This is a genomic window from Paenibacillus sp. TC-CSREp1 (assembly GCF_050171015.1).
Taxonomy (GTDB): Bacteria; Bacillota; Bacilli; order Paenibacillales; family Paenibacillaceae; genus Paenibacillus; species Paenibacillus silvae.
On sequence record NZ_JBNOKM010000002.1, the window covers coordinates 346028 to 461370 of the forward strand.

The 115343-nt window shown below is 47.1% G+C and carries 84 protein-coding genes, 1 pseudogene and 1 other annotated feature (1 of these 86 cut by a window edge); of the genes and pseudogenes, 22 read left to right on the top strand and 63 right to left on the bottom strand.

All coding sequences use genetic code 11. From position 1 onward, the window contains the following. Positions 1-391: 391 nt before the first annotated feature. Entirely contained in the window at positions 392-5713 is a 5322-nt protein-coding gene (locus ACQSGY_RS04130) for a S8 family serine peptidase (RefSeq protein ID WP_427050778.1), read from the bottom strand. A 721-nt stretch (positions 5714-6434) separates the two neighbouring features. Continuing rightward, positions 6435-7892, bottom strand: coding sequence for an alpha-L-fucosidase (locus tag ACQSGY_RS04135; protein ID WP_427050779.1), 1458 nt, complete (start codon positions 7890-7892; stop codon positions 6435-6437). Positions 7893-7978: 86 nt separating this feature from the next. Between ACQSGY_RS04135 and ACQSGY_RS04140 the strand changes: the two genes are divergently transcribed. Both ACQSGY_RS04140 and ACQSGY_RS04145 read left to right on the top strand, forming a co-directional pair. Beyond that, on the top strand, positions 7979-8848 hold the full coding sequence (locus ACQSGY_RS04140) for a helix-turn-helix domain-containing protein (RefSeq protein WP_427050780.1): 870 nt from the start codon (positions 7979-7981) through the stop codon (positions 8846-8848). Positions 8849-8944: 96 nt separating this feature from the next. Continuing rightward, positions 8945-9085: a hypothetical protein gene (locus ACQSGY_RS04145; RefSeq protein ID WP_427050781.1), complete on the top strand. Its 141-nt coding sequence runs from the start codon at positions 8945-8947 to the stop codon at positions 9083-9085. Positions 9086-9214: 129 nt separating this feature from the next. Here the strand turns inward: ACQSGY_RS04145 and ACQSGY_RS04150 are convergent, their stop codons facing one another. Next, a complete protein-coding gene (locus ACQSGY_RS04150) occupies positions 9215-9508 on the bottom strand; it encodes a DUF3817 domain-containing protein (protein WP_427050782.1) in 294 nt (97 codons plus the stop codon). A gap of 220 nt (positions 9509-9728) precedes the next feature. Then, entirely contained in the window at positions 9729-10703 is a 975-nt protein-coding gene (locus ACQSGY_RS04155) for a LacI family DNA-binding transcriptional regulator (protein ID WP_427050783.1), read from the bottom strand. 354 nt (positions 10704-11057) lie between these two features. On the opposite strand from ACQSGY_RS04155, the gene ACQSGY_RS04160 reads away from it, so the two are divergent. Beyond that, entirely contained in the window at positions 11058-12491 is a 1434-nt protein-coding gene (locus ACQSGY_RS04160; protein ID WP_427050784.1) for a glycoside hydrolase family 1 protein, read from the top strand. Between the two features lie 118 nt (positions 12492-12609). Here the strand turns inward: ACQSGY_RS04160 and ACQSGY_RS04165 are convergent, their stop codons facing one another. The 3 genes from ACQSGY_RS04165 to ACQSGY_RS04175 all read right to left on the bottom strand — a co-directional run bounded on the left by ACQSGY_RS04165 (position 12610) and on the right by ACQSGY_RS04175 (position 15497). Next, positions 12610-13176 carry a sugar O-acetyltransferase gene (locus ACQSGY_RS04165; RefSeq protein WP_427050785.1) on the bottom strand — a complete coding sequence of 189 codons (567 nt, stop codon included), beginning with the start codon at positions 13174-13176 and terminating at the stop codon, positions 12610-12612. Positions 13177-13458: 282 nt separating this feature from the next. Beyond that, positions 13459-14622, bottom strand: a complete 1164-nt coding sequence (locus tag ACQSGY_RS04170; protein WP_427050786.1) for an MFS transporter — start codon at positions 14620-14622, stop codon at positions 13459-13461. 122 nt (positions 14623-14744) lie between these two features. Continuing rightward, positions 14745-15497 (bottom strand): TrmB family transcriptional regulator, encoded by a 753-nt coding sequence (locus ACQSGY_RS04175; protein WP_289373191.1) that lies wholly within the window; start codon positions 15495-15497, stop codon positions 14745-14747. A gap of 385 nt (positions 15498-15882) precedes the next feature. On the opposite strand from ACQSGY_RS04175, the gene ACQSGY_RS04180 reads away from it, so the two are divergent. Next, positions 15883-16011, top strand: coding sequence for a DUF4023 family protein (locus ACQSGY_RS04180; protein WP_090924048.1), 129 nt, complete (start codon positions 15883-15885; stop codon positions 16009-16011). A gap of 153 nt (positions 16012-16164) precedes the next feature. On the opposite strand, the gene ACQSGY_RS04185 is transcribed toward ACQSGY_RS04180, so the two are convergent. After that, a complete protein-coding gene (locus tag ACQSGY_RS04185; protein ID WP_427050787.1) occupies positions 16165-16728 on the bottom strand; it encodes a helix-turn-helix domain-containing protein in 564 nt (187 codons plus the stop codon). A 137-nt stretch (positions 16729-16865) separates the two neighbouring features. Here ACQSGY_RS04185 and ACQSGY_RS04190 point away from each other — a divergent pair, with 137 nt between their 5' ends. After that, positions 16866-17456 carry a LysE family transporter gene (locus ACQSGY_RS04190; RefSeq protein WP_427050788.1) on the top strand — a complete coding sequence of 197 codons (591 nt, stop codon included), beginning with the start codon at positions 16866-16868 and terminating at the stop codon, positions 17454-17456. Positions 17457-17502: 46 nt separating this feature from the next. Here the strand turns inward: ACQSGY_RS04190 and ACQSGY_RS04195 are convergent, their stop codons facing one another. Continuing rightward, a complete protein-coding gene (locus ACQSGY_RS04195; RefSeq protein ID WP_427050789.1) occupies positions 17503-18480 on the bottom strand; it encodes an MBL fold metallo-hydrolase in 978 nt (325 codons plus the stop codon). A 232-nt stretch (positions 18481-18712) separates the two neighbouring features. On the opposite strand from ACQSGY_RS04195, the gene ACQSGY_RS04200 reads away from it, so the two are divergent. After that, complete coding sequence (locus ACQSGY_RS04200; protein WP_427050790.1) at positions 18713-19693, top strand: alpha/beta fold hydrolase; 981 nt, start codon at positions 18713-18715, stop codon at positions 19691-19693. 116 nt (positions 19694-19809) lie between these two features. On the opposite strand, the gene ACQSGY_RS04205 is transcribed toward ACQSGY_RS04200, so the two are convergent. Both ACQSGY_RS04205 and ACQSGY_RS04210 read right to left on the bottom strand, forming a co-directional pair. Then, positions 19810-21291 (bottom strand): DHA2 family efflux MFS transporter permease subunit, encoded by a 1482-nt coding sequence (locus ACQSGY_RS04205; protein ID WP_427050860.1) that lies wholly within the window; start codon positions 21289-21291, stop codon positions 19810-19812. 70 nt (positions 21292-21361) lie between these two features. Next, positions 21362-21949, bottom strand: coding sequence for a TetR/AcrR family transcriptional regulator (locus ACQSGY_RS04210; protein ID WP_427050791.1), 588 nt, complete (start codon positions 21947-21949; stop codon positions 21362-21364). Positions 21950-22204: 255 nt separating this feature from the next. Between ACQSGY_RS04210 and ACQSGY_RS04215 the strand changes: the two genes are divergently transcribed. After that, entirely contained in the window at positions 22205-23818 is a 1614-nt protein-coding gene (locus tag ACQSGY_RS04215) for a collagen-like triple helix repeat-containing protein (protein WP_427050792.1), read from the top strand. A 148-nt stretch (positions 23819-23966) separates the two neighbouring features. On the opposite strand, the gene ACQSGY_RS04220 is transcribed toward ACQSGY_RS04215, so the two are convergent. Continuing rightward, entirely contained in the window at positions 23967-24908 is a 942-nt protein-coding gene (locus ACQSGY_RS04220) for an NAD(P)/FAD-dependent oxidoreductase (protein WP_427050793.1), read from the bottom strand. Positions 24909-25350: 442 nt separating this feature from the next. On the opposite strand from ACQSGY_RS04220, the gene cyoE reads away from it, so the two are divergent. Next, the gene (gene cyoE, locus ACQSGY_RS04225; RefSeq protein ID WP_260410914.1) at positions 25351-26280 is read left to right on the top strand and encodes a heme o synthase; all 930 of its coding nucleotides are present in this window, start codon (positions 25351-25353) and stop codon (positions 26278-26280) included. 91 nt (positions 26281-26371) lie between these two features. Here cyoE and ACQSGY_RS04230 read toward each other — a convergent pair whose 3' ends face one another. From ACQSGY_RS04230 to ACQSGY_RS04240, 3 genes are all read right to left on the bottom strand, one after another. After that, positions 26372-28141, bottom strand: coding sequence for an ABC transporter ATP-binding protein (locus ACQSGY_RS04230; protein WP_427050794.1), 1770 nt, complete (start codon positions 28139-28141; stop codon positions 26372-26374). Further along, positions 28138-29883 carry an ABC transporter ATP-binding protein gene (locus ACQSGY_RS04235; protein ID WP_145402485.1) on the bottom strand — a complete coding sequence of 582 codons (1746 nt, stop codon included), beginning with the start codon at positions 29881-29883 and terminating at the stop codon, positions 28138-28140. Before ACQSGY_RS04235 ends, ACQSGY_RS04230 begins: the two co-directional genes overlap by 4 nt. Before the next feature lie 578 nt (positions 29884-30461). Next, entirely contained in the window at positions 30462-31700 is a 1239-nt protein-coding gene (locus ACQSGY_RS04240; RefSeq protein WP_427050795.1) for an MDR family MFS transporter, read from the bottom strand. Between the two features lie 164 nt (positions 31701-31864). Here ACQSGY_RS04240 and ACQSGY_RS04245 point away from each other — a divergent pair, with 164 nt between their 5' ends. Further along, complete coding sequence (locus ACQSGY_RS04245) at positions 31865-33634, top strand: ABC transporter substrate-binding protein (protein WP_427050796.1); 1770 nt, start codon at positions 31865-31867, stop codon at positions 33632-33634. A gap of 135 nt (positions 33635-33769) precedes the next feature. Here ACQSGY_RS04245 and ACQSGY_RS04250 read toward each other — a convergent pair whose 3' ends face one another. The 4 genes from ACQSGY_RS04250 to ACQSGY_RS04265 all read right to left on the bottom strand — a co-directional run bounded on the left by ACQSGY_RS04250 (position 33770) and on the right by ACQSGY_RS04265 (position 38946). Next, positions 33770-36193, bottom strand: a complete 2424-nt coding sequence (locus ACQSGY_RS04250; protein WP_427050797.1) for a polyprenyl synthetase family protein — start codon at positions 36191-36193, stop codon at positions 33770-33772. Between the two features lie 87 nt (positions 36194-36280). Further along, complete coding sequence (locus ACQSGY_RS04255; protein WP_427050798.1) at positions 36281-37081, bottom strand: sulfite exporter TauE/SafE family protein; 801 nt, start codon at positions 37079-37081, stop codon at positions 36281-36283. A 487-nt stretch (positions 37082-37568) separates the two neighbouring features. Continuing rightward, a complete protein-coding gene (locus ACQSGY_RS04260) occupies positions 37569-38324 on the bottom strand; it encodes an SDR family NAD(P)-dependent oxidoreductase (protein ID WP_427050799.1) in 756 nt (251 codons plus the stop codon). A 151-nt stretch (positions 38325-38475) separates the two neighbouring features. Continuing rightward, positions 38476-38946 carry a DUF6376 family protein gene (locus ACQSGY_RS04265; protein ID WP_427050800.1) on the bottom strand — a complete coding sequence of 157 codons (471 nt, stop codon included), beginning with the start codon at positions 38944-38946 and terminating at the stop codon, positions 38476-38478. 139 nt (positions 38947-39085) lie between these two features. Between ACQSGY_RS04265 and ACQSGY_RS04270 the strand changes: the two genes are divergently transcribed. Then, positions 39086-40054 carry a bile acid:sodium symporter family protein gene (locus tag ACQSGY_RS04270; RefSeq protein ID WP_427050801.1) on the top strand — a complete coding sequence of 323 codons (969 nt, stop codon included), beginning with the start codon at positions 39086-39088 and terminating at the stop codon, positions 40052-40054. A 102-nt stretch (positions 40055-40156) separates the two neighbouring features. Here ACQSGY_RS04270 and ACQSGY_RS04275 read toward each other — a convergent pair whose 3' ends face one another. From ACQSGY_RS04275 to ACQSGY_RS04295, 5 genes are all read right to left on the bottom strand, one after another. Further along, positions 40157-40960 carry an SGNH/GDSL hydrolase family protein gene (locus ACQSGY_RS04275; protein ID WP_427050802.1) on the bottom strand — a complete coding sequence of 268 codons (804 nt, stop codon included), beginning with the start codon at positions 40958-40960 and terminating at the stop codon, positions 40157-40159. Between the two features lie 15 nt (positions 40961-40975). Further along, on the bottom strand, positions 40976-42061 hold the full coding sequence (asd, locus tag ACQSGY_RS04280; protein ID WP_216513768.1) for an aspartate-semialdehyde dehydrogenase: 1086 nt from the start codon (positions 42059-42061) through the stop codon (positions 40976-40978). 168 nt (positions 42062-42229) lie between these two features. Then, positions 42230-42501, bottom strand: a binding site (T-box leader). Between the two features lie 201 nt (positions 42502-42702). After that, a complete protein-coding gene (locus ACQSGY_RS04285; RefSeq protein ID WP_216513767.1) occupies positions 42703-43005 on the bottom strand; it encodes a hypothetical protein in 303 nt (100 codons plus the stop codon). Positions 43006-43145: 140 nt separating this feature from the next. Next, positions 43146-44864, bottom strand: a complete 1719-nt coding sequence (locus tag ACQSGY_RS04290) for an ATP-binding cassette domain-containing protein (protein ID WP_427050861.1) — start codon at positions 44862-44864, stop codon at positions 43146-43148. Continuing rightward, a complete protein-coding gene (locus ACQSGY_RS04295) occupies positions 44864-45745 on the bottom strand; it encodes an energy-coupling factor ABC transporter ATP-binding protein (protein ID WP_427050803.1) in 882 nt (293 codons plus the stop codon). Before ACQSGY_RS04295 ends, ACQSGY_RS04290 begins: the two co-directional genes overlap by 1 nt. 113 nt (positions 45746-45858) lie before the next feature. On the opposite strand from ACQSGY_RS04295, the gene ACQSGY_RS04300 reads away from it, so the two are divergent. Next, a complete protein-coding gene (locus ACQSGY_RS04300; protein ID WP_145402493.1) occupies positions 45859-46446 on the top strand; it encodes a biotin transporter BioY in 588 nt (195 codons plus the stop codon). A gap of 144 nt (positions 46447-46590) precedes the next feature. Here ACQSGY_RS04300 and ACQSGY_RS04305 read toward each other — a convergent pair whose 3' ends face one another. The 4 genes from ACQSGY_RS04305 to ACQSGY_RS04320 all read right to left on the bottom strand — a co-directional run bounded on the left by ACQSGY_RS04305 (position 46591) and on the right by ACQSGY_RS04320 (position 52352). Beyond that, on the bottom strand, positions 46591-48498 hold the full coding sequence (locus tag ACQSGY_RS04305; RefSeq protein WP_427050804.1) for a beta-glucoside-specific PTS transporter subunit IIABC: 1908 nt from the start codon (positions 48496-48498) through the stop codon (positions 46591-46593). 212 nt (positions 48499-48710) lie between these two features. After that, a complete protein-coding gene (gene licT / locus ACQSGY_RS04310) occupies positions 48711-49541 on the bottom strand; it encodes a BglG family transcription antiterminator LicT (RefSeq protein ID WP_427050805.1) in 831 nt (276 codons plus the stop codon). 293 nt (positions 49542-49834) lie between these two features. Next, a complete protein-coding gene (locus ACQSGY_RS04315) occupies positions 49835-51277 on the bottom strand; it encodes a 6-phospho-beta-glucosidase (RefSeq protein ID WP_427050806.1) in 1443 nt (480 codons plus the stop codon). A 247-nt stretch (positions 51278-51524) separates the two neighbouring features. After that, the gene (locus tag ACQSGY_RS04320; RefSeq protein ID WP_427050807.1) at positions 51525-52352 is read right to left on the bottom strand and encodes an amidohydrolase family protein; all 828 of its coding nucleotides are present in this window, start codon (positions 52350-52352) and stop codon (positions 51525-51527) included. A 174-nt stretch (positions 52353-52526) separates the two neighbouring features. Here ACQSGY_RS04320 and ACQSGY_RS04325 point away from each other — a divergent pair, with 174 nt between their 5' ends. Further along, positions 52527-53426 carry a manganese catalase family protein gene (locus tag ACQSGY_RS04325; RefSeq protein WP_427050808.1) on the top strand — a complete coding sequence of 300 codons (900 nt, stop codon included), beginning with the start codon at positions 52527-52529 and terminating at the stop codon, positions 53424-53426. A 91-nt stretch (positions 53427-53517) separates the two neighbouring features. On the opposite strand, the gene ACQSGY_RS04330 is transcribed toward ACQSGY_RS04325, so the two are convergent. From ACQSGY_RS04330 to ACQSGY_RS04395, 14 genes and pseudogenes are all read right to left on the bottom strand, one after another. Continuing rightward, a complete protein-coding gene (locus tag ACQSGY_RS04330; RefSeq protein ID WP_427050809.1) occupies positions 53518-55191 on the bottom strand; it encodes a ribonuclease J in 1674 nt (557 codons plus the stop codon). A gap of 181 nt (positions 55192-55372) precedes the next feature. Continuing rightward, complete coding sequence (gene rhaA / locus ACQSGY_RS04335; protein WP_427050810.1) at positions 55373-56632, bottom strand: L-rhamnose isomerase; 1260 nt, start codon at positions 56630-56632, stop codon at positions 55373-55375. A gap of 14 nt (positions 56633-56646) precedes the next feature. Then, on the bottom strand, positions 56647-58716 hold the full coding sequence (locus tag ACQSGY_RS04340; RefSeq protein ID WP_427050811.1) for a bifunctional aldolase/short-chain dehydrogenase: 2070 nt from the start codon (positions 58714-58716) through the stop codon (positions 56647-56649). A gap of 246 nt (positions 58717-58962) precedes the next feature. After that, positions 58963-59918 (bottom strand): annotated as a pseudogene (locus ACQSGY_RS04345) (glycoside hydrolase family 5 protein). Positions 59919-60318: 400 nt separating this feature from the next. Then, a complete protein-coding gene (locus ACQSGY_RS04350; protein ID WP_427050812.1) occupies positions 60319-62724 on the bottom strand; it encodes a beta-galactosidase in 2406 nt (801 codons plus the stop codon). Between the two features lie 57 nt (positions 62725-62781). After that, entirely contained in the window at positions 62782-66225 is a 3444-nt protein-coding gene (locus ACQSGY_RS04355; RefSeq protein ID WP_427050813.1) for a DUF5107 domain-containing protein, read from the bottom strand. A gap of 219 nt (positions 66226-66444) precedes the next feature. Then, complete coding sequence (gene treR / locus ACQSGY_RS04360; RefSeq protein ID WP_427050814.1) at positions 66445-67155, bottom strand: trehalose operon repressor; 711 nt, start codon at positions 67153-67155, stop codon at positions 66445-66447. A gap of 66 nt (positions 67156-67221) precedes the next feature. After that, entirely contained in the window at positions 67222-68244 is a 1023-nt protein-coding gene (locus ACQSGY_RS04365; RefSeq protein ID WP_427050815.1) for an SDR family oxidoreductase, read from the bottom strand. 99 nt (positions 68245-68343) lie between these two features. Beyond that, complete coding sequence (locus tag ACQSGY_RS04370) at positions 68344-68769, bottom strand: cupredoxin domain-containing protein (protein ID WP_111272825.1); 426 nt, start codon at positions 68767-68769, stop codon at positions 68344-68346. 199 nt (positions 68770-68968) lie between these two features. After that, positions 68969-69943, bottom strand: coding sequence for an EamA family transporter (locus ACQSGY_RS04375; RefSeq protein ID WP_427050816.1), 975 nt, complete (start codon positions 69941-69943; stop codon positions 68969-68971). A 296-nt stretch (positions 69944-70239) separates the two neighbouring features. Beyond that, positions 70240-72444: a DEAD/DEAH box helicase gene (locus ACQSGY_RS04380; RefSeq protein ID WP_427050817.1), complete on the bottom strand. Its 2205-nt coding sequence runs from the start codon at positions 72442-72444 to the stop codon at positions 70240-70242. Beyond that, positions 72441-73829 (bottom strand): ATP-binding protein, encoded by a 1389-nt coding sequence (locus tag ACQSGY_RS04385; protein WP_427050818.1) that lies wholly within the window; start codon positions 73827-73829, stop codon positions 72441-72443. The genes ACQSGY_RS04380 and ACQSGY_RS04385 overlap by 4 nt, the downstream gene beginning before the upstream one ends. A gap of 2 nt (positions 73830-73831) precedes the next feature. Further along, a complete protein-coding gene (locus ACQSGY_RS04390; protein ID WP_427050819.1) occupies positions 73832-75496 on the bottom strand; it encodes a TerB N-terminal domain-containing protein in 1665 nt (554 codons plus the stop codon). A gap of 212 nt (positions 75497-75708) precedes the next feature. Continuing rightward, a complete protein-coding gene (locus ACQSGY_RS04395) occupies positions 75709-76305 on the bottom strand; it encodes a biliverdin-producing heme oxygenase (protein WP_427050820.1) in 597 nt (198 codons plus the stop codon). Between the two features lie 318 nt (positions 76306-76623). On the opposite strand from ACQSGY_RS04395, the gene ACQSGY_RS04400 reads away from it, so the two are divergent. The 4 genes from ACQSGY_RS04400 (at position 76624) to ACQSGY_RS04415 (ending at position 80116) form a co-directional block, all read left to right on the top strand. After that, positions 76624-77451 carry a Nif3-like dinuclear metal center hexameric protein gene (locus ACQSGY_RS04400; protein WP_427050821.1) on the top strand — a complete coding sequence of 276 codons (828 nt, stop codon included), beginning with the start codon at positions 76624-76626 and terminating at the stop codon, positions 77449-77451. Positions 77452-78448: 997 nt separating this feature from the next. Continuing rightward, on the top strand, positions 78449-78874 hold the full coding sequence (locus tag ACQSGY_RS04405) for a DMT family transporter (protein ID WP_426334699.1): 426 nt from the start codon (positions 78449-78451) through the stop codon (positions 78872-78874). Between the two features lie 28 nt (positions 78875-78902). Then, positions 78903-79601 carry a Crp/Fnr family transcriptional regulator gene (locus ACQSGY_RS04410; RefSeq protein WP_427050822.1) on the top strand — a complete coding sequence of 233 codons (699 nt, stop codon included), beginning with the start codon at positions 78903-78905 and terminating at the stop codon, positions 79599-79601. A gap of 17 nt (positions 79602-79618) precedes the next feature. Then, a complete protein-coding gene (locus tag ACQSGY_RS04415; protein ID WP_253298888.1) occupies positions 79619-80116 on the top strand; it encodes a DMT family transporter in 498 nt (165 codons plus the stop codon). 101 nt (positions 80117-80217) lie between these two features. Here ACQSGY_RS04415 and ACQSGY_RS04420 read toward each other — a convergent pair whose 3' ends face one another. From ACQSGY_RS04420 to ACQSGY_RS04445, 6 genes are all read right to left on the bottom strand, one after another. After that, positions 80218-80934, bottom strand: a complete 717-nt coding sequence (locus ACQSGY_RS04420; protein ID WP_111272847.1) for a YebC/PmpR family DNA-binding transcriptional regulator — start codon at positions 80932-80934, stop codon at positions 80218-80220. A gap of 187 nt (positions 80935-81121) precedes the next feature. Next, a complete protein-coding gene (gene cysI, locus ACQSGY_RS04425) occupies positions 81122-82843 on the bottom strand; it encodes an assimilatory sulfite reductase (NADPH) hemoprotein subunit (protein ID WP_427050823.1) in 1722 nt (573 codons plus the stop codon). 53 nt (positions 82844-82896) lie between these two features. Beyond that, positions 82897-84741, bottom strand: coding sequence for an assimilatory sulfite reductase (NADPH) flavoprotein subunit (locus tag ACQSGY_RS04430; RefSeq protein WP_427050862.1), 1845 nt, complete (start codon positions 84739-84741; stop codon positions 82897-82899). Continuing rightward, positions 84719-84991, bottom strand: coding sequence for a hypothetical protein (locus tag ACQSGY_RS04435; protein ID WP_188592287.1), 273 nt, complete (start codon positions 84989-84991; stop codon positions 84719-84721). The genes ACQSGY_RS04430 and ACQSGY_RS04435 overlap by 23 nt, the downstream gene beginning before the upstream one ends. A gap of 90 nt (positions 84992-85081) precedes the next feature. Continuing rightward, the gene (locus tag ACQSGY_RS04440) at positions 85082-90358 is read right to left on the bottom strand and encodes a fibronectin type III domain-containing protein (protein WP_427050824.1); all 5277 of its coding nucleotides are present in this window, start codon (positions 90356-90358) and stop codon (positions 85082-85084) included. Positions 90359-90744: 386 nt separating this feature from the next. Beyond that, complete coding sequence (locus ACQSGY_RS04445) at positions 90745-92301, bottom strand: ABC-F family ATP-binding cassette domain-containing protein (RefSeq protein WP_145402518.1); 1557 nt, start codon at positions 92299-92301, stop codon at positions 90745-90747. A 190-nt stretch (positions 92302-92491) separates the two neighbouring features. Here ACQSGY_RS04445 and ACQSGY_RS04450 point away from each other — a divergent pair, with 190 nt between their 5' ends. Then, positions 92492-92962, top strand: coding sequence for an SET domain-containing protein (locus ACQSGY_RS04450; protein ID WP_427050825.1), 471 nt, complete (start codon positions 92492-92494; stop codon positions 92960-92962). Between the two features lie 489 nt (positions 92963-93451). Here the strand turns inward: ACQSGY_RS04450 and ACQSGY_RS04455 are convergent, their stop codons facing one another. Next, positions 93452-94060: a DUF1349 domain-containing protein gene (locus tag ACQSGY_RS04455; protein WP_145402520.1), complete on the bottom strand. Its 609-nt coding sequence runs from the start codon at positions 94058-94060 to the stop codon at positions 93452-93454. A 236-nt stretch (positions 94061-94296) separates the two neighbouring features. On the opposite strand from ACQSGY_RS04455, the gene ACQSGY_RS04460 reads away from it, so the two are divergent. Further along, on the top strand, positions 94297-94659 hold the full coding sequence (locus ACQSGY_RS04460; RefSeq protein WP_427050826.1) for an iron-sulfur cluster biosynthesis family protein: 363 nt from the start codon (positions 94297-94299) through the stop codon (positions 94657-94659). A gap of 659 nt (positions 94660-95318) precedes the next feature. After that, positions 95319-96095 carry a M15 family metallopeptidase gene (locus tag ACQSGY_RS04465; RefSeq protein WP_427050827.1) on the top strand — a complete coding sequence of 259 codons (777 nt, stop codon included), beginning with the start codon at positions 95319-95321 and terminating at the stop codon, positions 96093-96095. A 128-nt stretch (positions 96096-96223) separates the two neighbouring features. On the opposite strand, the gene ACQSGY_RS04470 is transcribed toward ACQSGY_RS04465, so the two are convergent. Continuing rightward, positions 96224-96463 (bottom strand): hypothetical protein, encoded by a 240-nt coding sequence (locus tag ACQSGY_RS04470; protein ID WP_216513731.1) that lies wholly within the window; start codon positions 96461-96463, stop codon positions 96224-96226. Positions 96464-96604: 141 nt separating this feature from the next. Here ACQSGY_RS04470 and ACQSGY_RS04475 point away from each other — a divergent pair, with 141 nt between their 5' ends. Then, entirely contained in the window at positions 96605-97237 is a 633-nt protein-coding gene (locus ACQSGY_RS04475) for a nitroreductase family protein (protein WP_188592293.1), read from the top strand. A gap of 236 nt (positions 97238-97473) precedes the next feature. On the opposite strand, the gene ACQSGY_RS04480 is transcribed toward ACQSGY_RS04475, so the two are convergent. Further along, complete coding sequence (locus tag ACQSGY_RS04480; protein WP_427050828.1) at positions 97474-98640, bottom strand: leucine-rich repeat domain-containing protein; 1167 nt, start codon at positions 98638-98640, stop codon at positions 97474-97476. A 232-nt stretch (positions 98641-98872) separates the two neighbouring features. On the opposite strand from ACQSGY_RS04480, the gene ACQSGY_RS04485 reads away from it, so the two are divergent. Further along, a complete protein-coding gene (locus ACQSGY_RS04485) occupies positions 98873-99349 on the top strand; it encodes an AraC family transcriptional regulator (protein ID WP_427050829.1) in 477 nt (158 codons plus the stop codon). 163 nt (positions 99350-99512) lie between these two features. Here ACQSGY_RS04485 and ACQSGY_RS04490 read toward each other — a convergent pair whose 3' ends face one another. The 4 genes from ACQSGY_RS04490 to ACQSGY_RS04505 form a co-directional block, all read right to left on the bottom strand. Continuing rightward, the gene (locus ACQSGY_RS04490) at positions 99513-100757 is read right to left on the bottom strand and encodes an aminopeptidase (protein WP_427050830.1); all 1245 of its coding nucleotides are present in this window, start codon (positions 100755-100757) and stop codon (positions 99513-99515) included. Positions 100758-100793: 36 nt separating this feature from the next. Beyond that, on the bottom strand, positions 100794-102407 hold the full coding sequence (locus ACQSGY_RS04495) for an acyl-CoA synthetase (RefSeq protein ID WP_427050831.1): 1614 nt from the start codon (positions 102405-102407) through the stop codon (positions 100794-100796). A gap of 103 nt (positions 102408-102510) precedes the next feature. Then, positions 102511-102879, bottom strand: a complete 369-nt coding sequence (locus tag ACQSGY_RS04500) for a cupin (protein WP_427050832.1) — start codon at positions 102877-102879, stop codon at positions 102511-102513. A 158-nt stretch (positions 102880-103037) separates the two neighbouring features. Continuing rightward, positions 103038-104042 carry an aldo/keto reductase gene (locus ACQSGY_RS04505; RefSeq protein ID WP_427050833.1) on the bottom strand — a complete coding sequence of 335 codons (1005 nt, stop codon included), beginning with the start codon at positions 104040-104042 and terminating at the stop codon, positions 103038-103040. Between the two features lie 212 nt (positions 104043-104254). Between ACQSGY_RS04505 and ACQSGY_RS04510 the strand changes: the two genes are divergently transcribed. Further along, entirely contained in the window at positions 104255-105091 is an 837-nt protein-coding gene (locus tag ACQSGY_RS04510) for an AraC family transcriptional regulator (RefSeq protein WP_427050834.1), read from the top strand. Between the two features lie 67 nt (positions 105092-105158). On the opposite strand, the gene ACQSGY_RS04515 is transcribed toward ACQSGY_RS04510, so the two are convergent. The 8 genes from ACQSGY_RS04515 to ACQSGY_RS04550 form a co-directional block, all read right to left on the bottom strand. After that, complete coding sequence (locus tag ACQSGY_RS04515; RefSeq protein WP_253298886.1) at positions 105159-105554, bottom strand: Asp23/Gls24 family envelope stress response protein; 396 nt, start codon at positions 105552-105554, stop codon at positions 105159-105161. Between the two features lie 117 nt (positions 105555-105671). Then, positions 105672-106754 carry an AI-2E family transporter gene (locus ACQSGY_RS04520; protein WP_427050835.1) on the bottom strand — a complete coding sequence of 361 codons (1083 nt, stop codon included), beginning with the start codon at positions 106752-106754 and terminating at the stop codon, positions 105672-105674. A 206-nt stretch (positions 106755-106960) separates the two neighbouring features. Further along, positions 106961-108922 (bottom strand): FtsX-like permease family protein, encoded by a 1962-nt coding sequence (locus ACQSGY_RS04525; RefSeq protein ID WP_427050836.1) that lies wholly within the window; start codon positions 108920-108922, stop codon positions 106961-106963. Then, positions 108897-109667 (bottom strand): ABC transporter ATP-binding protein, encoded by a 771-nt coding sequence (locus tag ACQSGY_RS04530; RefSeq protein WP_188592301.1) that lies wholly within the window; start codon positions 109665-109667, stop codon positions 108897-108899. The genes ACQSGY_RS04525 and ACQSGY_RS04530 overlap by 26 nt, the downstream gene beginning before the upstream one ends. Before the next feature lie 281 nt (positions 109668-109948). Then, the gene (locus ACQSGY_RS04535; RefSeq protein ID WP_427050837.1) at positions 109949-110941 is read right to left on the bottom strand and encodes a sensor histidine kinase; all 993 of its coding nucleotides are present in this window, start codon (positions 110939-110941) and stop codon (positions 109949-109951) included. Continuing rightward, the gene (locus tag ACQSGY_RS04540) at positions 110938-111642 is read right to left on the bottom strand and encodes a response regulator transcription factor (protein WP_188592303.1); all 705 of its coding nucleotides are present in this window, start codon (positions 111640-111642) and stop codon (positions 110938-110940) included. The genes ACQSGY_RS04535 and ACQSGY_RS04540 overlap by 4 nt, the downstream gene beginning before the upstream one ends. A 78-nt stretch (positions 111643-111720) precedes the next feature. Further along, positions 111721-113067, bottom strand: a complete 1347-nt coding sequence (gene nagZ / locus ACQSGY_RS04545) for a beta-N-acetylhexosaminidase (RefSeq protein ID WP_427050838.1) — start codon at positions 113065-113067, stop codon at positions 111721-111723. A gap of 1366 nt (positions 113068-114433) precedes the next feature. After that, positions 114434-115343: the 3' portion of an NADH:flavin oxidoreductase gene (locus tag ACQSGY_RS04550; protein WP_427050839.1), read on the bottom strand. 194 nt of this gene lie beyond the right edge of the window; 910 of the gene's 1104 nt are visible here — the last part of the coding sequence; its start codon lies off the right edge, out of view; it ends in the stop codon at positions 114434-114436.

Here is a 115343-nt window from a genome sequence, read left to right on the forward strand (position 1 = left end):
AGTCATAAATGGCTTGAGACAGCCTTTTGCTTTTGGGGCCAAACTAGCAGTGATATTTCGTTCAGAGTCAGCGCATGTAACTACGCGCCGTGTTTCAAAGCATGCCAAAATGGAGTATAAAGACACGTCAAAGGCTCTGTGAACCTGCATGCTAAATGCAATCCTCCTGTGAATGTGAAGCTTATTGTCGCAACCGAGATAGCTGACTATTTTAAGCATAGACGTCATAATGGTTTGTATTCGTAACACCTCATCGTTCCATTAAAAAACGGGCCCCCTATTTCCAGGGAGCCCGTTTAATGCTGCTGTAGCTATCCATCACCGATTCAATTTTTCAGCAGCGTGCTGCATATTCTTCTTGTTCCGAACGTTCACATGTACGCTGATTCGTTCAGGACTCCAAGCTGTCAGCAGGACGTGTATCTGAATTCGTATCCGCTGGCACTGTCCCAGTCTCGCTTCCCGTTTCTTCTTCTACAGCAGGCGTCCCTTGTCCCGGTTCTACTCCTTGCGGCGCACTAACGAACAAACGTCCCGCCGCTTGAGTCTCGACTTTGTTTCCAGCTTCATCCTGCGCACGAATCACAATGATTCCGCCTTCAAGCACAAGAGATGAAGGTGCTGTATATGTGCCTGAGTACAATCCTGGCTCCGTTTCCACGAGCGGGACTTCCCCCGCAGCTTCTGTGTTCAGATTCAGCGGCAGCTGAATTCGGAACGAAGCTTGCAGTCCAGGCTTACTTTTGAACGAAACGGTAACACTTTCTCCTGATGTAATATTTACGTCCTCCGCAGGTGTAATATCCCTCAATTCCGGCGCTTCCGTCTCAACGAATACGGTACGTGTTTCCGTCGTTTTATTTCCTGCAAGATCGGTTGCTGTAATTGTAATTACATTCTCACCCTCATTCACCAATACCCGATGACTGAACTTTTTGTCTCTGTCCACTTGTACGGTCTGGCCATTAACGGTGACCTTGTCAAGGAAGGTTTCGACAACACTGCCTGTCACATGAACCACTTCGGTATTGATCCGACTTCCTTCCGCGGGACTGACAATCGTCAGCTGCGGTTTGGTCTGATCGAGAATAAGGATTACCGGCAGCGACCGATCTGTTGCTTTGCCATCAATGATCGCTTCTGCTGTAATGACATTAACCCCTGCCTGCAGCTTCACTCCAGCTGAAAATTTGCCATTATTCACGGTTGTCGTTCCTGCGGCATTTTTGCCATTATAAAACTTGATCTGCGCCCCGGAAGCAGGAGATGTTCCCGAGATCGTATAAGTGGACTGATTCGTGTACGTATTCACTGGCTGCGTAAGCACCGGGGCATTGACCGGATATTTAACAACCGCACGAATCATGTAATTGCCCTCTTCAGCAGGCGATGCACTCCACGCACCACTTACACGCTGCCAGCTCCGAGCTGCATATTCACCATCTTCATCCGTAGCCAGACCAGGTGCGCTTGTACCCGCCAAGGTCTGGATATAGACAATGTAGAAGTCACCTGTCACAACAATCGGGTCAGGGAACTCCACCGTAGTCCATTGATCATTACGCAGCGCGGTACCATCAAACGGACCGGCCAGCAATTGGCCTGGTGCTCCAGCTGCTCCTGTTGCATCATACACAGCATATTTGAAAGCTGTACCACCAGGTACAGGCCATTCTGTATTCCAGAATCGGAACGAGGCTCCTGTAACTTGTGCTGTCTCCATCTCAGGAGTCATGCGAACAGCCCAGGCATTATTAGCAGCATTGAATGCTCTTGCATTCTCGGCTGATCCGTCATCATAAGCAATTTCACCCGGGAAACCGATGAACGGCTTCAAGGCGATTTCCTTCTCTGCTGTGCCGTTGCCAGGTACGGTTACAGTAACCTTTTGGCTGTAGTAATCTTTTGCGCGAACGGATAATGTATAATCTCCTTCCAGCAGCTGAATCGCAAACCGCCCATCTGCTCCAGTACGAACCTCTGCAACGTTGGCATCTTCAATCACAAGCACCGAAGCGTCAGCTACAGGCTGTCCTGTACGCTCATCCTTCACAATGCCTTTGACTTCCCCATAAGGGATTTCTTCCAGATTAAAGTTGGCCTTGGCCCCGCTGCCATCCGTGATCGTCACTGTTTTCGTTTGCGGATAGTACCCGTACGCTTCAGCCTTTAACGTATAATCTCCGGCAACATGTGTGAAGCTGTACTTGCCTGTGGACGAATCGGTTTTCACAGAACGCCCGGTTTCTAACACAGTAACGGTTGCGCTTGCCGGCAGACTCTGCGGCTGTACCGAGCCTGTTCCCGGTTTTTCAACCGCTGGCTCCTGAGCCTTGGTTTTGTTGAATTCCGCTTTATCTGTTCGTGTAATTTTGTACCACGGGTTCTCATAGGACGGTTTAGGCTTGTCGGTAGCGAGCACAACAGCATCATCCGCTGTCACAGCCTCCGTTGTTGCTCCCAGCACCCGGAAATCATCAATAAACCAGCCTGTTCTCACAACACTGTTATCCGAGGTCAAGCGGAAACGGAATTGAACTTCATGTCCAGTCAAAGCACCCAGCTCATAGAAAACAGGCGTCCATTGCTTTCCATTGGTGCTATGGGAGAACTTGCCGAGCTCCGTCCAGGTTGTACCTCCATCTTTCGTTGCTTCGACATAGCCGAAATCATACCCGCTTTCGATCTCGTACCAGTGATTAAACGTCAGCGTTGCGCTGGATACATCCGTCAGATCAATAATCGGGGATACAAGGGAGTAGTTGGAGCCATTCTCATAGGTGTTATCCAGATCGGTCGCCCAAACATTAGGCGGGGATACAGCACTCAGAGGGCCGGTTAACGGAACACCCCGCTCCCACTCATCCTTCGTTCCTGAATGTGTCCAGCCATTGTCATCGTTCCCGTCAAACGAGTCGATATAGATGTCCTCAGGAACTTCCACCTGGATGGATACTTCATTGGATTTTTCACTTTCATTGCCGCTATAATCAAGCGCTGCTACGGTGTAATAATACGTTTTGTCTGATGCTGTCGTCGTGTCAATATACGTTGTATTTCTCACGACACCTAGCGGCTCAGCATAAGAACCTGCCGTTTCAGAACGATAGATCACATAGGACTCCAGATCCTCATCTTGCGAACCTGTCCAGTTCAGCGTAACGTTGCCCAGAATATCCGACGTTGCAGTAAGTGCTGAAGGCGCTTCGGGAGCAATAGCGTCCAATTCCTGCACCTCAAAGTCATCAATATACCAGCCAGCCTTCTGTATAGAGCCATCGCTAGTCAGATTAAACTGGATAAACACCTGCTGACCGGCGTAAGGACGCAAATCGATATATTGTGTTTTCCACTCACCGCTTGCGCCTGTATAGCTAAGCAGCTCTTCAAAAACATAATCATTATCCTCGGAAGCAATATAGACCTTACCGAAGTCGAGATTGTTCTCCAGATCGTACCAATGCTTGAAGGTTAACAAAGCACCTTCAGGACTTTCGGTCAGGTCGATCGGCGGCGGAGTCAAGAAAGCATTGCTATTTGGCAGATATGTGCCCTGCAGATTCGTTGCAATGACCTTCTCTCCGGAATAAGCCGCCCGCGGCCCGCTCACAGGTGCCCCCCATACCCAGGTGCTTCCTGTTCCCCCGGTAGTAAAACCAAGCTGATCCTCTTCAAAGTCCTGCAAATATCCAGGCTGTACACCGTTTGAGACAGCAACGCTGTATACTTCGCTTTCAAAACCGTTATTGCCATAATCATTCACGCGAATATAATATTCTACGCCCGCCGGCTCAATCAGAAAAGCAGGAATCGTAGCCGTATAAGTGCCATCCTTGCTATCTCCCTCAATCCGGTTCATCGGCAGATAAATGTATTGCTTCGTGCCTTTCGTTCTGGCAAAGGCTTCTACCGACACAACCGCAACATTATCTGTGACATGGGCTGTAAGTGGAATATCGAGACCCGTAAATGCGGAGTTAACAGGCGTATGCTGCAGCACCGGCTCCTCCAGATCATCTCCGGCAGTAACCACTCTTCCCGATACGGTGCCGATTCCTTCAAGAACCGAACCAACAGCATCCAGCGCATTGATAATTCCATATCCGTAACCGTTGTTCGGGGATACCGGATACTGGCTGTCGGTTCGCGGTGTAGCTGTATCCATTATAATCTGCTCCAGCTGATCCACATTAAGCGAGTGGTTCGCTTGAAGCAGCAGTGCAGCAAGTGCCGTCGTATGCGGCCCTGCCATGGATGTGCCGTTCCATCCACCTTCATATGTACCTCCCGGCACGGACGAACGAATGTTCACTCCAGGGGCGGATACCTCCGGTTTAATCTCTTCATACGGGGATGGACCCAGCAATGAGAAGGAGGCCAGATTCCCGTTAATATCCGTTGCCCCTGTAGCAAAGCTCTCAGGATAGTTTGCAGGGTTGGCTACCGAACCGGGCCCGCCCGGATTCGTCAAATTTACGTTGCCCGCAGAGAATTCAGGGAAAATCTGGGCATCACGCCAAGCCTGAACCATGGGACGAAACCATTCATCGAGACCTGGTCCACCGCCCCATGAATTGTTCACAACGTCTGGTGCGAGTTCGGGATGCAGATTGCCTTCAGCATCGACTGGAGCAATCAGCCATTGACCGCCATCGAGAATAATTGCATCCGTGGTCTCTGGATTGAAAATACGTACCCCGATCCACTTGGCGCCGGGCGCAACCCCGATTTGGTTCGTTCCATCCGCTTCAGAACCTACCATCGTTCCCATCGTGTGAGTTCCGTGTCCATCCGCATCAGCAGGAAGTGCAGCGCCGCTGTGCGGATCGTACCAGCTTAGCTCAGGATCAACAATATTGCCGGAAGCGTCCAGTCCGCGCCACTTGCTGCGCAATGCAGGATGAGTGTAATCCACCCCGCTGTCCAGATTGGCAACAACGATGCCTGTTCCGTCAATGCCTCTCTCCCATACCGCAGGTGCATTGATGTAGTCAATGTTCCATTCTACATTTTCCGTCTGCTTCTTCACTTTGGAGTCGGCTTCTTTGACTGCAGCGGACTGTGCAGCCGATTCTTTGACATCTGTGTCCTCGACCGCAGGCTCCTTCGCCGGGGATTGTGCCGCACCCTTCGATGAAGCAGCAGCTGAAGTCTGATTCTCAGACTGCTTGCCGACTTCTGCCTTTTGCAGATATCGCGTTTCATTTGGCAGGATTTTCTCTACCTCTGGCAGCAGCGCAATCTGCTCCATCACTTCTTTGGTACTCGTAACCGCGAGAGAATTCACGATGAAATAGCTTTTATATTCTTTAACTTTGCCTGAATTTACTTCCTTATCGAGATAGTGTTCAATGGAATATTGTGTCCGTGAGGCCGTTTCGCGCAGTGAGCTGACCACGGAATTACGTACAGACAGCTTGGTTGCCGCAGGGGTTTCTTTGGCAATCGAAGCTTTCTGCATCGCTTGTTTGGATACAGCCGCGGTATCCACCTGCTCCTTCATTTTGACAAGATAGGTGACATATTCGCTGCCCTCGAATTCTTTGGTTAACTTCGCATTCACTTTGGAGGTTGAAACCTCGGCCAGACTGGACTTCATATCCTTGCTGGAGGAGCTTCTGTCTTGTGCAGCAACCGGTTGTACAATTGAAAATGCAAGGAGAAGCGACAGTCCCATAGAGACGGGCTTACGTAATTTTTTTAACTTTATCAAACTTTTCCACTCCCTTTACCCGGTTTTGTCATTTGCTCTAGTACAGCTACCCTTCTCTGTGAATGAACACACAAGATGATTACACAGCAAAATGTCTGAAAATCATGTTCCGCATCTGATGTTGATGTCACATACAGCCTCACCTCCTTTACAATTTCGGTTAAGGAAAATAAGGAACGCTAACACTTTTAATTGTCCAATGGTCAAAAGCAGGTTACAGTAAGCTTATAAAAAATTGAATACATGCGGATCAACATGTCGGAGTCTCTCAGGCTTATGCAAGGTTCGTGAAAGGTGAATGGAGTGTCTGTAAGCATTCTTTTGGAGGATATTCAGGAGCGTTAGCAGAACGCTTGCCAAGAAGTGGTGAGTAAATCCGGGTAAACATAACGGGTTGGTCAGGCGAATACGTCGACAATTACCTATAAAAGTTAATTTTAACTCTAAATTGGATTTTATTGGTATAGTATAGATTTAAAGATTGATATGCACAAGTACTTTCTTGAAAAAAATAGAAAATAAGTCTATATCATGCTTTCAAATACCTATTTTCACCAAGATTCAAGCCCGCCACTTTCGCATATACGAAAGATTTATAGAGCCTCCCCCTTTTTAAGCTATGTCTGAATATCTATTATCTTTGGACCTGTGGAACGAAAAAAAGAACCGGCTCATCCGCCGATCCTCATCGTACTCAATACTCCAATATTCACTCTTGCCTTTAATCCAGCTCAATTTTGAACACAACCGGAGCACTGGACTTCACACCCGCTGCAGTAATGGTCAGTGCTTCTTCATTTCTCTCCCAGTGCGGCTGATCCTCATACCCAAGAATCTGAACCTGTTGAATGATCCCGTGAAAATGAGCAGAGCCTTCCTTCAGCGCTTTAATATGAACAACGCCGTTGTCCGGGTAAACCAGAACCGTTGCATACAGATAATGGTCTTTTACTGTAAAACGAATATCCTCACTCGTAAAAGCCTTTGTATCTCCATCCGTAAACTGCCCTTCCTTCACCTCTGTCGGTCCTTCGCCATAGGTACGCCAGAACGAGGTATCGTAGATCGCTTCGCCGTTGATATCCAGCCATTTACCGATGCTTAGCAAAATGTCCTGATCCTCTTCCGGTATCGTTCCGTCTGCTTTCGGACCAACATTCAGCAGCAGGCTTCCATTTTTACTTACGATATCCACGAGATCCCGTATAATCTCTTCAGCTGTTTTATAGTGATTATTTTCGGTATAACACCAGGAATTTCGCGCAACGGCTGTATCGGTTTGCCAAAAATAAGGCTTGAGTTCCGCGAACTGCCCTCGCTCCACATCAGGAACGGCTGTGCCAAACATAAATGCCTCATGCTTGTAATTGATAGCAACGGGAATCCCCCATTCCTCGCCTTTGTTATAGTAATAAGCCGCAAATTTTTTGAGGTATGGCTTGAAGGCAGCATTTTGAATCCACCAGTCAAAGTAAAAAATGCTTGGCTGATACTCATCCACCAGCTCACAGCATCGAATGAGCCAGTCCTCCAGATACTCTTGCGAAGGCGGCGAGCCGTACAAGTCTTGATGCTCCGGCTCCGGCATCGCCGGCCAGTAGAAATCGCCACGCTGCATCGGCTCCTGAATGTCTGATTCAAATTCTTTTCCGTGGGACATAAAGAACCAGTGCTCCGCCCGGTGTGAGGATACACAGAAGGTCAGTCCCTGCTTCTCATACGCCTCCTTCATCTCCCCAAGCAGATCCCGTTTGGGTCCCATTTCATATGTGTTATAGTGAGAGATAGAGCTCTTGTACATCTGGAAACCGTCATGGTGCTCTGCGACAGGCATAACGTATCTTGCACCTGCTTGTTTGAACAGGGTCGCCCATTCATCGGCATCAAACTTTTCTGCCTGGAACATTGGAATAAAGTCCTTATAACCAAAATCGCGATGTTTTCCATACGTTGCAAGATGGTGTTCATAGGCCTTGGACCCTTGTATATACATATTGCGTGAATACCACTCACTATCATAAGCCGGCACGGAATACACACCCCAATGGATGAAAATGCCGAATTTCGCTTTTTGATACCAATCAGGAACGCCAAATTGACGAAGTGAGGTCCAGTTATCCTTGAATTTACCGCTGGCAATGTTGGTCTCAATATGCTGTAAATATTCGTTTTTATTCATGTGCTGTTCTCATCCTTCCCTTATTGGCTACATCTGTATTGTAGTGTGACGGGATGGTGATGCGAATGCAGAACATTAACCATTAGATGGACGATAATAACCTTCAGGGAGAGGTGCTCATGCATCATCAAACGCTGCTTGCCAATTACTTATCCAACCTTCAGGTTGAACTGTTTATGGTGAACTACAACCGCTGCGGACCGGATTGGAAGGATCTTGACTATACGCCGGACTATAGCAAGTTATACTGGATCTGCGAGGGTGAAGGCTGGCTCAAGATCGGCGATCAGGAGTACTATCCCAAGCCCGGGCAGCTCTTTCTGATGCCAGAGGGGGTGAAGCAGTCTTATTCCTCGATCAGTGATGAGCCTTTCCTCAAATACTGGTGTCATTTTTCGGCCAAGGTTGGAGGCATTAATCTGTTTCAGATTCTCAGGTTCCCGCATTTTGTAGAGGTGAATCAGCCTGCACTGTTCGAGGACACGTTCAAAAGCGTGCTGGCGTATGCGAATTCAGGCGAGGTTTATGCTCATATGATGGCCAAAAGCAAACTGACGGAGCTGCTCTCCTATTACATCATGAGCCTCGATCTGGAGCGGATCACATATTTGAACGTGCCCGTAGTAGAAAAGCTTTCGACCGTGCTCACCTATATCGACACCAATATCGAAGATAACATGTCGGTTCAGGATTTGGCTCAGATGCTGCATATGCATCCGAACTATTTCATTCGTTTTTTCAAACAGCAGGTCGGCATGCCGCCTATACATTACATTACCAGCAAAAAAATAGATAAAGCCAAAGAGATGCTTCGCTGCACCTCTCTGACCATGACTCATATAGCCGATAATCTCGGATTCAGCGATTCTTATTACTTTTCCAGACAGTTTAAGAAACATACCGGGTTGAATCCGACCGAATACCGCAAGCAAATGACAGTTAACACTGCTACGTGAAATAAAATGATTTTATTATACAAAATTCTTCCCTTTCGTTTCAATTATGGATTAAACTGGAGATGTAACTCACTTTTCAAGAAAGGAGGTTATGGTATGCGTAAAAAAATGCTGCTGCTCCTTGCGGCCATGTTTGTAGTCTCTTCGTTCTCCGCCGCCTTGGCTTCGGCTGCATCATCAGACAACGGATATAGTTTGCTCTCTGATCGAGAGACCGGAACCGTTAAACCTAGATGATTACTGCCCTGCAAAACCGATAACCATCTCGAGACATACATAACTTAGACAATCGTTACTGCTCTCATTCAAGTGAATGTAAAACAACCTCCTGAGGTCTGTTCAGGAGGTTGTTCAAAATGAACATAACTATTGCCAATCTCTCTTACGAAGATAGGACTCAAAAATGAATGTTCCAAAAGGAAGTAATCCTGCCGCTACCCCCATAATCCAGCGCGATACCTTCCAACGTTTGACCAGTCCGAGATGTGCAAGTGCAATAAGATATAGTGGAAATAAAATACCGTGAATCATACCGAGAACGGCTACAGCTGAAGAGATATCAGCAAAATATTTCAGTGGCATGGCTATACATATGAGCAGCAGCAGTGATACTCCCTCCCATATTCCCGCAATTCTGAACCGGCCTGTTATTGTGTTCATTCGTTTTGTTCTCACCTTTCCGCAGCCTTGTTTGTGATTGTTTGTGAAATATGTAACTTATAACATGACGCTTTACAACGCTGTATTTCAATACACACAACGTATGTAAGCTCTTTCTAAGTATAAGGCATGACCAGGATTGCGTTTTACTTCAAATTTGAATAATTATTGAACTGACAGATTGCGCTGAGCAAAACCGCTTTGCTTCCGGTCCACGCTCTTATGTCGTTTTGCGTTCAATCAATCGATAATCCAGCGCTGTCGGCTTCAGCTCCAGCTTCTCCTTGCCCAGCACTCTCCATAGATGGTAGAAAGCCTGCTTTGCTTGCTCTGCAATCGGATTATGAATCGTCGTTAGTTCCAGCACGCGTGACAATTCCGTATCATCAAAACCGACAATAGCAAGCTGCTCCGGAACCCGAATATGCTGTCTGCGCGCCTCGCTCAGAATGCCTATAGCTGCGTAATCATTGGAGCACAGCACAGCCTGTGGCATCTCTCCCAACTCCATCATGTGACGTAAGGCAGCTTCACCGTCAGAAGAAGTAAACACGGAATATTGATAAGCTTCCCTCCAAACGGGCAAACTGTGGCTGTTCATAAACGCTTCATAAGCTTCACGGCGACTATGTGTATTCAGACTGCCAATTCGACCAAACACATTGGCAATGCGAGTGTAACCCCTGGATACCAGGTGCTCCAGCGCAAGCCTGTACCCTTGAGCCTGATCCATCGCAACCGAGGGGATATCGTCATTCGCCATCCGCTGCCACGATATAATCGGTCCATAATGCATATAACTCTTCAATTCACGCGGATCGTTAACACAGGTTACGATAAGCAGACCATCCACCCGTTTACTCCGCAAATCCTCAAAGGCTTGCATCTCCGTCTGTTTATCACTGCGGGACATGTACACAATGGTTTGAAAACCGTAGTCCATCGCCGTATCCATAAACTGGTTAATAAAGGTTAAACTCAGCTCGTCAATCATCGCCGTAACGATGCCAATCTGTTTGGTCTGTCCAGTAGACAGCGACACTGCATTGCGATTCGGAATATAATCCAGTTCATTCATAATTTCAGTAATGATACGTCTCGCTTCATCGCTAACATGAGGTGAGCGGTTGATTACACGGGATACCGTCGCCCTGGAATAGCCGGAACGCTTCATAATTTCATCAAATTTGGACATACCGATGCTCCTTTTCTACCTACAACTCCTATAACTATATAAGTTGAACCATTCATTTACACGTAAACGGAGAGGACAGAAAAAACCTGAAAAAGCGGAGCGGTCGCCTTTATCACCGGATTTCCCCCTTTGAAAAAAGGATTCGAAAAAATCCGGGGATAACAGCGATTGGAAGGTTGTTCTGTCATCGGAGTGGATGGTGTAAAATCTTTAGTCCAACTTATATAGTATGCCTGAAATGTGCTGCAAAAGTAAAACTTGACGTGTAACCCGTTACAACGTGTAAGCTTTTTCTGACAGGACTATTACACTTTTTACGTCCAACAATGATCATTATGAAATGGAGCGATATACATGAGCAAATCATCCGTTCAAGCCTATTCATTTCCCGAAAACTTTCTTTGGGGCGGCGCTATTGCTGCAAACCAGGCAGAAGGTGCTTACAATCAAGGAGGTAAAGGTCTGTCCACACAGGACGTAGCCCCCAAAGGAGTTATGGGCCCAATTACGGAAGAACCTACAGCAGACAACATGAAGCTGATCGGCATTGATCTGTATCACCGTTACAAGGAAGATGTGAAGCTGTTCGCGGAGATGGGTTTCAAAGTATTCCGTACCTCCATCGCCTGGTCCCGTATTTTCCCGAAAGGTGACGAGTTGGAGCCGAATGAGGAAGGCCTGCAATTTTACGACAATCTGTTTGATGAATGTCTTAAATACGGCATTGAACCTCTTGTTACATTATCTCACTATGAGACACCTCTGCATCTTGCTAAAGAATATGACGGCTGGGTGAACCGGAAGATGATCGGGTTCTATGAGCGCTATGCGACCACCGTTTTTAATCGTTACAAAAACAAAGTGAAATACTGGCTTACGTTTAACGAGATCAACTCCATCCTTGAATTTCCGTTCATGAGCGGCGGGATTTATACCCCTAAGGAGAAGCTCAGCAAGCAGGACCTGTATCAAGCCATCCACCACGAACTGGTGGCAAGCGCATCAGCCGTTAAGCTGTGTCATGAGATCATCCCGGATGCCCAGATCGGATGTATGATTTTAAGTATGCCAACCTACCCATTGACCCCGAACCCTGACGATGTGATCAAGGTTATGGAGTATGAGCACAGCAACTATTTCTTTGGTGATATGCATGTGCGCGGCCGTTACCCTGGATATATGAAACGTTATTTCCGTGAGAACGGAATTGAGATTCATATGGAGGAAGGCGATCAGGAAACACTGCTCAACACAGTGGATTTCATCTCCTTCAGCTATTACATGAGCACATGTCAGACAGCCGATCCTGCCAAACAGATCGCTGGTGAAGGCAATCTGATCGGTGGTGTACCGAACCCGTATCTGCCCGCTAGTGAGTGGGGCTGGCAGATTGACCCGCAAGGACTTCGTTACGTCCTAAACATGTTCTATGACCGTTACCAAAAGCCGCTATTTATCGTTGAAAATGGTCTTGGCGCTGTAGACGAATTGATTACAGGTGCAGACGGCGAAAAAACCGTAGAAGACGACTATCGCATTCAATATCTGAACGACCATCTGGTTCAGGTTGGCGAAGCACTTGAAGACGGTGTGGACATCATGGGTTACACTTCATGGGGCTGTATTGATGTCGTAAGTGCATCCTCCGCTCAATTGAAAAAGCGGTACGGCTTTATCTATGTTGACCGTCATGATGATGGCTCAGGCACATTGGAGCGTTACCGCAAAAAATCCTTCCACTGGTATAAAGAGATTATCGCCAGCAATGGAAAAAGCCTGAAGCGTTAAGCTTCAAGGCTGAAGTTAGAGACCTTCTTACGGAAGCGAAGAGTCAGGAAAAGCTGTGATAGCTCACTGTCACAGCAACCTTGACAACGTCTTCCGTTGGAGGGTCTTTTTTTCTACGTTAAACCTCAATCTCTTTGATCACTCGAGCGGGATTTCCACCTACAACCCTGTTGTCGGGAACATCCTTCGTAACAACAGCGCCGGATGCGATTACAACATTATTTCCAATCTTCACCCCCGGATTAATAACCGCCCTGCCACCAATCCATACATTGTTGCCAATCGTTACAGGCTTTCCGTACTCTGCTCCGGTTATCCGTTCATGCGGGTTAAGCGGATGGGTAGCTGTATAAATATGTACATCCGGTCCTAATAAGCAATTATCACCAATCCGCACTTCGCATACATCCAGAATGGTGCAGTTGAAATTGGCATAAAAATGATTGCCAACGTGAATGTTGTAACCATAGTCTACATGAATATTAGGCTCCAGACCGAGGTGTTCTCCCGTTGACCCGAACAGCTCCTTTATCAAGGCTGTACGGGTTTCCTGTTCTGCTTCCGTTGTTTGGTTAAATAGACGTGTCATCTTCCGTGCCTTCTCTCTGTCCCTGGATAACTCGGCATCCTGAGCCATATATAGCTCTCCATCCAGCATCTTCTGTTTTTCTGATTTGTTTGTCATATAAATCTCCTTTGTACTTCATCACGTATAATTGCAAAATGATATCAAGCTGGTTGTGTGATGTATGAAAACACATATTATTATACTTTTTAAAACTATTTTAATTATATGCCTTTACGTCAGAAAATCAAGACTTATCCCTGACTTGTTAATTTGCCCCTTTAGTTTATTCATCAAAAAAACCTCTGCATTCCCGCTAAACGCCGGAAATACAAAGGTCATAGCTGCACCTGAATTTCCAGTCTTGTACTGGTTTCAGGTATATATGTTCATTTCAGATGTTCAGGCCACAGCATGAACATGTTTTTCTTTCATGTTAACCGCAAGGACGGCAGAACCCAATCCGACACATACAAGGATTGAGCCAACCCATCCCGTATTCATAATGGAGGAGTGATCAATGACAAGCCCTCCGATATAGGTTCCCAGCGCAATCCCCGCATGAGCAATACCTGAGTTGGTGCTAATCAGAATTTCCGAGGTTTCCGGTGACGTCTTGATGATCAGACTGTTCTGCACAGGAGTTACCGTCCAGCTCAGCGCTCCCCATATACTTAACAGCAGCAGAAAAGCAATCAAAGGCAGTCCGGTGCTAAACGGAATTACAGCCATACTGATCATGAAAGGAATGAGCACCATCACAATCGCTTTGGCTGGATGCAGACGATCCGATAACATGCCACCCATTCCGCCTCCTGCAACAGCGGCAAGTCCAAACATCATGTAGATCAAGGTAATCGCCGTTGGACTGGCACCTATGGTCGCCTGAAGAAAGGGTGTGAAGTATGCATATAAAGTCAAATGGCCTGCCAATACAAGCAAAGTAGTGATATGAATAGCCAGCATTTTCGGATTCCATAACGCCTTGAGCTGATTTTGAAGGCTCACCGCTGGAGCAGGCTGTACACGATTCATCGCCACACCAATGGCTGCCATCACCAATACAGTCAGAATGGCAATCAGCATAAACACCTCACGCCATCCGAGTGCGTTGCCTACAAAGATGCCAATCGGAACACCCAGAATCAGTGATGCACTTCCTCCCATTGTAATTGTGCCAACCGCACGCCCTTTATACTCGGGTTCCACGATGCGGGAGGCTAACGTTAGAGACAGCACAAAAATCAGTGAGCCTGTTGCAGCTCCCAGCATTCGTCCAGCCATCAACATGTAAAAGTTCACACTAAAAGCGGAGATCAGGTTACTAATCAGAAACAAAAGCAACGTGTACATATATACTTTTTTACGTTCGAAACGTGCCGTCACATTGAGCAGAATAGGAGCGGACAACGCATAGACCAGTGAAAAGATTGAAATTAAATATCCTGCCTTCGCCAAGGACAAATGCAGATCCGTTGCGATCAGGTCCAGAATGCCGCCCAGAATCAGTTCAACCGTGCCGACAACAAAGGCCGCAATCGCCAAAACATATACCTTTTTATTCATTGCTTCGAATCCCCCTAACAAGTTACAACTACGATAGTAACCTATGAAGAAAGAAAGATCAATGTATAATTTCAATCTATTTAAAATACAAAGAAAAAACTATTCTGCAAGAGAATAGTTTGCTAATAGATTAGTCTGGTGAGCAGGCGTTCAATTTCTTCATCCTGCAGCAGCTGCTCCCCGTATTTTTTCGTAATCTGTGTCAAGGCCACATCATGATAAAAATAATCGGTCATTGCTTTGACAATCGGCTTGGACATCGTTTTGATTGCTTTCCACGATTCATGTTCTACACCGGCAAACAGCAGATACGTGTGATCCACAATCAGCAGCTGTGAGGGCTCAGGGGCATCAAGCAGCGGGATCAGTGAATATTTGCGAGTGAGAGAGCTTTCCAGGCCGCCCACGGCAAGCACTTCTACATACACTCCCTGTCTCTCCTTCTGCTCCAGCAGCTCGCGGTATCTCTCCATCCTCTCGTTCCAGGCCAGAAAAAGAATCGACGAATCGGCCTCTTCAATGAGCTGCTCGATGTTTGAAGCGATGGAGGACTCGTCCTTTAATGTCCAGATATGTTCATCAGTGAACGTTCGCTTGATTTTGTATTGTTTCAGAGCTTCAATATCGTTCTCAAAATCCATCTTGATTTTATGAATGACCGTCTGCAGGTCAACCGCCATATACAATTTCTTCTTCCCATCCATCGTTGTCAGCACAATGCCCTTATCAATTAACCGATTAAGCACTTCATAGATTTTGGCTTTGGGTACATTGGAGGCTGCTACAATCGTTGTTGCATCAAGCGGCTCATCCTGCGCCATAATAGCCTCATAGACCTGACTTTCATATTGGGTAAAACCGAATTTTTGCAGCATATGTAGTTCAAGACGTCCCTTCTGTTTTTTCTGTCCTCTCCGTTCACGTGTAAATGAACAGTTCAACTTGTATTTATATAAGTTGAACTAAAGATTTTACACAATCCACTCCGATGACAGAACAACCTTCCAATCACTGTTATCCCCAGATTTTCTAGATTCCCTTTTCAAAGGGAAAAATCCGGTGATAAAGGTGAACGCTCCGCTTTTTCAGGTTTTTTCTGTCCTCTCCGCTCACGTGTAAATAAACAGTTCAACTTATCTAGTTTAATTTCCTCTGCGTTGACTGTCCAGTTTGCCTGTGTGTTCTCTCATAAAATGGCGTTCTCATGGTTATATTAGAACTGATTCACCTACTCGCTTTTTGGAAAGGAGCATACAACGGATGGAAAGTACCCAGGAATTTGTGAAAAAGGTTAATGAAAATGCCGAGAAGGCTCGCCACAACAAAAACAACGGCAAGGGAACACCGGGTGACAAGCTCCCGAACAAACAGCATTCCACGAACAAATAAACATGCTGTAATCTTCATCCACGGAGTAACCTGAGTACAGCTACTGTCTTCATTCAGACAAGATATGGTGCCTCAAATTCGGTGAGTGTACCATATTTCTTGTCTTTCCAAGACTACATTTCTTGTTTTTCCAATACAACGTACTCCCAGCCCCTATACCTTATGACCCGAATAGTAAATGACCATACTTAATTGGTTGCTGCCTGCCCCCCTATTATTGTATGCATGCGGCTGATCTGCCTTGAAACGAATCGAATCCCCTTGTCGCAACGTATATTCTGCTTCCCCTACTTTGATAGTTACTTCCCCTTTATATACGGTGATGAATTCCTCAGCTCCTTCCACATGCGGCTCCGCACTCAACGATGCCTTCTCTTCCATCTCCATCATGTACATTTCAGAACGTCTTCCCTCTTCAAATGAAAAATGTGGATAAATCCGAATGCGTCCCTCATCCTCTTGCAGGACTTTAATATCCTCCCTCATGAGAACCGTTGTATCGGACTTCGGTTCATCAATTAAGGTCGTGAATGATATCTTCAACCCGTTCGCAATCTTCCATACGGTTGCGATGGACGGATTGGATTCCCCCCGCTCAATCTGACCAAGCATTGTTTTGCTTATACCTGACAATTCCGCTACCTTGTCCAGACTGAGTTTTCTGTGTTCCCTGATTAGCTTGAGGTTCCGGGCCAAAATCAAATTTATATTTTCCATCAACAAACACCCCATTTACTCATTAACACACCACTTGTGCTTTATATAGCACATATTGTACAATTATAACAAACAAACGCTATAACGCACTTTTCGTACATTATAACATACATTTCCTATTCATCGAAGGAGGATACATGGATATCTTGGCTTTAATAACGTACGCCATCGTGGCTTCGTTTACACCGGGACCTAACAACATCATTTCCATGACACATGCAGGAAATCAGGGATTCAGAAGCACGTTTCCTTTTATTAGCGGAGTTGCTGGCGGATGCTTTCTGATCATGATACTGTGCAGTTATTTCAACCTTGCTCTTTATCAATACATTCCGATGATCACACCGCTCTTGAATGGTTTCGGATTTATTTACATGCTCTATCTGGCTTTCATAATCCTGAAGAACAATACGTCTACTGAGCGTGAGGACATGGGCGAGCAGAGAAAGCATTTTTCCTTTTGGTCTGGATTCACCCTCCAGTTGATGAATCCCAAAGTCATCCTGTACGGGCTTACAGCTTTATCGGTATTCGTCCTGCCCCACACGCAGGCACAGCAGCAGTTCCTGCTATACTCAATCCTGCTCACATTGATCGGCATCAGTGCGAATCTTTGCTGGGCTTTGGGTGGACATTTGCTTCAGCCATTTCTGTTAAAATACGAACGTGCTTTTCATATCTGTATGAGTTTGCTGTTGATCTGTACCGCCATTTCTTTGATAAAATAAAGCAAAAGCGTTCACTCCTCTACGTGAGTTGAACGCTTTAACCATATTACCCCTTTGTCTGTCTCCACCAAGGCCCGGTTGTCACCACTTGCTCGTCAACTATCACTGTCTCGCCTATTTTGGGAGTAGCTATGCGTACCTGAGCGGTTCGTGCCGCCCGGGTTACTCGCTCTGCCGGTTCATTCCAGGCATGATAAGCAAGCGTAAATGCTCCCCAATGGATCGGGATCAATAACTTACCGCCTACATCCAGATGGGCTTGTACCGTTTCCTCAGGCATCATATGAATATTCGACCAGCGCTTGTCATATTGCCCACATTCCATTAGTGTGAGATCAAACGGCCCATACTTGCTTCCAATTTCTTTGAAATGAGGTCCATAACCGCTGTCACCGCTGAAAAATACTTTTGTTCCCTCTCCAATAATAACCCACGAGCACCACAACGTAGAATTCCGATCCATTAAACCTCTGCCCGAAAAATGACGAGCCGGCATACAGGCAAATGTTAAACCCTTGAAGGTAAATTCATCTCCCCATTGATGCTCTGTAATCTGATCCGCAGGTACACCCCACTTGATCAACCTTTTGCGCACACCAAGTGGAACGATGAACCGTTTGGTTTTATTTTTCAAGCTGCGAATCGAAGCAACATCAAGATGATCATAATGATCATGGGAGATCACGATGGCATCGAGTACAGGGAAGTCCTCGGGCTGCATCGGCAGCTCGCGGCTGAAGCGTCTCGTTCCGACCCAGGATACAGGTGAAGGGCGTTCACCCAGCATGGGGTCAAAGAGCAGGCGATGTCCCTCAATCTCAAGTAAAAAAGCGGAGTGGCCAAACCATGTCACCTGTGAATGCTTGGAAAATTCCGACGTTGAAGCTTGCAAATACCGCTCTACGGGTATGCTGCCAGACGGCCTCCGCTCCACATTTTTACGCAAAGAGTCCCGCAATATACTGGTTAATGACTTCATGTCCATACCGGCAGTCGTTGGAATCTGATTCTCATATTTTGTCATATGCAGCCCTTCCGATCTTTATCATATGCAGTCCTTCTGATCTTTGTATTTCACGGCTGGCCGTAAAAAATTTTTATTATATTTTCATATTAATTCATCGCGTGGAGATATTCAATTTTGTACAAAGCAGACGTTATCTGAGCAGTTAAGATAGAATTAAGACTCTGTTTCCACTCGTATAAGACTGGGCTTATATGATATAGAAAAATCAAGAGAGAGTGTGAGAGCATCCATGAGCAAAAAGTGGCGCAAAAGATTAGTAAAATTTCTGATCGTTGATCTATCCCTGATTATTATTCTGTTAGGTTCCGGTTTGATCTATCAGCAGGTCGGTGCATCACAAGATGAAAAATCATTTACACCCCCTGGCAAGCTGTATGAAATACATGGCAATAAGATGCATCTGTATACGGGTGGAGAAGGCGATGTAACCGTTGTTCTTGCCTCAGGCTGGGGAACAGCGAATCCTTATGTAGACTATTACCCCTTATATGAAAAGCTTGCCCCGAATGCAAAGTTTGCTGTATACGACCGCTTCGGATATGGCTATAGTGACAAGACGGATAAAACGCGTGATGTGGATACGGTAGCTGATGAATTACATGAATTGCTGCAGGTTTCCGGGCAGAAGCCACCTTATGTGCTTGTCGCTCACTCCCTTGGCTCATTAGAGACGATCCGATTCGCACAGAAGTATCCCGATCTGGTCAAAGGCATCGTTATGATTGACGGCGGAAGTCCTGAATATTATGAAAATGATCTGGATAACCCGGCAGACACCGTTGCCGGCTTCGGAAATCAATTCAGAATCAAAACGGGCCTGTTCCGATTGAGCATGCAAAGTCAACAAGTGGTTGATGCATCAAATGCCAACCGTAATGAGCTAAAACTAGTACCCGCCGATCTGAAAAAGGCCGATAAAACGGCGCTGCTGCTAAACTATGGCAATTCGGATACAATCGATGAGTTACGTGAAGCGAATGCGAATGCCAAAACCGTTATCGCTAATAAAAAGCAACTGCCTTTCCCTCTTACGATTCTGACCGCAGATTATTTTGGCAAGACAGAACCGGATTGGGTAAAAACACAGGCGGAGTTCAAGTCCTGGTCCACCCAATTTAAACAAGTCCATGTCAAAGATACAGACCACTATATTCATCAATACCACCCCGACATTGTGGCAGATGAAATTTTGGAGATCGTTAATAAATAACGGTTTCGGCGGTACATGGATTGACAGCATCATCTGAAATTATAGTTCCAGACAGTAAGAAAAAGAGCGATGTTCCTTTCAAACCAGGGAACATCGCTCTTTTGCAATTATTCAATTTAGTGCATCGAGCTTTGTTGTTTCTCAGCCGAGCCTACCTTTACTCTTTTTACAAATAATGCAATGAGTAAACCAATAAGGGCCAGAATCAGTGCAAAGACAAATGCGTTCTGTACACCTGACGTGAAACCTGCCAGCATATTTTCCGGGCTCTGCGGATTATCCACACCCTTCAGGTAACGTGCTTGTCCTGCACTCAGAATACTTACGGCAACGGCTGTACCAATCGCACCAGAAACCTGCTGCAAAGTATTCATAATTGCTGTACCATGCGGGTAGTACTCACGCGGCAGCTGGTTCAGACCGTTTGTTTGTGCAGGCATCATCACCATTGAAATACCAACCATCATAAACACATGCATCATAATAATGTTGATCAACGGAGTTGTAGGCTCAATGGTTGTGTAGAGATACAACACAATGGCAACAACAGAAATTCCGATAATAACCAGCCATCTCGGGCCAAACTTGTCAAACAAACGCCCCATGACTGGAGATAAAAATCCATTCAACAAGCTACCTGGAAGTAAAACCAGTCCTGCAGTAAGTGGTGTAACCGCCATTCCCTGCTGCAAATACATTGGCAAGACCAGCATGGACGACAGAATCATCATCATACAGATAAAGACCAGCAGCAGCCCGATTGTAAACATCGGATATTTGAAGGCTCTCAGATCCATCACAGGCTCTTTCATTCTCAATTGACGGATGCTGAACAAAAGCAATGCGACTATACCAATGACCAGCGTGGCAATAACGACAGGACTGGTCCATCCTCCGCCCGCTTCTCCATGTCCTCCAGCACTGCTGAAACCATAGACGATCCCACCAAAGCCGAGGGTAGACAGAACGATGGATAACACATCGATCTTTGGCTTGGTGAGCGTGGAAATGTTCGGCAAGAACAACAATCCACACACCAGAGAGATCAGGAAGAACGGCAAAGAAATCCAGAAAATCCAGTGCCAGCTCAGATTAGCCAGAATCAAACCTGATATACTCGGGCCGCTTGCTGGTGCAAACATAATGACAAGGCCGATCAGACCCATAGCCGCGCCACGTTTCTCAATCGGGAAAATCACTAATATGGTGTTAAACATCAGTGGCAGCAATAGCGCGGTTCCCACTGCTTGTAACACACGGGCTATTAACAGCACTTCAAAGCTTGGTGCAATGGCCGCAACCAATGTTCCCGCAATGGAGAACACAAGCGAGGTTGTAAACAGCTGTCTGGTCGTAAACCATTGCAGCAGCAACCCCGAAACCGGCACCAGAATACCAAGCACAAGCAGGTATCCTGTAGTCAACCATTGAATAGTCGTTGGGCCAACTTCAAGCAGACCCATCAGTGGTGTCAAAGCGACATTCAGAGCGGTCTCACCGAATAAACCTATGAACCCGCTCAGCAGCATGGCGAACAAAATCGGGAACACCTTATACTGCTGTGTTTCTTGTTGTTTCTCTCCTGTTCCTGCTTTCATGGAAGCTTCCACGATTCCATCCTCCTCAATCTTATCCAACGGATTCTTTTCTCTCTTCTCATGAGATAATTTACTGTTTCTGTTCAGCATTCCTTGTTACGACTGACAAATAATCAGCGGCCGTTAGTAAAGGCTGTTTATCCTGATTGGTCAGACTGATAATCAATGCACCCTCCATCAGAGAAATAACGAGCAGTGCCATCTCACGAGCCTTCTCTTCAGCAATACCGTCCAACATAAGATGTTTTGCAATAATATCCTGCCACCCGGCAAATACGTTCTGCGAAGCTGTACGCAGCTGTTGACTGATGCAGGAAGTCTCTACAGCAGCCCAAAAGCTGAAGGGCATAAATCCCGTATAACCCGAGGCTTCAGCTTCACTCGCCGTATCATATATGAATTGCTGGATACCTTCTGCAGTTGTCTCATGAGCCGCAAAGGTTTCCTCAAACTTTTGCATCATATGAGCATTAGCTGCTTGAATACATTCGTGAGCCAGTTCTTCCTTCCCCTGTGGAAAATAGTGATATAACGAACCTTTTGGCGTGTTACTCTCCTTAATGATCTGATTCAGACCGGTCGCATGATATCCTTGTGAAAAAAACAGTCTAGCTGCTGTGCCAACAATAAGATCTCTGGCATTCGACTTTTCACTCAAAGAAAGCACTTCCTTCAATAAATTATAACAATCGGTCTATATAATTAAAATCGTTTAATGGCGACATGTCAATGTATTATTTCAAATTTTACAGAAAAATAACATCCTCTTTTCAAACAATGCAACAAAGTGTTCAGTAGGTTAGTGTCATTTTGTGTAAAAACACATGTGAATACTTCCCAGATGACACGGAATACATATACATAAGACACTTCCATGCTGCATTTGCCAATTATATAAAAAGGAGGAGATAGCTTGGCTGTATTGCTAACAGGCCCGATTGACAACAATCCGGTTAATGGCGTCAGGCCTACGCAGACTGTATCGATCAAGATTGAAAATGAAAATCCTGTAACTACAGCCACGGTGCTAATACAAGGCTATGTACTGAGCGGAGTACGTACTTTGTATGTGAGTGAACAGATTACACTTTTGCCGAATGCTGTAGTGACGCGCAGTTATTATGCTGACCTGGACAGTTTTGATTATGTCATTACCATAACGGGTCCAAGTCCTGAAGATGTCCTTGTTTCGTTCTGGGGCAAAAATAGTGCCGGAACACTGATTGCCGCCCATCGGCTTGTATACTCCGAATGGTCCGGGAGCGAGAACACGGCCGGAACTACAGGTGCGACCGGGGCTACAGGTGCCACGGGAGTGACGGGAACCACAGGTGCAGCGGGAATAACAGGTGCTACCGGTGCGACTGGTGTAACCGGCACAGCTGGTGCAACTGGTGTTACTGGCGTCACAGGGGTTACGGGCACAACTGGAAATACTGGAGTAACTGGTGCGACTGGTCTGACGGGAAATACCGGAGCCACTGGCGACACTGGTCCTTCCGGTGGTCCAGAAGGCCCGACAGGCGCAACTGGGGATACTGGAGCTACCGGTGTGACAGGTGCTACGGGCCCGACGGGTATAACCGGAGCCACTGGCGACATCGGCACGACAGGTGCGTCAGGCGTAACCGGGTCCACAGGTGCTACAGGTGCGTCAGGCGCTACAGGTACGTCAGGTGTAACAGGTGCTACGGGCGCAACCGGAGATATCGGTTCGACTGGAGACACTGGGCCCACAGGGGCAACGGGTATTACAGGTACAACAGGAGCCACGGGTGTAACGGGCGCAACCGGCATTACAGGCGCTACAGGTACGTTTGAACCTAATCCGTTTAATGTATATGTTTTGCAGGGAGCCGTTGGGGGAAATGGAACACAAGCCAGTCCGTTTGGAACAATTCAGCAAGGTGTAGCCGCAGTGTCGCCAACAGGGACAGTTCATGTCCTCGGTGGAACATATCCGATTACATCAAACATTACAATTAATAAGGCCGGAGTAACTCTTAAGGGCTATCCTAGTACCATCATTCTTTTGCAGGCTGCTGTCATCCCGTTTACAATCATCGGAAGTGGAGTAACGGTAGACGGCTTCACAATGACAAGTGACAACCCGTATGCAGTCGAGTTCATTCAGCTGGGCGGTACCAATCATACCGTGAAAAACAATACGGTATTCGGCCCTCCTCAAGCGGGCCCGTCTACTGGCTGGGTTGTCAATCGCGGACTGGTAACCCAGATTGGCAATATGACTGGACTCATCGTAAGAAACAATATTTTCTACTCTCTGCGACAGCCAGCTTATTTTAACCCGAATACAACCGGAGAGATCGTTAATAATGTCGTTTATAACACACGTGGGTTTGTCAACGATCAGGCCATTATGGTGTACTCCGGCAACTCCTGGGGAAGCCCCGAGAATGCAGTAGATATCGCTTTGCTGCCCGGAACGATCACAGGTCCTCCGTTTGACCCGATTACTGCGCTTAGCGCGAACAACAGTACAGCAACCATTCAGGATTCCAGATAACATACATTCAGGATTCCATATTACAATATAAAATAGATGAAAACCGTCAGCATCATTCCCTGGTAAGAAGGACCAGCTGACGGTTTACTTTGTGTTTTTCTTGTGATATACCTGTGTTTTTTGTGATGTTACCTTTATTTTTGTGCCCTTACCTTATAATCCGTGTATCATCACTGGAGTCCCATCTTTCAAAATTCAACTCATTGTTTATGCTGACTGCAGTTAATGCACCTAACGAAGCTGCTGCGATCGCCTGATACATTTCGGATGCAGCATCTCCAGCACTGAAGACACCTGACACCGACGTTTTGCCTTGTGCATCAACGATGATGGTGCCTGTATCTGTCACCTCACATCCAAGTGCCTTGGGCACATCCGAGCCTGTCTGAAGCTTGGGCTGAAAGAAAATCCCCGAACAAGGAATTACGGTGCCATCGTTTAGTTCAACTGTACGAACCATTCCCTCCTCAGATGCGATCGAATGAACAGGAGCTTCATATACCTGAATTCCATGACGAGAAAGCTCAAGCATCTGTTCTTCTGGCAAAATCCCATCACCATTCGTACACAGCACATAATCCTTTGTCCATCCTGCGATCAATTTGGCCATATGTAACACCTTGTCCGCACTGGCAATGATAACAAGCTTCTGATCCCGCAGTTCCCATCCATCGCAATACGGGCAGACAAATGCGCTTTTCCCATAAACCTCTGGTAAACCGTTGATGCCAAGAGGCAGGTCTCTTTTACCAACAGCAAACAATATTTTCCGGGCATGATAGAGCTTGTTCTCCCCTGTTTTAACTACAAATGATCCATCCTGCCCGTTAATCTCGATCACTGTATCTGATGTAAACTGCACGGAAGGATATGACTTGATTTCTTCTGCTGCATATGCGCGAAATTGTTGAGGACTAACTCCGTCTCTCGTCAAAAATCCATGAGTCTCCTGAGTAACCCAATTACGGGGTTTCTGATTATCCAAAACAAGTACATGCTTTCGAGCTCGCCCTAGCACCAGTGCGGCGTTCAACCCTGCCGGTCCTCCTCCCACAATAATTACGTCCAATTGACTCTTGGTAGTATCCATCCCAAAACATCCTTTCCAGATATTTAATATCCTTAATTGATTCAAAAAGATAACCTTCTCTCTGCTTCATATTCATGTTGCATCAGAAGGTCTGTGAGATTTCTAATAGCATGAGATCATTCGATTGAAGGAAAGTAATGTTCCACCCTCTAAAACGAAACCATTAGAGATATCTTATATCTACAATACAACGTTAATATTGTATTTGCAATATATTTCTTCTATTTCTACAATGAATACATGACATTCTTATGAAAAAAAGCGCGCGTAGCACAGAATTGTTGTTTTAACAATTAAAAAAGATCTTGTTTTTAAATTGTTCACAATCAATTGACATTATTTTAAATACTAAAACGTTATGCAAAGCACAATGTGATTTGAATGATATAATAGGTACATATTATATGAAGCTTAAACAAGTATATATATAGGAAGTGAGTATTTGAAAACATTGAATAATGAGTCACAAACCAATATTAGCCTGGAGTACAACTCGATTCCGAAAATATTTTTCGATACGATCAAAATCGGAATTATCAAGTCCAACTTGATTGCCATGTTTGCAGGTTTAAGCTTAGCTTTATATGTATTTAATGCCTCTGTTCTTGCGAATATCGTTCCGATTGTACTATCATTCCTGGGGTCCTCCTTCATTATCGGGGCAGCCGGGGTGTTCAACAACCTGTACGACCGGGACATTGATGCGATTATGGAGCGCACGAAAAAACGACCTACAGTAACTGGACGGGTAGATACCAAGTCAGGCTTGATTCTGGGGATTACCATCACGCTAATCGGGGCTGTCATGCTCTACATTGCTTCACCATCAGCTGCTGTGTTTGGTATTTTGGGATTGCTGCTGTATGTGTTCCCTTATACGATGTGGACGAAGCGTACAACGATCTACAATACCGAGGTTGGCAGTCTGTCTGGTGCAGTTCCACCACTGATCGGTTGGGCAGCCATTTCTCCAGAGCTCGGCCATTTTGAAATCTGGGCACTGGTTGTAACGATGTTATTATGGCAAATGCCTCACTTCTACGGTATCGCCATTCGCCGTTTTGATGAATACAAAGCGGCCGGCGTCCCTATGCTGCCTGTAGTGAAAGGCATTGGACGAACTTATGTGCAATCCAACGTATATCTTGTATTGCTGCTGCTTTCCAGCTTCCTGTTCTGGCCAATGAGTCCGTTTATCGCTATTGTAGCCTTTCTGGTGACTCTGGCTTGGCTGATTCTGAGTGTGGCTACCTTTGACCCGAAAGACACAAAGAAGTGGTCCCAGCGCATGTTTATTTTCTCCATCAACCATATTACCATCATCTTCCTTGTGATCATTGCTTACTCTTTGATTGCTCAATTGATGAGATAAGAACAGGTACAACGTTTTAAAAGAATAAAACAACCGTACAGATGCATCGCCTACAATCAGGCGTTATCTGTACGGTTGTTTTGTTTTATAGCTATCCCGCCTTCACTGGCGTTTGTTCTCCCTGCCACAACAGCTGCATCTCTTCACTGCTCTGAAGCAGCTCCGCCAGCGTTCCTTCAGCTTCAATTCGTCCATCTTTCATGACGATAATATGATCGGCTTTGCTTAACGCTGCTTTACGATGAGATACTGCAATACAAGTGACGTCCTTCTCCTGAAACAATCCATCCCACACCTGCTGCTCCGTTTCGACATCAAGCGCACTGGACAGATCATCGAAGATAAACAAATCTGCCTCCGTCATTAACATTCGCGCAGTCGCTGACCGCTGAATCTGCCCCCCTGACAACATGACACCTCTTGGTCCCACCGGGGTCTCCAATCCCTGATCCAGCTGCTGAATGTCTTGATCCAGAACCGCGAGACGAATCGCCTTATCCAGCGCCTGCTCTGTATTCTCCTGCTTGCCCTGCACAATATTTTCCCGTAGTGAATCACTGAAAAGCCTTGGAACCTGCGGTGTATATGCGGCTCTTGGCGGCATTAGAAAAGTTGCCGGATCTACCTGCTCTCCATTCCAGACAATCTCGCCGTCTTGCTTGGGCAGTAGTCCGAGCAAGGTTCGAACAAGCGTTGATTTACCCGATCCGATCCGCCCGGTGATGACCAGGAACTGACCGCGTTTCAGCTTGAAATGAATGTCATGAATACCGTTTGCAGATTGTGCATACCGATAACTTAGATGACTCACTTCAAGCTCACGGAACTTCTCGTTCATGTTTCTGTGTTCACTCAGCAGCTCTGGCGGGTCTTCATACAGATAGATTTCCCTATTCTCCATAATCTGATCCTCTTCACCTGGCCGAAATAACGTACGCATACGATCATACGATACCTTGAGCCTTTTATGCTGGAATACCATGTACCCGAACAGTGAAATACTAAAGCCAATGTTGACGAGATAACTGGTGAACAATGCAAAATCCCCCACCGTAAAGTGACCTGCCTTCATCTCGGCCGCACACATCAGCAGAATGAGCCCGGTACAGATGCTTAACACATGCTGGTTGAGCGATTTCATCCACTGTTTGAACAGATTGTCTCGCAAGGCCGCTTGACGACGCTTTTCATTCAGTTCATTGAAACGTGCTGCAACATGGTCTTCGGCCTGCCCCAGCTTGAGTGCCTGTACAGCCCCGAAGGTTTCCGCAATAAAACTGGTAATGCGCCCCGTAGCTTCCCGGTTTACTTGTGCATACTTTCTTGCACGGCTGCCTGACAGATTATTGAGCAGCGTTACGATCGTAAGCGGCAGTACGGCAACCAGTGTAATCTTCCAGTTGATATTTGCCATGATGATAATGGACACAACTGCAAAAACGAGCCGTCCCCAAAAATCCACCCAGGATTCAACATATTCGACCACTTCATCCACATCATCGCGGAAACGACTCATCGCCTCTCCTGGCGAAGCAGGTAAATTCCGTCCAGGCCAGCGCATGATGCCCGCCAGCATATTGGTTCGCAGAATGGCTTGAATGTGATACATATAGGTTACCCATGCATAAAACGCGACAAAAAACGTTCCCACCCGGGTTAATCGAAACAGTGCGATTACAATTAGAGGTACCGCAAGCCACATGTAGTCAGCCCGTCCTGTCGCTGTCCGGTCAAAGAACCACTGCATGCAAAGTCCCATCGCAAGCGGTAGCGAATGAAACACACACCACAGCAAACCATTCATCAAAAATAAATAAGGCTTATAACGAAATAAACGTCCTATAAATCCTGTTACATTCATGCCAGTTCCTCCTCTCGGCCCGTCACCAGAAGGCGTGCATAATGAGAGGCCGGATCATTGGCCAGCTCCTGTCTTGCTCCGAATTCCAGCAACTTGCCCTCACCCAGCACCATAATCTTATCCACCTTCTCCAGTGTGGCAAGCCGGTGCGCAATAATAATACCTGTGGATTGCTTCATTAATTCATCAATAGCAGATTGAAGCATACTCTCCGTGGCAGCGTCCAGCCGCGAGGACGGCTCATCCAGAATTACCAGACTAGGCTCTGTAAGAAACACACGGGTTAGAGCGAACAGCTGCGCTTCTCCAGCGGATAAAGAAGCTCCTCCTGCGTTAAGATGCGTATCCAGTCCATCAGGTTGTGCATCAATCCAGTGATGCAGCCCCAACCGTTCTGTCGTTTGTTGAATCATTGCATCGGACACGTCTGAATTAAACAAGGTTAGATTGTCACGCAGCGTTCCATCAAACAGCTGTACATCCTGCGTTACCATCCCAACTCTGCGATAGAGTGCCTGCATGGATAGTTTGGTAATGTCTGTTCCACCGATGCGAATCGTTCCCTGATCCAGATTGTACAGACGCAGCAATACGCGGCTAAGACTTGATTTACCACTTCCGGTACGGCCGATGATGCCCAGACGCTCTCCCGGTTTTACTTCAAACGTAATATTTTGAAGCACAGGTTTCTCTGCATTGTAACTGAAATGCACTTGATTGAATTCCAGCCCCAATGGACCTTCAGGAAGCTGTTCTTCTGTCCCCTCCTGAATCTCGCTCCGCATCGACAACAGCTCTCGGGAACGAAGCATACCTGACTTTGCCTTCTGAAATTCCTGTACCTGATCGCCAAGCAGCTCGATGGGGTCATTCAGCATCTGACTGTATTGGTAGATCAGAAACAAGGTGCCCAGGCTGATCATGCCCTGTATGTAATAGTGCACTCCCAGCAGCAGCACCACAGTAACCGATATAATAAACATGATGACCGTTGTATTCCATGGAACTACTCGCAGCATCCATGCTTTTCGTCCTTTAAGAAAGACCGTACGCATCGTTCGGTAGAAGCGATTCATCACATAGGGCACATGTCCGTTGGCCTGTACATCCTCAATCCCTGCAATGCGCTCCTCAATCAAGCTGAACAAGGAGGCACTGGCGGCACGCTCATTTTTGGAAGACTCCACTCCTAGATTTCGGATAATAACCATGAACAGAATGGATAACAGGGTAAATACCGTCATAACGATCGCTATCGGCACATTAATGGAGAACATAAAACCCAGAATGCCTGCAAGCAGTACAAAGCTTCCGATAACCTGCACAATAAACATCGCGAAGAAATTCGAGATGCTGGTAACGTCACCATCTACACGCTCGATCATCTCGCCAGGTGTTTTTACATTATGAAAACGCATATCCAGCCTTAGACAGTGCTTGAGCAAATCTCCACGCATCCGGTTTGTAGCCCGCCAGGCAACATCATTGCCCAAATAACTTACAGCAATGGTAATGAGCTGGTTTGTAACAGCAATCAACAGAAAGAGTCCAGCCAGCTTGATGAGATCACCCAGAATGCCTCCCCCTGCCGCAGTATCAATAAATCGCTGTATGATCTGTGGATTGAGCAGTTGAAGCCCTGTTGACGTAAGCAGCATAATCAGCAGCACGGCCAGCTTTCCTTTGACCGGCTTTAAATATTGCAGAAGCCACGCCATAGAACGTTTCTCCGTTTTGGGCATCGCCCTCACCCCTTAATTTGTTAAGTTCTAAACCTGTAATTTCGTTCGTGCTTTCCCTACGTTTACTATGATGAATCATGCAGCAGTTTGCTATAATCCATCATGCCTTCTACGTTTACAAATAGTTTACTCTGAGTGACCATCGTACCCTCTCCCTTTCTTTTCATAAAATCAAGTCATGAACAACCGTATTTGCATATAAAAGATTCTTTGTTCCTGCTCCTTTCCATGTGAAGGGTTTGACGGAATGAAAAAAAGCCATAGATGAATGAAGTTCATCTACAGCTTGATATGAATGAAAAGCCAGCCAGAATAGGCATATTCCGACTTCTTCTCTGCATCTCAATATGAATGAGCGTCCAGACAGGATTGCAAAAAGCCGGACTGTCCAAACGTGGTCAACACGCTACCCGAATCATGTCACGATGCTTCTGCATATTCAGTTATCGCGATGCGTACCTGTCGTGGCTGACCAATCATTCGTTATCCCACCCGTTTCACATATTTGTTGTTTATTGTATTCGCTCATTCTTTATACGTCAACATAATTATTAACTGAATTGTTATTTACTTCATCCTCATGCCCCGAGTTGGACAGGCTCGGTCTGCTGTTTTTCTCTCATGACAAGGCGTTTGTGCGCTATAAGTAAAAAAGGAATGCCCAATGCCGTAGTCAAAGCAATCGGGATAAATACCGATAGTCCATTTGCTGCACCAAACTGGCTTAGCAGCAGCCCACCAATGACCGGAGCGGCTACATTTCCGATGTTGTTGAATCCGATCGTGCCAAAATAAGTGCCTTTGAATTCAGGCTTTGCAATCCGGTCAATCAGCATATCCATCAGCGTGAACAGCAGCACCTCTCCAACAGTAAACAGAATAACACTCACCATCATCAGCACGATCCCCTGGGCCATACCGAAGAGCAGCAGGCTCGCGGAAACGAGCAGATTACCCAGAATCAGCGGCACCAGCGGCGGTGCGTTGCGGAATGTGCGCACGAGCGGATACTGAACGACAAGCACTGTAACGGCATTGAGCGAAAGCATATACGAAAACATCAGGCTTCCATTTTCAAAAATGGGACTTCTCGCCAAATACTGCGCAAGTGTAGAGCTAAAATGACCGTACCCCAGCACGCAAAAGGTAGTACCGATCAATACGGGAAGAAATACCCGATCCCGCCCCGTCGTCATGAGTGCTTCGCGCAGGCGTGGTGCAACAGCCTCCTGATGTACAGGGAGATTGGCATGATGCAGCCTGAACTGCAGAAACAGGACTACACCGTACATGATATACACCAGACCCGAGATCACAAAGGGAAACGTTGATTCCGATGAACCGAGTTGAAATCCGATGAGCGGTCCGAACACAACCCCCAGATTAATCGCAGCATATCTCAGATTAAATACCAGCAGCTTGTTCTGCGGTGATGTAATATCAGATAAAAGTGCTCTGGACGTTGGTTCAAACACTGCTCGGCACAGTCCGTTTAACGTATTGGCAACAAAAAATACCCACAGATGTTCTGCTGCCGAGAATATAAAAAATACAGCGGCCCAACTGAATACCGATACCAGCATCACGATTTTACGCCCGATCCGGTCAGATATATATCCCCCATAGAAGCTGACCAGAACTCCGGCGAGCGAGCTTACGGCCACAGTGACACCCGTTTGAGTCGGGGTTGCTTCAAGCACACGGGTCAAATAGATGGACAGAAACGGGATGCTCATCGACGTGACCAGTCGTCCAAACATCGTTCCAATAATAATCGTCCAGGCCAGAGGGTGAATTTGCTTTAAATATGACTGCATCTACATCTCTCCTATCATGCTGCTTTTCTCTATCTCTTTATCTAACGACGTTAAAAAAGGGATGTATTCTCTCTTCCTCATAGGTATAATTGTAAGAATAAAAGGGGGAAGTAAAAGTGTAAACATTCGTTGTCACTTTTCACCTTTATGAAGGAGCAGCGTTTATGGATACGATATATACTCACTTTCTGAGACTAGCTGACGCTGAGCAGCTCGTGCTGAAGCTGAATGAACCTGTCCGCGTTACGATTGAAATGCTTTCCGCTATCCTGTGCTGCACACCCCGAAATGTAAAATTCATTCTGCGCAAGCTGGAGGAGCAGCACTTTATTCACTGGCATCCAGGGCGTGGACGAGGTCATCATTCCGAATTAACGCTGCTGCGAAGCTTGAACGAGGCCTTGGAGGTTCATTTCACCGAGCTTCTATGCAAGGGCAAGCTAAAGGAAGCTATTGAGCTGATTGGAAGTGTCAAAATCGATGAAGTCCTGCGGGAAAATCTAATGCTCACACTGCACCAGCAGATGGGCTTCCACAGCCACTTGGAAACAGGGTCGGAACAGGATATTCTTCGTATGCTGAGATCACGCCAGCTCGGTGATCTGGACCCTGCTTCTGTGTACACAGCATTTGAGACGTATTTACTGGGTCAAGTTTGCAGTACGCTGATTACGTATGATGCGGATACAAACACCTTTCTGCCTGCGCTCGCCCATACTTGGGAATGCAGCAGCGACCATCGGGAATGGGTATTTTTTTTGCGGAAAGGCGTTCGTTTTCATGACGGCCGTGTCATGACATCTCAAGATGTTCAGGCTTCCTTGAACCGGTTGTTTGAGATAAACTGTTCTTCACTATGGCTGTATCGTGATATCGAGCGTGCAGAAACAGTTGGAGATTATGCTATCCGCTTTGTGCTGAAGCAAACCAATCGCTTTTTCCTGCATCTGTTCAGCTGCATTCGTATGACCGTGCTTCCGGCTGATTATGATTCCAGCAAGACACTGGTGGGCACAGGACCATTTCAGATTACAGAGATGAGTGAAGAGGTCATTAAACTAACTGCGTTTGACGGCTACTATGGCATTCGTCCTCATCTGGATCAGGTTCACATCTGGTTTCTTCCAGAGCCTGCTTCTTATGACGGTTATTACGATCTGCCCGGTGCCGATCATCTAGCCCTGTCTGGAAGCAGCCGGCAGCAGCCCCATTTGATTGACTATCCTGCTCTCGGATGCCAATATATGCTTTTTAATTTTCATGTGAAGGGCCGTCATCACCATCCTGCCTTTCGGCAAGCGATGCGCATCGTGTATGATTCGGTCACACTGGTGAACGACCTGGGTAAAAATCGAATTACACCTGCCAGCAGTTTCCTGCCCTGGCGAAGTGCTGCCGAGAACTGGAAAGCCAGAACTCTGGATGAGGCAAAGGCATTACTTCAGCAAAGCGGTTATCAAGGTGAACCTTTCCTGTTATCTCACAAAAAGAATAAAGATGCCGATGTGGCGGAGTGGCTCCAGAAGCGTGCACGTCTGATCGGATTGAATATTGAGTTTGAACCCTTTGATGATTACCTTGATGTCGTGAAGGCTTCCCACGCCCCTTTAATTCTGAGAGAAGAAATACTTGAGGACGATTGGCAGTATGGGATGATCCATTTTTTTAAGAACAATGAAAATTGCTTACATCAGTACCTGACTCCAGAGCTTCAATCCATTCTGGATGATGTATTGGCTCCCTTCCCTCAGCTTCCTCACGATGGGCGTACCGAGCTTCTGGAACGGGCTGAAGCCTTGCTAAGAGAGAATGGCTGGCTTTTAACCGGATGTCATATGAATAAAAAGGCCGAGCTGCATCAGAGCATCTATGGCATGCAAACGTCCGAATTCGGTTTTCTGGATATCTCCAAGTTATGGATTAAAAATCCGTAACATTTATCCGCCAGATACTGAGTCCCCGGCATCCGAAGGACAGAGATTCCGGGTGAAAGACATAAAAAACCCTCGCTCCGCTGTAACGGGCGAGGGTTTTGTTTATTTTTTATAATGTATTTCAATAGGTGGATATTAACGTTCGCGACCGACAAGATAATCCAGCAGATGTTTGAGAAAAGGAATCGGTTTCGGCATCCGGCGCAAGGCATCAAATGCGAAGCAGTAGTGTTCCCACATCGCCTTCTGTGCTCCCTGTTCTCCCAGAATCGAAACAAAGGTGGAGTTGTTGTTCCGTTCATCCTGGCCTGCCGGTTTGCCAAGCACTCGTTGATCCCCTGTATGATCCAGAAGGTCATCCCTGATCTGAAAGGCGATCCCGGCGTGATACGCAAACGTCTTGAGCTCGGCGATCTCCTCGTCCTTCACTTGAGATAGAATCGCGGGCATCACCAGAGCCGCCTCAAAGGCAATGCCTGTTTTGTAAAAACAGATTGCATTGAGTTCCTCCAGCGTGAGTATTTTCCCTCTTGACCCCAGATCCATGGCCTGCCCCATGCACATGTCCTCTGCTTTGATTGCAGAATATTGAATCAGCTTCAGTACAGCTTGCGCATCAAACTGATGTAACGACGACTGCTCCCGAATAGCTCGCTGGATCAGGAACAGACCCGTCAGCTCCGCAGTCGAGCTGTTATGAAGCTGATGAAGTGTTGAACGCCCTCTTCTAGTGGAAGCATTGTCCTGAGTGGGCAGGTCATCAAAAATAAGCGAGGCTGTATGCATGAATTCCATGGACCGTAACAGGGGCATGATAGACGACTCTGGCAGTCCGTACTGCTCCACACCCATCACCCAGGTCAGAATAGGACGCAGACGTTTACCGTCACCTTGCAAACTATAATTCGCCGCATCCATAAGCGCAGTCTTCATATTGGGTTCCTCAGCCGATTTGCTGATCTGCAGCTCAACGTTGATTCGTTCACGAACCGTTTGAATGGTATGCTGGAACGTTTCCTTCTGCTGCTTATCCCTGCTAAGCTGCTGAACCACTTCATCACGTAACAATTTGTCCAGAAAATCTACATCATCCGCTTTGCGCACCATCTGCTGCACGATCTGATTGAGTTCCGGCTGTCCTGCTGCAAAAATACCCATAACCTCATCATATTTTGCCTGTCCGAGCCGTTCTCTACTGCGCTTCAGCCCGTTGATGGCACGATCCAGTATCACCTCGCGAGCCTTGGGACTGGACTCGTAGATATCATGAATCAAGTAGGAGATAACAGCCCAGTACAGTTCATACGGATTGATCAGATCAGGACGAAGATCACGATACTTCAAATAATACGTGTAAGGTGTCACCGCTCCAGCCTGCAGATCATCAAACATATCGGCAAAATCATCCGCAAGCTGATTATATATCCCGTAGTGGAAGGTGCGCAGATCAAACCCTTCATCTTCCGAAGCACTAAGAACGGAACGTACGATGAGCCGCGAGGAGGCGGATTTAATGATAATTGGAATGTATAACTCCTCATTGGTATAGTGCGCATTGGATATTTTTTTGCCGCGGTCAATCTCTTGGGAATGAAAGAAAACATAGGATTGTTCAAAAAAGGTCTGCTGCATCTCCGTGCGCTGGTAGCTCCGAATATACTCGAACGCCTCTCGAAGCTCAGCGTGGACATAACGAATCACTTCAAGCTGAGGTCCCTCCCATTCTTCCAGATCAGGCACAACTCCTGTAAGAAGCGCTTTCTGAATCATGGCGGAGTATTGTTCCTTTTGTTGTGCGTTCAGCGCCTGAGAATCGAGAAGATCATCGACAAAAGGATACGTCAGTCCATAGGAGTATCCCAGCCTAATCGCTGCATCCAATCTCTCGATCCGTTCCTCTCTTGGCGTCTGCTCGGTCAACTCATCATACACGTGCAGCACAACACCCAAAATAATTTTGATCAGTTTGCGCTGTGCTTGAGCTGCATCCAGCTCCTCTGGAATGTTGGCCGCCACATGTTTTAATTTGTCCATCACCCAGATGACTGCTTCTTCCACATGTTCACGCTGCCCCCACCGGTACAGCGCCACAGGACTGATATAATCCGGCTGCTGGTGTTCACTTGCATTTCTCGTAAAATATTTTTGCGTGTCCTGGATCGTACGACGAATATTCTCTTGTGTTTTGGGCGAATCCAACGCCTGGCCCAAATCACGCATATAAATATAGGAGATGCTTCGATCAAGATAATCCTCCAGCTTGCCCGTCATATTTAACCAGTGCATGTATTTCTGAATGTCTCTGGAATTCGGTTTTCGTTTGCCAGGCAGCCAGGCTAACCAATTAAATCGCTGGATATGCTTCTTCTGCCACTCCTTGAAATCTTCCGCAAGTGTATCCATATGTGTATTCTTCAGCAGTCGCTGTGAGAGAGTTGTAAAATAATGAGATGCTTTCTGCTCCGCGAGCCGATACGCTTCACCAGCGCCAGCATTAACATTCGCTTTTGCATTCGTACCAGCTATATCGTCAGTCTCATCCATAAGTAAGTTGTTCATCGGTTGCATCCCTCAACTTCAGTTAAAGTTAAACATGGTCCGGTCATGTTCATATCCTATATACGGGGACACAGCCATTTGGTTACGCTAATTAAAGATGGAGAACCATACTTTAATTGCCGTTATAGCAATCAGAAGCAGCAGAGCGTACCTGAGGAATCGCACATTGATCATAGAACTTGCTCTGGAACCAAGCGAAGCACCGATCAGACTTCCAAGCACCGTATAAATAATCGGCTCTACAGGAATGTCTCCAGCCGTAATTTTTCCAATTACACCGCCGATCGCAGAGATGAACACAATCGCGAGTGATGATGCAATGGTCGTCCGGACCGGGATTTGCAAAATGGTAAGCATAATCGGGATAAGCACAAATGCGCCCCCAGCCCCGACGATCCCTGATACAATTCCAACGGCAAATGAGGTGCTTGCTGCGATGGTTTTATTAAATGACAAAGCCCCGTTCGCATCCATGCTGCCCTTGCTGGGAATCAGCATCAGTACAATAGCAATCACAGCGAGAATGCCATAGACCAGGTGAATCATACGTTCATCCAGCATACCTGAGATAAAAGCGCCCATCAGGCTCCCTGTAAGAATACTGCTCCCCATAACCAACACTAACTCAGTATGAATGACTGTGCCTCCCGCCCTACCTGCCTTGGCTTTCCTGCGAAATGCAAGTACACCAGCAAGTGAAGCAAAGAAAACCTGAAACATGCTGATCGCCGACACCTGATGAGCTGTGAAAGGTTCCAGCCCAGCCATCTCAGGCACGTATAGCAGCAGCGGGAAGTTGATAATCGCTCCCCCAATGCCGAGTAGTCCAGAGAAAAATGAACCGATCAGACCCAGTATAAACATGATGATAAACAGCAGAAGATCCATCGGTTAGACGCTTCCTTTCAGATGATAGTATAGCGAAATAAATGGTGAAAACATTAGAATAAAACGCCAAAATTGAAGCAGAAAAAAAGTATACATCACTCGTCATTTCGGGTATAATACTTAAAACCAAGTAAATTAATCAGAAATGAGTGATTAAGCATGTTCAACGTGTTGAAGACACTTTTCGTCAATAACTGTCCTCGCTGTAACGAAAAATTACAAGCACATCACGATGCGCTATGCTCCGTCAAAACGTGCACTCATTGTCACTATAAAGAAGAAAGCTACGGCTCGCTCGGAGTCCGTATCGTGTATGACGACACCACAAATGGATAAAAAAAGACACATAATGATATTGTATCACGAACCGGGAAATTTCGGGATGATTCGACATTTATAAAAGGCTTGTGATGTATGTCTTGTTATGTATGTATAGAAAAAAGGCACCGGATTCATACCTCCCGTGCCTTTTTGTGTTTCATCACATTTATTTTGTTTTGAAGCTGAGGAAACCATCATCAACAGCTACCGTTGTGCCATTCATTGCACTCGCAGCATCACTGAACAAAAACGTAACTACACTTGCCACTTTTTCCGGCTGAATCAATTCTCCGCGCATGTGCTGGGTTGCCAGTGCATCCTTCATCGCCTTGTCATTGCCTAATATCGGAGTTTCAATGAAGCCAGGCGCAACCCCGAGAACACGAATCCCATGCTCAGCCAATTCCAGTGCTCCAGATTTGGACATCATGACCACCGCCGCCTTCGCAGCATTGTAGTTGAAGCTGCCCACAGCTGCCACACTTCCGTAGATCGAAGCCGTATTCACAATCGTACCCTGCACATTCAGTTCTACCATTTTCTTCGCACCATAGTACATGCCGTAGTATACGCTGTGCTGATCCACATCAATAACTTTGTGATACGATTCCGGGTCCATCTCCAGAAACGGCTTTACAAGCCCGATGCCTGCATTATTGAAAATGCCATTGAATGTGCCATAGGTCTTCACAGTCCAGTCAATCAACGCTTTAATCTCGTCGCCTTTGGATACATCAACTTTATAAGCTCCGGCCTTACCGCCATTTGCTTCAATCTGAGCTGCAACCTGTTTGGCACCATCTTCGTTAAAATCCGCGACAATGATCGTCGCCCCTTGTGCAGCCAGCTGCAGTGCCGTTTCTTTTCCGATCCCGCTTGCTCCACCCGTGATAATAAGGACTTTCCCTGTATGTTCGGACATAACATCGATCTCCTTTGCTGTCTTTCTTTTGTCAAACCGTGAGCCTCGTCCATGATTTGTAGTTTTTCTTTTTATGAAGTAAATATACAAAGAAAGACGAGCAATCGCTCCGCAAGCTTACTCGTCTTGTTATATTTATCATTTAAACAAACTATTCACTTTGCAAACCGCTGAGCGGTTCCTTCAAGCTATTAATATTATTGATTAATTCAGGAATACCCGTGTTTTGCCAGTTCTCTGCGGTGAACCCCTGCTCTGCAATGGTTGTTTCGAACTGATCGACAACTTCGGTAAGCTGGTTATTATAACTCACCAGATTCTCATGGATGTTCTGACCTATTGCAGGGGCATTCAATTGCGCGAATTCCGCTGCTTCCATCTGAATCAGGTCAATCTTTGCTTGAATCTGTTCCGTTACATCCGGATTGTTGATCGCATCCGCTGCAAGCTGCTGCATATCGGTTCCGGCTGTTGATACCTGTTCTATATAATCGGTCGCGCCACTTACATAATTCAAACTTTGATTCGCCTGCTCTACGATTGAACACGCGGACATCATCAGCACACTGGATGCAACAACTGCGGTCATGACAAGTTTATGTTTTCCTCTTCGCCTGGGCATGATCATCTTCCTCTCTACACTCAGAATGATGGTTGCACGTTAATGATACTTGCTTCCAGAACGCGAATGCAAATGTGTCTGCACACCACAGCATAACGATGTATAATAGATGAATCACACAATAAAGGGATGTCATCATATGCTTCAAGCCTTAAATCAACGCTTGAACCGCATCATGCCACTGATTACCCCCAGCAGTATCATCATTGGTGTATTATGCGGCAGTTATTTATCTTCGTACACGTTTTTGTCCCCCTGGCTGTTTGCTTTCATGACATTTGCAGGCAGTATCAGTCTAAGCGTGCGAGATTTCGTAAATGTTCTAAAAAGGCCTCTGCCTTTGTTTATTTGCTTGCTGATCCTGCATCTGGCGATGCCGCTTGTCGCGCTAGGCACAGGTCATCTGGTATTTCCAACTGATGCCTACACAATTACCGGCCTTGTTCTCGCTGCGGTCATTCCCACTGGAATTAGCAGCTTTATATGGGTGAGCATCTACCGAGGAAATATTGCCCTTACGCTTTCTATTATTCTTATTGATACCTTGCTTGCTCCTTTTGTTGTGCCCGGTGTGTTGTCTCTACTTGTAGGTACAAGTGTTTCCCTGGATATCGGGGCCATGATGAGCAGTCTGTTCTGGATGATTGTGTTTCCATCCCTTCTGGGGATGCTTCTGAATGAGTGGACCAAAGGTGGCATCGTTCCTGTATGGGGGCCTCGGCTGAATCCGTTATCCAAGCTGTTCATGGCTTCTGTTGTGGCAATCAACGGCTCGGTTGTCGCACCATATCTGGCTGACTTCAACTTGAAACTGGCTGGCCTGGCTGTAATTATCGTCTTTCTTGCTTCCTTCGGTTATGCTTTGAGTTATTTCATTGCGAAGTGGCTCGGCTGGAATGAAGCGGACCAGGTCGCCCTTGTCTTTAATGGGGGGATGCGCAACATTAGTGCTGGCGCTGTACTTGCAGTCACTTATTTTCCACCGCCTGTTGCCGTTCCTGTTGTGCTTGGCATGGTATTTCAACAGATGCTCGCTTCTCTGACAGGTTACCTGCTCGGGCGTCGCTCCCAGCTTCTGCAAAAGTCGGATAAAACCTCAACAGCTTAACATTTGCAAAGTTTGCTATAAAAAACAGCAACGCTCCATTATGAAGAAATGGAGTACATGCTGTTTTTTTATTAGCCACATAAATCATAAAAAGCTTCTTAGTTAAACCTGCAATGTATTAAGGAAGCCCACGATTCTTGCCGCCAATCTCGAATGTCCGGCCTGGTTGGGATGAAGACCATCAGGCACACCATTTTCTCCAGTAAAGTATAAATTTTTATGCACCTCCAATAAAGGCTGGATTCCTGCAATGTTCCACAGATCACAGACTGGAATGGAGTACAATGATGCCACTTCTTTGATCGCAGCAATATACTCTGAGTATACTCGTCCGGTCACCGGATTGGGCAAATATTCAGGTACGGCTGTACTTGATCCATGCGGAGGAGTCAAAAAGACAATCAGCTTGGTTGGGTAGCGCTGGATCAAGCCCTCTGCAACATGCTTAAGGGCCCCATAAAATGTATCTGTCGAGCTCGGTGAAGTGTTTATGTTACCAAATGCAGTCGTACCGCTGGAAAAATCATTTCTTCCTCCCATAAAAAAAATGATATCTGCATCAGCATTCAGTTGTTCGATTCGATTGCACATGGGCTCAAGCCCCCCATCGGCTACACTACTACCCGAAATTCCATGATTCTCATGGGATCGAAACCCTAATGCTCTACTGACAAGCTCCGGATATGGATGCTCCCCTTCGCTCAGCCCATAACCATAAGTAATGCTATCTCCTAGAAAGACGGCCTTTTGTCCTTTATATAGCTCAGATTGCAGCAACATACCTAACTCCCTCTTTTTCCTATTATATATATCCGCATAACCTGTCTGGCTCTGGATCCCCATTTTTTTCCCGATGAGTGTAATAAAAACACCATCAGCATGGGATGGTGTTTTTATCCTTAACACTTACTTTTACATTGCTTATTTCGGTTGGATATATCCTTCCGCTTTGAGCAATTCCGCAATCAGAACCGCACCGCCTGCTGCCCCGCGGAGCGTGTTGTGGGACAATCCAACAAATTTATAGTCATAGAGTGAGTCTTCACGCAAACGACCTGTCGATACGCCCATACCACGCTCGATATCACGATCCAGCTTGGTCTGTGGTCTGTTCTCTTCTTCAAAATACGTAATGAACTGTTTCGGTGCACTTGGCAGCGCCAGCTCCTGCGGACGACCTTTGAACTGAGACCAGCGCTCCAGAATCTCATCCTTGCTCGGTTTTTTCTCAAAGTTCACAAACACCGTCGCCAGATGTCCATCGGTTACAGGTACACGAATACATTGCGTTGTAATCAATGGTGCAGATGCTTTGACAATCTGGTTATTTTCTACACTTCCCCAGATGCGAAGCGGCTCCTGCTCGCTTTTTTCTTCCTCACCACCGATGTACGGAATAACGTTATCCAGCATTTCTGGCCAATCCGTGAAGTTTTTGCCCGCACCAGAGATCGCTTGATACGTGGAAGCCACAACCTGTGTCGGATTAAACTCACGCAAAGCGTGCAGCGCTGGCACGTAACTCTGGATCGAGCAATTCGGTTTCACCGCAATAAAACCGGTTGTTGTGCCCAGACGTTTTCTTTGAGCCTCAATCACCGCCAGATGACCTGGGTTAATCTCAGGAATAACCATCGGTACGTCAGCTGTCCAGCGATGAGCCGAGTTATTGGATACAACAGGCGTGCCTGTTTTGGCGTAAGCCTCTTCCAGCGCCTGAATTTCATTTTTTTTCATATCCACTGCGCAGAAAATAAAATCAACCTGGCTCGCAAATGCTTCAACCTGGGATGCATCCTGCACGACAATATTTTTCACCGGCTCAGGAATCGGAACCGCAAGCTTCCATCTTCCTTGAACAGATTCTTCATACGTTTTACCTGCCGAATTGGCACTTGCTGAAATCGCGGTTACTTCAAACCATGGATGTTGATCCAGCAGGTCTACAAAGCGCTGACCCACCATTCCTGTTCCTCCGACAATACCGACTTTTAATTTTGCTGACATGGAATCATCATTTCCTTTCGGTTTAAGTTAGCTCATCTCTTGTTGTCATTGTACATGGGATACTGGAAGCTTGCTTTCATTCCCCTATCATTCACACTATTCAGGCCAATCCAAAGCGTGTAATCACAGCTCTGAAAAACCAAAAAATCCCATCCCCAAGACAAAAGTCTCAGGGACGAGATTGAACACTCGTGGTACCACCCAGATTCGCAAATATGTCACCATATCTGCCTCTTCAAGTATGTGAAGGATGACTGTTTCATCCGTTTTATACTCTAGCTCTATAACAGGAGCGCCTGTCACACCATCCTCCAAGAAAGCGGATTCCGATGTGCTGCTCAGAGTCTTTATTCGATAAAAGTTTCTTTGCCCCTTTTCAGCTGCCGGAGCTCTCTGATGAAAGAATGATTTTTATCTACTCGTCTCGTCTTCGCATTTGATATTGCGATTATAATATCAAAGTTCCAGTACGGAAGTAAACAGTTTTTTTAAATTTGCTGTAATTGGATATATTACAAAAATGAAGTTAGTCATCATCACAACCAATTATAACTAAAAGATAAAACCAAAATAGCCTCCGTGCGGAATATTTCCGCCGAAGGCTGTTTATAGTTGACGCTTGTTTCAAATATGAAGAAACATCATTCCATTTTTCCAGGATACTGAGGTTCATGCACGTCATCTGGCACCGTTTCATCAAAAACATCCTGACCCGGATAATCCCGAACCTCTCCCTCATGCAGCTCATGATTCTCATAATCGAAACGGTGTGCGGTTCTTTGATCCATCCGCCACGGGGAGCTCTTGCCAAGAGATTCAGATAACAAGGATGAGCCGTAGGGGCCCTCCGGGAACTCCTCCAGAGTAATATCATTTCGCTGCGATTCCACGGTGGATACATCCGTATACTCCTGCCTGTCCTCCTGCACAAACTTTTCCTTCATCACTCGTCCCTCCTGATCGTCTTGAGATGATCAACGCATCTTTAAGATGAGCGAAACAGGAAGAACTTATGCATTTTTCTTGGAAAACACTGCGTTTCAAGTGCCGATTCATCACTGAATCCGCACCTTTATCCGCGCTGCTAGAACCATCGCATGGATGCAAGCAGAGCAAAAACCAGCAGACCGATGATGCCTATTCGCGTATCCCGCCTGCTCCAGACCAGAAGAGAGGAACGAGCGCCAAGCGCACTGTTTTCTCTCACCTTGCGCATCTCCATGGCAATGGTCATGTCCTCTGCACGCTGAAACAAGGCCATAAGCAGTGGAATGATCAAGGGCCCCAGATCGCGTATGCGTACGGTATTCGGCTTCAAAGCCGCTTTCCCGCGCGACCTTACAATCAGAGAAAACCGCTGCCACTCACTCCAGATCATTGGAATGAATCTGAAAATCAAAGAGACAGCCAGAGCAAACGAAGCGACAGGAAGTTTAATTTTCCGGCCATAGGCAAACACCCAGTTAAGACCCTCAACCATTCGTCCATAAGGTGTTGTTAACGAGAACCACAGGCTTGCCAGAGTTACGATGAACAGACGATAAAGGTTCAGCAGCGTGCCCTCGGCTTGAATCCATGAAAAGCCAAGCTGAATCCCCCCTTCCCCCGTCGTTAATGTGCTGCCCGATAACGCTGTGGACAGGACAAAAAACAGGACGAGCGGTTTCATCAGCTTGATGCATCCCGTTAACATCTGACGGGGCAGCACAGCTAAAGCACCTGCCACCGGAATCAAGGTTAAGGTCAGGCCAAGCCAGTCCTGCTGAAGCATCGCTGCTGTCACAAGCAGCACGTACAACACCCATTTCAGACGCGGATCGAGCACGATATATGCTTCGTTAGAAGGAACAGAAGCAGCAGTTGGTTGTTGAAATTGGGCAGAATCATCATAGGCAGGTATGACTTCTGGCATTTCTTTCGTATCATGCATATGTTCAGCACCTGCTGCCTTTTGCCCCCCTGAGCGAATAATGGCTTCAGCCATCTCTTCTGCCGTCATCGCCGGATAAGAGAAATCAATCCCGGCCGCTCGCAGCTGCTCTGCAAGGCGCATTGAAGGAGGCAGACCCATTCCAGCCTCAACCAGCAGCTCAGGATGTGTGTGCAATTCCAGCGGCGTAACATCTGCAATCAAGCGACCTTTTTTTAACAAAAGCACTCGGTCTGCATACGGCAGAAACGTATCCAGATCATGTGTAGCAATAATTGCCGCACCACCTGACATGCGCTTTTTATCGAGGGAACCAAGCAGCAGCTTCACGCTGTGTGCCTCAAGACCCGCGCTGGGTTCATCCAGCAGCATCCAGTCCGGTTTGGTTACATCCCCAAGTGCAAGTCCCAGTCTTCGCTTCTCACCACCGCTGAGGGCAAAGGGCGAACGCTCCAGGTGAAAACGCCGTTCCCCCTGATCCCCACGAGGCGGGTCCCAATGCGCCAAAGAATCTTCAATCTGCTGCTCACAGTCGTCTTCATTCAGACGATAAGGGCGCAGCGAGTACAGCATCTCCCGCTTGATATCATGCGCAAACAATTGCTGTTCCGGAAATTGAAACACAAGCCCTGTCTGAAGCAGCACCGATTGAGGCACCCTCCCATCACGCCACATCGGTTCGCCTTCCAGCCGAATAACACCGGAATCCGGCGTTCTCAGACCAGCCATAGTCTGTAGCAGTGTTGTTTTGCCTGAGCCAGTACAGCCCAGGAGCAGCGTAACCTCACCACGTCTCAGTGTGACTGTAATCTGATCCAGCAGTGTGCGCTTGTTCTCACCCGGGACTCGCACGCAAATATTCTTCAGCTCCATCACCAGCGCGCAACCTCCCTGGCCAGCTGCTCAGGCCTTAAAGGCGCAGCATGCTGCAGCTTCCCCTGCCGCTTCAGGATCAGGCATGTCTTGACCGTGAAAGGCGGCTCCAGTCCCAGCTGCTCACAAGGGGATTGCCCCCCTTTTTGCTGCAAGGCATCGCTTCGTGTACCTGTTTCTACTGATAGATGTTTCTTGTTTCTTTCTGATAATGGATAAAAAAACGACATCGGTGTGCCGTCATAGACACATCGTCCTTTATTCATAGCCATGATTCGATCACTTAGCGTTGCTTCCTCCAGATGATGCGTAATCCAGATTACTGCTGTGCCATTGCTCGTCACGGTCTGAACAATATGCTCCAAGCGGTCTCTTGCATCAGGATCAAGCATAGCCGCAGGCTCGTCCATAATCAGCACATCCGGCCTGGCTGCAAGTGCTGTTGCAATGTTAAGCAGCTGCTTCTGTCCACCGGATAACTGTGCAATAGCTGCAGTTGGCGGATGGTGAAGTCCGACAATTTGCATTGCTTCCCTTCTGCGGTTCTCCTTCTCCAGACGGGATATATGTAAATGCGATAATGCAAAATGAAATTCCTCTTCAATCGTATCTCCCAGTACCTGTGCATCAGGTTGCTGTAATACCCCGCGAATGATCAGATTCTCCGGAACATTTCGTTCGCCACTGGACAAGGGCATAAAGCCCAGCAGTATGCCGGCAAGGGTGCTTTTTCCACTCCCGTTTGCACCGACGATACTTAACCATTCCCCTGCTTTGAGTGCAAGCGAGACCCCGTCCAGCGCCTTCTTCACCTCACTGCCTTCAACAGTGTAGTGTACACGTACGTCTTTTAATGAAATGATAGGCAGCTTATCTTGCATTTCAAAATTAGTCCTTTCGCAATTCGAATGAATATGATAATATGCTAATCGTTAACCATTCAAAATTATTTGGTTAACAATAATTCTATCAAAATCGAAAGGATTGTACAAACATGAAATTATCTTTGCGAGGCATCGTATTCAGTGCGCTCATGGCGGCCATTCTCGTTATTTTTGGATACATAAGCATTCCTCTCGGGTTCTCCCCTGTGCCGATTACGCTGCAAACGTTGGCAGTGATGTTAGCTGGTGGACTGCTTGGGCCGCTTTACGGATTTCTGAGCATTGCCCTGGTTGTTGTACTTACCGGTCTTGGTTTTCCTCTGCTGCATGGAACGGGTGGACTTGGCGTTCTGCTCGGGCCAACCGGAGGTTATGTAATTATATGGCCCTTTGCCGCCTTGCTTATCGGTCTGCTGCTCTCCAAAGTCCAGATTCGCGGATTCAAAGGGTTCTTGCTTGCATTTATCATCCTGGAAATATTCGGTTCCCTCTTCATTTATGTTACAGGTGTTCCTTGGTTAGCTTATCGCTTCAGCATGTCCTTATCGGATGCGATGATTCAAGGCTTCTATCCTTATATTATCGGTGATCTGATCAAAGCCGTTTTCGCCACGATCATCATCGCTCCTATTCGCATCGTATACCCGCCTCAGCGCCTGACAAGTCCTATGCATTCCAATGTGATTAAGATGAACTAGTCTCTGTCACCCCCTTCAGAATGTCGTGGCCAGATCAGCACAGAAAACCGCCAAAGTGAGCCTTTGGCGGTTTTCTGTATTTTTATTAATTTATCTTTATTGAGCTTTCATTACTTTTATCTTTATCCCATTCCCCTCGGCAGCTTAGGAACCGTAAATTTTCAGCAGCATATCCTTGCTGCTCACCTGTCCTGAAGCTTGCGGAATGACATCATTGTAGTCCGCGGAGTTTGTTACGATGATAGGGGTTACCGTATGATAACCTGCGGCTTTAATCTGCTCAATGTCGAATTCGAGCAGCAGATCCCCCGCCTTCACTCGGTCTCCTTCCTCGATGTAGGAGATAAAATGCTGCCCATCCAGCTTGACCGTGTCCACGCCTACATGTACCAGAATTTCGGCTCCCGAATCGGAAACGACAGCAAGTGCATGTTTCTTTTTGAAAGCAACAGTAACTGTACCATCAAAGGGAGCAACAACACGACCTGTGGTTGGCTCGATTGCAATCCCTTTTCCCATAGCGCCAGAAGCAAACGCCGGATCTGGAACTTCAGCCAAATCGACAATTGTACCTTCGATTGGACTTAATACTTCTTGATCTGTTTTGGAGGCTGCTTGAGCCGATGGCTTGGAAGCCTCTTTGGTTGATGCAGTCCCGGCCGTTTGACCTGCGTTAGCTTCTGTCTTCGTGTCCTCATCATCCACAGGGTCTTTGAAGCCCATGATATACGTCAGAACTGCAGAAACGATAAAGGACGCTGCGATACCCATAATCAGTCCAGGGAAGCCTTGCCCACCGGGTCCGTAGAAGATTGGCAGTGTAAGCAGTCCCGGTGCACCCGAAGCGAATGCCTGTGTTCCTGCCTGACCGATAATTGCACCACCGACAGCACCACCGATAACACCAGCAATAAATGGACGTTTTAGCGGCAGCGTTACACCATAAATTGCCGGTTCAGTAATTCCGAACAACGCTGTAAGTGTAGATGACCCGGCAAGAGTTTTCAGTTTTTTGTTTTTGGTTCTGAGCATAACCCCGAACGCTGCTCCCGTCTGAGCAAAGACCGAAGCCGTTGCTGCCGGTTTTACACCGTCCTTGCCGTATACAGCAATGTTGTTGATGAAAACAGGCACCAAGCCCCAGTGTACGCCGAAAATAACGAGCAGCTGCCAGCTTGCACCCATCACAGCTCCGGCGAGCAGTGGGCTGAATCCAAATGCAGCGACCATTGCAGACGCAATGCCGTTACCTACGTAGACACCAAATGGTCCAAATACAAGCAGTGTGAGCGGAACCATAATGACAAGTAAAAATAAAGGGGTCACAAAGTTTTTAATACTATCATGAAGCAGTTTGTTGAAAAACTTCTCCAGCTTGCTCATCACAATAACCGCCAGAATAATCGGTATAACGGTAGACGAATAGTTCATAAGCACAACGGGAATTCCGAAGAAGTCCGTAGGTGTGCCGTCTGTCTTCAGCTGAATGATTGTTGGATAGATTAATGCTCCGGCAATCGTTAAGGCAACAAACATATTCCCCTGGAATTTACGTGCCGTTGTAACCGCTAACAGGAGCGGCAGGAAATAGAACAAGCTGTCTGCTGCTGCATACAAAATGATATAGGTGGTGTCTGTTTTCTCAAGCCAACTCATATTGTTCGCGATCAAAAGCAAACCTTTTAATATCCCGGCTCCAGCCATAACACCAAGCAGCGGTGCAAAAATGCTCGATATGACGTCAATGATGCCGCCGAGGCCTTTCACCTTTTTGCCGCTCTTCTCTTTACTCGAAGAGTCGTCCAGAATATGACTGATCTGACCGATGGCCTGATATACCTCAGGCACTTTATTTCCTACAACAACCTGGAATTGTCCGCCGTTTTCCTTAACGGCAATAACACCCTCTGTTTTCTCCAGACCCGCTTTGTCGGCTTTTGAATCATCCTTTAATACAAACCGCAGCCTTGTCGCACAGTGAACGAGTGACTCCACATTTTTTTCACCGCCGACCCGCGCTACAATCTCTCTGGCCAGTTTCTCTTGACTCATGATATGCCCTCCTACTTTTTGTCCAACAGGCACTTTACCGATTTTTTTGCACACAAAAAACCTAAGCCTAGCGCAGATGGACACAAAGGTTCCAACATGCACATGACTTAGGTTTTGCCTGCATAACCAGTAACAATCCCAGTTAAATCGTATTCAAATTCCTGTTATACACATAATATTATAATATAACCAATTATGTCAATGATTAATTGTTATCGATTCACGACACGTTCAATGTGCACGGTCAGATACAATTTTTCCTCATTGGTTAGCTCATGATCGTACTCCTTGTTAACAAACATGGCTATTTTCTCTACACATGCAGCAGCTTCAGGATGTTTCTCCTTGATCATGTCGTAGAAATGATCGTAATCTTTATCATAGTGTGTGCCGTTCAGCACACGCTGCGAGAAAAATTTCAAATGTGTAATGAAGCGGAAGTAGCTGAGCGACTCCTCATCAAATTCCATTTTAAAATGATACTTCGCGATATTGATAATCTGCTGGATAAACTTTGTCATATTCATCGTGGTGATGACTTCTTCATTCATCTCCGCATTGACGATATGCAGTGCAATAAAGGCAGCTTCATCCGGCGGAAGTTCGATCTGCATGCGCTTGTTAATTTCTTCAATCGTACGCAGTCCCAGCGCAAATTCGGCCTTGTACAGCTGTTTGATCTCCCACATTAACGCATTTTTGATCTCGATGCCTTCGTGATAACGCTCTATTGCGAAATTAATATGATCCGTCAAGGATACATAGATGTTCTCATTCAGCTTACGTCCGAGGCTGTCACGTGCGTGTGAGATCATCTCCTCAACGATTTCAACCAGTTCCATCGGAACCTCGCGCAGCAGCATTTTGAAATTATCGGATGTCTGTTTGTTTTTCAAGGCAAATACTTTCTGAATGCGGGTCTCGTCTACTTTATCTCCCGGCTTTTTCTTAAAGGCAATCCCACGTCCCATCACTACAAGCTCTGCCCCGTCGGCCTGATAGATGCTGATGACGTTGTTGTTGATAACCTTCGCTATTCTCAATGCAATCCCCCCGTCACGTTCCACTCTCTAGTCGCGCTGATATATCTATTCATGGGCATAACAAAAAAACCTGGAGCATCACAAAATAAACAAGACATGACCGTCTGCTTCTTTTGGTGCTCAGGTTTTGCCTACGTGTGATGTAGTAACAATCCCAGAAACGATATATTTGCGTCAAGTATACCTTGAACAGCAATCAATGTCAACGCTTTCAAGGAGCAGACATCAGGAAGTTACATGAATGCATGCAACTTCTGATGTTTAGACAAACACGGATGCTTCTCCTCGGCAGACTATTCGTCTCCAAGATCAGTGCCGCGGGAGGCAATAACATTTTTGTACCATTCAAAGCTTTTCTTTTTCAACCGAGTCAGCTCTCCCTTGCCTTCGTTGTCACGATCTACATAGATATAGCCGTAACGTTTTCTCATTTCGCCGGAAGATGCGCTGACGATGTCAATCGGCCCCCAGCTCGTATAACCAATGATGTTACAGCCGTCCTGAATGGCTTCACCCATCTCCGCAACATGGCGTTTCAAATAATCAATGCGGTATGAATCATCAATCTCTCCTTCAGCATTGATTTCATCATGAGCACCAAAACCGTTCTCCACTACAAACAGCGGTTTCTGATAGCGGTCATGAAGCTGGTTTGCCGTAATACGGAAACCTTTAGGATCAACCGTCCACCCCCACTCCGATTTTGTCAGGTATGGATTGGCTATGGAGCCGAACACGTTGCCACTCGTCATATTTTTGTTCACTTCAGGGTCAGTACTGGTGGTGCGGCTGGAGTAATAACTGAATCCGATATAGTCCACCGTATGGTTTTTCAAAATTTCAGCATCCTGCGGCTCCATGACGATATTCAGATGGTTGTCCTTAAAGAAACGTTTGGCATAACCCGGATATTCTCCGCGTGACTGCACATCAATGAAAAAGTAGGATTCACGATCCTTCTCCATTCCCTGGAATACATCCTCCGGATTACATGTGTACGGATAGAAGCTGCCTGCAGCAAGCATGCAACCAATCATCGCGTCCGGGATGATCTCATGACAAGCTTTAACGGCAAGTGCACTTGCAACCAGCTGGTGATGCGCTGCCTGATACTGGATTTCCTTGATGTTATCCCCTTCGTTAAAGGCCAGCCCTGCTCCCAGGAATGGAAGATGAAGCAGCATGTTGATCTCGTTAAACGTCATCCAGTATTTCACCTTGTCTTTGTAACGGGCAAATACCGTTTTGGCATAGGTCTCAAACAGCGTCACCAATTCACGGCTTCTCCAGCTGCCGTATTTCTCAATCAGATGTACAGGCACATCAAAGTGGGCCAACGTGACAACCGGCTGGATGCCATGTTTCAACAGCTCGTCAAACAGGTCATCGTAAAATTGCAATCCTGCTTCATTCGGCTGCGCGTCCTCGCCTGTCGGAAAAATTCGTGCCCATGCAATGGACACACGTAAAGCTTTGAAGCCCATCTCTGCAAACAGAGCAATATCCTCACGATATCTGTGGTAGAAATCGATGGCCTCATGGGATGGATAGAACTCATTTTCAAGCGGTGTGAAGGCAGGCACATGACCTTTCATAATGTTTCTGCGCTTCTCTCCAGTTGGCAAAAGATCAACAATGCTCAGTCCTTTGCCATCCTCAAGGTATGCCCCTTCTGCCTGGTTGGCTGCAATAGCTCCTCCCCATAGAAAATGTTCAGGAAATTGAAATGTCGTCATCTGTATTCTCCTTTCAAATATATCATGCAATGATCCGCCCAGTCTCTGCCGTCCAGCTGTATCACTGGGTAAATAGAAAAAACCCGAACCAGCCTGCATACACTACGACGTGTATCACAAGCCAGCTCAGGTTATGCCCGTATTCGGTAACATTCCCAGACAACATTATGCGGATTGGGTAAAACTTTACCAAGAAACAGGAAATCTGTCAACAGTACAAGTCATAGTCTGAAGGTGTAGTTCTTTTTTACAGACGATAAAAAGCTGCACAATTTTCACCAAAAATCTTCTGCTGCTCTGCTTCTGACAACGTATGAACATGCGTCTGAAGCAGATTAAACACTTGACTATAAGCGCCCGCTACTGTGCATACAGGCCAGTCGGAACCATACATGACCCGGTCTGTTCCAAATGCCTGCAGAACCGTATCCAGATAAGGCGTGAAATCTTCTTGTGTCCACGTATTCCAGTCTGCTTCAGTCACCATGCCGGACAATTTGCAATGTACATTCGGATGCACTGCAATCGCTTCCATAGCTTCTTTCCATGGAGTTTGAATTCCCGCCTTGATATCAGGCTTAGCCAGATGATCAATGACAAAACGCTGACTTGGAAACTTCTGTACCATTTCTACAGCATATGGCAGCTGTTCCTTGGATACGAGCAGATCATAAGCCAGATTATACTGCTCAAGAAGTGCAATTCCACGCTGGAAATCCTCCCGCAGTATAAACTTTACATCCGGCTCATCCTGAATGACATGACGTACGCCTTTCAGCCAAGGGTTAGCCGCAACTTTTTCCAGCTGAACAGCAGCTTCCTCCGAGCACAGATCCACCCATCCGACTACACCTCGAATGAACTCATGTTGATCCGCCAGCTCCAGCAGCCACTCGGTTTCTTCCAGACTTTGACGGGCTTGTACAGCCACACAACCTGTTATTCCGGCCTCCGTAAGAATGGGCTCCAGATCTTCCGGCAGAAACGATCGTTTGATCACACGCATTTCTTCACCAATCCACCCGTAATCGCGGATGTTATAATTCCAGAAATGTTGATGTGCATCCAGCTTCATGATATGTACCTCCTAATGTATCTCACGCTGTTGTAGTATGTTATCCCTCATCTAAATATAATTCATATTCCACGTGCAAGCACTAATTACTGAAATAATTACGGCAAAACATTGAATAACGTACAAGTCAACCTTCATACCTTTACATGAATGAGAATCGAGGGGGACTTTGTCATGTTTAAACGTGTGGATCGTCTTGCGATTGAACTACCCATATCCAAAAATCCGGACCCCAACGGTGCCAGTGCGGTACAGGAGCTATTAGGCGGAAAATTCGGGGAAATGTCAACGCTGAACAATTACATGTATCAGTCATTTAACTTCAGAGGCAGATCCAAGCTGCGTCCGTTCTACGATATTGTCGCCAGCATTACAGCCGAAGAGTTCGGCCATGTCGAGCTTGTGGCCAACACCATTAATCTGATGCTTGAAGGCTCGACGTCTCCAGGTGCACCAGACACTACACCGCTCCGATTAGGCAAGGATGCACGCATGACCTCACATTTTATTGAATCCGCGCAAACCGCACTGCCCTATGATTCCATGGGAAGACCTTGGGATGGCTCGAATGTGTTCAGCAGCGGCAATCTGATTCTTGATCTTCTGCATAACTTTTTTCTGGAATGCGGGGCAAGAACGCACAAAATGAGAGTTTATGAGATGACCGACAACAATACGGCTCGTGAGATGACAGGTTATCTGCTTGTGCGCGGCGGCGTACATATTCTCGCCTATGCGAAAGCGCTGGAGATTGCAACAGGGGTAGACGTGACCAAGCTGATTCCGATCCCCAATCTGGACAACAAAGCTTTTGAAACCACACGCAAATGGGAAGCGATGGGTGAGCAGCGCCGATTGTACACGTTTAGTGACAAGGATTATCAGCAGATTGCCCAGATATGGAAAGGCACACATCCGACCGACGGCGGCAAGCTGGAGGCTTTCGCGGGTTTACCGGGTCACGGAGGGCCAATTCCCGAGCTGCCTGACCTGCCGGAGGAATTCGCGCCCGGTATATCCCCGGAGGACTTTCTGCAGATTGCAGAACGTCTGAAACGAAATGCAGGACTCTAGCTGACAAAGAAAAATGACCACATCAAAAAGCCCGGCACGAAGAGATTCACACAGAAGTGTGCTCCAATGCGTACCGGGCTTGATCATTTTGTCAAACCTCAATAATAATTGGCAGGATCATCGGTCTGCGCTTCGTTTGCGCATAAATATAATGACCGATCTCGTCCTTCAGCTTGCGTTTGATCACATTCCACTGATTCACGCCTGTCCCCGTCAATTCCTCCATCCGGCTGACAACCCGCTCATGAAGCTCTTTCATGAATTGCTCCGAATCCTTCACAAACACAAACCCTCTTGAAATAATCTCGGGGGGAGCGACCATCTGCTTCTCTGTTTTGCTGAGTGTAGTGACGATGACCAGCATACCGTCCGAAGACAGCTGCCTGCGGTCCCTGAGTACAATATTGCCCACGTCACCAATCAGCAGTCCGTCAACCAAACTGTTGCCTGATGGGATCTTTGGACCTGATGAGGCGACCCCTTCCCCGTACTCAACCATTTCTCCGTTGTTCACAATGAAGACATGACTTGGCTCGATACCGACAGATTCAGCAAGCAGCCTGTGCTGATACAGCATACGGAACTCGCCATGAATCGGAACGAGATAATCCGGTTTCATCAAGGTGAGCATCAGCTTCAGCTCCTCCTGACTGCCGTGCCCTGACACATGCATGCCCGCTGCTCCGCTGGAGCCATAGATGACACGTGCCCCCAGTACATACAGGTTGTCAATCACATGGGCCAGGCTTCGTTCATTCCCAGGTATAGCTCCCGCAGCAATAATCACGGTATCTCCGGATTCAATGCTGACTTGTGGATGTTTGCCAGCAGCAAGACGGGACAACGCCGCCATCGCTTCACCCTGGCTTCCCGTACATAACACAACAACCTGCTCGCGCGGGAATTGTCCTGAATCCGCTGCCTCAATTAGCAGCCCGTCTGGCACATCCAGATATCCCAGTTCACTTGCCACACTCACCACGTTAATCATACTTCGTCCCAGCAGCGCCAGCTTGCGTCCGGTCTGAAAGGCGGCATTCACAACCTGCTGTACTCTGCTGATATTCGAAGCAAAGGTAGAGATAAATACTTTTTGCTTGGCCCGAATAAACGCATCGAGAATATGATCTCCGACCACACGCTCCGAAGGGGTAAAGCCTGGTCTTTCCGCATTGGTGCTCTCCGAGAGAAGCACGTGAACTCCCTGCTTGCCAATCTCGGCCATCCGATGCAAGTCAGGAAATGGACCATTCACAGGAGACATGTCAAATTTGAAATCCCCGGTATGTACCACATTTCCCGCAGGTGTCTGAAAAAAAATCCCGAGACAATCTGGAATGCTGTGACTCGTTGCGAAGAAAGAAACCTCTATACTGCCCAGCGTCAGCCGGGAATTCGCATCAATGGTATGCAGGTCTGTCTGGCGCAGCAGGTTGTGCTCTCTCAGCTTTAACTCAATCAGACCACGTGTCAGTCTGGAGGCGTACACGGGAATATTCATTTGTTTTAACAGGTAAGGTATCCCGCCGGTATGGTCTTCATGTCCGTGTGTAACAACCAGAGCCCTCACTTTATCAACATTTTCGAGCAGATACGTTACATCCGGAATGATCAGATCAATACCCGGCATCGTCTCGTCAGGAAACTTGGAACCGCAGTCAATGACAATAATGTCCTGATCGTACTGGATCAGGTACATGTTTTTTCCGATTTCGTTCACGCCGCCAAGTGCAGCGACATAAAGCTTGTTATGTGCCAGCTTCAAAATGCATTCATCCTCCCTAACATCGCGTTCCTCAATTTCTTGTCTCTCTCTAGTCTCAATTCTTGTCTATCCCTAGTATGGAAAGAAACGCTTTGGTTATGCACAAGTAAGTAGGTATGCCAAAAAACCACATACGGAAATTTTCGTTCCGCAGTGGCTTATGAGTTAACTTACATAACATTTATGCTCTTTGTAAAAGTATATCCTGCTCATACGACTTGACTTCCTTAATCCACTGTTCACGAACAGGCACGCCCTGCTGGGCACAATAATAATCCCACACCGCACCGAACGGATAAGATTTGAATTCTTCCGTCAGCGCAAGGCGTGTCGTATAATCGCCTTCCAGCTCCGCCTGTTTCAGTGCATCCACTGGCTCCAGCATCGCCCGCAGCAGGGCCTTGATCGTATTGCGCGTACCAACAACCCAAGCCGCTACACGGTTAATGCTGGCATCAAAAAAGTCCAGTCCGATGTGTGTCGTACCCAGCAGTTCATGACGTACCAGCTCACGGGCAATTTCAAGCAATTCATCGTCCATGATCACGACATGGTCACTATCCCAACGCATCGGCCGGCTGACATGCAGCAGAATGCCACTCGTAAATAAAGCCAAAGAGGACAGCTTGCCTGATATCACTTCTGTTGGATGAAAATGTCCTGCATCCAGACATATTAAAGTGTTATTTTGCAAACCGTAGCCCATATAGAACTCATGTGAGCCTACAACATAAGCCTCTGAACCAAGGCCAAACAGCTTGCTCTCAACCGCATCCAGATTGTGCTCCGGATTCAGCGGTTCTGCAAATACTTCGTCCAGTGATTCCTTCAGACGTTTACGAGGTGACATGCGGTCTACCGGGTTATCCTTGAAGCCGTCCGGTATCCAGACATTGGTTACACAGGTTTGGCCCAATTGTTCGCCGAAGTAAGCGCCGATTTTCCGTGAAGCTTTACAATGATCGATCCAGAATTGGCGAATCTCCGGGTCAAGGTGACTGAGCGTAAAGCCATCGCTTGATTTTTCATGGGAGAAACAAGTCGGGTTAAAATCCAGTCCAAGTCCATGCTCTTTCGCCCACTTTACCCAGTTCTCGTAATGCCTCGGCTCGATCTGGTCCAACTCCACCTGTTCGTCTGTGTCGGCGTAGATCGCGTGCAGATTCACTTTATGTTTACCCGGAATGAGTGCAAAAGCCTGCTCCAGGTCGGCACGAAGCTCCGCAGGCGTTGTTGCTGCACCAGGATATTGCCCCGTAACAGATATGCCGCCCGTCAACTCCCCTTCCTTGTTCAGAAAACCTTTGACATCGTCTCCTTGCCAGCAGTGCACGGAGACTTTAATTTCTGCCAGCTTGCTCAGCACATCATCTGTATTGATGCCATGCTGTGCATATAAAGCCTTTGCCGCTTGATACGCTTGTTCCACCTGATTATGCATCCGTCAAACCTCCCTTAACGTGTAAATGCTGCCGGTACACCACCATCAATGGTCAGCATACAACCTGTCGTTTTCTCCGATTTCGATGAAGCGAAGAAGGCAATACCTTCTGCGATATCTCTCGGATAGATGTTAACGAGCAGCGTTGTGCGTTTACGATAATATTCTTCCAATTGATCCGGCTCAATGCCGTAGGCAGCGGCCCGTTCGTTTCTCCATGATCCGTTCCAGATTGCTGAGCCTTGTAAAATCGCATCCGGTAGAATCGTGTTGACACGAATGCCGTATTCTCCGCCTTCTGCTGCAATGCACCGTGCCAGATGTGCTTCAAGTGCTTTGGCCGAGCTGTAAGCAGAAGCACTTTTTCCGGCATATACCGAGTTTTTGGAGCCGATGAAGACCATGCTGCCGCCGATGCCCTGCTCCTTCATCAGTTTGAACGCTTCGCGAGCAACCAGGAAATAACCGGTGCCCAGCACGCTGATGTTCAGGTTCCATTCCTTTAGTGATGTTTCGTCAAAAGGACTGGACGTGGCAAGACCTGCATTGTTCACAAGGATGTCTACACCACCGTATTGCAAAGCGGTTTCAGCATATGCAGCCTGTACTGCTTCCTCATCCGTAACGTCCATCTTGAGTGCAAATGCACGATTGGCACCATATTGATCGTTAATTTCCTGAGCGACCTTCCGGGCACCCTCCAAATTGAGATCCGCAAGCACAGCATGCGCACCTTCCGAAACCAGTTTGCGTGCTGTTTCACTGCCAATACCGCCTGCGCCGCCCGTAATAAACGCCACCTTACGTGAAAACTCTGTCTCTGCCGGAGCCAGTGACAATTTGTACAGCTCCAGCGGCCAGTACTCCACATTGTAAGATTCGTTGGCACTTAGTGAAACAAATTTGCCGAGGCTTGTCGCTCCGCGCATAACCGCTATTGCCCGATGGTACAACGCACCGCTGACTTGTGAAAGCGCCCAGCTCTTGCCTGTATTAATCATACCTACGCCCGGAATGAGAATAACGCGAGGGGCCGCTTCAAACATCACGTCGCCTTCGTTTTTGTTGTCCTCAAAATATTGCTTGTACTGCTCCTTGTAGGCAGCAATGCCTTCCGCAAGTTTCACTTTCAGCCCATCAATATCATCCGCATTCGGCACCCAGTCAATAAAGAGTGGTACCACTTTTGTATGCACCAGATGATCCGGGCAGGCTGCACCAACCTGGGACAATTGAGCCGAATCTGCTCCACCTGCAAAAGCAAGCACGTCGTCCTGATCGTCAAAAGACAAGATCATCTTTTTGCTGTCAGACACTGCTCCGCGAATGACAGGCATTACCCTTGCAGCAATCTGACGACGGGTGTCTGCCGGAAGTGCAGGATGTTTAACGCCGCCAAACAGCTCAGCTTCATTCACACGTGCCTCAATAAAGGCTTCCGCTTCATTAATAATTTTGATCGTCTGTGCGTAACAGGCCTCAGAGGTTTCACCCCATGTGACCAGACCATGCTTTTCCATAAGTACAAGCTCTGCATTCGGATTTGCGAATACGCTTTCAGCAATCATCTTGGAGAGTGTGAAGCCTGGACGGACATAAGGAACCCATACAAAGCGATCACCGTATATTTCACGTGCCAGCTCTTTTCCGTTATCTGCACAGCATAAGCTGATGATTGCATCCGGGTGAGTGTGGTCCACATGTTTGTATGGAAGGAACGCATGCAGCAGCGTTTCAATGGAGGCACGCGGATGTTTGGCATCAATCATGCAATGTCCAAGGTATTCTACCATCTCTTCATCAGACATCGAGTCACGTTCCATAAGAGGGCCGATATCCTCAAGGGCCAGTCCGGTAAAATGCTTGGCTTCCATGGAAGCCAGATCTGAGCCACTTCCCTTCACGTACATCACTTCGACATCACGCCCGCGAAAATCCTTCACTGTTGTTTTGACAGAGGTATTGCCACCATAAATATTGCACACCCGGCGATCCGTTCCGATCAGATTGGAACGATAAACCAATTGCTCAAGTCCTGTTTTTTTCTCAGCTGCCTGCACTTCATTCCATAAACTCTGTACCATTTGTTCCCCTCCGATAATGTTTGTTTTCTTCCTGATTCGAGTGTATCACCTTTGTTTTATTTTGAAAACAAAAATTTATGTCCGAAAACGGAAATATTCAAAGAAATAAACAAAATCAAACTCAAAATCACTGTTCCGTCGGATAATGTATAAAATAACAAACAGGACAAAGCACCGTAACCTCTGCTTTGTCCTGTTCTATGTGAGTCGAATTTACTTTCATTTCGCCCCATTCAAATGACGTACTTAGAATATTCCGGCTTTTTGGGACGTATTTTTGATTCCATATGTGTCGTTAACTACCGTATTACCGTAACTGGTCAAGCTGCCGTTTGGACCCGTAGCCAGATCAAGATATCCCAGGCCGGAGCTATTGCCATACCACGACCATGCCAGCCATCCTACTCCCTTTTCCTGCCCGTATCTCATAATTGCATATTCATCTACATCACCATTAGTGTGATAACCACCGAACTCGCCAATAATTAACGCAAGCCCTTTATTGAGTACATTTTCCATGTTTGTTTTGACTGTAGCTGCATCCTTGCCTGCATACTCATACATGTGTATGGAAAATACCGTATTTTTCATCGAATCAGTTGCAAATACACTTTGACCATAATCCACAATCGATTGCGGATATTGTCCCCAGCCCGCTGCATCAACAATCAGTGTATTTTTAATCCCTGCGTTTCTGAGCTTGGGAATAGCTTTTTTATACCCTTCTGCCCATGCACTGCCGTTCCAGGTTCCATACCATTCATTCGCAATATTTACGATGACTCGATCCTCTTTGCCGATTAAACCTCTTTAATGCTGATCCAGTAATTTACTGCGGCATCCAGGGAATCATAATCATCCTTGCCTGTTGCATCATGAACTTCAAGCACAGCAATCATCTTATTCTGATTGACCACATTAATAATGTTTTTAACCGAATTCAAATCATCCTTGGTATATAACACTCCGTTCGACAGAACGATCCGTACCGTATTGGCTCCTGTTTTGGCTATTGCAGGAATAGCTGTGTTCAGATCATTTTTGAACCAGGAATGTCCGTGATTCACTCCCCTCATGACAAAAGGTTTGCCCGTCGAATCATACAATTTGTTCCCGCTAACATAGAAGCCAGATGCAGCAGATACATTAGGTGCCCCGCTTGCCAGGGACATGAACATGAGAGCGGCAATCAAAGCAAACATTGTACACTTTTTCAGTTGCAGCATTCGTTTACAACCTCCTGTTATTTTTTATTTTAATTCACTTCGTAAATAACAAAGGAACTAAAACCGACAAGGCACAAGTCGCCATGAATGTAGACACGACTTGAAGTCTGTAAAGTCCAATCCAGTATTTTAAACTAAAATAACCATAATAATAAACTTATCGTTAAAGTAATAAATTCATTATAAAATGATAACGCTTACTAATCAAATTCTTTTTTCCATTTCCAGGTTATTCAGACATCAAAAAGACTTCTACTCCCTGAATTAGAGTAAAAGCCTTCTTTATGCAGGCACGTAAGCATTCTGCACTGCACTGTACTGATGAGCTATATCTTATTTGATCTTTGCTAGATTAGGGCTTCATTCAATGCACGTATCAGAACAGCTTCAAGGCTACCCGATAATGCGGAACGATGCGAATCTGCTGGAACCTGCCCAGCTCTACACCATGAAATCGTTCAACATAGGCCTGATTCACATAGTGTTCGGTCGTTCCCTTCCGAAGAGGTGTGATCAAAAGCCGCAGGGCGTGACTATGCAGCAGATGCCGTGATTGTTTCAAACCGATTTTCCACGGCTGTCCGTACTGAATATGATCCGTTAGCAGTTGCTGATGAATGTATGCTGCGGCGACGTCCCCCTCGTAATCGACTTCCACAAACAGATCATTAACCTGTTCAGGCCAGCACGTATCTATATTTAGATAAGCCGTATGTTCTTTCTCATAATCAATCTGCACCCGCGGCTCATAAGGCGATACCTGTAATGTATATGTCGTAAATAAAGGGTGCCGTGATTCACTCAGCTTGGCATATGCAGATACTGATGCTCGCTTTGGTGCAGGATAGATGCTTGCCTTAATCTCGCGTTGCCCAGCGGAGGTGCAGATCAACTGTTCATTATGAACGTGCAGATGGCTGCTGCTGATCACTAATCTTTTTTCTCCACCTAGTTCAAAAAGATAGGATTGCAGCGCTTCCTCACGCGTCAGCGTCATGATGCGAATAATTTGGCCTTCCAGCGTAGTTACGCTGAATTCATGATGTTTACCAGCTACTGGATACAGTACGTAGATTCCATCCTGCTGCTGAAGGGTCCCTTCCTTCATCTGCACATCACTCACCGCTGCAGCGTCGATTACATATTCAGGTTTCATGTCCTCATGAACATAAAATACTGCGGTAAGCTCGGATATCTCCGTTAACTCTACGTCTTCTGTATGCTCTATGTGCTTTGTATGCTGCCTCCTCACCGTAAATGTTGTCAGAGGTTGAACCGTTGCACTGATCAGCTTCATGCCGCCCAGGTTCAGATGAAAAGGGAAGATCATTGCTTTACCGGGCTGTAATTGCAGCGTTCCTGATTGAGGAAATCTCACTTGCCCTTGTGACGTGACAAGCTCCATCTGAATGTGACGCGTTGGCATACGCACGTGATCCTGATAATTGTTGATGAAAAGAAATCCTGCCCCTGCCCGCTGACGCAAAGCCCAACGTAGATGCGTTGTATTTTCCGGTGCAATGCGATGCTGCTGCTCAGGAATTATACAGCCCATTGGAGCCAGCATCTCTCCGTATGCATCCAGAAACATCGACAAAATACGTATCCGGTCATACGATTCTCCGATACGTCCAAACTCTCCCAAAGGCGCCTGATAGTCGTACGTTACGCGGGGCAACCCCCGTTCATTCATGTACGTTTTATGACCGATCGGATTAGAACCGCCGTGATACATGTAATATCCGACAAGGTTGCTGCCACTTGCCAGCTTCACGATCGTCATGGCTTCGATACTGTCCGCATCCACCACGGGTCGGGCATGATAACTGACCTGCATGCCACCAGCAAGCTCACAGTAGGCCGCAGGATACTGCTGGCTGTCGTAATCCACCTGTTCCACGGGATTCAGATGCAAATCGCGGAACAGAAACTCACCGCTGGGGGGCTGATTGGGTATCCAGGGAGTATAGGCATAACCGGCAAGCATCGGCAGTGTACCCTGCTCGGGTACCGCCGCCTTGCCCCACGCTGTAGCGGTATAGAATATCGGCTTCATGCCTGCTTTTTCTGCGAGATAGCGAAGCCGATCCATATGCTCTTTGCCATCACGGCCGGATGAGATATATCGGTCCTGCGAATAACCCCACGCATCCATCGGCGCCCCTGCGTGCATATACTCATTTTCGAGCTGAATCGCTAGAATCGGACCGCCTTCCTCACAGAAACAGCCTTGTATCTGACGTGTAATCTCTTGATATAACCGCTCCGCGTAGTATAGATACCCCTCATCATTAGATCGAACCTCAAATGAATAGTTGAACAGCCAATCCGGCAGCCCGCCGTTGCGAACTTCACCATGACAGAACGGGCCGATTCGAAGAATTAACGGAAGCTGATGTTTACCGCATAACTCCACAAACTGCCGTAAATTCAAGTTGCCTGACCAGTTAAACTGCCCTTCCAGCTCCTCGTGAAAATTCCAAAAAATATAGGATGCCACAATGTGCACACCCCCTGCCTTCATCTTTAGCAGCTCCTCCTCCCACTGAAGAACATCAAATCGGGAGAAATGAAATTCACCCACAACAGGAATATAAGGCTTCTCATTATGCGTCATATAATAATTGGTGAAGCCGTAAGACTCTCCTTGAGTATTCTGACCTCTGCTTTCGTTCAATCGTCCCGGCTGTATAAGTTTATCCTCGGCATTCAGTGTAAAGCGAATGATACTGCCAGGACTTGACGTAAAAGAAGGATATGCATCGTTTATCGGATCGTTCATCGAATCGTCCAGCTCCCCTTTGCGTTGATGGATTAATACAAGTTAAACTAAAAATCTTTATACATCAGACAGCCCTTTTGTTATCAGCATGAACGCCTGCTGATGGTTGATGTTGATCGCCAGCACCTGCTGCAGCTCCTGTGCTGCTTCATTTTTTTGGTTCAGTCCGAGCAGGCCCAATGCCCGCATGTAATGACAATGCACTTTATTCCGCTGATGCAGATCATCGTCAAATACGAGAAAGTCCGGCAATGATACTGCAAAATAGTCCATCTGAATATGGTCGTGCACATGCCGCTCCGCATAATCAATCAGTTTATGAAATCGCCTTCTGGCTTCCTTGACATCGTTACGCTTCAGCCACGCAAGTCCCTGATAAAATATCGACTCAGGCGGCTGATCATTGTAAAACATCGCACTCGAAGGTTCGCTCAATCCGGTTGATGCCCTGCGGAAGCTCAATTCCGCAGCCGCTGTCTGCTGCAGCTGTTCATATGCACAGCCCAGATAATAATGAAGTGCATTGTCTGCACTGCCCTGCAGCTTGCCTTCTCCCAGATTTTCCGGGTAAGCCTGTGCCTGATGCAATAATTGGATAGCCTTCTCGGGCTGCCTCAGTTCAATGAACCGCTTTGCCAGCTCTGTGAGAGCGATTACATACTGTCCGATGACCTTGCCTTCCCCACCCTCCCAAGGGTGAAACCGCCTCACCTGCAGCGTCTTCCATGCGTCCTCATGAAAACCCAGCATATTTAGTAACGTAACCCATTCGATATACAGATCATCTCGTTGATGCACGAGCATCATATGGGCTTCAAGCTGGCGCATTCGCTGTTCTGGCGTACAGGACATCTTCTTCTGCAATTGATCCAGTTCATAGAATACACGGGCATCCTGCGAATCCAACCGAAACGCTTTCTCCAGCGATGTCAGGGCAAGCTCAGGCTGATGCTTCTTATTGTAATACGCCAAAGCCAGATTCCGATGCGCTGTTGGAAAGGCAGTGTCTATGCTGCAGGAACGCTCCCAGTGATGAATGGCATCCTCATAACGTTTGTGGTCATACAACCAGTTGCCTGTGTAATAGTGGGCACGCGCGTCTGCAGGATCTGCTGCCAGCGCATCCTGCAGAATCATCAGCTCAAATGGTGTATTCGGAAAACAATATGTTGTCGGTGCAGCACTTGCCAGCTGCTGACATTCCAATGCTCTTTCCCGTTGATGCAGCTGACGATACACGTAGGCCTGAGCATAACCAAGCATAGGGTAGGATTCAACCAACTGTGTTTCGGCAACATCAAGCAAGGTGATCGCTTCTTCCCACATACCGCACTCCGCATAATCCGCAGTGATGTGAAGATAATTGTGGACATCCCCCCGCATAATTTGCAGGAAATAATCCATGCCCTGTTTGGCCCGATCGGTTTTACTACTCTGACCTCTTTGATTGTTCTGTTGACTTGAATTGCTTTGGTTACTCTCGTTAGACTCACGCACAAGTTCTGCTTGAAGCTGATCGGCAGGCCAAGCTTCGGATAAAAAAACCATCTCGCAGGCCGTTCCGTATTCCATAGGGTCCAGCTCCAGCGTTTCTGATGCATATATGCTTGCTTGTGTGTGACGCTCCAGTTTTCGCAGCAAAGCTGTCTTTAGATGACGTGCTTTATAATTTCTGCTGTTGCGAGTCAGCGCAAGTTCGACATGCTCCAGCGCCTGAATATACTGCTTCTGGGCTGTATCCATCTGGGCCAACGTATAATATCCGATATCCTGAAACTGTGCAGACCAGACCGCTTTGTACAATGCCTCGTAGGCCTCACTCTGCCTTCCTTGAAGTTTCAGGCTTACCCCCAGCTGATAATAAGCTTCGCTATCGTACGGGTTTGTATTTTTCCACGTAAGCGACTGAATCGCTTGTCTGAAATGCTTCTCGGCAAGCTGATACAAACCTCTGCGCACCTGCAGCGTACCGTATGCAATATTCAGACGAATGTCCTTATAGTCGCGCTTCAGTCCTTCCAGATAATAAGCTTCCGGTTCATACGTAGCATGCCGATACTGCTCCAGATGAAGACCTGCCAGATACAGCTGTTCAATGCTATGAATCTCGGAGGGTAAGGGCAGAGGTTCCGCCGGATCGGGTATTTCGTGAATGTGGGGCTTTGCCGGCTGATAAAATACCAGAACCTCTCCATCCTTTGTAAGCACATGCGCCTTTAATTGATGCCATTCTTCCTCGCCACTCCACGGAAAAGTGCCTGCATAAGATTGAACTGGAGAGAGATCACATATGTCCTGCAAATAAGTTGCTGTAGCCCCCTTTACTTCAATACGGGCCTGCTCGTACACACTCGTTGCATAGATCAGAATCCTCGCGTTGCCGCTTGTCTCATCCAGCTCCAGATTTAGTGCTGCGTCAATCGTTGCATTTTTCACTACACCTGCATCTTTATACGGCATAAAATATTGCGTAAATGATTTCGTCTCATACGGCTGTAACCATGTAAAATCAGGCTGATTATCAGTGTAAACCCCTGTCATTAATTCAATATAAGGCCCATCCTCATCTGTCAGCTGCCGGTCCCACGCTTTGCCAAAATTCCCGTTTCCCCACGTCCACTGCTTCTTGCCCGGAGAAATATGGTGATTGGCGACATGTAATAGTCCAGCCTTTACACTGTGATCATAACCGCCTACAAAATTGTAATCCGACTTGTAAGCCATATAAGACGTAGGAACAGGGATGTTTTTATAACGTGATATGTCTACCCCTTCTGAATAATCCATCTTGTAATACGTGCCTGTAGCGATTGGAAAACGGGAAACGTCTCGCTTGCCATGATCCAGCACCGCATGAACATCAGGTGGAAATACGGATTGCGTGTGATCATTCACAGCCACAGCCGGATTCGCCCACCACAGGAACGTCTGGGGTTCATTTGTTCGGTTGTACACCTGGGCATGGATTTCGAGATAGGCTTTACCTGGATGCAACGTAAAACCGGTTGTCACCTTGGTGCCGTACATCCGATCAATCTCGCCCACCCATACCGTGGCGCTCCCATCTTCGTTATCGCCAAACGTGCAGTCAACCGGGCCAAATGTGTTCGGGCGATGATGCTGCGGCCAGTTAAATTCAATTCCGCCCGATATCCACGGACCTGCAAGCCCTACTAGCGCAGGTTTGATGACACGGTTGTAATAGACAAAATCATATTGATCCGTCAGATCCAGTGCACGATAGATTCGACCGCCGAGCTCTGGCATGATCTCGATACGAATATATTCGTTTTCAATAATAATCAGACGATACGATTGAGGCTTCGACTCATCCTCAATCCGATCAATGACGGGATATGGGTACACTTTGCCTGAGCTGCCCTGATAGATTCGTTTTTCCAGAAACATCGGATTTTTATCCGGCTTGCCTGTACCGTAGGTTGGAATGTCTCTCTGCTCTTCCCATACGCGAACCTTCAATCCTGCAGAAGCCTGTTCCAATTTCGCTCACTCCTTGCCTCGTAATAGGTTGATCATACGCTGGCATCAGCAAGTGTAACATTGACATTCAACGGTTCTTCATGGACGATCTTCGGATTGTTACGCTCCACAGACAAAGAGAGCACCATTCCCTGCTGGATGCAGTGACAAGGTACTCTCTTCTTTACATGTGATATTGATGGAATCAGCCCTGATGCAATTTCTATTGGGGTGCCATGTTTATTTACGTCTTGCAAAATCTACAAATATAAACTTGTCCGGCCGATGCCGTGACTCGGTATACTGGAACTGGCTGGTGTCCTCAAGATAGACCTGGCTTCTGACAACAACAACATTATGAAAACCTTCCAGATCCAGCAGCTCCCTGTCCTCAGACGTCGGTTCCTCCACCAGAATTTCTTTTTTGGCATAGGAGATCGATAACCCCAGTCCCTGCTCAATATATTCATAGATGGAATCTTGGCAGATATCCTCGTCAAGCCCGGGAATTAAACGCTGGCTGATGTAATCCTTGTCCAGAATAACCTGCTCCCCGTCCACCTTACGAACACGATTAATCTGCCAGACTTGCTGCTGCTGAGCAAAGCCCGTCTTTTGGCTCAACGCCTGATCCACCGCTTGTTCGCTGAAAAGTTTAACAACGGTTTGCGCACGGTGTCCCATCTTCTGTGCCAATTCTTTAAAGCTGACCAGGCCCGATACAGGAAAATCAATTTTGCGTATGTCCAGCACAATGGAGCCTTTCCCCTGAATCTTCTGAATATAGCCTTCCTCATACAGCATCTTGAGCGCCTTACGTATCGTTTCTCTCGATGTTTGATATCGTTCTGACAGGTCCTGCTCCGATTGAAGCAGTGTGCCCGCCTCAATCTCTCCATTCCGAATACGTTCCGCAATATCTTCGTATATTCGGATAAATTTATTGTTCATTTTTCATCACCATAGCTCATTACCCTTTTTATCATATTGGCAACCTGTAATCTCGTTCAATGACTCCTATTTCTCATTTCTGATTTTGACCAAGGCTTCGTCAAGAACACCTATGACTCTATCACACCATTGATCAAACTCAGGATCATCAATCTGCAATTCAGGGTGCTCCAAAATGTGCTTGATTGTGCTGCGAATCCCTTGATCCGCCCTCGTAGTTGCTACAAATTCAGGCACGAGCCGTTTCAGCTTGCTGTTGTCAAATACAACCGTATTGGCTTTATCTCCAAGCAAACTGCCCCGCAAGTCCAAATCGCTGCTGGCCGCTAAAAACTCGGAAGGCACATGAACGGTATGCAGCTTGACGCCAAGCGTGTCCGCAATAATCTCATGAATCTGGTTCCAGGTGACAGACTCATCCGAGGTGATATGTACAGCTTCACCGATCGCATGAATGTTGCCCATCAATCCGATAAAACCTTTGGCAAAATCGGTATTATGTGTAATCGTCCATAACGATGTACCATCACCGTGAATGATCACCGGTTTATTTTCCAGCATACGCTTGAGGACCTGCCAGCTGCCCTTCGCACCATGCACGCCAAGCGGCACCGATTGGTTGCCATACGTATGACTCGGACGAACAATTGTTACTGGAAACCCTTCGTCCCGGTACAATTTCAACAGATAGTCTTCACATGCAATTTTGTTTCGGGAGTATTCCCAGAATGGATTGCTTAAAGGCGTGCCTTCGGTGATTCTGTAGTCAGATAACGGTGTTTGATATGCCGATGCAGAGCTGATGAAGATGAACTGCCTGGTTTTGCCTTTGAACAAACGATAGTCTCTTTCCAGCTGGGATGGTACAAAAGCTATAAAGTCTGCCACAACATCAAATTCAAGATCGGCAATCAGCTCGGCTACACGACTCTCATCATTAATGTCAGCCTGAAGGACCCGGACCTCTGCGGGCAATTCATCGTTATGGTTCCCGCGGTTGATCAAATACAGTTCGCAGCCCTGCTTCGCAAGCATCTCTGTAATCGCCGTGCTTATGGTGCCTGTGCCTCCAATAAATAGCGCTTTCATCTCTGCACCTCCAGATCAATTTGCATCCACGTTCATGATAGCATGCACGACAAAAAGGAGCAAAGTCCGTTAGAACGAACTCTGCTCCTGCTATACAAATTATATCACCTTGATCGTTCCGTAAATCATATACATACCGCAGTGAAGTTCGTATTCTCCCGGCTTGACGTTCTGATCCACCGTGTAATAATTGTCTCCCTTTTGCATATACAGGTCCATACCTAATTTCTCTGCAGCAACCGATTTGACGTGTGTCACGCTCCGGGTCAGAATGAAATTGATTTTCGTAGGCACCCCGGATTTTACCTCAATGACATTAGGCTCGAATCCATCGTTGCTTACGTTAACATCAATAACTTCATATCCTTTCAGATCCTCTGGTGTCTCGGCTTGAGCAGTCACTGCTTTGCCTGATCCCGGGGATACGTCCTTACCCATGAAATATACAAAAAATGATCCAAGCAGGGCAACCACGGCTACACCCAAAGTTAATAAAGGCCATGCTTTCTTAAACCAGCTATTCATATGAACACTCCTTATTGCGTTGTCCCATCTTCATTTGTGAGGTGGATGGATGTACTTTACAAGCATACCCCATTCACTGCTTAATGAAAATGACCCCTCCGGGCTATTCCCTGACTAACCTGTGAACAAAATGAGAAAAGGCCTGATTTCTCAGGCCTTGTATGACATTACGCATGGACAGCAGGTTCCAGCAGCTCACTCAGGAATATAAAGGACTGCTCTGGCTCTGGCTTCGTCTCATTCGCATTTTATACAATTCTGGCAGAGCGACACCGATTAACACGATGACCACACCGATCCACTGCAATCCACTCACATGCTCATGCAGCACGATTGAAGATAACAGCACCGCAACCGGAAGCTCCACGGCGCCCAGAATGCCTGCCATATCCCCACCGATATGCGGCACTCCGATCGCAAACAGAACAGGTGGGATAAATGCGCCGAAGAATCCCAGCAGCAGTCCGAACACAAGCAGCTGACTCCAGATCAAACCGTTGAAGAGAAAGGTCGGCGGGAACAGAATACATAACAGGATCAAGCCACCTGTAACCATCCAGGCACTGCGAAATGCCGGGTGTGCAGAAGGTACGGCTTTGCCGCTAAAGAGCACAAACAAGGAATAACTGACCGCAGCCATCAGGCCAAGAGCAATACCAAGGCCGCTGAATTCACCAAGCCCCTGCTCCAGAAAACCTGCGGCGAGCAGTGTGCCGCCAAACAAAATGAGAAGTGTCAGGAACGTCACTTTATCCGGGCGCTGACGTTTGCTGATCGCCTGAATCAGTACACTGATCCACGTAAATTGAAAGAGCAGAATGATTGCTAATGAAGCAGGTATATAACGCAACGATTGATAATAAACGAGACCGGTAATTACGGTTGGTGTACCTGCCGCCATCAGCAGCAGACGCTGCTTCCAGGTCAAACGTGCAAACACGGTTGAAGCGGACGCTGACGCAGTTTTTCCGTTATGCTGTACACCGCGCTTGTTTCTGCGTCCAGCTCTGAAGCGAGTGTATAATGCCAGCATCCAGGACAGAATAAAGCCGGTAATCAGTTGGGTGCCCACCACTTCGCCAAGCTGGTATCCCTGACCATAAGCGAGCACAACAATCGTGGACAGGATACCGTAGCTCATCGCTCCTGCCAGGACAGACAAATAATATTTCATGATTCAATAAACCTCCTGATAATCCAAAAATACGTCCCGAATTCGGGTTTAGGTTGGTCACAACGATATATCTGTCAAATTGTCAAATGCAAAAAATCCTAACTCCGTGCAAGGAATACGTTGATTCCCTGGCATCGTAGTTAGGAAGTATAGGCTTCCCGTAGAGACCCTCGCCCTGTGTACACTTTCGGCCTGCGAGGTTATACGAAATGAAATATGCAATTTGAGATATCATTCATGTGACGACTTTTCATATATTACATGTGGAGTGAGCTTGTGTCAACCCCATTTCAATTTTAATTCAAATCCCACTCCAGCGTAGTCTGCAGCCCTGCTTTTAACCCTTCCAGATCCAGCCCGTCCACGGCAAAAGCATCCCGAATCAAGGATGGTGCGATAAACTCGTCATACTTGCCAAGATAAGGCGCTTCGTCCTCCGCTAACAGTGCAGAAGCGTCTTGTGCCATACGGCATTCACTCATCATCTCGGCTAACAACGTTCGTTCATCCACTTTACCCGAAACGACAAAATAATATGGCTCCATCGGCACGACCGAACGCAAAGCCATCCTTTCCGACAGATTATGCTTCATCAGCCGCTCCAGTGTACGGAACGCCTTGCTGCCTACCCACGGCAATACATACATGGAATCTCCGCCTGCCGGAATGACAACCTGCTTGAGCAAGCCGCTCTCGCGTGCAAGGCGTCTTGCCCGTTCCAGCCGATTGACGGCTTGGGGTGACAGATAAGGGTAGATGACTGTATCGGACAGCACCTCACGCATTTTTTGAACAACAGCGGTATGAATATCTCCCCCTGCCCCGAGCCACAGTGTATCGACCTTGCCTTTGGCCGGCTTCACATACACAGCCTTATGCTTGTGGTCCACCTCTTCGACCTTCCACAGCTTGCCTGCAAGCGAGAAGCAGTATCCCGGCGGCGGAACCGTTGTGATGGACCCGATCTCCTCCGAGCCGTTCAGCACTTTATGCTCTTCGTCATCCTTAAACACGGCATAGAAACGATAGTTGTTCACAATTTTTTCGCCTGTGAGTCCGATAATCAGTGTCTGCTCCTCGGTCCACTGCAGATGATCTGTCTCAATCAGATAATTGAGGAAGGTTTGATATTGATCGGGTGTAATCTCTGAAAATGGTGCCAGGCTGAGAATGGCTGCGGCAAGCTCTCTAGGTTCCGCTTCCCCCATGCTTTTCAGCATACTCATGGTCTGGTGATACAGGACACCAATTGGCATCCTCCGAGCCTCCAGCGGCTCTACCCATTTGGTTCTGACATACAGCTCAATGACAGCAATGGCGCGCATTAACGTCCACGGCATGCGAGCAGGCAGCTGCGCCTCCTCGTCCTCTTCCTCGGGGCAGACAAAAAGCATCTCTGATGCCATGTCATCACGCCTCCCTGATCGGCCAAGCCGCTGTACAAAGCTCGATGCACTGTAAGGTGCCCCAAGCTGAACCACCCGCTCCAGTTCTCCAAGATCGATCCCGAGTTCAAGCGTCACTGTCGCTGCTGCAACAGCCGGACCTGCACCCGTGCGCAGTGCCGCTTCGGTTTCTTCTCTCAGCATGGCCGAGATGCTTCCATGGTGCACATGGAACACGTCCCGCTCCTCTCTTCGCGCAGCGACACGTCGCATCTCCAGAATCGTCACTTCCGCATCAGTGCGGCTGTTGGTGAAGATCAGCGCTTTTTTACGATGTGTGCTCTCATATATAAAGTCATAATAGGCTTTACGCGCATGATGCAGCTGCTCGGCCTGCTCCTCGTTCTGTGCATCCGGGAATGAAAAATGCTCCACCCGCAATCGCAGCTTGCGGCCGCCGGGCGAAGATACAACATCCACGCCTTGCCGTGTTCCCGCAGCCAGCCAGGCGGTAGCCGTATCATAATCACTCAATGTGGCCGACAGCCCTACTCTGCGCGGGGCACAGCCAGCCATACGTTCAATCCGGGCCAGCTGACTCAGCACCTGAATGCCCCGATCTGCTCCCATAAAGGCATGTACCTCATCAATGATGACATAACGCAGATCGTGGAAGAGGGCAGGAATGGCATTCGGCCGATTCATCAGCAAGCCCTCCAGCGACTCGGGTGTAATCTGCAGCACCCCTGACGGATTTTTCATCAGCTTGGTTTTCTCCGCCTGAGGAACATCCCCATGCCAATGCCAGACCGGAATATGACCTTCGGACAACAGGTCTTTCAGACGTTCAAACTGGTCATTAATCAGTGCTTTCAAGGGTCCAATATAGAGAATTCCCACCGACTTGGAGGGCTGGTCATAAAGCTCCGTTAATGCAGGAAAAAAAGCAGCCTCCGTCTTGCCAGAAGCCGTACCTGCCGCAATCAGCATATGATGTGACGTATGAAAGCAAATATTGCACGCCTCAATCTGGGCAGGACGCAGAGCTTCCCATCTTTTTTTATATATAAACTCCTGCACAAACGGGGCCAGTCTGTAGAATGGATTGTCACTCATAACTCAAACTCCGCCAGAAACTCATCTAGGTCGTCCCCTTCTTTTGAACCCGATTTTCCCTGCATGGAAACTTTGGCCTGTGCTGTACGCTCACCCAGCAGCTGCTCATAAGTCACTTCCGGATTCTGCTGCAGCGTATGCAGCACATCCATAAAGTCACGCACCACTTCCCGTGTTGTCAAAAGCTCATCTGCTCCCAGGCGATTCACAGCCATTTGCATAAAATCAACTAATTGTTCATCGCTCAAGCTCGCTGTATACGCAAAATGAAGCGCATGGATCTGGCGCAGCTTCTGCAATAAAATCAAAATCTCTTCATGCGACAGCATCGCCAGCTTGATAATAGGCCCGGTATAATTCGCATACGCACTGGCGGCATAACGACCGTCAACAAGTCTCGAACGAAGTGCTTCGTAGCTGTATAAGCCGCGACGTTCATCCTCGACAAACTGAGGTGTTCCCCCCACAAAAATACCCAGATGCTCTGCTTTTCCCTGCATCGTATCGTTAAACATGGTCAGCAGCTTCTCGTAATTGCTTTGGCGTGATACGCTATTTGTAATTTTATACAGGTTCACCGCTTCGTCGATGAAAAGCAGCAGTCCTTTGTAACCGATACGTGCCGTAAATTCAGACCACAATTTGAAGTAGTCGTACCAGTTATCGTCATCAATAATGACGCCGACAGACAGCTCCTTTTTCGCCTCCGTTTTGGTCGCATATTCCCCCCGAAGCCAGCGGAGTGCTGACTGCTTCTGGTCATCGTCCGCATGTTTGTAACCATTCCAGTACGCTGCCAGCACCTTCGCAAAATCAAAACCGTGAACCAGATTCTGCATCTCACCTGTCACCATATAAATCTGCTTTTCGACCTCTAATGTCAGGGCAGGGTCATCCGGGCGCAAATTCAGCGTATTCATCGTCATCTGCTGCAAACCTGCAATCCATTTTTGCAAAATAGGCTCGAGTGCGCCTCCGTCCGGGCGTGTGCGGGTGGATAGTCGCGTCATCAGTTCACGATACGTGGCCAGTCCCTGACCTTTTGTGCCGACAAGCCTGCGCTCCGGGGATAAATCCGCATCCGCAACAACAAATTCACGATCCATCGCATAGTTGCGAATCATTTGTAAAAGAAAGCTTTTACCACTGCCATATCGGCCTGTAATCAGCTTGAACGCAGCACCGCCTTCGGCGATATTTTCCAAATCCCGCAGTATCGCCTCCACTTCAGGCTTACGTCCCACAGCAATCTGCTCCAGCCCGATTCGTGGAACAACCCCTGCCGTTAAAGAGTTAACAAGTGCGGTGGTCAAGCGTCTGGGAATTTTAATTGCCGACTGTCCATTTTCCGAAAAATTCAGGTTGCCCGTTTTATGTTCTGTCACAGTTAACACCTCTTCACATGTTCAAATACATCCATATACTCAGGAGCAATTCGGTCTCCGTCTATGAGCAGATCACCAATCGTCTCCATTGCAATATCATTGATTTCATCCAGTAAAAGCGCGGGCATTGTGCCTGTTTCATTCGCCAGACGCATCAGCTCGGCATCTACATGATCACCAAGCAGCACTTGAACAGCCTTCACATGCCGCGTCTCCAGCCGCCCGGCAAAATCATGCCATTCTTGCTGCAAGCTGGCTGAAACGGACTCGTCCCATTGCAGTTCAATCTTCGCTGAAGCTGCATCTTCCCGCAGGAATTGCACCTCTGACTCTACAGAGGATTTTGCTTCAAGCAGTTCGTTCATCTCTTCTGCTTCAATTGAGGTTGTGGCTGCTAAGTTGGCTTGTTCCCGGCTCGGGTCTTCTTGTTGCTCCGTGAACCGCGGCGCTGCAGGCATCTTATCTTGGTCTGGTTCAATCGTTTCAGACTCGGCAGCAGCTTCGGAAGCAGAATCAAACCCGGAGTGCTCGGTTTCCTCAATCGTCAGTGCCTTGCGGACATACTCACTGTCCTCCTGCAAGGAGGCTAGCTTTGCTGTATCAATCTGAATTACGGGTGCTGGTGCTGTCTCCGTTTGTTCAAGCGCATACGCTTTCTCTATATACCGCTCAATCACACGGGCAAGATCAGGTTCCAAAGTTTTGCCACGCAACCGCCCTCTGAAGCCTAGTAGCTCTCGAAGCTTATTCTCCGTACAGCGGTATATTCTCGTTAACCGCTGCACAAAATCCGTCTGTTCACCCAGTGGAAAATAAGTAAACGAGACGGACCTGCCATAGATGGACTCGTCATACACCGCTTTGCGAAACAGCGTACGCTCCATCGTCCGCTCAGCCCCCAGGCTTATCTCCGGTAGCAGTCCGTGCGGCTGCGTTCGCTTCATATAGGTATGCGCTACAACCATGACTTGGGGAATATACCGTTCCATCACTGCCTTGCCGCCGTCCCGATAAAACGTGTTAAGCGAGATATCATAGTCATAATATCGCTGCAGCATCTCCAGCGTGAAATCGGAAGCATTTCCTTCCATAATCCGCTGTAGTTCCTTGTCCAGCAACGGTGCAGGCAAATAACCGCCAGCGAGCAGCATGACCTCTTGTAGCCGCGGCTGAAGCTCGTGCACGAGCACAAAATCGACGATCCACTCCTGCATATACGTGTTTAACTGTGGCAGCCGTTCACGATACTGAATCCACAGCTGCTTTAATTGCTCGTAACCCTGCTCGGGATACAGCCAGCCTATGCCATTGATCAATTCATAGATATGCACAAACAGATACGAGAGATCGACATCAAGGTAATTTCCCTGACGCACCTCTGTTCTCCAGTACCAATACCAACGGAGCTGCGCATCATTCATTACGCCATAAGTCGGCCAGTAGCTCATAAACGGAACAGACAACGTCTCTTCTCCTATGACCTCTGCAAGCCTTCTTGCTTCTTCCACAAATCGCTTCTCCGAGGACAAAACAGCGCCAGTCTGTATGTATGCTTCACGACTATGGTTCGCCAGGGAAGAGCGATCGGGGATGCGAACGGACGCAGGCTCTATATCTTCACTTATATCTATTTCCATGAATTCCAGCTGTTCAGAATGATCTCTCATCGGAATGGAACCCACCTCTTTCACAACAAAATACGAACACGTGTATCCATACGCATCATTATAACACTTGTCTGTCCTCTGTGCGCAGCAAATTGATACATTCTTTTCACACCAAAAAAGAAGGCAGGTCTGCCCTCTTCCGTGACTGATCCACCCTCTAATGTTACAGGCGACATATGCATTTTTCTTGATATCCCGTGCGGTCTTCTCACTTATCGTTCAGTATTTATCCACTGATCCAGCAGGCGAAACGTCTCCGAAGCCGTATGCACAACGCTATCATGATCTTCCGGTGTCAGAACGGTTTCCTGAAGTAACTGCATAAACTCGCTCCATCTTGCTCGCGTCTCCGTGCCATAGGCATTGAAGTATTGCAGTCCACGATCTGCTTCAATCGGCAAAAATTGCGTCAAACGTTTGGTCAGAATTTGCCCTCCATTCGTCGAGCCTTCAATGACATACATATACCCGAACAGTCGTGCCGGGGTGGATATATCAGGAAGCTCTGTGCAGCGTGGAAGCTGGCTGATCTGCTCCCCGTTTGCTCCAAGATGCAGCAAATCCTGCTCAAGTAGGCTCGCTTTGCCTCTCACAGCCATATCAAGTCCTGTCTCTGCCCAGAACGGCTGCATAACAGCCTGCTCCTCCAGCGGCTTCAGGAACCCGTAAAATTTCTCAAGGTATTCTTTATATTGGTCCATCGTTATCGTGCGATCCATCATTGCTTTCGCGTAAGCATTCTGTTCCACTTGTCTATGGTAATGTGCTGTCTCCTGCTTCAGACGTTCCATAATAGTAGCTGCTGTCATATCGGGGCTCCCCTTTCCTTCTGTGATTCTTCACTGCTTTAACTATTGATTGGAGTTATGGAGTTAGACCTGACTATTCAAAGACTCTATGTAAGTATACTTTCTCTCGTACTGGAAAACTACATAAGTTGAACTAAAGATTTTACGCACATCACTCCGATATGACAGAATAACCTGGAGAGTAGCGGTTATCCCCAGCTTTTTTCGATTCCCTTAACATAACTACGAATCAGATTAGCTGATATATCACTGGTTTTTATATGTAAAAATGGTACACTAACGCTATATCCTTATATTGAAGGAAGGAAGCTGACGCACATGACGGATCAATTATCACCCGAGAAATCCAAAGAACTTCAGGTACAAGATTTTATACTGCATCTCACACAAGACATTACACTGCCCGAAAACACGGTGGACCAGCTCATTACAGGATCAGCAGATCAAGTCATTACGGGTATTGTTGTAACATTCATGCCCACACAGCATGTCATTGAACAAGCCATTCAGCAAGGAGCCAACCTGATCATTGCGCATGAATCCCCTTTTTACAATCATCATAGTGCTACAGATTGGCTTGCAACCGACCACGTTTATACGTACAAAAGAAACATGATTGATCAAGCCGGCATTGCGATCTTTCGCTGCCATGATATTATTCATCGCTACAACCCGGATGGAATTACGGAAGGTCTTATATCCGATCTTGGGTGGAATACATATGTGAGTCAGCGTACATCAGAGACAGATGTTGTTACATTTCCAGAGGAAACGACCGTTCGCGCCGTCGCGCAGCAGTTGAAGGAGCATCTTGGCTTAGAATATGTTCGCATTGCGGGACGTCCTGAAACCGTTTGCAGACGTGCGGCTGTCCTGGTTGGATTCCGTGGCAACGGACATGTCACTATTCCTCTAGTGCAGAAAGAACATATTGATCTGATTATTGCAGGTGAAGGATTTGAGTGGGAGACACCTGAATATATTCGTGATGCGATGCAGCAGGGCGCATCGAAAGCTCTGATCATGGTGGGTCATGCCGAGAGTGAGGCACCAGGAATGAAGCTGCTCGCAGACAGACTGGCGGCGGCGTTTCCATTGGTTGAGGTTTCTTTTGTAAAGGAGCGACCGGTGTTTGAGGTGATTTGATATACACGTGCTGGCCACGACAGCGTTTTTGTTCTAACGATCTCAGATGAGCTTATTTTGGGGGTTCAGTACCTTCTGGAATTGTAACGATTCGTAGAAGCCTTATTTTGCTGAAAACACATGATGCATGCCTAATTCATCATCGAATTGCTCAAATAAGCTTTCCTCGGATCGTTAGAATATAAAACGGTGTAATATCGCCACAATAGCGTTTCTGGAGATCGTTAGAATTTACTGCTTCGGTTACTTCTCTCTTTCACACATGTCCCCCTTACCTAGTTGCTTGCCCAGTTGCTTTACTTACTTAATTACTTAAAAGTTTACCCAATTACCTGCACGCACTCACATTCTCATCCTTCCTGATGTTATCCCCCTTGCTCACCCACTTTCTCCTCCTAATCTACTTACTTCCTACACCGCTAACCTACTGTCAATTCCTTTGTTTGCTCCTTCTTTGCATCACCTCTTCCCCAACTCACCTGCTGTATTTTCTAATCTAACTCACGTTCCCCTTTCTCATGCTGCCCCCTGTCGCAAATGCCAGTTCACTTTCCATTTCACGCGATCTAACTTTTCTTCTCACACGACCTAGCTTTCCATCTACTCTCAAGCTGCTCACCTCGCATCCACGCTCACTCTTCCTCATTTCGCACCTACCTACACTCACACTCCCTACACTAGCTTTAGCTCCCATCTGTCTCCTACTCGCTACCTATTTGCCTCCCTTATCTTCCCTCCTTCCTTAACGTATGAACTCATACATACTCCATCTTTCCCTCATACTTTCTCCCCTGATAACTGTCAGATATTTCAACGTGCATTGCTTCGTCCCGGCATTTCACACACACTTCTCACCTTTCGTCTGGATTTTGACGGGGCTTTATTGTACGCTAAATGCTGTGAATTTCAGATTCAGGACATTTGTCCTTGGCTAATATGATGAATTTATCTTTTAATAGAAATCGAAGTCATGCAACAAAGGAGCGTACGAAGAAGGATGAGAGGAATTATATTTGCCGTGCTGGGTGGAGCCTGCATTACACTGCAAGGGGTTGCGAACGCCAGAATCAGTACAGATATAGGTACATGGCAAGCCGCAACCATTACTCAATTGACGGGTTTTATCCTTGCAGCGATTATTTTGATGTTTGTGCGAGATACCAATCTGCAGGGAATTAAACAGGTCAAACCGATGTATCTTGCTGGCGGAGCATTCGGAGCCGTCATTATTTTCAGCGAAGTCACAGCGATTCAGCAGATCGGCGTGACCTTCACCATCTCGGCGCTGCTGATCGCACAATTGTTTTTGACGTTTTTGATCGACAGCAATGGATGGTTTGGCGTACTTAAGCAAAAGATGAAACTGCCGCAATTCATTGGCATTGCGTTAATGATCACCGGTGTCATCATTATGAAGCTGTAAATCCGAAGGAACGCAGGGGTGAAACCATATGGAAGAAACTCATAATTCACAACAAATCATGCACTATTTGCAGCAATATCAACTGGAGACGGTCTTTCACGAGAACCTGCGTCCACATATGACCCTATGTCAATTTGATAAATGCGAGCTGATTTGCCGCGAGGGCGAAGCATCTGAATACTTATATGTACTGGTTGAGGGGAAAATCAAAATTTTCACCACCTCTCCGCAGGACAAAACACTGGTGCTCTGTTTTAAAACACCACTCGAAGTGGTCGGGGATATCGAATACGTTCGTGAAAGCAACACGGTGAACACCGTTCAAGCGGTGTCACCTGTTGTTATGCTGCGCATCCATTACCGCTGGCTCACCGAGCTTGCCAGTGATTATGCACCTTTATTGCAATTTTTGTTAAAAATCATCTCACACAAGTTTTATATTGATTCGAACTTCTCCAATTTTAATCTGATGTATCCGGTAGAGGTCCGTTTAGCCAGCTATTTGCTTTCGATCTCGACGGATGAAGGCGGCACGGTCATACATGAGGAACTGGATGCCTTTAACCTGACGGACATAGCCAACCTGATCGGAACCAGCTATCGACACTTGAATCGGGTGATACAGAAACTCTGTTCAGATGGGTATATTGAACGGCATCAAGGATTGATTCAGATCAAAAATCGTGCTGGCCTGCGTAACATTGCGGGTCACAACATTTATGAATAAGGAGTCTGACTATACGTATGATCATCACTGGAGTTTTACTTGCACTTCTGGCAGGTTCCCTGGTAAGTCTGCAAACAATATTTAATAGTAAAGTCAATGAACGCACAGGGTCATGGTCCACCACAACGCTGGTGCTGTTTACGGGATTTATCGCTTCTTTTCTGATCTCCCTGCTTGTTGAAGGGAAAAATACATTCAGCCTGCAGCACATGCAGCCATGGTACTGGCTGAGTGGTGCAATCGGCGTTGGTGTTGTGTTCTGCCTTGTACAAGGCATGAAGCTTCTGGGTCCGACCTATGCGATATCCATCGTGTTAACCTCTCAGCTGAGCTTTGCCCTATTGTTTGATTCCATGGGCTGGCTTGGCCTTGAGCCAATCCCGTTCTCCTGGAACCAGCTGCTCGGTGTACTCGTCATTGTAGGCGGCATTGTGCTGTTCAAGTTTGGCGGGCTGAAAAAGGAATCATCCGATTCATCGGATAAGTCACCTCACACAGTACCGAGTAAATCTTGAGAATAATACAAAAAGAGTGTCTAACCAATCCCGCTGAAAGGATTGGAAAGCACTCTTTTTATTTGTATTACAATATACGTAAACCTGTGAAGTCTAGTCGCTTAGACAAACTCCACGTTATGATACACCTGCTGCACATCTTCCAGGTCTTCCAGCGCGTCGATCAGCTTCTCGAACTGAACTTGTGCGTCGGCAGGCAGTTCAATGTGGTTCTGCGCCAGCATCGTCAGCTCGGCCACCGTGAACTCCGTCACGCCAGCATTCTTGAAAGCTTCCTGTACAGCGTGGAATTGATCCGGCTCAGCGTATACGATGACCGCTTCATCTTCATCCACGATGTCACGAACGTCTACATCTGCTTCCAGCATGATCTCCAGTACTTCCTCAGCGTTTTTTCCTTCCACGCCAATGACAGCTGTCGGATCAAACATGTACGCAACAGAACCGCTGACACCCATGTTGCCTCCGTTTTTGTTAAAGGCCGAACGTACTTCAGGTGCTGTACGGTTTACGTTATTGGTAAGAGCGTCCACGATGACCATAGCACCGTTCGGTCCAAAGCCTTCGTAACGCAGCTCCTCATAGTTCTCGTCCCCGCTGCCTTTCGCTTTTTCCATAGCACGGTCAATGATCGCTTTAGGTACATTATACGTTTTGGCGCGCTCCAGAACGACCTTGAGCGCACGGTTTGCTTCCGGGTCCGGTTCGCCCTTCTTGGCCGCTACATAGATCTCAACGCCGAATTTGGCGTAGACCCGGCTGGTGTTTGCATCTTTTGAAGCTTTCTTTTCCTTAATATTATTCCACTTACGACCCATATCGTTTCCGCTCACTTTCAACATGTAATCTGCTTTCTACTTTGTCATTATATCTTGTTGTGTCCGGTTCAACAAGTTCACTGCCACGAAATAATGGGAATACTTACTGTAATTATCCCACCCCTTAAGCGTCCTGACGAAACAAAAAGCACTCCGTATAGGAATGCTTTGTTCAGGTAACATTCGGTTACGCGTGGAACTGTCTACCGTCCAGCACTTCAGGTACATAACCTGCACGGATAACAAAGTCTCCGAAATGCTCACCTTCATTACGCTCTTTGGCATATTGATTAATCATCGGTGTCAGAATCTCCAGAATCTCAGCTTCACCGATATTTTCACGATACAGCTTATTCAGACGATGGCCTGTGAAGCTGCCACCCAGATAGAAATTGTACTTGCCCGGTGCTTTCCCGATAAAAGCAATCTCTGCCAGCATCGGTCTGGCACATCCATTCGGGCAGCCCGTCATGCGAATGACGATCTCTTCATCTCGCAGCCCTGCTTCATCCAGCACAGGCTCAAGCTTGTCAATCAGAGAAGGCAAGTATCTCTCGGACTCAGCCATCGCAAGACCGCACGTCGGGAGTGCAACACAAGCCATAGAGCTTCTGCGCAGCGCAGAATAATGAGCACCATCTGTGAGATGATATTGCTGAATCAACGCTTCGATCTTTTTCTTTTTCTGGCTGCTAATGTTGCCAATAATCAGGTTCTGGTTTGCCGTCAAACGAAAATCACCGGTGTGTATTTTGGCAATTTCACGCAACCCCGTCATGAGTGGATAACCGTCCACATCCTTAACCCGACCATTCTGAATGAACAATGTGTAGTGCCATTTGCCGTTACTGCCCTTCACCCAACCGTAGCGATCTCCGTTATGCTCAAAATGATACGGACGTGCCGCTTCCAGACTCCAGCCCAAACGGCTGGTCAGTTCATTGGTAAACCATTCCAGACCGCGGTCATCCACTGTATATTTGAAACGCGCATGCTTGCGGACCGCACGATCCCCGTAGTCACGCTGGATCATCACCGTTTTTTCTGCCACATCAATCATCTGCTCTGGTGTGCAAAAGCCGATCACCTTGGATACCTGAGGATACGTTTTCGAATCCCCATGCGTCATGCCCATGCCTCCACCGACCGATACGTTGAAGCCTTGCAGCTTGCCATTCTCCACAATCGCGATAAATCCAAGATCCTGTGAGAATACATCCACATCATTGGAAGGAGGCACCGCAATCCCGATCTTGAACTTACGCGGCAGATACACTTTGCCATAGATCGGTTCAACCTCTTCATCGGATTCCTGGGAGTCGATCACTTTTTCTCCGTCCAGCCACAGCTCATGATAAGCACGAGTACGAGGGTCAAGGTGGTTGCTCACCTGGCAAGCCCATTCGTACACTTCAGCATGAACTTCGGACTGGTTCGGATTCGGGTTGCACATCACGTTACGGTTCACGTCTCCGCATGCAGCCAATGTGCTGAGCAGAGAATCGTTCACTTCACGAATTGTATTTTTGAGGTCCCATTTCAATACACCATGAAGCTGGAACGATTGACGTGTGGTCAAACGAATGGTCTGATTCGCATATTTATGAGCTACACGGTCCATCATCAGCCACTGCTCGGGTGTAACAATCCCGCCGGAAGCTCTTACACGCAGCATGAACTGGTAAGCAGGCTCCAGCTTGGATTTGTTGCGCTCGTTACGCAGATCACGATCATCCTGCATATAGCTGCCATGATGTTTCATCAGACGGTTGTCGTCTTCTGGAATGGAGCCGGTAATGCGATCAGCCAGCGTCTCGGTGAGACTGCCGCGCAGGTAATTACTTTTGATCTTTATATCTTCCACATCGCTGTTTGTGCGCTGCGGGTTAAGTAAATTGTTATAAGCCATGCTGCTTTCTCCTCTCGTTTCTGCAGAAAATACTTCTTTGGCTCAGCCGGGAATTAATACACGTCCCGCTGATAACGTTTCTCCTGCTGCAAACGCGTCATGTAGTCCGCTGCCTGCTCAGGTGACAAGCCGCCTTCCTGCTGTAGAATGGAGATCAGTGCTGCATGCACATCATGAGCCATTTTTTTCTCATCGCCACAGATGTATATGCTTGCGCCTTCCTGAATCCATTGATACAATTCCTTGCTATGTTCCAGCATACGGTGCTGTACATATACTTTCTGTTCTGTATCACGTGAGAAGGCCACATCCATCTTGGTCAGCACGCCGTCTTTGAGCCAACGCTGCCACTCCGTCTGGTACAGGAAGTCTGTAGAGAAATGCTGATCCCCATAGAACAGCCATGTTTTGCCCTCTGCACCGATCTCCTCCCGTTCACCAAGGAAAGCTCGGAACGGGGCCACCCCTGTCCCGGGTCCAACCATAATAATCGGGGTGTCCGGGTTCTCAGGCAGCTTGAAGTTGGGATTGTGCTGGATATAAACAGGTAATGTATCCCCCGCTTCAATTCGTTCAGCCAGATGTACAGAGCATACCCCGTAACGTTCTCTGCCACGTGCTTCATACCGCACGGTTCGTACAGTCAGATGAACCTCATCCGGGAAAGCTTTGGAGCTGCTTGCAATGGAGTACAGACGTGCCGGAATTTTACGCAGCACTGCCAGAAACGGAGCAGCAGCAATACCTTTCAAAGCATAATCCTGAACCAGATCCAGCAGATCACAGCTGTTCATGACGTTGCGGAATTCAGCATCATCTGCCAGCAACGCCGCCAACCCGCTCTCCGGACTCAGCTTGGCAAGCTGCTCCACCACCGGTTTGGTTACTGCTGTAATTTCGTAATGACGCAGCAAGGCTTCATAAACAGACAACTGGTCCCCATTTTTGTTAACAGTCACACGTTCGTCTGCGTTCCAGCCCATAGCTGCAATCAATTCGTCAACAAGACGCGGATGATTCTCCGGGAAAACCCCCAGGCTGTCACCTGGCTCATAATCCAGATTAGACCCTTCCAGAGACAGCTCAATATGACGTGTCTCGCGGTCTGATCCACGGCCATTCAGGTTCAGATTTTCTAAGACCTCTGCCTTGAACGGATTTGTACGGTTGAATTCGGATTCCCCACTGCTTACCGCAGCTGTGACAGCTTCACTGGTTACCGTTCCCGCAGCAGCAGGTGTGCTGCTGAGCGAAGCCAGAACATCATTCATCCACTGCGCAGCCGGCTCATCAAAATCAACATCACAGTCTACCCGAGGTACCAGCGCTGTGCCGCCCAATTCCTGAAGCCGTTTGTCGAAATCTTTACCTGTCTGGCAGAAAAACTCATATGAAGTATCTCCCAGCGCCAGGATGGAATAACGAAGCCCGTCAAGCTTAGGCGCTCGTTTGCTATTCAGGAACTCATGGAACGAAATCGCATTATCCGGCGGTTCCCCTTCACCATGTGTGCTGACTACAATCAGGAGATTTTCAATTTTTTTCAGTCCGTTCGGCTTGAAATCCCCCATAGATGACAGCGTCACCTGCAGGCCTTGTTCCTCCAGCTTTTTAGCAAGCTTCTTCGAAAGTCCAATCGAATTGCCTGTCTGAGAGCCGTATAGTACCGTAACCTCACGTGATACGGCCGGAGCACTTACAGTTGCTGCTGCCCCTGTTGCATTTTGCCCGTTCAACCCAACCAAACCTGTCGGTGCTGCTGCTACCGCTCCTGCTTGAAATGCGGCAATATATCCGCTAAGCCACAGTCTTTGTCCGTCCGTTAATGTAGGAATAAGACGATTGAGCAATTCTACCTGCTCTTGATTAAAAGGACTATTTGTCACTTGAAGTTCCACCATCTGCCACCTCACGCACTGCTTCAATTTTAATTCCTACTAAAATGATCATATTAATTTCTTCTTTCAACCTAACACACCGGGGGATAAGGGTCAATTTCAATGATTTTATACCATTTATCAGTTTCTCTAATAAAGGAACAAAACGAGCTAATTTAGTGGTTTCACATATGGCAGCCTTTATTTCTATACTGACAGCAATGAATATAACAAAGAAGCCTGCTTCAACCTGAAGCTCAGGCCAAAGCAAGCTTTTGTCTAGTTTAACGGGTACATCATAAATGAAACTGCGTCGATACGAAATAGCAGCATGGATATAAAATAATAGATCGATACATCGTCACTTTTTCCAGACAAGCTTGCTCATCATGGCGTAGAGCAGTGCGGCAGATTCAGCCCGATTTGCTTCAGCCAGTGGTTTGACTTCACCATTATAACCACTTACGATGCCCAGCTGTACGAGTGTTGATATGCTGTCTCTCGCATAAGCACGTATCTTGCCTTCATCTTTGAATTGAGCAAGCTCACCTGCGGCACTCTGTTGTGTTCCTTCATCAATGATTCCTCCTGCTTCAAGTGCTCTCACTGTTAACACCATCATTTCCTGACGGGTGATCGCAGATTCAGGCAGAAAACGTCCATTCCCGGCTCCATCTGTAATACCAAGGGATCGTGCCACATTAACCGCAGTATAGTATGGCGATTGCTCGGTTACATCCTTAAACGGATCAGCAGCTTCTGCTCTTAATCCTAACGAAGAGACAAGCCACTGTACAAATTGTGCACGTGTCATTTCCTGTTTCGGATGCAGCTGCGTGATTCCCTCGCGATCTGTTGCATCAAGCACACCTCGAACAGCGAGTGCCTCCAACGCTTTCTGTGCCCAAGGTACATCCGTCAGATCAGCAAATGGCGCTTCACTAGACACAACAACATACGTACCAGTCAAAGAAGAAGATGAATCGGAAAAAACAACCTCACCCCGTTTTTCATCAAAAAAGCTTTGTGGCAGTGGTGTTATCTCACCGTTCGGCCCAATCTGCACTGCAATAACTTTATCTGCGGCGATCTCTTTCGATGGAGAATACGGCAATTGCAGTGATATTTTCTGATTCGGCACAAATACTTTATCATTCAGGCTGAACTGAAGCTGTACGCCCTGCGCTGTACCCAAACGATCTGCAGCAGCTTGTGGCAATGCAGTATGAACAAATCTCACAGCAATTGTGCCGTCTTGGGCTCCACCTTTACCAAGCAAGTCAGCAGGAAGCTCAACTGCCCCTATCTCTGATACGATACGGAATATATCGGATGTTTTCAGATCCAGCAATGATGAGACTGGCAGCATCATCTCATAAGCGGACGCTTTCGGAGCCGCCTTCAGATTAAATTCAACCAGACGTGTGCCTTCTCCCGTAAGCGGGGCAGCTTTCACTGCAGCTTCAATAACAGCGGAGTCCACCTTGGACTGTGCAATGCCCTTGGCATCCACGGATGGCTGCAGTTCTACGATCGCGCGATCCGCACCTGTCTGAGGAGAAGCAGGTGATGGCCCAGTACCGGTGTTACCGTTCCCTGTTTGGCCGCCGTTACTGCCCGGATTTGAAGAACCGTTTCCACTCGTACCTCCTGAGCTATTCCCCGTTCCGCCGCCGGAATTGCCTCCTGATCCTCCGCCTGAGTTACCTCCTGGATCAGAGCCGCCAGGTGATGTGGTACGTGCGGGCACTTTGATAGATAATGGAATCGTTAGTGCCTTGCTTCCATCCGAGGCACGTGTAATCTCCAATTCAATGCGCACTGTCGTTTCAGTGGCTGGAAGAATAATCGTACCATCCAGCTTTATGATCGATGGTACAGTGCTGGAATGAATGGATGCTGTGAAACCTTGCGGCAGCACAGGCAGCTTTATTTTGGAAGAAGCAGTTGTTGGCTGTTCAAGGGTTGTTATAGCTGAAGCCACCTCCGCAGCAGACTGCAGGGTTGTTGTCACGGAATACGCATCGGACAGTCCTTTAAGTGAAATACCTGCCTCGTCCAGTGCCTCGACTTTATAATAGTATGTCGTATCTTCAGTCAGCCCGGAATCTGTGTACTCCTGAAGTGCGCCGGAATAGATCGCCTCATAGGAACCCTGCTCCTGATCTGAGCGATAGAGCTTATAGCTTGCTGCGCCTGAAAGTGCATCCCATGCGAGCGTTACAGTGGTAGAAGTAGCAGAAACGCTGTGCAAGCCGCCGTTGCCGTATACGGGAGCTGTTTGATCAGGCTTTACAATCATGATCCAGCTAATCAACGGGTCCTGAGAGGCCGTGTTTCGCACCGTGACGTCAATTTTGCCGCCCGTTACCTCTAAGCCTTTATGTGCTCTTACACTGGCAGGAATATACGTAACTGCCCCTGTATTGGTACCGTTAATCAGAAGATCCGCGCGGCGTGAACTGTTTGTCCACGGATCATTAAATCCCGCGTATACATCATATACACCATTGGGAACATCAAAATTGTAAGTCAGATCCTTGCCTTTGGGCGAATTGCTAACATTACCTCCGTTTAAATAACGCACAGTCGAGAAAATATCTCCCCCGCTCGAGCCGGAAGGTAATGCATCCGCACTCACGTAACCCCATGACCGCCCTTCTGCCGGAGCATACATCTGATCCACCACTCCCGGATGAACCAGCGTATCTGTCATGTAATCACTCATCAGTTTGTAATCCGCTGTCTCATAACCACCACTGTTCACAAAATATAAGGTGTTGTCAGGGATGACATAGACACGAACCGCCTGCGTTTTGTTGTTATACTCAGGTGTCGTGATCTGCAACGTGAGCGGACCCGGCTTGGCAAAATCCTCAGCAGTCATCGCCCGATGATTAATCGTCCATACCGCTGGCGTTGACACCAACTGATCACCATCACGAACCTTCACGGTAGAAGGCAGGGCTGGAACTTCGCCAAGCTTCACCGCCTCTGGCAGCTTATCTACAATATCTACCTTACCCATCGAATTCAGCAGATCGGGAGTCCAGCTGCCATACCACTTGATCGCAATATCCGACCCGATGCCAAATTCAATTGGCAAAAACACATATTTGGCGGCATCATTCGCAAAGTTGCCCCCGTTCCACGTATCCCCCACATAAATAAATTTGCCCTTTGCCGGGTCAACAGGGATGACCGAGGTCGCCTGTGTTCCAAACGCCTTCCCAGGATCAGGATCACTTGAAAGTGTACGGACAAACGGATTGCTCATTGCCGACCAGGGTCCGAAGATATGGTCTGCAACGGTAACTTTATTTTCATTGGGCGCCCACCCTGTAGCCCCTGATGTTAAAATGTAATATTTGCCCTGATATTTAAACATCGCCGGTGCTTCGCGCTGTCCACCCGGGAACACACGCACGTAGTCAACACCATATTCCGCTTGATACACGCTATCGCGAACCGGATTGCCTTTATCATCCGTACGCCCTTCCTTATGCCAGCCTGTGACATCACTGTAATCATCGGTGAGCTTGGAAATATAGAGCGTCAGATTTTCCTCGCTGGAATAGATCAGATAACCTGTGCCATCCTCATCCTTGAATAGTGTCATGTCACGAGCCATGCCCTTATCGCTTGGGAAGTAGTCCTTCTCACCTTCAGGGGCCATGTCCATCCGATAACTTTTCTGATATACAAAAGGTCCTGTCGGTGAGTCACTGATCGCATAACCCGCCTTCGCCTTGCCATAGTTGGCGTTGTTGTTATACGGGTCCTTGTCTCCGTCCATATGGGCCCACATCACGTATTTCTTCGTTTTATCATTGTAAATTACCTTCGGACGCTCGATAATCCGTCCCTTGCGAATGTCTGCCCAAATATCCACGCGATCCTCGCGCCCGGCATACAGCTCTTTAAATAGCGGGTTTGTGTCAAAATCATCCATGGACTGCAGCATCGTAAGAGCCATGCCTTCGTCAGTCCAGTTGAGTAGATCCTTGGAGGAATACACACGTACGCCCATGGCAGGCCAGCCACCTGTATGATATTCCCCATACCAGTAGTACTTTTCGGTTTTTTCATCGTATAAGAAACCTGCGCCATGCGCATCGATCGGTTTGCCGTTCTGATCCGGCCACAGCTGACCAGGCGTTATACTTGTACGTACTGTGGATACACCCAGCGGCACGGAAGCAGGTGTATCCTTGCCATCCACGTTGGCCTGAATCGTATAGAAGTAACCCGTGCCCATCGTCAGACCCGTATCTTGCATCGTGGTTGCATTTCCGGTATAGACTTGCTGATAAGTTCCTGAAGCACTTGTTGCCCTCGACACGGTGTAGGAGACTTCCGATCCTGGCAGTGCATCCCAGCCTAAGGAAACGGACGTATCCGTTACAGCGGAGACAGCAAAGCCTACTGGAGAGTTGAAGTTGTACGTCTGTGCTTCCACCGTGCTGTATGACGATTCACCCGCAGCATTGGTTGCGGTCACCCGATAGCTGTAACTTTTTCCAGGCACAAGCTCCTGATCGGTAAACGACAAGTCGCTGCCTTCATATATCTGTTCATATGATTCTGTTCCCTGTTCAGCCCGAGCGACTCGGTAACCCGTGGCCTTATTCACCGCATCCCAGGTTAGTTTCACACTTGTTGATGTAAGCGCTACTGCTTTCAGATTACCTGGCGCCTGAGGTGCCTCGGCCACGGTTCTGGCTTCAAGCGGAGCTGACCACTGCGACTCGGTTAACCCTCCATAGTTGTAGGCGAGCTTGTAATAATAGGTCGTATCCGAGCTTAACCCCTCGTCCACATAAGCGGATGATGTTACCTGTTTTACTAGAGCGTATCCCCCTTCTCTGGTGTTTGAACGGTACAAATGGTATCCGGTTGCCCCTTCAATCTCTGGCCAATGCAGTGAAACGGAGGTTCCTGTCGCTCCATCACTTGTCAGTTCAGCTTCATTCACACGCGGCGGCTCCGCAATAATCACATCATCAATATGTACGGTCTGCCACTTGTTGCGAATGCCTACGGTACCTGATGCAATTGAGGCATCATTCAGATCAAACACCAATCGGTCCGTTCCGTTATCGACAATGTACGCACGAATGGATGTACCTGAAAGCACCACTTTGAGCGTATACCACGTATTTTTACTAAACGTAAAGTTCGCTGATTTCAGCGTAGTATCCGTACCATTTATTTTTTTGGTGAAAACGAGTTGGTTGTCAGGCACCTTCATCTGAAAATAGTAATAATTGTTCCTGTCCTGAAAGTGCGGCAAAATGCCGGGATACCCCTTGGCTTCTCCTGTATAAAAACGCATGGACACCGTTTTGTCCGCTACGGACTCTCCGGTCGAAATGAAGCCTTCATCCGTACTGTTTTGAAAAAGAACCTGATTAGATGCATCCGCCGGATCCGCTGCCACTTCCCAACTGCCCGAGATGACATTCCATGCAGGTGAAGCCGTATAATCTCCATCGGAAAAATCGTCTTGAATCCACGGGCTGGAACCGGGATTCGAAGCCTCATCTGCGTGGGCTCTGTTCGGGTACATGAACGGTCCTGATGATAAGAGCAGTGCAGCAGATAACAGGACTGAAATTGGCTTTTTCAGTTTATCCAATATCGATTCGCTCCTTTGCAATTTTAATGAAACCGGTTTCATTTAGAGTTAAAAAAAAGACCTGTTTTTCATCTGCCAAGCGCAATCAGCTAACGTTACGGAAGACCGTACCTTTCTTGCCCGTGTCATATCAAAACAGATTTTTTCACCTGCGCAATGTAACCGCTTTCTAAACATAGAATATCGTTTGCTTTTCAGACTGTCAACCATTCTTTTGTCCTATTTAGCGCTTCACGTGGATGCGACAAAAAACGCGTATTGCACCTGCTGTTAGCAAGTAAAATACGCGTCCTCGTTATAATATAGCTATTTTTTAAGCAGTTTTATTTTCGCTAAACCTACTTATACTTTTGCTAAGCTGCTTTTTTGCTCAACCGCTTGCCCGATTAGAATACTTTGGTTGTCCACGACTCACAGTTCCAAGTGTCTGTCACGACATCGCGATAAAATTCCGGTTCGTGCGAGATCAGCAGGATGCTGCCTTTGTACGCCTGCAGTGCACGTTTCAGCTCATCCTTCGCATCGACATCCAGGTGGTTTGTCGGCTCATCGAGCACCAGCAGGTTAGTTTCGTTGTTGATCAGCTTGCACAGACGTACTTTGGCTTTTTCGCCGCCGCTGAGGACAGCAACCTTGCTCTCAATGTGTTTGGTCGTAAGTCCACATTTCGCAAGAGCGGCACGTACTTCAAACTGGGTATAGGAAGGGAACTCCTGCCAGATTTCTTCAATACAAGTATTGTAGTTCGCATCCTTCATCTCCTGCTGGAAATAACCGATTTCAAGGTTTTCACCGCGTTGAACGCTTCCTTCCAAAGGCTGGATTTCACCCAGGATGCTGCGCATCAGTGTTGTTTTACCGATACCGTTGGCACCGACAAGTGCAATCTTCTGCCCGCGCTCCATACGAAGATCCAGCGGTCTGGACAGCGGCTCGTTATATCCGATCACAAGACCTTTGGTTTCAAAAATAAGCTTGCCGGATGTTCTGGCATCACGGAAGTTAAACTGTGGCTTCGGTTTCTCTTTGGCCAGTTCGATAACGTCCATCTTGTCGAGCTTTTTCTGTCTGGACATCGCCATGTTCCGGGTGGCTACGCTGGCTTTGTTCCGCGCTACGAAGTCTTTCAGATCGGCAATCTCTTGCTGTTGACGCTTGTACGCCGACTCCAGCTGCTGCTTCTTCATCTCATATACTTCCTGGAAATGGTTGTAGTCACCCACATAACGGGTCAGGTCCTGATTTTCCATATGGTATATGAGGTTGATTACGCTGTTCAGGAATGGAATATCGTGTGAGATCAGAATGAAGGCATTCTCATATTCCTGCAAGTAACGCTTCAGCCACTCAATGTGCTGTTCATCCAGATAGTTGGTCGGCTCGTCCAGGAGCAGAATATCCGGTTTTTCCAGCAAAAGCTTGGCGAGCAGAACCTTGGTCCGCTGTCCACCGCTCAGATCGTTGACGTCTTTGTCCAGACCGATATCGGTCAAGCCCAGACCACGTGCGGTTTCATCGACTTTTGCATCGATCATGTAAAAATCCTGGTTGGTCAGTGTATCCTGAATGGTACCAACGTCCTCCAAGAGCTGCTCCAGCTCTTCAGGCGTAACATCGCCCATTTTGCCATACATTTCGTTCATTTCCTGCTCCATGTCGAACAGGTACTGGAATGCACTGCGCAGTACATCGCGAATCGATTGTCCCTTGCTCAGCACCGCATGCTGGTCGAGATAGCCAACACGCATCCGTTTGGACCATTCCACTTTCCCCTCGTCCGGCTGCAGCTTGCCTGTAATAATATTCATGAAGGTGGATTTACCTTCGCCATTCGCCCCGATCAGACCAATATGCTCACCCTTGAGCAGGCGGAATGACACATCGTTAAAGATAGCACGGTCACCAAAACCGTGACTTAATTTTTCTACATTTAATATACTCATTCATGGCACCTTTTCTATATAGACTTAATTCTTTGTATATTATAAGCGTTATCTCCCGCACAACTCAACGCCCTATTTTAAAATAGTTGCATTTGCCTTATGCCTGCGTATAGGGTAAAATTTTGCCTTAGCTGAAATGCAACCATTATTATAGAACGGAGCTCTCCAGTGAGAGCATCAGGTGAATGCGATGATTGAAGTAAGACAGTCCAGGCTGGGCGACGGCGGTGAATTTAACCGCGGGGTGTTCGCCACAGTTGATATTGCCAAAGGCCAGTTAATCCACCAGGCACCCGTTGTGCCTTATCCGAATGAAGATCACGAGCATATTGAGAAAACCATTCTGGAGGATTACGTTTTCGAATACGGTGCCAATCATACCGCCATCCTGCTGGGTTACGGCAGCTTGATCAACCATTCGTATGAGCCTAACGCCACGTACGATATTAATTTTGAAAATCACACCTTTGATTTCTATGCCTATACCGATATCAAGGCTGGTGAGGAAATTCTCATTAACTATAACGGTGAGGAAGATAACATGGACCCGCTGTGGTTCCTGGATGATTATGAAGAACGTATGCGGGAGATGCAGGAGCAGGAAGAAACGGAAGAGTCGCCTAAGAGCGAACAACCGGATGAAGACTCCGGGAAGAAGTAACCGGGAAGTGTAAGGAGAGGTAGCAAAAGAAACTCATACTTGAACTTGATAGCTGATACGCACATGATCCACACATGTATCCACTTATACACGCCACTCAAGTGCATTGTACGAATGGTACGAAAAGAAGCAAGTTTCCCAGGGGAACTTGCTTCTTTGTCTGCGTGGGGAGTCTTTTGAAATTCGTTGCTTTATCTGCATGGAAATTCATCAACATCCCTTGGAATACCATTCAATCATTGGTGGAAATCGCAACGATTCCGCTTCTTTTCCTTGAGCCGCAGGATTTCATTTTCTCCAGAACATCAAACCTGTCTTTAGGGCATGTCTGAAAACGCTGAAGAAAGCCAATTCTACCGAATTTCCGTTCCAAACAAGGAATTTTCCCGCTTTTCCCGCAGGCGTGCCGGGGTACGTCAAGGCAAATGGACGTAAGCTGAGGCAAAAAGGGGATAAAAGATAAACCTCAGCAGGTTTCAAGACACGCCCTTAATCACAAGTCGGTGGATCGGTATGCAGGTCTTCATCAGGTGCAGTATAGGCCCATCTTGTAAAAGCAACCTCAAACCCCGCTCGCTTGGGCGAGCAAAGGAATGGTCCTGCCTGCTTGTGCTCAGGATAAGCAAATCTAGCCACACGTATCGTACGCCATGGATGCTCATCCGTCCGCGCGCGAATGACAACGGACTCCTGATGGTACGAAGCGCGAATCGTTACAATCCGTCCTCCCCACTCCGGTACAGGAGACAGCGACCAATCGGAAAACTGGTCTGTAACTACAGCCCCAACATGCACAACACCATCGTTCACTTCAACTCCGGCTTTGATCCACTGATGCTCTGCATGCCACAACATCAAACCTGCCTGATCATATAGCTCCGTGAATGAACTCAGATCAAACGATACCTCCACTGCCTCTGAACCATCCCAAGGAGCAAGCATCGCATGTCCATTCCGATGGCAGAAGCCGTAAAACGTCTCTTCCCAAAAATCACTGCCCTCCTGCGCCTGTACAAGCAAGCACTCTCCGTCATGCCGGGTATGAACCGGCTCGGTTGTCCATTTTCCTTGATGAAGCTGAACAAAATTGGATGACATCGTGTTGTTCCACCCTTTCTTCTATTGTATGTATACGTGTTTGTGCATGTATAACCTATTCGACATCTGGGTTAGACTTCCCTCGTACTTTCAGGCATATTTGACGGAACACCTCGCCTTCAGACTATGAAAGAGTGAACAATGTTTTCACTTTCGACAAAGTGGTATAATACCACTAGAAGCAACATTTATTTTCCAACTGACTACAATGTTCATCAATAGAGGAGTGAAATGATATGCATATTCAAATTACAGATCTGGCTGCCCAACGTTTAACGGAGAGCTTGAACGATCAGCCCGGATATTTCAAAGTATTTTACGATATGGAAGGCTGCGGATGCAACGGTGTTGTCGTGCTGCTTATTGTAGATGAACCGGCTGCGCTGGATGAGCAAATTGAAACGAATTTTGTTCCGTTCTACGTGGACCCCAAGCACCAGCTCAATCTCGAATCCAGCATGAAGCTGGATGCACAGGCAAACTATCCCGCCTACACATTGAGTAGTGACTCCGGTGTGATCAGCAGCAATCTCAGACTTCGTGATGCGCGTGCAGTCGCTGTTGGAACAGCAAACGCTTCTGACGCTTGCAGCCTATAAATAGAAGCAGTATATTCTCTGCTTTTCATGCACCAATCTCTAATGTTCACGCACCAATAACTTATCTATTCTCTACTTTTCATGCATCATAATGTACCTGTTCCTACCTTTCATGCACCAATAAATTACATCGGCATCGCTAACATTATCTATATCTATATCTATATCTATATCTATATCTGTATCTATATCTGTATGTACCTAATTTCTATAACTATATCTAGGCTACATCTACATTTACATCTACATCGGCGTTAGTCGCCATAACCGTAATATTACCTTCACCAGTTATAATAACAACATCTACACTGGAATCCGACATCGGGTCCAACGTGTCCAAATTCTAACGATCCCCAGAAGCCTTATTTAGCCGAAAATGAACCGATTGAAAATCTAACGATTCACAGTAACGTTATTTCGCTTGAAAACCGCATTCGCGGTTGAAAATGGAGCTATTTTCCCCAAATAAGCTCTCCAGGGATCGTTAGAATTTCAGAACGCGTAAAAAGCGGCAAATAGCGTCTCTGGGAATCGTTAGATTTGTGCAACCTCACTCCGCTGTATTGTTTACAAGTCAGAAACATTTGGAGAACCTATGGATATATTCCTCAAGTATACTTGGTTTATAGATTGATATATTCCAAGGAGGAACATCCAACATGTCATCATTTACTCGTAAATCCATCATATCCACGATGCTGATCGGCTCTGTGCTTGCAGGCACAGCCTTTACGGCACTTCCAATGAATCAGTTCCTTACTCCGGTGGCTTCTGCCGCAAGCTCAAGCTTCTCACAATTTCTGCATGACAATGCGCCAAGCCGTACGGTCACCACGAACAGCAAAGGTGTGGCTACCGTAACCAATCTCTCCAGCACGGTTGTGCTTGTGAATAAAAAAAGAAATCTGCCGTCCACCTATGAACCCAAGGATCTGGTTGTACCGAACATTCCATTCAGCTTCTCCGGCTCCAGTCCGAAAAAGCAAATGCGTAAAGTTGCTGCATCAGCTATAGAGAAGCTGTTTGCCGCGGCTAAAAAAGATGGCGTTGATATCAAAGCCGTATCCGGTTATCGTTCATACGCTACCCAAAAATCAATTTTTGACCGCAATGCCAGCATTAAAGGTGAAGCTGTAGCGAATAAAACCAGCGCCCGCCCCGGGCAAAGTGAGCATCAAACCGGGCTTGCAATGGATATTTCCAGCGCGTCAGCAGGTTATGACCTGCAGCAGAGCTTCGGCAACACCAAAGAAGGCAAATGGCTGAAAGCCAATGCCCACAAGTATGGTTTTATTATCCGTTACGGCAAGGATCAGGAGAAATTAACCGGGTACTCTTATGAACCGTGGCATGTCCGTTATGTAGGGGTATACATTGCAGGGGAGATTACCAGCCAAAAACTGACACTGGAACAGTATCTGGAACGGACAAAATAAGAAATTATCGCTGCTCAATGCAGGATTTTATGTGACTGATCCATGTCAGCCGGCTACCAGACACACTTAGAAATGTGGAAAAGAAATCAGGAAGATGGGGAATTACTGCCCCCTTTCCCAATTCCGATCTAAACTCCGGCAATACGCCGGAATAACATCGGAAGCCGTTTGACGCCTTCGGTTCCCGCCCACGTACTTGCTCCTGCGAGCAAATCGTTATGGCACACATAAAAGGCCATTTTGTATACAAGATAACCCAGTATGAATTCGACTACGAGAAACCGTTTAACGGCAGAGGATTCGATTACATATACGCGAAATTCTTGATGATTCCATGCTGACTTGAATCTGCGGACCAATGCTTCCATGACTCACCTCGGCTGTTTTTTATTTCTAGCGTATGGCGAGCACATCTTGTCTTATTCAAAAATAATACTTACATAAAGTAATTAAGTATGCTATATTCACTTTAGGAACAAGCAAATTATACATAAGTGAGGGAAACAACCATGAGCGAACTGGATCAGTTAATTAAAAATCGTAGATCAGCTGTTATTTTTGAAGAAGGCATTGAAATTTCAGAATCGGAACTGGAAGACATGTTTGCATTGAATAAATTTGCTCCGTCTGCATTTAATTTGCAGCATACACACTACCTTGTCTTGACCGATGCAGATCAGAAGGACAAAGTATATGAAGCTTCCCAGCAATATAAAGTGAAAACGGCGTCCGCAGTGATCGTGGTGCTTGGTGATGTTAACGCACATCATCATATTCGCACCATCAATGAGGGATTGCTCAATCTCGGTGCATTGACACCATTCCAATATGAGCAGGAATCCCAAAGTGTGACGGAATTCTACGAAACGCGGGGCAGATTTTTTCAACGTGAGGATGCAATCCGCAACGCTAGCCTGTCCGCTATGCAATTTATGCTGATTGCACAAGATCGCGGCTGGGATACCTGTCCAATGATTGGTTTTGACGCCGAGGAGCTGCAGCGGAGCCTGAACATTCCTGACCATTACGTACCAGCGATGCTGATCACTATTGGCAAAAAGTCGGAAGCCAAGCAGCGCCCGCGCGGATACCGCAAGCCGATTCACGAATATGTCAGCTTTAATAAAATGAACGCTGAATAAATGATGATGTGAGTGAATCAAGTTATTCGAATAATTGATAAGAAAAGCCACGTAACCGTGGCTTTTTTGGGCGTTACATTCAACTACATATAATATATCTACTACATAGACGACTACTTTTTCTGCTTCTTCTTCAAATTCTGCTTCTTGCTCTACACCTGCATGAAATGTCTGCAAAATGCATCGTCTCATCCTATGCGAACCTTAATGTGATCTCCATCCTGCGGATTCTCGGCTCAATACATTTCGTAGATTAATTCATCCGAAAGCTCAAGCTGCTCATCAAATTCCACGTAGATATAGAGCTGTCCGCCAGGTGTTTCCCCTGCATCAAAGCCAAGCCTCAGACTTCCATCCGCTTGAAATACTGCATCAGCAAACACAAGCTCACTTACATCTTCATCAGGATTAGCCTTACCGATGACATGAAGTGCACGTTCGCGCAACTCCGGCCACTGCTCCCATGCGGCTTCGATATAAGGACACAATGCCTCCATAGATGATTTGGTCTTGATCTCGGCAGTAACACGGAGTTCCCGTCCCTCCTCCCGCCAATCCATATAGTACAGGGTCATTTCGTTATCATAATGAAATGTTCCCATCCCCTGAACTTCATGATCGGGCTCAACGATCAGATTATCCCCATATTGAATGTTCTCCAGCTTGCCGTTATGGCTGACATCAAGCGATTTCAGTTTATTTTCAGAGCAGTAAAGCTCTGCTAATTCCGTATTGTGACGCAAGTCGAGCTCGCGGATATGATTGTTGAAGCAGCGCAGGCTTTCCAGCAGCGGATTGCCGCTAAGGTCCAAGCTTTTGAGGTGGTTATGGTGACAGCGCAGCTCAAGCAGAGCAGGACACCCTGTTACGTCAAGCTGCATCAGCTCATTGTTCGCACAATCCAGGTGCACCAGTTGGTTATTACTCGTTACATCCAGTGAGAAAAGAGTGTTGTAGCTGCAAGCGAGTCTCTGAAGCTGCCTCAATGACGTTGTATCGATTTTAGACAGCTGGTTCCAGTGGCACTCAAGCGACTCCAGCTTGTAATTCTGTGACAAATCCAGTTTACGCAGTCGATTAAAGGAGCAATCCAGCACCTCCAGCTCCTCATTAGACTGTAGGTGCAGCTCAAGCAGCTGATTTTCTCTGCATAATAACGTTGTCAGACGCAGATTATGTTCCATATTTAAGCTTGTCAACGCGTTATATGAGCAATCCAGCATGTTAAGCTCACGGAAATATTCAATGCCATCAAGGCTCCTTATACCCACTTTGGGAAGCTCTAACGCGTGTACCTCACAAACGTCCTGTTCCTGAATATATTCTCGCTTGTTACAAAATTGTTCTAATATGTACTGCCTGAAATGCTCATCTGTAAAGGCACTTGTGATATCACTACTCATCGGCCAAATCTCCTCCCCCACCACTTCTTATTCAGTCGTATTAACGCTTGTCTGCATTCTATTCTATGGGCAAGAGAAGAGGTTTTCAATGATACGGAATGATCAATTTGGTATTACATTTGCCTTAGTAGCCAACGTTTGATCCAATTTGTCAAAAAAGATTATGCAAATATTTTTATAACATGTTAGCATTCTTCAAGTAAGCCACTTAACATAAAAAGGGATGATATATGTGAGCCTGAATGAGATGTATGTTGAACTGCTTGCCTCCGTCACAATCGCTTATGTGCGTCAAGTTGGACCATATGGCCCCTCCAATCGTAAGGCGATGGAAAAACTTAAACAATGGGCAGATCGAAATCACTTGCTTGACGCACAAGCAACATTGCTTGGTATTCCTCAGGATGATCCATCATCAACACCCCCGCAGCACTGCCGATACGATGCTTGTATTGTGCTTGATCACGATTATCATTTCAAAAAAGAAAATGACCCTGCCATTCACATAGGTACCTTTGCCGGAGGACACTACTTGATCTGCATCGTTCCGCACACGGCTGAAGGCGTTCGGAATGCCTGGAATGAGATCATTGCACATGTTCATGCAAAGGGAATTCAGATGGGTCGCAAACCGATGATCGAGAGATATCGTGCACATCTGCTGGGTCAGCATCTATGTGAGCTTTGTATTCCTATAACAACGAATTGATACTTTTATTGAAAAGTTGATGCTGCCTCACTTGAGGATACGCATAACGGGATATCTTTTTCATTCATTAGAAGACATCCACTCCCACTCCGTATGCAAGCCAGCAAATCAAGATAACAAAAAAGTGACTTCGAATTCGAAGTCACTTTCCTATCGTCATTCCTTAAAATGCCCAGTTCCCTTTGCGGAATACAGGTTCAATTGTGCCGTCCTGCAGCTCTCCGTCGATATCCAGCTCCGCCGAACCAATCATGAAATCGACATGTGTTAGACTGACGTTGCATTCATGCTTCAGCAGTTCCTCATTGGACATCGTTGTACCATCCTTCATATTAAACGGATAGGCACTTCCAACCGCCAGATGGCAGGATGCATTTTCGTCAATGCCGGTATTGTAGAAAATACGGTTCAGATTGGAGATCGGGGAATGATGCGGCACCAGTGCCACCTCGCCCAAATAACGCGCGCCTTCGTCTGTCGCAAACAGATTTTTCAAATGCTCTTCACCTGAAGCCGCTGTGTATGCAACAACCTGACCATCCTTAAACGTAATACGCATCTGATCGACCAGCTGCCCGTTCAGGTTCAGTGGCATGGTGCTGCTCACATAACCGTTCACGCCGCTGCGCTTGGGCATCGTAAATACCTCTTCGGTCGGCATGTTCGGCACCGTATATACCCCTTGTTTGTTTTCACTTCCGCCGCCGCCCCAGATATGATTGTGCACCAGTTCAATTTTCAGATCGGTTCCTGGTGCGCGATAGTGCAGGCTCTTGTAATTTTTCTGATTCAGCAATTCGCTCATCTTGGTCAGCGTTTCCAGATGCTCTCTCCAGTTCTGTACAGCATCCCCGCCATCCACACGATTCATCTTGAAAATGGTATCCCACATCACACGAATGCGATCCTCTTCAGGAATATCGGCAAATACTTTGTTCGCCCACGCCTTCGTTGGCGCCTTGATCAGACACCAGCTAATCTCATGGTTACGTGTGTATTTGGCATATCCTTTGCGCGCTTCTGCTGCTGCTTTGGTAGCACGTGACACTTTGGTGGCTTCGATGCCATTGTACAGATCCGGGTCCGGTACTTTGATCGTCAGCGTAGCCCCGCCAGCTTCGGCGAATCGTTCCATCATGTCGCCCTTCCAGGCAGGATAATAGTCAAAGCTGTCGTCCGATCCGTGTTCAAACCGGCTGCGTGTAATTGTGTCGTCTTCCAGATCGACCTGTACATAATTCGCTCCCGCAGCGTACGCCTTTTCAACAATCAGACGGGTAAATTCCAGTGTTTCTACAGGAGCTGTCACCAGCAGGTCTTGTCCCTTCTGAATGTTGACACCTACTCTGACCACCAGTTCAGCGTATTGCTCCAATGATTTTGCAAAAGACTGCTCAAATGAACTCATATGTTATTCACTCCTGCTTGAATTAGTTTCTATATGCTATGCGTTGCGTTTTTCCTGCTCACGAAGTTCTATACGGCGGATCTTGCCTGAATTGGTCTTGGGCAGATCCGACACAAATTCAATTTTACGCGGATATTTATAGGGTGCGGTCCATTCCTTCACATGTCTTTGCAGCTCATGTGCAAGCTCTGTCGATGCTTGGGACGCGTCTCTCAGCACAACGAAAGCTTTGACAACATTGCCGCGAATCTCATCCGGGCTTGCCACGACGGCACATTCCTTCACGCTGGCATGTTTCATCAGTGCTTCCTCTACCTCGAACGGACCAATGGTGTACCCCGAGCTGATGATAATATCATCACTTCGGCCCTCAAACCAGAAGTACCCTTCCTCGTCTTTGCTCGCCCGGTCACCTGTGACAAAATATTCACCGCGCTGATTTGCTTCCTTTCGTCCTTCATCCTGATAATACGCACGGAACAGGGCTGGCATGTCCTTATGCACTGCAATATCTCCAACCTCGCCCGCAGGCAGCGGCTGGCCATCCTCACCAATAATCTCGATCAGGCCCGGTGTAATCGACTGTCCCATCGAACCGATACGCACAGGCGCATCCTTCAGGCTGCCGATTAACAGCGTGCTTTCCGTCTGCCCGTATCCATCCCGAATCGTGAGATCGAAATGCCTCTGGAATATCTCAATCACTTCCTGATTGAGCGGTTCTCCCGCAGATACCGCGCTGCGCAGATGGGATAGATCATAATGTCCAAGATCATCCGTCTTGGCCATCAGACGATATTCCGTTGGCGTGCAGCAAAGCACGTTAATCTGATGCTCCTGCATCAGCTCCAGATAACGCTTCGGCTGGAATGAGCCGTTGTATACCAGACCTGTAGCCCCTCTGCCGAGCACGGACAGGAATGGGCTCCAGATCCATTTTTGCCAACCGGGTGCGGCTGTTGCCCATACGGTATCCGACGGCTGGATGTCCAGCCATAATGACGATGCAATTCGCAGGTGAGCATACCCCCAGCCGTGACTGTGCACAACACCTTTCGGATTACCCGTTGTACCCGACGTATACGCCAGAATAGCCATATCATCACGATGTGTCTGAACAGCGGTTATCTCTTCCGGCTGGTTCTGCATCAACTGATGCACGTTAACCCAGTCTGCCCCCGGTACGTTGTAGTCTCCGTTTGGAGATGCAACGATGCGATGCGCAAGCGCTGGCAGATCGGAATCCATTTTTTCCACTTCAGCTGTTGTTTCAGACCATACGATCACTGCACGAGCGGATGAATGCCGCAAACGGTACTCCAAATCCTTGGCACGCAGCATCTCGGATGACGGAATGACCGCAATGCCCAGCTTCAAGCAAGCAATGTATATGACATAGGCAATGATACGGCGTGGTACCATGACCAGCACCCGATCACCTTTCACCAGTCCAAGCTCACGCAGCCCTCCGGCCAGACGGTTAGCCTGTTTCAATAATTCACCGTACGTAATTTCTTCTACTTCCTTCTGATCGCTGAGCCATCTAAGTGCAATCCGGTCTGGCGGGTGATTCTCCATCTCGGATGTCAGGTTATAGGTTTCAGGCGAAATCCATTGTTCAAAATTCACATGGAGCCTCTCCTTTGTCATTCAAATATATAGCATCTTTATATTATACATTAAATCCTAGGACCAGGTACTATGAACAACATAACTTTTTTTATAAAAGGGAGCAATGCTCTGTTTCACGAACTCATTCCGAATCTTCCGCTCTCACTGGCATATATGCGGAAGGTGTTAACACCTCGCTCTCAATTACAATCGCCGTCAAACCCGTCTCCGATTTGGTTTCATGCCATTCCCCTTTTTCCCAGAAAACAGCTTCTCCTGCCTTCACATGTACAGCCGAGTTGTGCCCGCTTCTCACTTGTCCTGCTCCCGACACGATTACCATCAGCTGCGGGCAGACCGCCTCATGGTACCCGACAACACCATTAACCGGCAGATGCATACAGCCTACATGTGCGTTCTCGCTCGTCTGAATGATACGAGACATCACAAAATCAGAATCGAACTTCGTGATGTGCTTGCCGCTCTCCTGATCAAAACGATAGATCTGCATTACATCGTTCCCCTCTCCAGTGGCGAATTATTCCAGTATAAAGATAATCCGGCACCAGCGCCAGTTCTTCCTCAGACCTTCTTCCTCTGTTCAAAACAAAATACAAAAAAAGCACCTTTTCTCCCAAAGAAAAGGTGCTCGTTATTCTCACTATTCAATTACCAAGGATAATTACCGATTCCAGCCAAGGCAGCTTCGATGTCGTTCAGCTCTTCAGCTGTGAGTTCAGGTGCCTTGAGCGCGACTACATTTTCTTCAATCTGAGAGACCCGACTGGCTCCGATTAACGCAGACGTTACCCGATTCCCTCGCAGCACCCAGTTCAGTGCAAGCTGGGAAATTGTCTGTTCTCTCCGTTCGGCCACCGCCTGCAGCGCTTCGAATTTGGCGATGCGTTCATCGGTGTACGATTCTGGCTTCAGATTACCTGTTGGATTCGCTCGTTCCGCCTTGATCTTGTCCACATATTTATTGGTTAGCTGCCCGCGCCCAAGCGGACAGAAGGCAATGGAGCCTACACCTTGCTCGTGCAGCACATCCTGCAGTCCGTCCTCGATCCAGCGATTCAACATTGAATAGTTCGGCTGATGAACAAGACATGGCGTGCCCAGACGACGCAGAATCGTCACCGCTTCCCGGGTCTGCTCTGCATTATAGTTGGACAAGCCCACATAGAGCGCTTTCCCCTGCCGTACGATATGATCCAGTGCCGTCATCGTTTCTTCCAGCGGTGTCTCCGGGTCCGGACGGTGATGATAGAAAATATCGACATAGTCCAGTCCCATACGCCGCAAGCTTTGATCCAGACTGGCAATCAGATTTTTGCGGGAACCCCACTCGCCATAAGGACCGCTCCACATATGATAGCCTGCTTTGGAAGAGATCAGCAGCTCATCCCGGTAAGGACGCAGATGTTTGTGATAGATCACACCGAAGTTCTCTTCCGCTGAGCCCGGGGGCGGACCATAGTTGTTCGCCAGATCAAAATGGGTAATGCCCAGATCGAATGCACGTAAAATCATCTCTTCCTGAATATCAAGCGTGCGGTTGCCTCCAAAATTCTGCCATAAGCCAAGCGCGATCTGCGGCAGTTTAATGCCGGACTTCCCTGAGCGTGCATAATTCATGTCATCATATCGTTGTTCACTTGCAATATAGGGCATCGTTATTCACTCTTTTCTTTTCTGTAAGGTTGGTTGATCCGTTGATACCCCTATATCTTAGCCATTTTGCCAGGGGAACGATATGGTTTATCGCTACAATGATATAGAAAAATGATCGTTATCATCTATTTCAGTCTTTAAATAAAGCAACACTCTAACAATCATATATGTTAAAATGCAAGAATCAACTCTCACATACAGGAGTGAAACTCGTGATTACGTATATGTTCAAAAACACTCATTTTCAGGAGCTGCAGCTGCTTCATTATGGAACAGAGGCTTGCACCCCTGGCCACCACTTCGGCCCAGCCATGCGAGATTATTATAAGATTCACTATGTATTGAACGGCAAAGGCACGTTTGAAGCAGCGGGTACGACCTATCATCTCCGCAAGGGCCAGGGTTTCCTCATCGTGCCTCACTCTGTTGTGCATTATCAGGCCGATCTTCATGATCCGTGGGAGTACAGCTGGGTTGCCTTTCAAGGCACGCATAGTTCTTCCTTTCTTGAGCAGGCTTGTTTAACTGAGCAGCAGCCGATCTTTGATCTTGGGGACGAAGACGATGAGATGCGCTCTTGTCTGCACCGAATGATTCATTCCCGCACAACCCACAAGGGCTGGGAGATCAGCCTGACGGGATGGCTGTATCAGTTTTTCGCTATTCTGATCGATCATGCGCATAACGAAAATTTGCAGACCGCTGCAGAGCATGGCAAAGATTTATACGTTACCCAAGTGATGGATTTTATTGAAATGAACTATGCCAACGCAATCACGGTTCAATCCATTGCCTCGCATATCGGTTTACAGCGCAGTTATTTATGCTCACTCTTCAAGGATCAAATCGGCAGCAGCATCCAATCTTATCTTGTGCATTACCGCATGCGCAGAGCAGCCGAATTAACGATGGATCTGAACCTCAGCATCGGTGATATCGCACGTTCCGTCGGTTATACAGACCAGCTTCTTTTCTCCAAAATGTTCAAAAAGGTTATGGGCGAAGCTCCAACTCATTATCGCAAAAAGAAAGCAGCAGCTTCTATGTAGGTTATCTACAAAGAAGCTGCTGCTTGAAATGGAACACATTTACACGTAGTCAAAACCAATGACACGTTTACACATTGTCAGGCATGGCAATGCCTACAACCTGTACTTTAACCTCTTTTACCATCACACCTGCCAGCTGCTCAACGGCCTGCTGTACATTGTGCTGCAGGTCGTGGCACACTTCATGCATTTTGCGGCCATACTGCACATTAATGCGCAGTTGAATCGACGCTTCATCATTTTGAATATGTACGTCAATCCCTTTTTGCATGCTCTTGCCGCTGATGCTTTTGGCAAGCCCTTCCGTCAAACCGACAGACATGGATGATACGCCTTCCGTCGTCTGCGCAGCCATAGCCACAATTTTGGACACCACATCATTGGAAATATGGATGGTTCCCAGCTGAACTGGAGGTGCAATATATTCCGCTTCCGGAGCATTTGTTTCGATAATTTCAGACATAAGTTCATCTCCTTATGATCTTTTAATTTTAATACGCAAGCATGGATGCCTTCTCTTCTATTCTACCACGGTTTGCGAGCAGTTACATTTCTACCCCTATCGGGTCTACAAAGCATACTAGGCATTCTGCCACTTTTCCTTAATGAACATCTGATAGATTCGAACCAGCACGATTTTCACAATCATATATACCGGAATAATAATGAGAATTGCGATAATTCCGCCCAAATCCCCGGCACCCAGAACAAGAATAATCGTTGTCAGCGGGTGGATATCCAGCTTTTTACCGAATACGTATGGCGCAACGAGATTATCCTGAATCTGCTGGGATACCAGGATGATAACAAGTGACCAGAGGGCAACCGACGGCGATACGACCAGACCCATGATGACAATCGGGATAGAGGAGACGATGGCTCCAATAAACGGCACAAAGTTCATAATGACCGCCACCACGGTGAGCAACAGGGCATATGGCAAGCCAATAAACAAAAAGCCAATGTACATCAGCACACCCAAGGCCAGATTGACGAGCACGCGACCCACTATAAATCCACTCAGGGCCTGATCAATCTCAAGGACCACTTCGCGGCTGTCCTTCTGGAAACGTTTGGGAGCGATGTTGATCAGTCTGCGACCGAAGAGCCTGTCCTGCTTCAGCATGTAGAAAAGAATAATCGGAAAAGTAAACAGGATGATCGCAAAGCTGGAAATCAGCGAAATAAATCCGCTCACATAGTTGGTTACAAACGTAAAGCCCTTATTCACATACTCTGTAACCTGGGACAATGGAGTAGAGCCATTCGGAAACAGCGCTTGAATCGCTCCGTTCTGCTCCAATTGTTGCAATTGCAGACTAAGGGAATGCAGCAGATTTGGAGCGTTCTCCACCAGATTTACCAGCTGCTCCCGCAGAGACGGCCACAAGCCTACGATAAATGCTACACCCAGCATAACAGCTACGATGTAGATCAGCAGAATACTTAATGTACGATTGAGATATTTTAACTTTTCCATGTAATTCACGAGCGGCCGCAGCAAATAATAAAAAAATACAGATAACATCATCGGCACGGTAATCACAGTCACCATCGTAACCAGCGGCTGAAAGATAAAGCTCACTCGGGATAATAAATAGATATTAACCAATACTAGGGCCAGTGCAATACTGAACCTGACAAAAGAATTGCCTTTAAACAATCGTTTCCCCTCCACATCTCTGTTCCTCTTCTATGAATCATTATTCTCTCTATTATTATTACTATATATCAGATCCCTCCATTCCTACTATCCCCCTCTATCTTAAATCTTTCTTACTTAAAAATAAAAAGAAGCCCCGACCTGCCGGCCAAGGCTGATAAAAAGCGTGAAACGCATAAGTTAAATTTCTACTTTACACAGTAGCTTCACACCAGCTTCGAATACATATGACGCAGGTAGCGCCAGCGTACCAGTGCAAAGAAGATAATCTGCATCGAGACAAACACCATAAAAATTTGAAGGCTGTGTTCCAGAACAGAGAACTGAACCAGCTGATAGAGCGCCGCAAATGCCACCGAGCTGTGAATCAATGCCACCAGAAGCGGCAGGAAAAACATGAGCACGAGCTGTCTTGTTACGATTTTGCGCAGCTCAAGCCGACTAAGCCCCATTTTACCAATCATACGATACTGTGCCTCATCCCGCTCCAGGTCGGCATAAAGTCTGAAATAAGTGAAGCTCGCAGCAAAGGTGAAGAAAACAATACCAATCAAACCGCTGACAATCAGAATAATGCCATTGGTCTGTTTGTTATTCAGCCAGTCTACGACTAGAGAACTGAAGTCAACATATCCCTTTTCCGGAGGGTCCTTTTGAATCGAATCAAGCAATTCCGGAGCAAAACTGCGTGTCGCCATCCAGTCTTTTACTACAAAAAATGTGGTCTGATTGGAGTAAAAATCAACATCCATCCCGATCTCTGCAATATATGCCTCTCGAATTTTTGAATACATGTCATCAGAAACAATGTAGACACCAGTCTCACTATCAATCGGAATCACAATATCGGTTGCCGGTGGCAGCATCTGCACTTGTGCATGCTGTTCACCAACATACAAATCAGCGGAGTATGGGTAACTGTCCTCTTTTGTATCTAACAGTTTTTTGCGTGCAGCAATATTGGGTGCTGTATTAAACGCCAGATCATTGCGATCCAGCACCCTTTCTTCATAACCAAGTGCTTTAGCAAGACGATTATATTCACTCAGTTTTATGATGTAGTTGTTATTGTTCTCATAAAGCAACTGGTAACTGCCTTTCACATAAGGAACTTCATGATCAACGAGCGTCTCTTCAATCTTACGCATATGACGATCAACGACAGCTGAATCCGTATCGCCTGAATTCACATAGGTAAACGCATACGGATTGGTCATGGAAGACAGCCTTGGATCACCTATAGTCAGCATGCTGCCGATGCCCGTAAACGCCGAGGCAGAGATGACACTGACCATGAAAAACATTACCGCGTTATCCTTCATGCGATACGTAAGCTCGGACAGAAGGAGCAGATTGGTTTTACGTAAAAATAACCCTTCATTCCTTTTCAGTGCCCGAATGACATACACGCTAAGCTGTGTAAACAATAGATACGTACCTGCAATGACACTAAGCACACTGCCAAAAAGCAAAGGGAAAATATACGAACCCCAGGCAAAAATAAATACCCCTGTGTATCCTCCACCAATTAATACAACCGAGAGCAGCGAAAGCAAGCGTGATGCCTTAGGTTCAGGCTTCGGTTTTTCCTCCGATTTCACGAGCTCGATTAACGTCCCCTTGCGGATCAGCAGCGATGAGCATAATGCAATAATCACAAAGAGCAGCAGAAATGCCCCTGCGGTCAGAACGATGCCTTTTAGTGGAAAATAAAATCTCAGACTGTTCTCTACAGCCAGCATGGAACCGCAGATTAACAAAACAAGTTTGCCGAAAATCAGGCCAAGCCCGATGCCCGCTACGATCGAAGCTATGCCAATACACATGTTTTCCATAAACAAAAGCCGATTCATCTGTCTCCGGGTCATACCCAGCATCAGGAAAATACCAAATTCCTTCTTCCGAGTCTTTAGAAACGAACCGACCGAATACAGCAAAAACAGGAAGGAAAATATGAAAATAATGATCTCGGCAATCATCAGACCTTGATTGGCAAGCACCGTCACCGTCTGTGAGGAGCCCTTCAAACCATCCTTCAGATCAGGATGAAATAACAACAGGGCATAGATAAAAAAGATCATCACCGAAAACGTGCTGCTCAGAAAATGAGCCAGATAAATCCGTTTGTTCCGAACGACATTGTTAATGGCGAACTGGCGAAAATTCATGTCCGGAGCCTCCCATCAGGGACAGCACATTTATAATTTTCTGATAAAAGGCCGCCCGGTTATCTCCGTAATGAATCTCATTGTATAACTTGCCATCCTTAATAAAGACGACTCGACTGCAATAGCTGGCTGCGACAGCATCATGTGTTACCAGCAGCATGGTAGCCTGATCCTCCCGATTGCGCCGCTCCAGTATTTCCATCACGTCCTTGGCTGCTTTGGAATCCAGATTACCTGTTGGCTCATCCGCCAGGATCAGCTTGGGAGAGTGAACCAACGCTCGGGCTATCGCTGTACGTTGTGCCTGCCCGCCCGAGATTTCATACGTTCGTTTATCCAGAATACCTTCGATGCCAAGCTTGGCTGCCAGCTCTGACACCCTGGCGTTCATCTCCCGAACGGAAACACCGTCCAATGTTAAGGGAAGCATAATGTTTTCCTTTACCGTCAACGTATTGAGCAGATTGAAGGATTGAAAAACAAAGCCTAATTCTCTGCGCCGGAACAATGCAAGCTGATCTGAATTCAGGTCAAACGGATTTTGTCCAGCAATCCGCAGTTCTCCCGAGGTGGGATGATCAATGGTCGAGATCATGTTCAGCAGCGTCGTTTTGCCACTGCCCGATGGCCCCATAATGCCTACGAATTCCCCTTCCTGAATGCTGAGGTCAATCCCTGACAAGGCCTCATAGGATACGATACCTTTATAAATTTTGCTGATCTGTGTGACAGAGCATATTTCCATACGTACAACTCCTTTATCTCTTTACTTTCTCTCTTCATTCTCGTTACTTTCTCTCTTTTGCTTCTGGTGACTACCCTTCTCGTATTCGCTCATATTTCAATGGGGTTCACCACAACTTCTGACTCCAGTTTACCTGATGCCCGGTTCATTCTCCTATGGCTTAACCTTTCACCAACATGACAATGTTGTAAGGTTGGACTGAATCCCATGACAACAAGCTGACGACCACAAGCACAACAAAGACGCCTTCACCCGGCATAGCCGAAGACGTCCTTTCGAGTTCATCCTTTGTCATAAGAAAATATAATCCGCACCGTTGTACCTTCGCGATACACCGATTCCAGCTCGATCTGATGATTCATACGTGTCAGCACTTCTTTGGCAATATACAGACCCATACCAGTAGATTCCTTGAAATGTCGTCCATTCTCGCCAGTGAAAAAAGGGCGGAACACCCGGTTCAGGTCTGATTTGGGGATGCCTATGCCATAATCCTGAACCTCCAGCACGATAGAGCGATCTGCTGCATACGCGCGAAGATGCACCTTCTTCCGGCTGCCTGCCGAATATTTAATCGCATTAGCGAGCAGCTGCACCAGCACAAAACGAAGCCACTTGGCGTCGGACTGCACAACCAATGATGCATCCATCCGGATCTCCGGATAGACATGGTTGCGAATGAAAAATCGTTTCAGCTCATGGATTGCTTCTTCCCCCACCGTTCGCAATACAACAGGCTCGACACTGAAATCCTGCTCAAACGTATCCAGCCTGGCTACATAGAGCACCGTCTCCAGCCCTCGGCGCATCTGATCCGCTTCCTCCTGAATGCTGCGAAAACGGGCATCATCATCATCCTGCTCCTCTACAGTCAGTTCAATAACGGATAGAGGCGTTTTCATCTGATGAACCCATTGGTTCATAAATGTAAGATACTCCTGCTGCTTATGTTCCAACCGGTTCAGATGAGCATGATACTGCCCATATTGTGAATCCAGCAGCTTCTCCAGCGCGACGGACAGCGGAACGGATTCATGCAGGGCTACCAATTCGTCCAGCGAATTCACAGGCCGTGTCATTCGGGCATAGAAGGCACGATGAGACAAATAACGATACACAAGATAACCGACATACCAGAAGAAACCGAGACTCACTGCATATAAGGCCGTTCTCCAATGATCGTAGCCATCGTACCAGAAAACGGCAACCACCGTTAGCATCATCACCATAATCCAGCATGTCAAGGCAAGATGTTCCCGCACAAACAGCTTCATGATGGCGATGCCGCCTTCCAGTTATGGATCAGCCTGTATCCGGAACCCCTCACCGTTTCCAGTGCATCGGTAATGCCAAGCTCGGCAAGGCGCTTTCGTACACGTGTAATATTTACGCTGAGTGTGTTGTCATCCACAAAGGAATCATCCCAGAGTTTCTCCAGAATGGTTTCCCGGCTCACCAGCTTGGGGCTTCGTCGCATCAGTGTTTCCAATAGAACCGTTTCCTTTTTGGTCAGCTGCACCTTCTCATGCCCAAGCTCCATCTCCAGTCTCTCCAGGTAGACCACCAGCCCGTGCAGTTCAACCTTGCGCTCTTCATCACGCACCGCATAATCTCCATACACGCGCCGGAGCTGACTGCGAATCTTGGCGATTACAATTTCATGCTCGAACGGCTTGGTAATGTAATCATCAGCTCCGTTCTCCAGAGCCATAACCTGATCCATCTTGCCGCTTCTCGCGGAAATAAACAGAATCGGGCATGTCGACAAGGTACGAATCTGCCTGCACCAGTAGAACCCGTCGTAGCTTGGCAGGTTGATATCCAACAGTACAACGTGAGGCTGAATTTGTTTGAACTGTTCCATAACCTGTTCGAAATCTTCTACAAATACAGCCCGATCTCCGTAACGTTCAATATGTGACTTCAGTAGACCCGCAATCTTGGGATCATCCTCTATGATCATGATGGTATACATAGAAAACGCTCTCTCCTCTAATCTGTTATGACAGCTCATTTTGCTCTATTTACTAGCCAAATCATAACACAGGATCACTCAACGGGCATCGAGCTGTTTGCGCCAGCTTCGAATATCTGCATTTAACTGCTTAACGTCTCCGGCCGCCTGCTGATCATCAGACAACTTGTACTGCTGTTTTAATGTGAGAATACGATATACACTTTCATCAATACGCGATTCCTTGATTTTGCCTGACTTCACTGCACTGATCAACGTATCAAAAATCGTCTTGGCACTTTCATAGCTATGAGCCACCAGCAAAATATCACTTCCCGCCTGAACGGTTGCAATCGTAGCCTTTTCTAACGGATAATTTTTCGCAATGGCACCCATACTCAGATCATCTGTAATCACTACACCTTTATAGTTGAACTTTCCGCGCAGATGTTCTCCGATGATTACACTCGACAGGGATGCCGGATAGTCCGGGTCCAGCTTTGGAAACAAAATATGCGCAACCATAACCGCTTCCGCCTGCTCCTTCACAGCGGCCTGGAACGGAATCCATTCCAGTTTTGCAAGCTGCTTCTCCGTTTTGTTCACCACAGGCAGGTCCAGATGGGAATCCACAGACGTATCACCATGACCGGGGAAATGCTTAACGACTGGTATGATGCCTTCCTGCCGCAGTCCCTTCATTTCTGCCAGTCCCATGCGAGTAACCAGATCGGCGGTTGTACCAAAGGAGCGGTCGCCAATCACCGGATTTTGGGGATTGCTGTTAATATCGAGCACAGGAGCAAAATCAACATTAAATCCGGCTAGCTTGATCTGTCTCGCCAGCAATGCACCCATCTGCTCCGCAAGGGCAGGATCATTGGTTTTGCCTACTTTGCGGTTGGAAGGAATGGATTCAACCGTGTCCGGCATACGGCTCACCTTGCCGCCTTCTTGATCCACACTCATCAGGATGGGTACCGGGTTGGATTGATTCGCCTGTTTGATCGATTGCACAAATGCCGCGGTGCCTTGCAGCGTGGTCACATTGCTCGCATAGAAAATAATGCCGCCTACCTTCTGATCTGTAATCATCTGTTTGGCTTGTACATCCATCGTTGTGCCCTGCACACCCGCCAGAATCATCTGGCCCACCTTTTCTTCCAGACTTAACTGCTCAAGCTGCTTCTTCACCGGGTCTGCTTCTTCCTGCGCTTCATCCTGGGAACCTCCCTGCGCTCCCTCCTGAGGCGCGGCCGTATCGTTTCCAGAAGAAGCTGTATTCGGACTTGTCGTTGCGCCGCCGTTACTGCTCCCGGCAGGAGAAGGTTTCGCAGTCTGACCACACGCTGCTAACAGCGTAATGATAATTACGAGCAGACACATCATCTGCATTCGTTTTAAAATCCGGTTTGTATGTTGTGCTCTGCTTGTATGCTTGTTCAAGGATATTGGCCTCCTCTTATCACTTGTAAGTTCATTAAATACCCTTAGAGTGGTTCAGGGCTAACCTTACCATAAGGTGAATGATTTTCAAAATAGGTGTACGGTACGAAAATAATTGTATCTTTGGGCATGGAGGTGTGATACTTTTCGTTGTTTAAACGATGCGGGCGCAAACAAAACTTGGATATGGAACGTGCAAGCGGAGGAAGTAGTTTTCTATTGTGAATTTTTCATATGTTGAAATATTTATTTTTAGTGTGCGATGTCTGAAATCTAATGATAATTTGGGGATCAATTCTAGGGTGTGTCTGAAAATGCTGAAGGAAGCCAATTTTGCTGAATTTTCGTTCCAAGCCAGGAACTTTTCCGCAGGCGTGCCGGAACACATCAAGTGAAAGTGACGCAGCAGGGAGCGAAAAGGCGGTAAAAGATACACTTCAGCAGGCTTCAATGCACGTTCTAGAATAGTTGGAGCATGGTTTAAGCTGAATTGAGACCTTGAGCGTAGGATATTCTGAATCGAAAAATTGCATCGAGTGAGGTCTGTTCGCCTACATAGTGAACGAGTTTCGTTCATTTTTGCATGGAAAAGGTTCGTTCATATTTATAGCTACAGCAAAAAACCGCCTGACGGCGGCTTTCGTTCCCATATCATACATGCTATTTATGGATACGTTCTTACGACATTCTTCTAATGGCCAACATTCATTGTACATTCACTAGGCACTCGTATGATGCATTCATTTAGGCATTCATTTAGACATTTATTTAGACATTTATTTAGGCGTTTATTTAGGCGTTTATTTAAACATTCATTTAGATATTCTTTTAGACTTTCATTTAGGCATTCATTATGAAAAATCTGTTTATTATTATGCGGTATTACTATTATGAATTTTTCATATGATGAAATTATTAATACATTTCTTTAAATAAACGGTGGCTCCTGAATTCTAACGATTCCCAGTGACCTTATTCCTCCATGAAATGACGATTTCGACTCCAAATCAGCGAAATTTGACCAAATAGCGTCGCTCAGAATCGTTACATTTTAAATTCGGGCAAAAACAGCCAAATAAGGTTTCCTGAGATCGTTAGAGCTTAGCTTCCCTAAAAACGCCCCTCTCCACACCAACTTTACAAAACTGACGTGACTTATCGGGTAAACTTATCCGGGAGGAATTCCCGTTTTATTTAGTTATTTAGAGGGTGTTGTGAAACCTACTGCGTGCATTTTCTGCCGCCTTTTCGCCCCCGCTGCATCAATTTCCCTTGACGCACACGCCACGCCTGCCGTAAACTTCCTGGCTTGGATCGGAACGAAAATACTGCAAGTATTGCATTCCTCAGCATTTTCAGACATGCCCTAGTACAGTCTCGTTAATGCTTCATTCGTGAAAGGAATAATATCCGAGGTGCGTCCTTGCTTCACTTTGAGCGGCCATTCCGGATCACTGAGCAGCACACGTCCCAGCGCGATCAGGTCAAACTCCCCATGCTCCAGCTTCTCATTTAATTCATCGAGATGTGCATCTCCAGTCCCTTTGTTCTCGGCCGTCCGCTCCACGAACTCTGCTTCAAGTCCTACAGAACCTACGGAGATGGCAGGTTTTCCAGTGATTTTACGGGTCCAGCCTGCAAGGTTAAGATTCGAGCCCTCGAATTCCGGCAGCCAGAAGCGCCGTGTAGAACAGTGGAATATATCTACCCCCGCCTCACTGAGCGGCTGCAGAAATTGCTCCAGCTCTGCCGGTGACTCGACGAGACGGGCCTCGTAACTACCCATTTTCCACTGGGAGAAACGAAGCACAATCGGAAAATCAGGTCCCACTGCAGCACGGCATGCCTCGATAACCTCGACCGCAAACCGTGTCCGGCTGACCAGATCCCCACCATATTTATCCGTTCTTCGATTGGTCTGTCCCCAGAAAAATTGATCAATCAAATATCCGTGCGCACCATGCAGCTCAATGCCGTCAAATCCGATTCGTTTGGCCTCGGCCGCTGCCTGAGCATAAGCCTGAACCAGCTCCTGAATCTCTTCCTCGGTTAATGGCTCATATGCTGCTTCACCCGCCATGCTGACACCCGAAGGACTTACAGGATGAGCGTCTGGATTGGGCAAATCTCCAGCGCGCCGTGCCGTACCGACATGCCACAGCTGTGGCATAATTTTGCCGCCAGCCTCATGCACAGCCTTGACCACATTAGCCCAGCCTTGTAAAGACTGTTCGCCATGGAACAGCGGAATGCTCTCCCCGCTGACGGAGGAAGCA

Bases quoted from the DNA above. Each gene is read 5' to 3' on its own strand.
- ACQSGY_RS04220 (WP_427050793.1), bottom strand. From the start codon at position 24,908: ATGGATACTACCAAGAGTCAATTGGACGTAATTATTGTGGGAGGAGGA.
- ACQSGY_RS04500 (WP_427050832.1), bottom strand. From the start codon at position 102,879: ATGCAGATCTATCGTTTTGATCAGGAGAGCGGCAAGCACATCACGAAG.
- ACQSGY_RS04305 (WP_427050804.1), bottom strand. From the start codon at position 48,498: ATGAGTCAAGAGAAACTGGCCAGAGAGATTGTAGCGCGGGTCGGCGGT.
- ACQSGY_RS04320 (WP_427050807.1), bottom strand. From the start codon at position 52,352: ATGAAGCTGGATGCACATCAACATTTCTGGAATTATAACATCCGCGAT.
- ACQSGY_RS04240 (WP_427050795.1), bottom strand. From the start codon at position 31,700: ATGCAGTCATATTTAAAGCAAATTCACCCTCTGGCCTGGACGATTATT.
- ACQSGY_RS04300 (WP_145402493.1), top strand. From the start codon at position 45,859: ATGAAATTATCTTTGCGAGGCATCGTATTCAGTGCGCTCATGGCGGCC.
- ACQSGY_RS04390 (WP_427050819.1), bottom strand. From the start codon at position 75,496: ATGAGAGATCATTCTGAACAGCTGGAATTCATGGAAATAGATATAAGT.
- asd (WP_216513768.1), bottom strand. From the start codon at position 42,061: ATGTCAGCAAAATTAAAAGTCGGTATTGTCGGAGGAACAGGAATGGTG.
- ACQSGY_RS04180 (WP_090924048.1), top strand. From the start codon at position 15,883: ATGGAAAGTACCCAGGAATTTGTGAAAAAGGTTAATGAAAATGCCGAG.
- ACQSGY_RS04380 (WP_427050817.1), bottom strand. From the start codon at position 72,444: ATGAGTGACAATCCATTCTACAGACTGGCCCCGTTTGTGCAGGAGTTT.
- rhaA (WP_427050810.1), bottom strand. From the start codon at position 56,632: ATGCATAATCAGGTGGAACAAGCGTATCAAGCGGCAAAGGCTTTATAT.
- ACQSGY_RS04495 (WP_427050831.1), bottom strand. From the start codon at position 102,407: ATGACAAAGGAGAGGCTCCATGTGAATTTTGAACAATGGATTTCGCCT.
- ACQSGY_RS04490 (WP_427050830.1), bottom strand. From the start codon at position 100,757: ATGAGTTCATTTGAGCAGTCTTTTGCAAAATCATTGGAGCAATACGCT.
- ACQSGY_RS04445 (WP_145402518.1), bottom strand. From the start codon at position 92,301: ATGAGTATATTAAATGTAGAAAAATTAAGTCACGGTTTTGGTGACCGT.
- ACQSGY_RS04135 (WP_427050779.1), bottom strand. From the start codon at position 7,892: ATGAATAAAAACGAATATTTACAGCATATTGAGACCAACATTGCCAGC.
- cysI (WP_427050823.1), bottom strand. From the start codon at position 82,843: ATGGCTTATAACAATTTACTTAACCCGCAGCGCACAAACAGCGATGTG.
- ACQSGY_RS04245 (WP_427050796.1), top strand. From the start codon at position 31,865: ATGGATACGATATATACTCACTTTCTGAGACTAGCTGACGCTGAGCAG.
- ACQSGY_RS04480 (WP_427050828.1), bottom strand. From the start codon at position 98,640: ATGAGTAGTGATATCACAAGTGCCTTTACAGATGAGCATTTCAGGCAG.
- ACQSGY_RS04420 (WP_111272847.1), bottom strand. From the start codon at position 80,934: ATGGGTCGTAAGTGGAATAATATTAAGGAAAAGAAAGCTTCAAAAGAT.
- ACQSGY_RS04395 (WP_427050820.1), bottom strand. From the start codon at position 76,305: ATGACAGCAGCTACTATTATGGAACGTCTGAAGCAGGAGACAGCACAT.
- ACQSGY_RS04295 (WP_427050803.1), bottom strand. From the start codon at position 45,745: ATGCAAGATAAGCTGCCTATCATTTCATTAAAAGACGTACGTGTACAC.
- ACQSGY_RS04350 (WP_427050812.1), bottom strand. From the start codon at position 62,724: ATGAACGATCCGATAAACGATGCATATCCTTCTTTTACGTCAAGTCCT.
- treR (WP_427050814.1), bottom strand. From the start codon at position 67,155: ATGAACAATAAATTTATCCGAATATACGAAGATATTGCGGAACGTATT.
- ACQSGY_RS04375 (WP_427050816.1), bottom strand. From the start codon at position 69,943: ATGAAATATTATTTGTCTGTCCTGGCAGGAGCGATGAGCTACGGTATC.
- ACQSGY_RS04155 (WP_427050783.1), bottom strand. From the start codon at position 10,703: ATGTCCAAATTTGATGAAATTATGAAGCGTTCCGGCTATTCCAGGGCG.
- ACQSGY_RS04195 (WP_427050789.1), bottom strand. From the start codon at position 18,480: ATGACAAAATATGAGAATCAGATTCCAACGACTGCCGGTATGGACATG.
- ACQSGY_RS04410 (WP_427050822.1), top strand. From the start codon at position 78,903: ATGGAAGAAACTCATAATTCACAACAAATCATGCACTATTTGCAGCAA.
- ACQSGY_RS04525 (WP_427050836.1), bottom strand. From the start codon at position 108,922: ATGAATTTTCGCCAGTTCGCCATTAACAATGTCGTTCGGAACAAACGG.
- ACQSGY_RS04470 (WP_216513731.1), bottom strand. From the start codon at position 96,463: ATGGAAGCATTGGTCCGCAGATTCAAGTCAGCATGGAATCATCAAGAA.
- ACQSGY_RS04475 (WP_188592293.1), top strand. From the start codon at position 96,605: ATGAGCGAACTGGATCAGTTAATTAAAAATCGTAGATCAGCTGTTATT.
- ACQSGY_RS04370 (WP_111272825.1), bottom strand. From the start codon at position 68,769: ATGAATAGCTGGTTTAAGAAAGCATGGCCTTTATTAACTTTGGGTGTA.
- ACQSGY_RS04150 (WP_427050782.1), bottom strand. From the start codon at position 9,508: ATGAACACAATAACAGGCCGGTTCAGAATTGCGGGAATATGGGAGGGA.
- ACQSGY_RS04415 (WP_253298888.1), top strand. From the start codon at position 79,619: ATGATCATCACTGGAGTTTTACTTGCACTTCTGGCAGGTTCCCTGGTA.
- ACQSGY_RS04185 (WP_427050787.1), bottom strand. From the start codon at position 16,728: ATGGAAAATATAAATTTGATTTTGGCCCGGAACCTCAAGCTAATCAGG.
- ACQSGY_RS04460 (WP_427050826.1), top strand. From the start codon at position 94,297: ATGCATATTCAAATTACAGATCTGGCTGCCCAACGTTTAACGGAGAGC.
- ACQSGY_RS04270 (WP_427050801.1), top strand. From the start codon at position 39,086: ATGCTTCAAGCCTTAAATCAACGCTTGAACCGCATCATGCCACTGATT.
- ACQSGY_RS04140 (WP_427050780.1), top strand. From the start codon at position 7,979: ATGGACGATAATAACCTTCAGGGAGAGGTGCTCATGCATCATCAAACG.
- ACQSGY_RS04455 (WP_145402520.1), bottom strand. From the start codon at position 94,060: ATGTCATCCAATTTTGTTCAGCTTCATCAAGGAAAATGGACAACCGAG.
- ACQSGY_RS04255 (WP_427050798.1), bottom strand. From the start codon at position 37,081: ATGGATCTTCTGCTGTTTATCATCATGTTTATACTGGGTCTGATCGGT.
- ACQSGY_RS04145 (WP_427050781.1), top strand. From the start codon at position 8,945: ATGCGTAAAAAAATGCTGCTGCTCCTTGCGGCCATGTTTGTAGTCTCT.
- ACQSGY_RS04450 (WP_427050825.1), top strand. From the start codon at position 92,492: ATGATTGAAGTAAGACAGTCCAGGCTGGGCGACGGCGGTGAATTTAAC.
- ACQSGY_RS04200 (WP_427050790.1), top strand. From the start codon at position 18,713: ATGAGCAAAAAGTGGCGCAAAAGATTAGTAAAATTTCTGATCGTTGAT.
- ACQSGY_RS04505 (WP_427050833.1), bottom strand. From the start codon at position 104,042: ATGCCCTATATTGCAAGTGAACAACGATATGATGACATGAATTATGCA.
- ACQSGY_RS04535 (WP_427050837.1), bottom strand. From the start codon at position 110,941: ATGAAGCTGTTTGTGCGGGAACATCTTGCCTTGACATGCTGGATTATG.
- ACQSGY_RS04190 (WP_427050788.1), top strand. From the start codon at position 16,866: ATGGATATCTTGGCTTTAATAACGTACGCCATCGTGGCTTCGTTTACA.
- ACQSGY_RS04405 (WP_426334699.1), top strand. From the start codon at position 78,449: ATGAGAGGAATTATATTTGCCGTGCTGGGTGGAGCCTGCATTACACTG.
- ACQSGY_RS04285 (WP_216513767.1), bottom strand. From the start codon at position 43,005: ATGAAGGAAAAGTTTGTGCAGGAGGACAGGCAGGAGTATACGGATGTA.
- ACQSGY_RS04325 (WP_427050808.1), top strand. From the start codon at position 52,527: ATGTTTAAACGTGTGGATCGTCTTGCGATTGAACTACCCATATCCAAA.
- ACQSGY_RS04205 (WP_427050860.1), bottom strand. From the start codon at position 21,291: ATGAAAGCAGGAACAGGAGAGAAACAACAAGAAACACAGCAGTATAAG.
- ACQSGY_RS04170 (WP_427050786.1), bottom strand. From the start codon at position 14,622: ATGAATAAAAAGGTATATGTTTTGGCGATTGCGGCCTTTGTTGTCGGC.
- ACQSGY_RS04530 (WP_188592301.1), bottom strand. From the start codon at position 109,667: ATGGAAATATGCTCTGTCACACAGATCAGCAAAATTTATAAAGGTATC.
- ACQSGY_RS04365 (WP_427050815.1), bottom strand. From the start codon at position 68,244: ATGAAAGCGCTATTTATTGGAGGCACAGGCACCATAAGCACGGCGATT.
- ACQSGY_RS04265 (WP_427050800.1), bottom strand. From the start codon at position 38,946: ATGCCCAGGCGAAGAGGAAAACATAAACTTGTCATGACCGCAGTTGTT.
- ACQSGY_RS04250 (WP_427050797.1), bottom strand. From the start codon at position 36,193: ATGAACAACTTACTTATGGATGAGACTGACGATATAGCTGGTACGAAT.
- ACQSGY_RS04340 (WP_427050811.1), bottom strand. From the start codon at position 58,716: ATGGTACAGAGTTTATGGAATGAAGTGCAGGCAGCTGAGAAAAAAACA.
- ACQSGY_RS04235 (WP_145402485.1), bottom strand. From the start codon at position 29,883: ATGCCCAAAACGGAGAAACGTTCTATGGCGTGGCTTCTGCAATATTTA.
- ACQSGY_RS04165 (WP_427050785.1), bottom strand. From the start codon at position 13,176: ATGACAAACAAATCAGAAAAACAGAAGATGCTGGATGGAGAGCTATAT.
- ACQSGY_RS04515 (WP_253298886.1), bottom strand. From the start codon at position 105,554: ATGTCTGAAATTATCGAAACAAATGCTCCGGAAGCGGAATATATTGCA.
- ACQSGY_RS04160 (WP_427050784.1), top strand. From the start codon at position 11,058: ATGAGCAAATCATCCGTTCAAGCCTATTCATTTCCCGAAAACTTTCTT.
- ACQSGY_RS04175 (WP_289373191.1), bottom strand. From the start codon at position 15,497: ATGCTGCAAAAATTCGGTTTTACCCAATATGAAAGTCAGGTCTATGAG.
- ACQSGY_RS04540 (WP_188592303.1), bottom strand. From the start codon at position 111,642: ATGTATACCATCATGATCATAGAGGATGATCCCAAGATTGCGGGTCTA.
- ACQSGY_RS04465 (WP_427050827.1), top strand. From the start codon at position 95,319: ATGTCATCATTTACTCGTAAATCCATCATATCCACGATGCTGATCGGC.
- ACQSGY_RS04260 (WP_427050799.1), bottom strand. From the start codon at position 38,324: ATGTCCGAACATACAGGGAAAGTCCTTATTATCACGGGTGGAGCAAGC.
- ACQSGY_RS04290 (WP_427050861.1), bottom strand. From the start codon at position 44,864: ATGGAGCTGAAGAATATTTGCGTGCGAGTCCCGGGTGAGAACAAGCGC.
- ACQSGY_RS04400 (WP_427050821.1), top strand. From the start codon at position 76,624: ATGACGGATCAATTATCACCCGAGAAATCCAAAGAACTTCAGGTACAA.
- ACQSGY_RS04230 (WP_427050794.1), bottom strand. From the start codon at position 28,141: ATGAATGTAACAGGATTTATAGGACGTTTATTTCGTTATAAGCCTTAT.
- ACQSGY_RS04315 (WP_427050806.1), bottom strand. From the start codon at position 51,277: ATGACGACATTTCAATTTCCTGAACATTTTCTATGGGGAGGAGCTATT.